Annotated in this window: 77 protein-coding genes, 1 tRNA gene and 4 pseudogenes; 38 read left to right on the top strand and 44 right to left on the bottom strand. The window is 62.3% G+C overall.

Going from position 1 to position 93,904, the window contains the following annotated elements:
* Nucleotides 1-116: 116 nt before the first annotated feature.
* The 3 genes and pseudogenes from ACW9IN_RS16220 to ACW9IN_RS16230 all read right to left on the bottom strand — a co-directional run bounded on the left by ACW9IN_RS16220 (nt 117) and on the right by ACW9IN_RS16230 (nt 3,116).
* Nucleotides 117-1,193: an extracellular solute-binding protein gene (locus ACW9IN_RS16220; protein WP_457366825.1), complete on the bottom strand. Its 1,077-nt coding sequence runs from the start codon at nt 1,191-1,193 to the stop codon at nt 117-119.
* A pseudogene (gene aguB, locus ACW9IN_RS16225) lies at nt 1,190-2,070 on the bottom strand (N-carbamoylputrescine amidase). Before aguB ends, ACW9IN_RS16220 begins: the two are co-directional and overlap by 4 nt.
* Nucleotides 2,067-3,116: an agmatine deiminase family protein gene (locus ACW9IN_RS16230; protein WP_457366826.1), complete on the bottom strand. Its 1,050-nt coding sequence runs from the start codon at nt 3,114-3,116 to the stop codon at nt 2,067-2,069. Before ACW9IN_RS16230 ends, aguB begins: the two are co-directional and overlap by 4 nt.
* A 134-nt stretch (nt 3,117-3,250) precedes the next feature.
* On the opposite strand from ACW9IN_RS16230, the gene ACW9IN_RS16235 reads away from it, so the two are divergent.
* The 8 genes and pseudogenes from ACW9IN_RS16235 to ACW9IN_RS16270 all read left to right on the top strand — a co-directional run bounded on the left by ACW9IN_RS16235 (nt 3,251) and on the right by ACW9IN_RS16270 (nt 13,167).
* Nucleotides 3,251-4,117, top strand: coding sequence for a LysR substrate-binding domain-containing protein (locus tag ACW9IN_RS16235; RefSeq protein ID WP_457366827.1), 867 nt, complete (start codon nt 3,251-3,253; stop codon nt 4,115-4,117).
* Nucleotides 4,114-4,629 (top strand): G/U mismatch-specific DNA glycosylase, encoded by a 516-nt coding sequence (gene mug / locus ACW9IN_RS16240; RefSeq protein WP_457366828.1) that lies wholly within the window; start codon nt 4,114-4,116, stop codon nt 4,627-4,629. The genes ACW9IN_RS16235 and mug overlap by 4 nt, the downstream gene beginning before the upstream one ends.
* 80 nt (nt 4,630-4,709) lie before the next feature.
* Entirely contained in the window at nt 4,710-6,056 is a 1,347-nt protein-coding gene (locus tag ACW9IN_RS16245; protein WP_457366829.1) for a hypothetical protein, read from the top strand.
* A gap of 111 nt (nt 6,057-6,167) precedes the next feature.
* Nucleotides 6,168-7,058, top strand: a complete 891-nt coding sequence (locus ACW9IN_RS16250) for a bestrophin family protein (protein ID WP_457366830.1) — start codon at nt 6,168-6,170, stop codon at nt 7,056-7,058.
* A 156-nt stretch (nt 7,059-7,214) separates the two neighbouring features.
* Nucleotides 7,215-8,294, top strand: a pseudogene (locus ACW9IN_RS16255) (HAMP domain-containing protein); the annotation flags it as partial.
* Between the two features lie 321 nt (nt 8,295-8,615).
* Nucleotides 8,616-9,158 (top strand): annotated as a pseudogene (locus ACW9IN_RS16260) (methyl-accepting chemotaxis protein); the annotation flags it as partial.
* Between the two features lie 280 nt (nt 9,159-9,438).
* Entirely contained in the window at nt 9,439-11,847 is a 2,409-nt protein-coding gene (locus tag ACW9IN_RS16265; RefSeq protein WP_457366831.1) for a glucose/quinate/shikimate family membrane-bound PQQ-dependent dehydrogenase, read from the top strand.
* Nucleotides 11,848-11,901: 54 nt separating this feature from the next.
* Entirely contained in the window at nt 11,902-13,167 is a 1,266-nt protein-coding gene (locus ACW9IN_RS16270; RefSeq protein ID WP_457366832.1) for a carbohydrate porin, read from the top strand.
* 6 nt (nt 13,168-13,173) lie between these two features.
* Here the strand turns inward: ACW9IN_RS16270 and rpiB are convergent, their stop codons facing one another.
* Nucleotides 13,174-13,656: a ribose 5-phosphate isomerase B gene (rpiB, locus tag ACW9IN_RS16275; RefSeq protein ID WP_457366833.1), complete on the bottom strand. Its 483-nt coding sequence runs from the start codon at nt 13,654-13,656 to the stop codon at nt 13,174-13,176.
* 263 nt (nt 13,657-13,919) lie between these two features.
* On the opposite strand from rpiB, the gene ACW9IN_RS16280 reads away from it, so the two are divergent.
* The 5 genes from ACW9IN_RS16280 to dhaL are packed head-to-tail and all read left to right on the top strand — an operon-like array spanning nt 13,920 to nt 18,891.
* Entirely contained in the window at nt 13,920-15,407 is a 1,488-nt protein-coding gene (locus ACW9IN_RS16280; RefSeq protein ID WP_457366834.1) for a sugar ABC transporter ATP-binding protein, read from the top strand.
* Entirely contained in the window at nt 15,404-16,381 is a 978-nt protein-coding gene (locus ACW9IN_RS16285; RefSeq protein ID WP_457366835.1) for an ABC transporter permease, read from the top strand. The genes ACW9IN_RS16280 and ACW9IN_RS16285 overlap by 4 nt, the downstream gene beginning before the upstream one ends.
* A 14-nt stretch (nt 16,382-16,395) precedes the next feature.
* On the top strand, nt 16,396-17,154 hold the full coding sequence (locus tag ACW9IN_RS16290) for an SDR family oxidoreductase (protein ID WP_457366836.1): 759 nt from the start codon (nt 16,396-16,398) through the stop codon (nt 17,152-17,154).
* A 36-nt stretch (nt 17,155-17,190) separates the two neighbouring features.
* Complete coding sequence (locus tag ACW9IN_RS16295) at nt 17,191-18,192, top strand: dihydroxyacetone kinase subunit DhaK (RefSeq protein WP_457366837.1); 1,002 nt, start codon at nt 17,191-17,193, stop codon at nt 18,190-18,192.
* A 3-nt stretch (nt 18,193-18,195) separates the two neighbouring features.
* Entirely contained in the window at nt 18,196-18,891 is a 696-nt protein-coding gene (dhaL, locus tag ACW9IN_RS16300) for a dihydroxyacetone kinase subunit DhaL (protein WP_457366838.1), read from the top strand.
* Between the two features lie 293 nt (nt 18,892-19,184).
* On the opposite strand, the gene ACW9IN_RS16305 is transcribed toward dhaL, so the two are convergent.
* From ACW9IN_RS16305 to ACW9IN_RS16315, 3 genes and pseudogenes are all read right to left on the bottom strand, one after another.
* On the bottom strand, nt 19,185-20,162 hold the full coding sequence (locus ACW9IN_RS16305) for a sugar-binding transcriptional regulator (RefSeq protein WP_457366839.1): 978 nt from the start codon (nt 20,160-20,162) through the stop codon (nt 19,185-19,187).
* A gap of 174 nt (nt 20,163-20,336) precedes the next feature.
* Nucleotides 20,337-22,793: a hypothetical protein gene (locus tag ACW9IN_RS16310; RefSeq protein WP_457366840.1), complete on the bottom strand. Its 2,457-nt coding sequence runs from the start codon at nt 22,791-22,793 to the stop codon at nt 20,337-20,339.
* Nucleotides 22,794-23,029: 236 nt separating this feature from the next.
* A pseudogene (locus tag ACW9IN_RS16315) lies at nt 23,030-23,449 on the bottom strand (efflux RND transporter permease subunit); the annotation flags it as partial.
* Between the two features lie 1,012 nt (nt 23,450-24,461).
* Between ACW9IN_RS16315 and ACW9IN_RS16320 the strand changes: the two are divergent.
* Genes ACW9IN_RS16320 through ACW9IN_RS16375 form a run of 12 tightly spaced genes read left to right on the top strand, consistent with a single transcriptional unit; the run spans nt 24,462 to nt 40,147 of the window.
* Complete coding sequence (locus tag ACW9IN_RS16320) at nt 24,462-26,333, top strand: 3-dehydroquinate synthase (RefSeq protein ID WP_457366841.1); 1,872 nt, start codon at nt 24,462-24,464, stop codon at nt 26,331-26,333.
* Nucleotides 26,330-27,220: a UbiA family prenyltransferase gene (locus ACW9IN_RS16325; RefSeq protein WP_457366842.1), complete on the top strand. Its 891-nt coding sequence runs from the start codon at nt 26,330-26,332 to the stop codon at nt 27,218-27,220. Before ACW9IN_RS16320 ends, ACW9IN_RS16325 begins: the two co-directional genes overlap by 4 nt.
* Nucleotides 27,217-27,900 carry an EboA domain-containing protein gene (locus ACW9IN_RS16330; RefSeq protein WP_457366843.1) on the top strand — a complete coding sequence of 228 codons (684 nt, stop codon included), beginning with the start codon at nt 27,217-27,219 and terminating at the stop codon, nt 27,898-27,900. The genes ACW9IN_RS16325 and ACW9IN_RS16330 overlap by 4 nt, the downstream gene beginning before the upstream one ends.
* A 36-nt stretch (nt 27,901-27,936) precedes the next feature.
* The gene (locus ACW9IN_RS16335) at nt 27,937-28,821 is read left to right on the top strand and encodes a TatD family hydrolase (protein WP_457366844.1); all 885 of its coding nucleotides are present in this window, start codon (nt 27,937-27,939) and stop codon (nt 28,819-28,821) included.
* Entirely contained in the window at nt 28,818-30,038 is a 1,221-nt protein-coding gene (gene eboE, locus ACW9IN_RS16340) for a metabolite traffic protein EboE (protein WP_457366845.1), read from the top strand. The genes ACW9IN_RS16335 and eboE overlap by 4 nt, the downstream gene beginning before the upstream one ends.
* On the top strand, nt 30,028-31,473 hold the full coding sequence (locus ACW9IN_RS16345) for an alkaline phosphatase family protein (protein ID WP_457366846.1): 1,446 nt from the start codon (nt 30,028-30,030) through the stop codon (nt 31,471-31,473). Before eboE ends, ACW9IN_RS16345 begins: the two co-directional genes overlap by 11 nt.
* Nucleotides 31,443-32,582 carry a hypothetical protein gene (locus tag ACW9IN_RS16350; RefSeq protein ID WP_457366847.1) on the top strand — a complete coding sequence of 380 codons (1,140 nt, stop codon included), beginning with the start codon at nt 31,443-31,445 and terminating at the stop codon, nt 32,580-32,582. Before ACW9IN_RS16345 ends, ACW9IN_RS16350 begins: the two co-directional genes overlap by 31 nt.
* Nucleotides 32,583-32,592: 10 nt before the next feature.
* On the top strand, nt 32,593-34,953 hold the full coding sequence (locus ACW9IN_RS16355; RefSeq protein WP_457366848.1) for a hypothetical protein: 2,361 nt from the start codon (nt 32,593-32,595) through the stop codon (nt 34,951-34,953).
* Nucleotides 34,954-35,011: 58 nt separating this feature from the next.
* Entirely contained in the window at nt 35,012-35,935 is a 924-nt protein-coding gene (locus tag ACW9IN_RS16360; protein ID WP_457366849.1) for a hypothetical protein, read from the top strand.
* An 18-nt stretch (nt 35,936-35,953) separates the two neighbouring features.
* Nucleotides 35,954-37,246: a hypothetical protein gene (locus tag ACW9IN_RS16365; protein WP_457366850.1), complete on the top strand. Its 1,293-nt coding sequence runs from the start codon at nt 35,954-35,956 to the stop codon at nt 37,244-37,246.
* Between the two features lie 3 nt (nt 37,247-37,249).
* Nucleotides 37,250-39,061: a hypothetical protein gene (locus tag ACW9IN_RS16370; protein WP_457366851.1), complete on the top strand. Its 1,812-nt coding sequence runs from the start codon at nt 37,250-37,252 to the stop codon at nt 39,059-39,061.
* Between the two features lie 30 nt (nt 39,062-39,091).
* On the top strand, nt 39,092-40,147 hold the full coding sequence (locus tag ACW9IN_RS16375; RefSeq protein ID WP_457366852.1) for a hypothetical protein: 1,056 nt from the start codon (nt 39,092-39,094) through the stop codon (nt 40,145-40,147).
* A gap of 13 nt (nt 40,148-40,160) precedes the next feature.
* Here ACW9IN_RS16375 and ACW9IN_RS16380 read toward each other — a convergent pair whose 3' ends face one another.
* On the bottom strand, nt 40,161-40,757 hold the full coding sequence (locus tag ACW9IN_RS16380) for an imm11 family protein (protein WP_457366853.1): 597 nt from the start codon (nt 40,755-40,757) through the stop codon (nt 40,161-40,163).
* A 34-nt stretch (nt 40,758-40,791) separates the two neighbouring features.
* Nucleotides 40,792-41,736 (bottom strand): LysR family transcriptional regulator, encoded by a 945-nt coding sequence (locus tag ACW9IN_RS16385; RefSeq protein WP_457366854.1) that lies wholly within the window; start codon nt 41,734-41,736, stop codon nt 40,792-40,794.
* 137 nt (nt 41,737-41,873) lie between these two features.
* On the opposite strand from ACW9IN_RS16385, the gene ACW9IN_RS16390 reads away from it, so the two are divergent.
* The 3 genes from ACW9IN_RS16390 (at nt 41,874) to ACW9IN_RS16400 (ending at nt 45,207) form a co-directional block, all read left to right on the top strand.
* Nucleotides 41,874-43,373: a CoA-acylating methylmalonate-semialdehyde dehydrogenase gene (locus ACW9IN_RS16390; protein ID WP_457366855.1), complete on the top strand. Its 1,500-nt coding sequence runs from the start codon at nt 41,874-41,876 to the stop codon at nt 43,371-43,373.
* 298 nt (nt 43,374-43,671) lie between these two features.
* Nucleotides 43,672-44,535 carry an NmrA family NAD(P)-binding protein gene (locus ACW9IN_RS16395; protein ID WP_457366856.1) on the top strand — a complete coding sequence of 288 codons (864 nt, stop codon included), beginning with the start codon at nt 43,672-43,674 and terminating at the stop codon, nt 44,533-44,535.
* A gap of 114 nt (nt 44,536-44,649) precedes the next feature.
* Complete coding sequence (locus tag ACW9IN_RS16400) at nt 44,650-45,207, top strand: TetR/AcrR family transcriptional regulator (protein ID WP_457366857.1); 558 nt, start codon at nt 44,650-44,652, stop codon at nt 45,205-45,207.
* 9 nt (nt 45,208-45,216) lie between these two features.
* Here ACW9IN_RS16400 and ACW9IN_RS16405 read toward each other — a convergent pair whose 3' ends face one another.
* Entirely contained in the window at nt 45,217-45,963 is a 747-nt protein-coding gene (locus ACW9IN_RS16405; RefSeq protein WP_457366858.1) for an RNA polymerase sigma factor, read from the bottom strand.
* Between the two features lie 106 nt (nt 45,964-46,069).
* A complete protein-coding gene (locus ACW9IN_RS16410) occupies nt 46,070-46,900 on the bottom strand; it encodes an oxidoreductase (RefSeq protein WP_457366859.1) in 831 nt (276 codons plus the stop codon).
* Between the two features lie 129 nt (nt 46,901-47,029).
* On the opposite strand from ACW9IN_RS16410, the gene ACW9IN_RS16415 reads away from it, so the two are divergent.
* Nucleotides 47,030-47,980 (top strand): LysR family transcriptional regulator, encoded by a 951-nt coding sequence (locus ACW9IN_RS16415; RefSeq protein WP_457366860.1) that lies wholly within the window; start codon nt 47,030-47,032, stop codon nt 47,978-47,980.
* 84 nt (nt 47,981-48,064) lie between these two features.
* Here ACW9IN_RS16415 and ACW9IN_RS16420 read toward each other — a convergent pair whose 3' ends face one another.
* From ACW9IN_RS16420 to ACW9IN_RS16450, 7 genes are all read right to left on the bottom strand, one after another.
* Nucleotides 48,065-48,352 (bottom strand): YdcA family protein, encoded by a 288-nt coding sequence (locus tag ACW9IN_RS16420; protein ID WP_457366899.1) that lies wholly within the window; start codon nt 48,350-48,352, stop codon nt 48,065-48,067.
* 278 nt (nt 48,353-48,630) lie between these two features.
* Nucleotides 48,631-48,706: transfer RNA gene (locus ACW9IN_RS16425), tRNA-Gly, on the bottom strand.
* 63 nt (nt 48,707-48,769) lie between these two features.
* On the bottom strand, nt 48,770-49,330 hold the full coding sequence (pgsA, locus tag ACW9IN_RS16430) for a CDP-diacylglycerol--glycerol-3-phosphate 3-phosphatidyltransferase (RefSeq protein WP_457366861.1): 561 nt from the start codon (nt 49,328-49,330) through the stop codon (nt 48,770-48,772).
* A 32-nt stretch (nt 49,331-49,362) separates the two neighbouring features.
* Nucleotides 49,363-51,186 carry an excinuclease ABC subunit UvrC gene (uvrC, locus tag ACW9IN_RS16435; RefSeq protein WP_457366862.1) on the bottom strand — a complete coding sequence of 608 codons (1,824 nt, stop codon included), beginning with the start codon at nt 51,184-51,186 and terminating at the stop codon, nt 49,363-49,365.
* A gap of 1 nt (nt 51,187) precedes the next feature.
* Nucleotides 51,188-51,829 carry a response regulator transcription factor GacA gene (gene gacA / locus ACW9IN_RS16440; RefSeq protein WP_003190387.1) on the bottom strand — a complete coding sequence of 214 codons (642 nt, stop codon included), beginning with the start codon at nt 51,827-51,829 and terminating at the stop codon, nt 51,188-51,190.
* A gap of 111 nt (nt 51,830-51,940) precedes the next feature.
* Entirely contained in the window at nt 51,941-52,378 is a 438-nt protein-coding gene (locus ACW9IN_RS16445; RefSeq protein ID WP_457366863.1) for a GNAT family N-acetyltransferase, read from the bottom strand.
* Entirely contained in the window at nt 52,379-53,128 is a 750-nt protein-coding gene (locus ACW9IN_RS16450) for a carbon-nitrogen hydrolase family protein (protein WP_457366864.1), read from the bottom strand.
* A 612-nt stretch (nt 53,129-53,740) separates the two neighbouring features.
* On the opposite strand from ACW9IN_RS16450, the gene ACW9IN_RS16455 reads away from it, so the two are divergent.
* Nucleotides 53,741-54,820: a 3-deoxy-7-phosphoheptulonate synthase gene (locus ACW9IN_RS16455; protein ID WP_457366865.1), complete on the top strand. Its 1,080-nt coding sequence runs from the start codon at nt 53,741-53,743 to the stop codon at nt 54,818-54,820.
* Nucleotides 54,821-54,942: 122 nt separating this feature from the next.
* On the opposite strand, the gene ACW9IN_RS16460 is transcribed toward ACW9IN_RS16455, so the two are convergent.
* From ACW9IN_RS16460 to ACW9IN_RS16510, 11 genes are all read right to left on the bottom strand, one after another.
* On the bottom strand, nt 54,943-55,644 hold the full coding sequence (locus tag ACW9IN_RS16460; RefSeq protein WP_457366866.1) for an NAD(P)H-dependent oxidoreductase: 702 nt from the start codon (nt 55,642-55,644) through the stop codon (nt 54,943-54,945).
* A gap of 9 nt (nt 55,645-55,653) precedes the next feature.
* Nucleotides 55,654-57,273 (bottom strand): ABC transporter ATP-binding protein, encoded by a 1,620-nt coding sequence (locus tag ACW9IN_RS16465; RefSeq protein WP_457366867.1) that lies wholly within the window; start codon nt 57,271-57,273, stop codon nt 55,654-55,656.
* 2 nt (nt 57,274-57,275) lie between these two features.
* Nucleotides 57,276-58,103, bottom strand: coding sequence for an ABC transporter permease (locus ACW9IN_RS16470; protein ID WP_457366868.1), 828 nt, complete (start codon nt 58,101-58,103; stop codon nt 57,276-57,278).
* A gap of 3 nt (nt 58,104-58,106) precedes the next feature.
* Nucleotides 58,107-59,066, bottom strand: coding sequence for an ABC transporter permease (locus tag ACW9IN_RS16475; protein WP_457366869.1), 960 nt, complete (start codon nt 59,064-59,066; stop codon nt 58,107-58,109).
* Nucleotides 59,067-59,226: 160 nt separating this feature from the next.
* Entirely contained in the window at nt 59,227-60,813 is a 1,587-nt protein-coding gene (locus tag ACW9IN_RS16480; RefSeq protein ID WP_457366870.1) for an ABC transporter substrate-binding protein, read from the bottom strand.
* 19 nt (nt 60,814-60,832) lie between these two features.
* Nucleotides 60,833-62,440 carry a 5-guanidino-2-oxopentanoate decarboxylase gene (locus ACW9IN_RS16485; RefSeq protein WP_457366871.1) on the bottom strand — a complete coding sequence of 536 codons (1,608 nt, stop codon included), beginning with the start codon at nt 62,438-62,440 and terminating at the stop codon, nt 60,833-60,835.
* Entirely contained in the window at nt 62,430-64,538 is a 2,109-nt protein-coding gene (locus tag ACW9IN_RS16490; protein WP_457366872.1) for an acetate--CoA ligase family protein, read from the bottom strand. Before ACW9IN_RS16490 ends, ACW9IN_RS16485 begins: the two co-directional genes overlap by 11 nt.
* Before the next feature lie 16 nt (nt 64,539-64,554).
* Complete coding sequence (locus tag ACW9IN_RS16495; RefSeq protein WP_457366873.1) at nt 64,555-65,715, bottom strand: acyl-CoA dehydrogenase family protein; 1,161 nt, start codon at nt 65,713-65,715, stop codon at nt 64,555-64,557.
* 35 nt (nt 65,716-65,750) lie between these two features.
* Entirely contained in the window at nt 65,751-66,542 is a 792-nt protein-coding gene (locus ACW9IN_RS16500; RefSeq protein WP_457366874.1) for an enoyl-CoA hydratase/isomerase family protein, read from the bottom strand.
* Between the two features lie 152 nt (nt 66,543-66,694).
* The gene (locus tag ACW9IN_RS16505; RefSeq protein WP_457366875.1) at nt 66,695-67,333 is read right to left on the bottom strand and encodes a TetR family transcriptional regulator C-terminal domain-containing protein; all 639 of its coding nucleotides are present in this window, start codon (nt 67,331-67,333) and stop codon (nt 66,695-66,697) included.
* A gap of 40 nt (nt 67,334-67,373) precedes the next feature.
* Complete coding sequence (locus tag ACW9IN_RS16510) at nt 67,374-68,132, bottom strand: class II aldolase/adducin family protein (protein WP_457366876.1); 759 nt, start codon at nt 68,130-68,132, stop codon at nt 67,374-67,376.
* Nucleotides 68,133-68,262: 130 nt separating this feature from the next.
* On the opposite strand from ACW9IN_RS16510, the gene ACW9IN_RS16515 reads away from it, so the two are divergent.
* From ACW9IN_RS16515 to ACW9IN_RS16525, 3 genes are all read left to right on the top strand, one after another.
* On the top strand, nt 68,263-70,218 hold the full coding sequence (locus ACW9IN_RS16515) for an oxidoreductase (protein WP_457366877.1): 1,956 nt from the start codon (nt 68,263-68,265) through the stop codon (nt 70,216-70,218).
* On the top strand, nt 70,206-70,784 hold the full coding sequence (locus ACW9IN_RS16520; RefSeq protein ID WP_457366878.1) for a cupin domain-containing protein: 579 nt from the start codon (nt 70,206-70,208) through the stop codon (nt 70,782-70,784). Before ACW9IN_RS16515 ends, ACW9IN_RS16520 begins: the two co-directional genes overlap by 13 nt.
* A gap of 310 nt (nt 70,785-71,094) precedes the next feature.
* The gene (locus ACW9IN_RS16525) at nt 71,095-71,910 is read left to right on the top strand and encodes a hypothetical protein (RefSeq protein WP_457366879.1); all 816 of its coding nucleotides are present in this window, start codon (nt 71,095-71,097) and stop codon (nt 71,908-71,910) included.
* A gap of 16 nt (nt 71,911-71,926) precedes the next feature.
* On the opposite strand, the gene ACW9IN_RS16530 is transcribed toward ACW9IN_RS16525, so the two are convergent.
* Together ACW9IN_RS16530 and ACW9IN_RS16535 are read right to left on the bottom strand one after the other, a co-directional pair.
* A complete protein-coding gene (locus ACW9IN_RS16530; protein WP_457366880.1) occupies nt 71,927-72,682 on the bottom strand; it encodes an outer membrane protein in 756 nt (251 codons plus the stop codon).
* 124 nt (nt 72,683-72,806) lie between these two features.
* On the bottom strand, nt 72,807-73,358 hold the full coding sequence (locus ACW9IN_RS16535) for a DUF3455 domain-containing protein (RefSeq protein ID WP_457366881.1): 552 nt from the start codon (nt 73,356-73,358) through the stop codon (nt 72,807-72,809).
* A gap of 399 nt (nt 73,359-73,757) precedes the next feature.
* Between ACW9IN_RS16535 and ACW9IN_RS16540 the strand changes: the two genes are divergently transcribed.
* The 4 genes from ACW9IN_RS16540 to ACW9IN_RS16555 are packed head-to-tail and all read left to right on the top strand — an operon-like array spanning nt 73,758 to nt 77,765.
* Complete coding sequence (locus ACW9IN_RS16540; RefSeq protein WP_457366882.1) at nt 73,758-74,600, top strand: hypothetical protein; 843 nt, start codon at nt 73,758-73,760, stop codon at nt 74,598-74,600.
* Between the two features lie 30 nt (nt 74,601-74,630).
* On the top strand, nt 74,631-75,509 hold the full coding sequence (locus ACW9IN_RS16545; protein WP_457366883.1) for a c-type heme family protein: 879 nt from the start codon (nt 74,631-74,633) through the stop codon (nt 75,507-75,509).
* A gap of 10 nt (nt 75,510-75,519) precedes the next feature.
* Nucleotides 75,520-76,953 (top strand): serine/threonine-protein kinase, encoded by a 1,434-nt coding sequence (locus tag ACW9IN_RS16550; protein ID WP_457366884.1) that lies wholly within the window; start codon nt 75,520-75,522, stop codon nt 76,951-76,953.
* Entirely contained in the window at nt 76,950-77,765 is an 816-nt protein-coding gene (locus tag ACW9IN_RS16555; protein WP_457366885.1) for a PP2C family protein-serine/threonine phosphatase, read from the top strand. Before ACW9IN_RS16550 ends, ACW9IN_RS16555 begins: the two co-directional genes overlap by 4 nt.
* Nucleotides 77,766-77,771: 6 nt before the next feature.
* Here ACW9IN_RS16555 and ACW9IN_RS16560 read toward each other — a convergent pair whose 3' ends face one another.
* A complete protein-coding gene (locus ACW9IN_RS16560; RefSeq protein WP_078741834.1) occupies nt 77,772-78,167 on the bottom strand; it encodes a carboxymuconolactone decarboxylase family protein in 396 nt (131 codons plus the stop codon).
* A gap of 207 nt (nt 78,168-78,374) precedes the next feature.
* Between ACW9IN_RS16560 and dkgB the strand changes: the two genes are divergently transcribed.
* Entirely contained in the window at nt 78,375-79,193 is an 819-nt protein-coding gene (gene dkgB, locus ACW9IN_RS16565; protein WP_457366886.1) for a 2,5-didehydrogluconate reductase DkgB, read from the top strand.
* Here the strand turns inward: dkgB and ACW9IN_RS16570 are convergent.
* The 12 genes from ACW9IN_RS16570 to ACW9IN_RS16625 all read right to left on the bottom strand — a co-directional run bounded on the left by ACW9IN_RS16570 (nt 79,190) and on the right by ACW9IN_RS16625 (nt 93,531).
* Nucleotides 79,190-79,612: a chemotaxis protein CheY gene (locus ACW9IN_RS16570; RefSeq protein WP_457366887.1), complete on the bottom strand. Its 423-nt coding sequence runs from the start codon at nt 79,610-79,612 to the stop codon at nt 79,190-79,192. The two genes, dkgB and ACW9IN_RS16570, sit on opposite strands and share 4 nt — an antisense overlap.
* A 134-nt stretch (nt 79,613-79,746) precedes the next feature.
* Entirely contained in the window at nt 79,747-83,367 is a 3,621-nt protein-coding gene (locus ACW9IN_RS16575; protein ID WP_457366888.1) for a transporter substrate-binding domain-containing protein, read from the bottom strand.
* A gap of 6 nt (nt 83,368-83,373) precedes the next feature.
* Nucleotides 83,374-84,000, bottom strand: coding sequence for a response regulator (locus ACW9IN_RS16580; protein WP_457366889.1), 627 nt, complete (start codon nt 83,998-84,000; stop codon nt 83,374-83,376).
* A 298-nt stretch (nt 84,001-84,298) separates the two neighbouring features.
* The gene (locus ACW9IN_RS16585; RefSeq protein WP_457366890.1) at nt 84,299-85,015 is read right to left on the bottom strand and encodes an MgtC/SapB family protein; all 717 of its coding nucleotides are present in this window, start codon (nt 85,013-85,015) and stop codon (nt 84,299-84,301) included.
* A 43-nt stretch (nt 85,016-85,058) separates the two neighbouring features.
* Nucleotides 85,059-87,764, bottom strand: a complete 2,706-nt coding sequence (gene mgtA, locus ACW9IN_RS16590) for a magnesium-translocating P-type ATPase (RefSeq protein ID WP_457366891.1) — start codon at nt 87,762-87,764, stop codon at nt 85,059-85,061.
* A 643-nt stretch (nt 87,765-88,407) separates the two neighbouring features.
* Nucleotides 88,408-88,752, bottom strand: a complete 345-nt coding sequence (locus tag ACW9IN_RS16595) for an FKBP-type peptidyl-prolyl cis-trans isomerase (RefSeq protein ID WP_457366892.1) — start codon at nt 88,750-88,752, stop codon at nt 88,408-88,410.
* Nucleotides 88,753-88,855: 103 nt separating this feature from the next.
* Complete coding sequence (locus ACW9IN_RS16600) at nt 88,856-89,476, bottom strand: transglycosylase SLT domain-containing protein (protein WP_457366893.1); 621 nt, start codon at nt 89,474-89,476, stop codon at nt 88,856-88,858.
* Between the two features lie 69 nt (nt 89,477-89,545).
* Nucleotides 89,546-90,007, bottom strand: coding sequence for a RidA family protein (locus ACW9IN_RS16605; protein ID WP_457366894.1), 462 nt, complete (start codon nt 90,005-90,007; stop codon nt 89,546-89,548).
* A complete protein-coding gene (locus ACW9IN_RS16610; RefSeq protein WP_457366895.1) occupies nt 90,004-90,888 on the bottom strand; it encodes a PhzF family phenazine biosynthesis protein in 885 nt (294 codons plus the stop codon). The genes ACW9IN_RS16605 and ACW9IN_RS16610 overlap by 4 nt, the downstream gene beginning before the upstream one ends.
* A complete protein-coding gene (locus ACW9IN_RS16615; RefSeq protein ID WP_457366896.1) occupies nt 90,885-91,925 on the bottom strand; it encodes an ABC transporter substrate-binding protein in 1,041 nt (346 codons plus the stop codon). The genes ACW9IN_RS16610 and ACW9IN_RS16615 overlap by 4 nt, the downstream gene beginning before the upstream one ends.
* Before the next feature lie 26 nt (nt 91,926-91,951).
* A complete protein-coding gene (locus ACW9IN_RS16620; protein ID WP_457366897.1) occupies nt 91,952-92,716 on the bottom strand; it encodes an ABC transporter permease in 765 nt (254 codons plus the stop codon).
* Entirely contained in the window at nt 92,713-93,531 is an 819-nt protein-coding gene (locus ACW9IN_RS16625; protein WP_457366898.1) for an ABC transporter ATP-binding protein, read from the bottom strand. The genes ACW9IN_RS16620 and ACW9IN_RS16625 overlap by 4 nt, the downstream gene beginning before the upstream one ends.
* Between the last annotated feature and the right edge of the window lie 373 nt (nt 93,532-93,904).

Consider the following 93,904-nt stretch of genomic DNA (forward strand, 5'->3'; position numbering starts at 1 on the left):
CCCAAAAAACGGGAGCGCTACGCACTCCAGCGCGGGACAAGCCCGCTCACCACAAAAAAGCTTGCGAACACAAAAACCATTCATCACAAAGGCCCGCTCACCACAAAAAGCATCGTTCATTGCTGTGTCTTGAATTTAGTCCACACCCGCATACGCGCACGCATGTCCGCCTGGGGGATGTCCTTGCCGGCGATCAACCGGTCGAAGGTGGCCTCATCCGGGTAGATATCGGGGTTGTCGCGCAGGCTCGCTTCCACGGCGGGCCGTGCCTTGGCATTGGACGTGGGGTAGCCGGTGAGGTTGGTGATGGCGGCCATGTTTTCCGGGCGCATCACAAAGTTGATGAACGCATAAGCGTAGTCCGGATGCCGCGCGTCGACCGGGATGGCCAGGGTGTCCATCCACACCGTGGTGCCTTCACGGGGGATGTGATAACCGAACGTCACCGCTTTGCCGGCGGCATCGGCGGCGCGCTGAGCCTGGGTCATGTCGCCGCTGTAGCCGAGGGACAGGCACAGGTTGCCGTTGACCAGGTCGGTCACCGGCTGCGACTGGAACTTGCGGATGAATGGACGCACCTTGAGCAACAGCTCGCTGGCGGCGGCCAGGTCTTCACGCTTGGCGCTGCGCGGGTCGCGGCCCAGGTAGTTGAGGACCACCGCCAGCACTTCGTCCGGCGAGTCGATCAGCGAGATACCGCAATCGGCAAACTTGGCCGCCAGCTCCGGCTTGAACAACAGGTCGAGGCTGTTGACCGGCGCATTCGGCAGTCGCTGTTCGATCTGCCGGGTGTTGTAGGTCAGGCCGATGGTGCCCCAGGTGTAGGGCACCGTGGCCTTGTTCGAGTGGGCATAGTGGGTGCGCAGCTTCTGCAAACCCGGTTCGATGTCGTTGAGTGCCGTGAGCCGGGCGGGATCCAGCGGTTGCAGGGCGCCTGCGCGCATCAGGCGCTCGGCCACGGTGTCGCCCGGAAAGATCAGGTCATAGCCGCTGCCGCCGGTCATCAGCTTGGCTTCCAGGGTTTCGCTGCCGTCCATTACGTCGTAGATCACCTGGATACCGGTCTCGGCCGTGAACTTCGCCAGGGTATCGGCGGCAAAATAGTCAGCCCAGTTATAGAGCCTCAGGGTTTTGTCTTCGGCCAGGGCGCCGGCACTCGCAAGCATCAGCACACAACTCAATAGGCGTTTCATGAGGGGCGTCCATCCAGGGTGAGCAGGCCGGCGTACATCTCCGGGCGACGGTCGCGGAAGATGCCCCAGGTCAGGCGGTCTTCGCGCATGGCGGCCAGGTCCAGGCGGTGCACAAGCACGCCGGTACTGTCGCGGTCGGCTTCGGCCAGCAGCTTGCCCTTGTGGTTGCAGATGAACGACGAGCCATAGAAGTCCATGTGCAAGGCGGGGTCGGTAGTCGCCACCTCGCGCCCGACGCGATTGGCCGCCACCACCGGCAGCAGGTTCGCCGCCGCGTGACCGCGCATGGTCATCTGCCAATGGTCGCGGGAATCGAGGGTGGCAGAGCCGGGTTCCGAGCCGATGGCTGTGGGAAACAGCAGCACTTCGGCCCCTGCAACGCCAGGCAGCGGGCGGTTTCGGGAAACCACTGGTCCCAGCAGATGCCCACGCCCAGGCGCCCGAAGGCGGTGTCCCACACGCGAAAACCGGTGTCGCCGGGGCTGAAATACTCTTTCTCCTGATAGCCGATGGCATTCGGGATATGCGTCTTGCGGTATACGCCGAGCAATCGCCCGTCGGCATCCGCCACGCTCAGGGAGTTGAAGAAGGCGTTGCCGGCTTTTTCGAACCAGCTCAAGGGCAACACCACGCTCAGCTCCCTGGCCAACGCGGCGAAGCGCTGGAGCACGCCGCTGTGCGGGTACTCCTCGGCCAATGCCAAATGTTTGTGGTGCTGCTCGATGCAGAAGTACGGCGTGGCGAACAGTTCCTGCAACAGAATCACCTGGGCACCTTGCGCCGCCGCCTCCCGCACCAACTGCTCGGCGCGATCGAGGTTGCCCGGCAGGTCCCAGGTGCAGGGCATCTGGGTTGTCGCAATGGTCAAAAGGCTCATGGCTTCACCCACGCAGGTTGTTGTTGGGTGATGCAGTGCACGCCGCCACCGCCATGGGCCAGGTGGTTGATCTGCACCGGCACGACCTCACGCCCCGGGAACGCCCCGGCCAAAACGTCGGCCGCCACCTGGTCGGCGGCAACGCCATAGGCCGGCATGATGATTGCGCCGTTGGCAATGTAGAAGTTGGTGTAGGACGCGCAGAACACCTCGGCTTCGGTGTCGACCGCGTCGGTGGCTTCATACAACTCAATCAGCTCGAAGCGCCGGCCATGGGCGTCGGTGGCCAGTTCCAGGGCGCGGCGGTTTTCCCGCACCACTTCGGCGTAGACAGAGCGCTGATCATGGGTCGCATCGACCAGCAGCACACCGGGACGGGCGAATGCACAGACCCCATCGACATGGCCGTCGGTCATGTCGCCGGTGACGTAGCCTGGGTCGCCGGGCAGCCAAATGGTCTTCTGGATGCCCAGCAGCCGCGCAAAAATCGCCTCCATCTCGGCTTTGGTCACACCGGGGTTGCGGTTGGGGTTGAGCAACACGGACTCGGTGGTGATCAACGTGCCCTCGCCGTCCACATGGATCGCGCCGCCTTCGTTACTCAGGGGCGTACCGAAGCACTCCAGCCCCAGGTGATTGAGCGCCCGGCGTGCCAGGCTTTCGTCCAGGTCATGGGCCGACTTGCCGCCCCAGGCATTGAAGCGCCAGCTCACACCCGCCAGTCCCTGTTGCGGGTGGCAGACAAAAGTCGGGCCGGAATCACGGCACCAGCTGTCGTTGACGGCCAGTTCGATCAGTTCGATGCCGGGCGCGCACAGGGCCCTGGCACCGGCAACGGCGGACGGATCGACCACCATTTTCACCGGCTCGAAGCGGGCGATCGCATTGGCGACCCGCGCGAAATCCTGCTGCACCTGGGCCAGGGTCACGCCCCAGGTGGTTTCCCACAAGGCGCGGTTATGCGGCCAGACCATCCAGGTCGCCGCATGCCGGGCCCACTCCGCAGGCATCCACCAACCATTGCTTTGCATTGCATTCTGCTGCATGACAAGTCCCCATCAATTAAGTCATTGTGTTCAGTGAAAACTGCCCACGGAGTCTTGGCGTACATGCTATGGCGGGTTAAAACGCCGGACAAACGATGGATTTTGCACAAAACTGATTAGAGGAACTTATCAGCATGCTCCACCACTGGCCGCCCCTCGGCACCCTGCGCGGCTTTGAAGCTGCGGCCCGGCTGGGCAGCTTCCACAAGGCCGCCGAGGAACTGCACCTGACCCAATCGGCGATCAGCCAGCAGATCCGCAGCCTGGAGGCGTACCTGGAACAGCCGCTGTTTTTCCGCAGCGGGCGCAGCGTGAGCCTGACCGACGCCGGGCATGATTTCCTCAGCACCACCCAGGCCCTGTTGCAGCAATTGGCCGTGGGCGTACGGCGCCTGGGGCAGTACCGCAAACCCAATCAACTGGTACTCAACACCACCCCGACCTTCGCGCGTCATTGGCTGTTGCCACGGCTTGCGGATTTTCGCCGGCAACACCCGGAGGTGGACCTGTGGATCTTCAGCACCGACGAGGTGCCCGACATGGCCAGCCAGACCATCGACCTGGCCGTGCGCGACGACATCAGCTCCCAGGCCGAATGCAGCTTCAAGGTGCTGCATGCCGACCGTCTGTTCCCGGCCTGCCATCCACGCCTGCTGGACACGCCCGCTGCGCAGCGCACCACCCTGCACGGTGAACGGGAAATGGACTGGAGCCATTGGGCGGTGGAAGCCGGGGTCGACGTGGGCCAACAGGATCAGGGGTTGAATTTTTCCGATCCCGGCCTGTTGCTCGATGCCGTGTGTACCGGCCTGGGGATTGGATTGGTGAGCCAGTTGCTGAGCCGTCAGGCGCAAAAAGACGGATTGCTCACGCCGCTGGTCGAGGCGACGATTCGCGGCCCAAGCTGGGCGTTGCTGACCCACCGCGACAGCGAGCACGACCCGCTGGCGCGCAGTTTCACGGCGTGGCTGCTGAGCCACTTGCAGGTAGAGCCGACATGAACGACCGCCTCGACGACATCCTCACCGACCACCTGGCCGTGGTGTTCTGCGGCATCAACCCCGGCAAGGGCTCCGCCGCCCTCGGCCAGCACTTTGCCAATCGCAGCAATCGCTTCTGGCGCACCGTGCACCTGGCCGGGTTCACTCCCCATGAAATCCGCCCGGAGGACGGCCCCACACTGCTGCATTACGGATGCGGCCTGACCACCGTGGTGGAGCGCCCGACGGCGAGCGCAGGCGAGTTGGCGCGGCATGAGTTCACGCAGGCCGCAGCGGCGTTCGAACAGAAGATCCGACGCTGCCAGCCAGGCTTTGTGGCCTTTCTGGGCAAGGCCGGCTACAGCGCGCTGTCGGGCCGGCGCGAGATTGCCTGGGGCTTGCAGCCGCAGTCTTTCGGCGGTGCAGCCGTGTGGGTGTTACCCAACCCCAGCGGGCGCAACCTGGCGTTCAGTCTGGAGCAATTGGTAAAGGCTTATCGGGCGTTGTATGAAGCGTCTGGCCTGCCGGGATAGCCCACTGCGGTGAGACCTGAGGCGGTCGTCAGTGCTAAAGTGCCATCATCCAATCATCAACGGAATGGCGCAGAGTACAGATGGATCTTTCCACCTTCTTCAATAATCCTGAATCGACCAGACAAACCATTGCCCAACTCGACCGGCTGAAGCCCAAATTTCAATGGGTAAAACACTGCCCCGAATTGTCCGGCTACAACCCTGAGCTGTTCGAGGCGCTTGTTCATGATCCCATCGTTGACTTCTACCGTCAGAATCCTACGGAAGTGACCCCTGACGGGACAGAGGCGCCCTCCCTGATCTATCTCGATGAAGAGACCCGTACTGGCCAGTTGATCAAGAACACACGGGAGAAATTCGGCGATATCACGGCGACCTTTGCCCTGATCTTTCTCGCACCCAACCCGCGCCAACTGATCGGCAAAGTACCGATGATTCAGGACCTCTTACGAGACGAAAACTTCGCCTACGAAAAATCCATGGCCCAGCAAATCGCCGGGCATGCCGCCGGGATTCAAGCCTTTACCGAAGACTCGGACAGCAAGGAAGCCCGTGACCGACTCATGGAACTCTCCATTCGCGCTCACTCGATCACCAGCCAGTTGAACAAACTGGACGTACTCGACAAAGAGACAAAAGCCCGCATCAACACGCTGGAAGACACCCAGAAAGCCAAGGCCATCAAGGCCAGGAAGCTGATGGTCAACCGCCTGAGGAAATTCCATGCCACGCTGAAAACCCTCAAGGCCGACGCCTCCAGTTCGATCCATGCCGCCGAGCAACACTTGGTCAACGCCAAAGAGCTGTACACCAGCCAGGTCGACCTGTCCAAAGCGGTGGAGTACTGGAAAAAACGAGCTGCCGACCACAAGCAGAGCAAGGCTTCCAGCCTCAAGCTGGTCATCGGCTCAATGGTCCTGACCGTGGCCATCGTGTTTGGCTACTACGCCATGGGCGGCATCGCCAACATGTCCCGGGACACGGCCCCGCACAACCTGGCCAGCGCTCCCGCACAAGCTGCAACGCCGACCACTGCCGCCGTCGACAAGGCACTGGCCGACGCCGCCAAAACCGAACCCGCCGCCAAGACCATCATCGTCGACACCGCCAGCGCCGGTGGCCTCGAACTGGCCACGACCCTCACCAACCTGGTGGGCGCGGCTTTGTTGCTGGCCTTGTGCAGCGTGCTGATCCGCCTGGCCTTGCGCCAATACAACACCCACTCCCATTGCGCGCTGGATGCCAACGAACGGGTGATCTTCATCGAGACCTACCTGTCGCTGATGCTGGAAGAAAAACTGACCGCCGACGCCGACCGCAAAATCATCCTCGAAAGCATCTTCAGGGCCACGCAACCGGCGACCGGCACTGACATTCCGTTTGCAACACCCGTGGACACCCTCATTCGTTTGCTCGACAAGAAATAACCCGGCCTGCGCCAGCCTGCTCCGGCAGGCTGCCTTGCAAACGAACCTTTGCCCCCAAACCCGCGTCCGAGCTTAGGCACTGTTGCTTACCGCCTATTGCGAGGTCCTCGTTTGAAAGCCACCATCGTCGAAAAATACCGCCTGATCATCAAAACCCTGGGCTACGTAGGCTGGGCCCTGTTCTGGCTGTTGCTGTGGGATATCGCCGTCACGGTGGATTTCATGCTGTTTCTCAACGCCAAGATCAACCTGCCGCTGATGCCTCTCACGTTACTGGGTTCGGCGCTGGTGGTGCTGATCAGTTTTCGCAACAGCAGCGCCTACAACCGCTGGTGGGAAGCCCGCACGTTGTGGGGGGCGATGGTCAACAATTCACGCAGCTTCGCCCGTCAGGTGCTGACTTTGCTGGACGACGCCGGCGGCGAGGTCAACCCGGTCAAGGCCACGCTGCTGCGCCGCCATGTGGCCTATGTGAACTGCCTGGCAGCGCACCTCAAGGGCGAGCCGTGTCCCGAAGAAGTGCGCGCATTCATTCCCGCTGAAGAGTTCGCGCGCAACGGCGCCACCAACAACTTTGCCAACGATATCGTCACCGGCTCGGCCGCCCTGCTGGCACGGGAATACCAGGCCGGTCACCTGGACAGCATCCGCCTGGCGCGGCTGGAGTCGACGCTGGTGGACCTGTCCAACGCCCAGGGCGGCATGGAACGCATCGCCAACACACCGCTGCCCTACCCTTATGTGTATTTTCCGCGGCTGTTCATCTCGCTGTTCTGCCTGATCGTGCCCGTAGGCCTGGTGGAGTCCCTGGGCTGGTTCACGCCACTGGCGTCCACGGTGGTGGGGTTCATGCTGCTGGCCATCGAACGCATCGGCACCGACTTGCAAAGCCCGTTTCACTCCAGCGAGCACCAGATCCAGATGGAAACCATCTGCGAAACCATCGAGAAAAACCTGCAGTCGATGCAGCGCGATGCGCTGGGCGGCGACCGGATCGGTTGACCGCTCGTCTGCCGGTTCTTTGCGCCCTAAAGTGCCCGTCACCCCGGTCGATACCTGAATGTACGCATGGGCCGCACCGCCTCATAACAACACATGCGACGTTAACCGCTAGCGTTTTTTTCCTTGCCAAAACTATAAATACCCGCGGGAGAAGTCATGAATATCAAGCAGAAGCTGACCTGGGCATTTGCGGGCATCGCGTGTCTGCCTGTCGTGCTGGTCGCCGTACTCGTCGTGCTCAACCTGCGCGAAGGCGCCGTGGCCAACTTCCTCGATAGCAGTGGCCGCGAGATCCGCCAGATCGACAACGGCATGCAGCAGTTCTTCGACGGCATCAGCCAGAACGTCGATTTTGTGGCCAAGGACCCACGCATCGTGGCCGCCAAGGACCTGAAGAGCTACGCCGGCGCCGACGCGCAGCAAATTCCCCTGACGCCAACCAACCATCAGCTGCTGGATATCTTCGATCGCTTTGCCAAGAGCCACCCCAGCACCGCCTACCTGTCCCTGGGGCTGAGCGATGGCGGCTACGCCAGCTGGCCCGACGACACCAAACTGACCAACTACGACCCGCGCGTTCGCCCCTGGTACCAGGCCGCCGTGGCCGCACCCGGTACGACCGTGCGCACCGGCGCATATTACTGGGCACCGGATGACGTCACGCTGATCGGCACCGTGCACACGGTGAACGATGCCAACGGCAAGTTGCTGGGCGTGGTCGGGCTGGACGTTTCGCTCAAGCAACTCACCGAACTGGTGCGCAACATCAAGCTGGGCGACAGCGGCTACCTCATGCTGGTGGAAGCCAACGGCAACGTGTTGGTGGACCCCAGCGACGCCAAGCACAACTTCAAGCCCCTGGCCGAACTGGGCCCTGACTACGCCGCGCTGGCCAAGGGCGGCGATGGCGTGACCCAGGTCGAGATCAACGGCGTGTCCTACATGGCCAACGTGGTCAGCTCCAAGGGCCTGGGCTGGCGCTTTATCGGCCTGATCAAGCGCGATGAAGTGATGGCCCAGGCGTCGAACCTGACCTGGCTGATCGTCGCCATTGCCGCAGCGCTGGCGCTGGTGTTCGCCATCGTCGGGGCGAGCTTTGCGCGGATGATCGTGCGCCCGATTCGCGGGGTTGCCGACGGCCTGCAGGAAATCGCCGAGGGTGAAGGCGACCTCACCCGTCAACTCCAGGTCCAGGGCAAGGACGAAACCGCCAGCCTGGCGGGCTGGTTCAACCAGTTCCTGAGCATGATCGCCCAACTGGTGCAGCGCATCGGCAATGCCTCTTCCGACCTGCAAACCGCCGCCGCCGATACCAGCGACGTCGCGCGCAACATGAACCAGGCGGCCGGCCGCCAGCGCGAAGCGGTGGAATTGGTGAGCACCGCGTTCAACGAGATGGTCGCCACCGCCAACGAAGTGGCCCGCTCCTGCAGCGCCGCCGCGTCCAGTGCCGACGAAGGCTACCGTGACGTGCACGACGGCCAGCAGCATATCGGCGAGGCCACCGGCAGCGTGCTCAAGCTCAGCGAAGACCTGCAACGCTCGACCCAGACCATGCAGCAGTTGGAGCAGGACAGCAAAAACATCAACACCATCCTCGACACCATTCGCTCCATCGCCGAGCAGACCAACCTGCTGGCCCTCAACGCCGCCATCGAAGCCGCCCGCGCCGGCGACCAGGGTCGCGGGTTTGCGGTGGTCGCCGACGAAGTGCGCGCCCTGGCCCGCCGCACCGCCGACTCCACCGGCGAGATCGATAACCTGTTGGGCAATCTCGCCCGCCGCACCCAGGAAGTCACCCAACAGATGCAGGGCAGCTTGCAGGTGTCGCACACCAGCGTGGAGCGCATCCAGCAGGCCCGGGACAGCTTCGACAAGATCCGTGGGTCGGTGGACTCGATCCGCGACCAGAACACCCAGATCGCCACGGCCGCCGAGGAACAGCACCAGGTGGCCGAAGAGATCAACCGGCACATCGCGCAGATCCATGCCGATGCACAACTGGTCGAAAGCTTCGCCCACTCGGCGCAGACCGGTTCAGGCCGGTTGACGGATATTTCGGGTCAGCTCAAGGGGCTGGTGGGCCGGTTCAAGTTCTAACACCCGCTTGCGTGGCCGGTGTGGCGGCGTTTCTGGAGCAACCGGGCCAGAACGCCGGATTACGCCGCGGGCTTCTGGAGAATCTCAGTCCCGCCCACGGCCGAGGTACGCATTTGCCAGTTCCAACCCGCTGGGTCGTCCTTGCGGGTTCAGGCGACGTTTAGCCACACCCTATCATCGCAGTATCCGTAATAGTCTATTGCGGAGCAAAATGTACTAACCAGTTACTTATCTTGCTAAAATCGCGTCTTTGCCCTCTCACCTTCGAGCATTTATCGATATGAAACGAGCAACGCGCGCGACTGGCGCCTCTGGATTCTTACTGCTGGGCCTGGGCGTGATCATCGCCCTGCTCGGCCTCGTGCTGGCCGTTGGCGGCATCAAACTGGTCAGCCTGGGCGGTTCCTGGTACTTCCTGATCGGCGGCGCGGCGATGGCGTTGTCGGGCGCCTTGATTGCGCGGCGCCAACCGGCGGGCGCGTGGCTGTTCGCGGTGTTTCTGGTGGGTACGGCGCTCTGGGCCGTCGTCGACGTGGGCCTGGTGTTCTGGCCACTGTTTTCGCGCCTGTTCATGTTCGCCGCCATCGGCCTGGTGGTGGCGCTGGTCTATCCGCTGCTGGTCAACCGGCCTGCGCGCGGCGCTTATGGGATTGCCGCCGTACTGGCGGTCGGCGTCGCGGTGGCGGCAGGCAATATGTTTGTCGCCCACCCCAGCGTGCGCCCCACCGGCAGCGGTCCTGGCCTGACCGCCGTGAACCCGGCCAACGCACAGAAAGACTGGGCGCACTACGGCAACACCGAAGGCGGCAGCCGTTTCGCGGCGCTGGACCAGATCAACCGCGACACCGTCAACCAGCTCAAGGTGGCCTGGACCTACCACACCGGCGACGTGGCCATCAGCGACGGCAACGGCGCCGAAGACCAGCTGACGCCGTTGCAGATCGGCAACAAAGTGTTCATCTGCACACCCCATAACAACCTGATCGCCCTCGACGCCGACACCGGCAAAGAGCTGTGGAAGAACGCCATCAACGCTCAATCGGCGGTATGGCAGCGTTGCCGTGGCATGGCCTACTTCGACGCCACCGCGCCGATCGCCCAGCCGACCCAGCCCGACAGCTCGCCGATCATGGCCGCCAGCGTGCCAACCGGCGCACAGTGCCAGCGCCGCTTGCTGACCAACACCATCGATGCCCGCCTGATTGCCGTGGATGCCGACACCGGCCAATTCTGCGAAGACTTCGGTACCCACGGCCAAGTCGACTTGAAAGCCGGCCTGGGCAATGTGCCGGACAGCTACTACCAGTTGTCCTCGGCGCCGCTGATGGCCGGCACCACCGTGGTGGTGGGTGGCCGCGTCGCCGATAACGTACAGACCGACATGCCCGGCGGCGTGATCCGCGGCTTCGACGTGATCACCGGCCAAATGCGCTGGGCGTTCGACCCAGGCAACCCAGCGGACAAAAATGCCCCGGCTGATGGCAGCACTTACGTGCGCAGCACACCGAACAGTTGGGCGCCGATGTCCTACGACCCGCAGATGAACACCGTGTTTCTGCCGATGGGCAGCTCGTCCACCGACATCTACGGCGTGGAGCGCACCCGGCTCAATCACAAATACGGCGCTTCGGTGCTGGCCCTGGACGCTTCCACCGGCGCGGAAAAATGGGTGTACCAGACGGTCCACAATGACCTGTGGGACTTCGACCTGCCGATGCAGCCCAGCCTGATCGACTTCACGCCACCGGGCGGCAACAAGGCGGTGCCGGCGGTGGTGATCGGCACCAAGGCCGGGCAGATCTATGTGCTCGACCGCGCCACCGGCAAGCCACTGACCGATGTGCGCGAAGTGCCGGTCAAGGCCGCGAACATCCCCAACGAACCCTACTCGCCAACCCAGCCGAAATCGGTCGGCATGCCGCAGATCGGCGCACAGACCCTGAGCGAGTCGGACATGTGGGGCGCCACGCCATACGACCAGTTGCTCTGCCGCATCGACTTCAAGGGCATGCGCTACGACGGCCTGTACACCGCGCCGGGCACCGACAAATCCCTGAGCTTTCCCGGCTCGCTCGGCGGCATGAACTGGGGCAGCCTCTCCACTGACCCGGTGCACGGTTTCATCTTCGTCAACGACATGCGCCTGGGCCTGTGGATCCAGATGATCCCGTCGCAGAACAAGGCCCAGGCCTCGTCCGGTGGCGAAGCCCTGAACACCGGCATGGGCGCCGTACCCCTCAAGGGCACGCCGTATGCGGTGAACAAAAACCGCTTCCTGTCGGTGGCCGGCATTCCGTGCCAGGCGCCGCCCTTCGGCACCCTCACCGCCATCGACATGAAGACCCAGAAAATCGCCTGGCAAGTGCCGGTGGGCACCGTGGAAGACACCGGTCCCTTGGGCATCCGCATGCACCTGCCGATCAAGATCGGCCTGCCCACACTCGGCGGCACGCTGTCGACCCAGGGCGGCCTGATCTTTATCGCCGGCACCCAGGACTTCTACCTGCGCGCGTTCAACAGCGGCAACGGCGATGAAATCTGGAAGGCCCGCCTGCCCGTCGGCAGCCAGGGCGGCCCGATGACCTACGTGTCGCCCAAGACCGGCAAGCAGTACATCGTCATCACCGCCGGCGGCGCACGCCAGTCCACCGACCGTGGCGACTTTGTGATCGCTTACGCATTGCCATAACTCCCTTCAAGCGCGGTGCGCACGCACCGCGCCTTCGGCTTTGGAATAACCCGCATGACCCCCTCTTCTTCTCTTCCCCTTGGGCGCCTGTTGCTCGGCCTCGCCTTTGGCGTCGCCCTGCCCGCTTGCGCCAGCGACACCACCCTGACCGGCGACTGGGGCGGCCTGCGCCGTGAACTCGACGAACAAGGCATCCGCTTTACCGGCGACTACAGCGGCGAAACCGCCTACAACGCCCACGGTGGCCAGCACCGTTCGGCGCGCTACTCGCAGAACCTCAAGCTCGGCGTGCAGTTCGACCTGGGCAAACTCTACGGTTTCAACCATGGCGACCGCATCCAGATCACCCTCAACGACCGTCGCGGCAACAGCGCCTCCGAGGACCTGGTAGGCAACCGCCTGCCGATCCAGGAAAACTACGGCGGCCTCTACACCCGCCTCACCGAATTGAGCTACGAGCGCACCCTGTTCACCCCGGCGCTCAACCTGAAGCTCGGCTACATGGCCATGGGCAATGACCTGGGCGGCCTGGACAGCGGCATTCTGTGCAACTTCATGAACGCCGGTTTCTGCGGGCATCCGCTGAACATGTCCGGCGGCAGCGGCTGGACCAACTACCCGAATGCGCGCCTGGGTGCACGGGTGAAATACGACTTTTCGCCGAACTGGCAAGTGCGCGTGGCGGCCTTCAACGTCGACCCGGACAGCAACGGCAACGCCAGCCGCGCCTGGACACTGAGCCCCAAGCGCACCACCGGCACCGTGGTGCCCATCGAGCTGATCTACAAGCACGCGGGCAACCTGCCTGGGGAATACAAGCTGGGCTATTACTACGACAGCTCCGACGCAAAACGCATCGGCAGCAACAAAGAGGTCAGCGGACGCAGCGGTCACTACTTGCTGATCGATCAGGCGATATGGGCTTCGGCGTCATCCGCAGGTCGCGTGCTGCATGCCTTCGGCCAATACTCGGCGGCCAGTGAAGCGGCCTCGCCGTTCAGCAAGTGGTATGGCGCCGGCGTGGTGCTGTACACGCCGTTCGCAGGCCGCCCCCGCGACACCCTGGCCCTGGGTTATGGCCGGGCCGTGCCCAACCCGCGCAGCCGCGAGGCCCAGGAACTGGCCGCGCTCAATGCCGGCAACGACTACCCCAACCTGAACAATGCCGAACAACTGATCGAACTCAGCTACGGCTATCAGGCCACGCCATGGCTGACCCTGCGCCCGGATGTGCAATACATCATCGAACCGGGGGCGTTTTCCGGTAACCACATCGACAACGCGCTGGTGCCGGGCTTGCAAGTCAAAGCCGTGTTCTGAACCGGCTCAATCACCTGACGGCAACCCTCTGTTAGCCTGCTCGAGCGCAGCAATGCGCTCGACTTTCTTGCCGGAGCGCTCCGCTTCGAACTCCGACTCCAGAAACACTTTGACGATGCTCTTGGCCAGCTCGGGCCCGATCACCCGTGCACCGATGGACAGAATCTGCGCATCGTTGCTCTTGCGTGCGCGCTCGGCTGAATAGGTGTCGTGGGCCTGGGCCGCGCGCACGCCCTTGATCTTGTTGGCGGAAATCGCCATGCCAATACCCGTGCCGCAAATCAGCACGCCCAGGCGCTGCTCGCCCGCCTCCACCGCCGTGGCCACGGCCACGGCGATATCCGGGTAGAGCACCGGGCTGGTGGAATGGCAGCCAAAATCCTGCACTGCATAACCCAGGGTTTCGATGTACCGCTTGAGCATTTCCTTGAGTTCGAAGCCCGCCTCATCGCATCCGACGGCTACCGAAAACGTTGTTTGTGCACCCATCACTGCTCCTCCGCCGCCATTCTTTTTGATCATATGATCACTATATGAAAATATGCACAAACATTAGCGAATGGCAGATAGGTCGCTGTCAAGGCTTATTTAAAGGCAACCTCACATAAAATCGACAAAACGGGCGGAAGGCATCGCGCCAGACCATTGACAAAACCGGCTCAAGCAGTTTAAACATATGATCACTATCCGATCATATGATCAGGTTATTGGCTAAAAATACCTAATAAGAAAATCAGCAAGAGGACACACCGATGGCCACGCCATTACTGCTCCAGGCTGAACATGTTTCCAAAGCTTATGCGGGGGTTCCCGCCCTGCGCGACGGGCGCCTTTCCCTGCGAGCCGGCAGTGTGCATGCCCTGTGCGGCGGCAATGGGGCCGGCAAATCGACTTTCCTCAGTATCCTGATGGGCATCACCCAGCGTGACGCCGGCACCATCCTGCTCAACGGCCAGCCGGTGCAGTTCGACCGCCCCGGCGCGGCGCTCGCCGCTGGCGTGGCGATGATCACCCAGGAGCTGGAACCCATTCCCTACATGACGGTGGCCGAAAATATCTGGCTGGGCCGCGAGCCGCGCCGCGCCGGCTGCATCGTCGACAGCAAGGAACTGAACCGGCGTACCCGCGAGTTGCTGCAAAGCCTGGAGTTCGACGTCGACGCCACCAGCCCCATGCACCGCCTGAGCGTGGCGCAGATCCAACTGGTGGAAATCGCCAAAGCCTTCAGCCATGACTGCCAGGTGATGATCATGGACGAGCCCACCTCGGCCATCGGCGAGCGCGAGGCCGAGACCCTGTTCAAGGCCATCCGCCGCCTCACCGCCCGTGGCGCCGGCATCATCTACGTGTCCCATCGCCTCAGCGAGCTGGCGCAGATCGCCGACGACTACAGCATCTTCCGCGACGGCGCCTTTGTGGAAAGCGGGCGCATGGCCGATATCGACCGCGCTCACCTGGTGCGCGGCATCGTCGGCCAGGAGCTGCAACGCATCGACCACAAGGTCGGGCGTGAATGCGCCGCCACCACCTGCCTGGAGGTCAGCGGCCTGAGCCGCAACGGCGAATTCCACGACATCAGCCTGCACCTGCGCCAGGGCGAAATCCTGGGCATCTATGGGCTGATGGGCTCGGGCCGCAGCGAATTTCTCAACTGCCTGTACGGCCTCACCCTGCCGGATGCCGGCAGCGCCACCCTGCAAGGCCACCCGCTGCCCACCGGCACCCCGGCGGCGGCGATCCGCGCCGGCCTGTCGCTGGTCACCGAAGACCGCAAGGACAGTGGCCTGGTGCTCAGCGGCAGCATCCTGGCGAACATCGCGCTGTCGGCGTACAAACAGCTGTCGAACTGGTCAGTGATCAATGCGCGCAAGGAACAGGCCCTGGCGCAGAGCATGGTCAAGCGCCTGCACATCAAGGTCTCGTCCCTGGACCTGCCGGTAGAGTCCATGAGCGGTGGCAACCAGCAGAAAGTAGTGCTCGCCAAATGCCTGTCGACCCAGCCCATCTGCCTGTTGTGCGACGAGCCCACGCGCGGCATCGATGAAGGCGCCAAACAGGAGATCTATCACCTGCTCGATGAGTTCGTGCGGGCCGGCGGCGCGGCCATCGTGGTCTCGTCCGAAGCGCCGGAGCTGCTGCACCTGAGTGACCGCATCGCGGTGTTCAAGGGGGGCCGGCTGGTGACCGTCAGCACCGACACCGCCCTTTCCCAGGAAGCCTTGTTGAGTCTTGCCTCATGAACAGTAAAGTCCTTGCCGCACCCGTCACTGCCGCGCCGCGCAACCGCCTGCGCCTGTCCCTCGACCGCTTCGGCCTGCCGCTGGTGTTTATCCTGCTGTGCGTGGTGATGGCGTTTTCCAGCGAATACTTCATGACCTGGCGCAACTGGATGGACATCCTGCGCCAGACCTCCATCAACGGCATTCTCGCCGTGGGCATGACCTATGTGATTCTCACCAAGGGCATCGACCTGTCGGTGGGATCGATCCTGGCCTTCGCCGGGCTGTGCAGCGCCCTGGTCGCCACCCAGGGCTACGGCGTGCTGGCGGCGGTGAGCGCGGGCATGTTCGCCGGTGCCATGCTGGGCGTGGTCAACGGTTTCATGGTCGCCAACCTGAGTATTCCGCCGTTTGTTGCCACCCTTGGCATACTCAGCGTGGCGCGGGGCATGACGTTTATCCTCAACGACGGCAGCCCGGTCACCGACCTGCCGGATGCGTTCCTGGCCATGGGCATCGGCAAACTCGGCCCCATCGGCGTGCCGATCATTATCTTTGCAGTGGTCGCGCTGATCTTCTGGATGGTGCTGCGCTACACCACCTATGGTCGCTACGTGTACGCGGTGGGCGGCAATGAAAAGAGCGCGCGCACCTCCGGTATCGGTGTGCGCAAGGTGACGTTTTCGGTGTATGTGATTTCCGGCCTGTTGGCGGGGTTGGCGGGCGTGGTGCTGGCCGCACGGACCACCTCGGCCCTGCCCCAGGCCGGCGTGTCGTATGAGCTGGACGCGATTGCCGCTGTGGTGATCGGCGGCACCAGCCTGTCCGGCGGCACCGGCAGCATTGTCGGCACGCTGTTCGGCGCGCTGCTGATCGGCGTGATCAACAACGGCTTGAACCTGCTCGGGGTGTCTTCGTATTACCAACAAGTGGCGAAGGGGTTGATCATCGTGCTCGCGGTGCTGATCGACGTCTGGCGCAAGAAAAAACGCTAAGTGGAGTGTGTGCAATGCCCAATTTCTGGAACCAGGCGTTCGACCTCACCGGCCGCTGCGCCGTGATCACCGGCGGCGCCGCCGGCATCGGCCTGGCCTGTGCCAATTTGCTGGTGGAGCGTGGCGCCCGGGTGGCCTTGCTCGACCGCGATCCGACAGTGGTCGAAGTGGCTGCCAGCCTCGGCACCGGCCACCTGGGCGTGGTGGCCGACCTGCGTCAGCTGACCTCGGTACAAACCGCCGTGGACCAGGCCGCCGCCACGCTCGGGCACATCGATTACCTGGTCAACAGTGCCGGCGTGGCACTGCTGGACAAGGCGCTGGAGGTCAGCGAAAGCGCCTGGGACACCACGCTGGATATCAACCTCAAGGCCAGCTTCTTCGTGGCCCAGGCCTGTGCCCGACACATGATCGAACACGGCTGCGGGCGCATCGTCAACCTGGCCTCTCAAGCGGCGGTGATTGGCCTTGATCGCCATGTGGCCTACTGCGCCAGCAAGGCCGCGGTGGTCGGTATGACCAAGGTGCTGGCCATGGAATGGGCCGCCCACGGTATCAACGTCAACGCCGTCTCCCCCACTATCGTCGAGACCGCTCTGGGCAAGCAGGCCTGGGCGGGTGAGCTGGGCGAAAAGGCAAAATTGCAGATCCCGGTGGGGCGCTTCGCCCAGCCGGAAGAAATCGCCGGCCTGGTGCTGTACCTGGTCAGCGATGCGGCCCGGATGATCACCGGGGAAAACGTGGTGATCGACGGCGGCTACAGCATTCAGTAATCCGATTCCAGACAAATAAGAACAAGGAAACGCCCTATGAATCGAGTCATCAACGATCCGGACCTGGTGGTCGAGGACATGCTCACCGGCATCCTCGTGGCGCACCCGGAACTGGCGCAGTACGAGAGCAACCCACGGGTCATTCGCAAACGCACGCCATCGCCCGCCGGCCAGGTCGGCATTGTCACAGGTGGTGGCTCAGGGCATGAGCCGGCGTTTCTGGGCTATGTCGGTCCCGGCTTGGTGGACGCGGTGGCCGTCGGCGAGATTTTCTCCTCACCCACCGCCAAGAGTTTCTTCGACGCCTTCCGCGCCGCCGACCAGGGCGCGGGCGTGGCATGCCTGTACGGCAACTATGCCGGCGACAACATGAACGTGAAGCTGGCGATGAAAATGGCCGCCAGCAAAGCCATGAACATTCGCACCGTGGTGGCCAACGACGATGTGGCCTCTGCGCCACCGGCGGATATCGCCAAGCGACGCGGCGTGGCCGGTGAAATCTTCATGTGGAAAATCGGGGGTGCCGCCGCCGCCCGGGGTTACGACCTCGACGGCGTGATCCGCGTGGCGCAGAAAGCCGTGGACCATTGCCGCTCCATCGGCGTGGGTCTGACGCCCTGCACCATTCCGGCGGTGGGCAAGCCGAACTTCCAGATCGCCGATGGCCTGATGGAACTGGGCATCGGTCACCATGGCGAGCCGGGCATCGAAGTGGTGCCGGTGGAATCCGCCGCCGCCATGGCCGAGCGCATGCTCGCGCCGATCCTGGCCGACCGCGACTTCACCCAGGATGAGAGCGTGGTGGTGCTGGTCTCGGGCCTCGGCGCCACGCCGGTGATGGAGCTGTACATTTTCTATGCCGAGGTCGAACGCCAACTGCGTGCCAAGGGCCTGCGCATCCACCGGTGCTACGTGGGCAATTACTTCACATCCCTGGAAATGATGGGCGTGACCCTGACCCTGCTCGGCCTGGACGCCGAACTGACCACCCTGATCGACCAACCTTGCCGTTCCATCGGCATGACCCAGGCGGAGTAAAGCATGAGCGAGCATTTTCCCGGCAACACCGGCAGCGCCATCGTCACCAGCCTGGTGGCGGTCATCGTTGCCAACCGCGAGTACCTCAGTGAAGTGGACGGCGCCATTGGCGACGGTGACCACGGCATCAACATGGCCAAGGGGTTCTCCCGCTGCGGCAAGAGCCTGGAGGGCCGTGAGCTGTCCCTGGCCGACGCGCTGGACGAGTTGACCCTGGCGCTGATGGAAGGCATCGGCGGCTCGATGGGCCCACTGTACGGCAGCCTGTTCATCGGCATGGCCAACGAAGTTCGAGGCCGCGACACCATCGACGCGGCGACCTTCGCCAGGCTGCTGCGCGGCGGCCTCACCTCATTGCAGGACATCAGTGATGCGGGCGTGGGCGACAAGTGCCTGATGGACACGCTGATACCGGCGGTCGAGGCCTTTGAACAGGCCCAGGCCGGCGGCGCGTCATTCCGCGAAGCCCTGCGCCAGATGAAGAGCGCCGCGTCCCAAGGCCGCGATTCCACCCGCGACCTGGTGGCGAAAATCGGCCGCGCCAGCCGCCTTGGGGAGCGCTCCCTGGGGGTGCTGGATGCCGGCGCGGTCTCCTGCTGCCTGATCCTCACCGACCTCGCCGAATCAATCGAGGCCCGGCTATGTGAGAGCGGGCTTGCTCGCGAAGGCGGTGTCTCTGTCGGTATAAATGTTGGCTGAACCACCGCTATCGCGGGCAAGCCAGCTCCCACAAGGAATTGGCAGTGGCTGGAAAAACTCCACCAGCAGGGCCCTCGCACCGGACGCTTTCTCACCAACAATAGAGAACCAATGTGGGAGCTGGCTTGCCTGCGAAGGCGGCAGCACTGCCAACATAAATGCCAGCTGACCCACTGCTTTCGCAGACTCGCCGGAGCTCGACAGCTCCACACATTGAGAACCATGCCTGACCGATAAACCGAGCACACCGCCCACACCCTGCGGGAGCTGCGTGACTATAGAGACCGGCAGGCCTAACGGCGCGTGGCGTCATCCAGGGCGAGGATCGTGTAGGCGTTCGACACGGTCGTCGCCAGGGTGTTGATCACGCCTGAGCGCAAGGCCCCCAGCGTGGCAGCCGCCTTGGTGTTCTCGCTGGCGATCGCCACCACATCGGGAATGCGCACCAACTCCGGCACGGTGAGGCCAATCACCCGCCCCTGTATGGCGTTCACCGCCGGCTGCCCGTGAATGTCGATGAAGTCGTAGCCCATCATGTCGCCGACCGTGCCGGACACCCGCGCCTGGGCGATTTCCTGGGGCGAGAACCAGCCCATGCGCACCATGTTGCTGTTCTCGCTCATGTCGCCGATGCCGATCAAGGCGATATCGGCGCGGCGAGCGCGGTCGAGGGTCGAGCGCACGGTGTCGTTGTTCATCAGGATGCCGTGCAACTCGTGGTTGGCCACCAGTGCCGGGGCATAGAGGGTTTCGCTTTCGGCGCCGAAACGCAGCGCGAGGCGGCGGCAGATGTGGTCGGGGTTCATGTATTCGCCGGCCTTGAGCGAACCGCCGATGGCGCAGACAAAGGTGCAGTTGCGCGTGACCGGCAAAAACACGTTGTCGGCCACGGCGCCGACGTTGCGGCCCATGCCGACCGCGACGATCATGCCGTCGCCGAGCGTGCGGTTCAGGTAGTTGGCCACCAGGCTGGCCACCGCCGAGCGCTGGGTGTCGGGGTCTGCGTGATCGACCGCGATCAGTGCCCGGTCCAGCTGGAACCGCGACACCAGCGCCTGCTCCAGCTCCGTATTCAAGGCCGGATGCTGCAACACCCGTACTTCCACCACCCCTTCATCACGGGCGCGCTTGAGCAGCCGGCTGACCTTGACCCGGGACAGGTCGAAGCGCTTGGCGATGGCTTCCTGTGTGATGTTGTCGAGGTAATAAAGCATGGCCACTTCCGTCATCAGGTCGATGTCGCTGGCGGCACGCTGGGCACTGTCGGTCATGGGAGCTTCCATTTACGCCACAAAAAACCATTCTCCCCAGTCTGTGCGGTGCAAGTCCAGCGGCGAATTGGCCATACAGGCAAAGTTTCTACGCCCCCTGCCAGCACTCACGGGGCGTAGAACCTCATTTTTGGCCACACATCGCAAAGCGTGTCGGGCGATCAGTTGAGCCTGTTAATCCTCGTCATCGCTGATCTCGTTACCGCTGTCGTTGGTGGCGTATTTCTGGCTCATGAAGTCGTCGGCATCATCTTTTTCCTCCTGGGTCATGTGGGTGCTGTCATGCCACGCTTTGTGTTGCGCTCCCGTCATTTGGTCTTCTTCCACGAACTTTTCTTCAGGCAGCAATCTTTTAACGGCGGGCGTGAGGTTCGTGTTGCGCAATTCGGCGGGTGGCTGGTAATGGCCACTCGAATTGGTCCAGAACTCCGGTTTGCCTCCCTTGAAGTAAACAGTCCCTGCAAACAGAACGTCGGTCGTGCCACCCCTCATCGATCGCAGCCCTTGGGTCAAGGCCGAATGCCCTTCGACCCAATCGGGGTTGGTGTGAGCAGTGTACGCATAGGGTTTACCGGTTGGGGTGAGTCCTTTGGCCATAGAGCCCAGGTAGACCTTGTCGGGCTCCTCTGCGCGAATCACGAAAGCATATGCACCGCTCGCCCTGACGGGATTGGGGTACATCGGGTCCTGCGACGTTAATGCATAACCTCCATCAGCGCGCAGGGTGAGTTCGAAAATCTGGTCCGGGGTCGCCGGCCTCTGCAGCGTGGTACCTGATACATGCTCTTTGAGCCGAACAGGTTCAGTCTGCTTCCCACCGACAACCCCGCGTCGCCTCCAGACACCGGCGTCGTCCGGCTTGGCAATCTTGCCGCTGCTCGCCAGTTTTTCCGGGTCATTCGGATCCCGGACGCGCAGCAGGTAATGCTCACCATCCCCGGCATCGGGTTTATCTGCAGCGAAATATTTTCGCCCATCCAACTCAATTTCCCGCATTCCCGCAAAAGTCGTCGGAGTGTCGACGGCAGGCACCGGGTTCGGTTTTCTTACCAACTCGAACTCACTTGCCTGAGCCGTATTTTTTCGCCAGTGGTAACGGTCGGCGATTGTGGACTTGAAATCGATGGAAGGCTCACCCACCCCGGTCTCGACCAAAGTCGGCCCGATCTCGTGCGCCAATTGCAGGCTCGATATGATCGCCGCAGCACTGCCGCCCAGGCGATCATCGGCGGTCATGCCATACAAGCTGTCGTGGACACCAAAGACAATGTTTCCAGCAGAACCGATAACGGGTACGTAGCCAAAGGTGTTATTCCAGAAATGCTTCACACCCTTCCAGTTTTGCTGAGAGGAGCCAAACACTTCGGTCTGGTCCGACCAGAGTGCATTCTTGGCGTTCACCGATTGGTATTTGGCCGCAATTCCGTCATCCAGGTTACTGAACTCCAATGGGTAATCGCTATCGCGCGCGCGGGTAAAGTTGAAGGTTTCCCTAACAGGAATGCTCTCGTCGGAAAGCAGGTTGTGATACCCCGGAAATCTGGAGCTATTGTTCAGGATCAGACTGTCCAGCACATACCCAGTCCTTGGCCAATGCGCGTCCTTCCCACCCTGCCTGTCTCGGGCGTTGAAACTGCGCAGCAAGTTATCGCGATTGGCCTTGGCCCACAGGGCAAAGCTCTCATCTCCTTGAATTTCATGCAGCGCGCCGTTCTTCAGGTCAATCATCAAGCCTTTGTTCGGCCTGTTCTTATAATTTCCGTCATAGGTTTCGTAGGGGATAAACGCATAACCGCCCAAGGGGTAGCCGTACACGTTGGGAATGATGACCTGACCATTTTGATCCAGTGTGCGCTGGACGGCGGCTTTCCCTTCGGAGCTTAACGCTGCGAATGCGTCGGTATCCTCACGCAAGTTTCGTAAGGTACCCCGAACCACATAAGCGTCCGCTTTGCCCGAGCGCTGCGCGATGACGCCTTCATCATCACGCATCGGCGCGGCAATGTCTTCTTCCCAACGTCCTTGAAGCTTTTTGCCAAGACTTTCCAGGTCATCGACCCTGGCACGGTCCTTTTCATTAATGTGCATGAAGTTGAAATTGATGGGGCCACCCCGCTCCACTCTGTCGTGCAGAAGCGCACCCGCCGCCAGCTCCCAGGCAAAATAACTGCGTTTCTCGGTATTCGTCAGTGTCGTGGGTTGTCCCAAACCCGTATAGGACGTGAAGGTCACCGTAATTTTTTCATGCGGGTCATATCCAGCCGCCAGCAACCCTGCGCTGTAGTACCCCGAGGGCTCGGTGAACAAACGCACGTTCTGGAACTTCACGTTTCTTTCGCCTTCCGAACCGCTTTCTACCTCTGCAAGTTGCGCCTTCACACGTCCGGCGTAGGCCTCTACGCGCTGCTCGCGCTCCAGCATCGTGTAGCGCTCATCAGGCGCCAATACAGTATCCGTGCCATAGATCGTTACCCTGGAGTCCTTTAATTCAGGGGCGTATGCACCGAAATGGCTCGGTACCGGCGGGGGAACCGCAACTTGCTGTGTACTCGACGCGGCTGCGAAAACATCCGCAAACATGGGTCGCGGAGCAGCAGCTGATTTCGCGGGGAACAAACTGATATTCGTCATCGAACGTTTCCTGTTTATCTCGTATTGAGGGAGAACATACCGATGGCGTTATCTTTCCTACGCTACTCAGGCAACCTTGCTTGCACCGGCAGGCGAATAAGTCGAGCCTAACGGTGCATCGGTTCCGATGAAAAAAAATTCGCTTGTCACGTGGTGTGTCCCACGCTTCGTTACTTGCCGAGTCACACCTGACCTCTTCCGGCATCACGCTGCATACGGGGATAAAGCCCCGTCGATCAAATGTGAGTGTCGTTGCGCAACGGGCGGTTTCCCGTCAGGGCACGCATCAGCACGTAGAACACCGGGGTCAGGAACAGCCCGAAGAAGGTCACGCCCAGCATGCCGGAGAACACCGTGACGCCCATCACCCGCCGCACTTCGGCACCGGCACCGCTGGAATAGACCAGTGGCAGCACGCCCATGATGAAGGCCATCGACGTCATCAGGATCGGCCGCAGACGCAGGCGACTGGCTTCAATGGCCGCCTGCAACGGTGAGCGGCCATCGAATTCCAGCGTGCGGGCGAACTCGACGATCAGGATCGCGTTCTTGGCCGACAACCCCACCAGTACCATGAGACCGATCTGGGTGAAAATGTTGTTATCCCCCCCGGTCAGCCATACACCCGCCATCACCGCCACCGAAACCGCCAAGGGTGTCGCCGCAGCCGACGCTGCACTCAGGCTGGAAGAAGGACGCGTCAGCCAAAAGGCTGCGTAGCCCAGTGCGGCGACTCCGATCAATACCCAGGGCCAACGTCGTGCCCACGCCTTGTTTTGCACCGTTGCACCTCTCTTCGAATGAACCAGGCCAGAGCGCTCTGCAAGCGCGGCATTCACTCGCTGCTGGCGCGATTCGGAGCGTAATGGCTGTATCGAGGGGATCGCGCGGTGATAACGAGGGGATTGGCGCAAGGGCTTTGAAGCGCAACTAATCAATCGACCCTTATTCGGCGAGGGCACAACGGACAATCACAAAGGACGACTCCGCACTGGTCGAGTGGCATTGTTTCGCAGGCGGCGTTCAGGTGTTCAATGTCATCTCGTTGACACCTGCGCTTACCCCTCAACAAATCTCCGATATTTCAACTTTCCTGCAAGGGTATGGTTTCCAACCCGCAAATTTTATGACGATGCCCTATGACTGAATCGCGTGATGCTGTCAGGGGAACGGTAGCGATTGCAGCGCCAAGCCTGCGACCCCGTTGAAGGGTAACTTGTGAATGCGCCAGCGCCACTTATCCGGAATCGTTCTCGACAACTAATTCCCGCAAATGGCATATAGCCATATGTCATATGGCATTGAATGAGTAACGACACTTGCCAGGTACTTTCCGTCCAACTTGTTACTTGTAGATCGCGCCTCAACGGGTTATTGACGCCACGCAAAAAGCCATACAACTAATTGTAATTACGCAGTAAACATCCGCCTCCCCCACCGCCTCATCCGCCCGATTTCATTGATCGAAGTCTGTCTTCAGTCAGATGCAACCGCGCGAACTTGCAAAAAAAACACAACCGGCTACGTTCATGAATACCTTTAACACGTGAACTCAAGAGCACTTAACACCGGTCATTCCGGCGGAGGATTCTGTCGCGCTGAAAAACACCCGATCTCGCTTTAAGTACTGAAACGGAACTCAGTCTTTATCTTCAGAAGGGATGCTCGATGAAACGCAGCCAGTGGTATCGCGTGTTCACGCAAAAAGGTCCGGCCGGGCACTTCTGGCTGTCGTTGTTGTGTTTCGCCGGGCTGGTGATCGCCAGCTTTGTGTTGTTCGAACAACAGATTCAAGCGTTTCTCACCCACCTGGATTTCTACCAGCCCGCCACCCCCACCCAGACATTCAACCTGGCCCTGCTGCTGATCGCCTTGCTCGCGCTGGATGTGGTATTGCCCGTGCCGTCGAGCCTGGTCGCACTGCTGGCGGTAGCGATGCTGGGCAGCCTGGGCGGTTACCTGGTGATCTTTATCGGGTTGTGCCTGGGTGCCGGGCTCGGATATGCGCTGGGCGCCGGGTATTTCCGCCTGCTGTCCGGCCGACTGGGCCTGCACCAGCGCCAGCCCGGACAGTTGGCGTACCGCCTGGGTACGCTGTCGTTGATCTGCCTGCGCGGCATACCCGTGCTGGCAGAAACCTCGGTGGTCGCCGCCGGGATGCAACGTTACCCGCTGCGCGCCTTTCTGCTGGTGACCACCCTGGCCAACGCCGGGCTGGCGCTGGCCTACACCGCGATTGGCACGTTCCTGGTCGAACAGAACGCGCTGCTGGTGACCCTGCTCGCGAGCATGGTGCTGCCGGCGCTGTTCATCGCCGGCTACAGCCTGTTCAAGGCCTTGCGCAAACGCGGCACCGAGCAATCTTTGCGTGGACGTTTCGCGGTCAACTATGACTACCCGGTGCTGTTCACCGATCACCTGTTCGACCCGCTCAATCCCTGCCTGCATCGCCAACTCACCACGCAGCAACACGGCCCGGTAACAGTGATGGCCTTCGCCGATGAACAGTTGCTGCTCAGCAATCCGCAGTTGCTGGACCAGATCGACGCATATTTCACCGCCCACACCGATCTGCACCTGCAAACCGCGCCCATTGCCGTCCCCGCCGGTGAGTCGAGCAAAACGGCACAGGTGCTGCAACAGCTCTACAACGACTTGCTGCAACACGGCCTGGACCGGCATTGCTATGTGCTGGCCCTGGGCGGCGGCGCGGTGCTGGACGCGGTCGGTTACGCCTGCGCCACCTTTCACCGGGGCATTCGCCTGATCCGCATTCCCACCACCGTGCTGGCGCAGAACGACGCCGGTATCGGCGTGAAAAACGGCATCAACGCCTTCGGCCAGAAAAACCTGCTGGGCACCTTCTGCCCGGCCACGGCGGTCATCAATGACTTCCAGTTGCTCACCAGCCTGACCCGCCGCGACCAGATCGCCGGACTGGCCGAGGCGGTGAAAGTCGCGTTGATCAAGGACCAGGCGTTCTTCGAGTGGATGGAGCAGCACGCCGACGACCTCGCCCGCTTCGATCACGCCGCCAGTCGCTACGCGATTCGCCGTTGCGCCGAACTGCACCTGGGGCATATCACCGGCGCCGGCGACCCCTTCGAGCGGGGCAATGGTCGTCCTCTGGACTACGGACACTGGGCCGCGCACAAACTGGAAAACCTCAGCCACCATCGTCTGCGCCACGGCGAAGCGGTCGCGGTGGGCATGGCCCTGGACGGGTTGTACGCCAATGCCCAGGGCTTGTTGAGCGATACCGACTGCGAACGGCTGATCCAGCTGTTGCACACGCTCGGTTTCAACCTGTGCCCGCCGGAGCTGGGCTTGAAAGACGCCCAAGGCCGCTCCCAAGTGCTGATCGGGCTGGAGGAGTTCCGCCAGCACCTGGGCGGGCAGTTGTCGATCCCGATGCTCAACCGCATCGGCCAGTCGGTGGACCTGCATGCCATCGACGATGCGCGCATGGAACGGGCACTGCTCAGACTCATCGGCTACCGCGATGCTAGCCTGTCCCTGGGCGAGGGTTTTGCCAAATGAGGCAGACACCCCGGCACCTGAAAACCTGGCTGACCCTGGGCCGGGTGTCCAACCTGCCCACGGTGTGGACCAATACCCTGGCCGCGGCCCTGCTCGCCAGCAGCGCCGGCGCGCTGGCGCCACCGTCGTCGCTGGTGTGGGTATTGCTGCTCGTCACGCTGTCGTTGCTGTACCTGGCCGGCATGCTGCTCAACGACCTGATCGACGCCGACTGGGACCGGCAGCACCACAACCCGCGCCCGATCATCCTGGGCCTGGTCAGCCGCCAGCAAGTGGGCCTGGCCACCGCGCTGTTGCTGGCACTGGCCGCACTCGCGGTGCTCGGCCTCAGCCGGCTGATCGATGACCCCCACTGGTTGCTCGCCAGCGTCGCCCTGCTGGTGGGCTGCATCCTCGGCTACAACCTGCTGCACAAGAAATACGCCCACAGCGTGTGGCTGATGGGCGCGTGCCGGTCGGCGCTGTACCTCACCGCCGCCGCCAGCCTGGCGTTGCCCCCGGAGCCGATCTGGCTGTGTGCGCTGTTGCTGGGGGTGTATATCAGCGGGATCACTTACCTCGCTCGTCACGAGCACAACAACCAGTTGCTCAGCCGCCTGCCGCTGCTGCTGATGCTCAGCCCGCTAGCGCTGGCGATCCATTCGACCAACCTGTGGTTCTGGCCCGTGTTGCTGCTGTGGATCGGCTGGCTCGGCTGGCATTACTGGCATCACCTGGCCCGTCCCCGCCAGCGCCAGGTGCGCGCATTTATCGGCGCGGGCCTCGCGGCACTGCCGCTGTTCGACGCGCTGGTACTGGCCGTGGCCAACCAACCGCTGGGCAGCCTGTTGTGCGTGCTGGTGTTTTTCCTGCTCCCTCACTTTCAGCGCTGGATCAAACCGACATGAACATGCGCCAGGATTGCCTCGCCGAACTCCATCAACGTCTGGGCCAACAACTGGCAGCCCACGAGCTGCACTGGTGGCAACAAGCGCAACAGCAACTGGCCAAGCAGCCGGACGCCAACACCGCCGCGCTGTTGAGCGGCCAATGCAAGCGCCGGTTGCCGACGGCGGCGGTCGCGCTGGCTCGGGGCTTGCTGTTGGCCCAGGTGCTGGACCAGCACGCCGCCGAGACGCGCCCAGCGTTGCTACGCCAGCTGTTTCTGTGGGGCGATGACCAGGAAAAGATCGCCACCCTCGCCGCCCTCGACTGGCTCGACAGCGATGGCAAATGCGTGGAGCTGGCGTTGCAGGCCGGACGCACCAGTAACCCCCAGGTGTTCGCCGCCCTGGCCCTCGACACGGCCTACCCGTCACGGCATTACGCCGAGCGGGCGTTTCACCAACTGGTGCTCAAGGCCCTCGGCATGGGCCTGGATGTAGGGCGTGTGATCGGCCTCGAACAACGCCACGGCGTCACCCTCAACCAACTGGCGCTGGATCTGTTGAGTGAACAACTCGCCGCCGACCGGCCTGTGTCTCCGGGCCTGCCCAAAGTCATCGCGTTCCCCCTGCTCAGCCCGGCGCAACGCCAGCGCCTGGGCAACTTGCGCCTGCCGCCGGAGTGGCACGCCTACCTGAACTGACGCATCACGCCTGTCTTCCCTTGACGAGGATTCACCATGCCCAAGTACTTCGATCCGCATATCCACATGGTCAGCCGCACCACCGACGACTACCAGAACATGGCGGCCGCCGGCATCACCGGGGTGATCGAACCGGCGTTCTGGCAGGGTCAGGCCCGTACCAGCGTCGGCAGTTTCGTCGACTACTTCGACACCTTGCTGGGCTGGGAGCGGTTTCGCGCGAGCATGTTCGGTATCCATCACTTCTGCACCATCGGCCTCAACCCCAAGGAGGCCAATGACCTGTCCATCGCCCATGAAGTGCTGGAGATCCTGCCGCGCTACCTGGTGAAGGACGGCGTGGTGGCAGTGGGTGAAATCGGCTACGACGACATCACCCCCGAGGAGGATCGTTTCCTCGCCGCCCAGCTTGAGCTGGCCAAGCAATTCCAACTGCCGGTGCTGGTGCATACGCCGCACCGCGACAAGATCGGCGGCACCAAGCGCACCCTGGCGGTGATCCGTGAAGTGGGGATTGCCGAGAACCTGGTGATCATCGACCACCTCAACGAACTGACCCTGCCGCTGGTGCTCGACAGCGACTGCTGGCGCGGTCACTCGATCTACCCGAATACCAAGATGTCCGAGCAACGCATGGTCGCGCTGCTCCAGCAGTACGGCACCGAAAAAATGGTGGTCAACAGTGCGGCGGATTGGGGCATCAGCGACCCGCTCAAGGTCCCCAAAACCGGCCAGGCCATGCTCGCTGCCGGCTTTACCCAGGCCCAGGTCGAGCAGGTGTTGTTCCACAACCCGGTGGACTTCTTCGCCCAGAGCGGCCAACTGGACAAGGCCCTGGTCAGCACCCCGTTGCCGATCGACCAGCGCAAGCAGTGGCAGGAAAACTCGGCCCTGCGCGGCCAGGAACCGGTGGTCAAATGAGCGCCGGCACCCAATGGGCGGCAGCGCAGGTCGGCTATTGCAGCAACGTGCACCCGACCCGCGATCTGGCCGGGCTGCGCGCGTCCATCGAACAGCACTTCCAGGGTGTGCGCCGCCTGCGGGGGCTGGACGAACAGGACAGCGGCCTGTGGATCTGCGCACGTGCGGCCACCGAGTTGCAGCAGCCGGCGGCGCGCGCGGCGTTCATCGAGCTGTTGCACCGCAGCGGGCTGCGCCTGACCTCGCTGAACGGGTTTCCCTATGGTGAATTCCACCAGGGCGCGGTGAAGGCCGAGGTCTACCTGCCCGACTGGGCCGACCCGCAGCGGTTGACCTACAGCCTGGACCTGGCGCGGGTCCTCGCCCACGCCTTGCCCGCAGGCTGCGCGCGCGGAGTGATTTCCAGCGTGCCGCTGGGCTACGCCGCGACATGGACGCCGGCACGCCAGGCACTGGCCGACGCACACCTTGACCAGCTCACCGCAGCCCTTGAGCAACTGCACCGGGAAACCGGCAAGCAGATCGTGTTCTGCCTGGAAATGGAACCCGACTGCGTGCTGGAAACCACCGACCAGGCCATCGCGTTTTTTCAGCACCGGCGCAACCGCGATCCCAACCACCGCTACCTGGCGCTGTGTTTTGATGTGTGCCACCAGGCGGTGATGTTCGAGGATTGTTATCAGTCCCTGGGCCGCCTGCGTGCAGCGCGGGTGCCGGTGGGCAAGATCCAGCTGTCCAACGCCATGATCTGCCGCCTGCCGTTGCAGGACGATGCGCGCCGGGCGCAGGTACTCGACACCTTGCGCACCTTCGTCGAAGCCACGTACCTGCATCAGGTCAAGGCCCTGGATGCCCAGGGCCGCGTGGTAGCGTGGCCGGATCTGCCCGCCGCCCTCGCCGACTGCGCGGGGTTTCGCGAGCTGCGCATTCATTTCCATATTCCGCTGTTCAGCGAACACCTGCTGTTGCCCGAACTCAGCGGCAGCCAGGTGGCCCTCGCGCAAACCTTCGATTACCTGGCGGCCCATGGCGATTTCCGCCCGGTACTGGAGGTGGAAACCTACAGTTGGGGCGTGCTGCCCGAGAAACTGCGTCCGGCCAACGCGCTGGCGCAACTGGAAGGCATCGCCGCCGAACTGGATTGGGTCGAAGACCAGCTGCGCCAACGCAACCTGCTGCACCGCCTGGCGCGGGAGGCGTACGCCGATGCCCTCTGAGCAACCGCTGCTGCTGATCAATGTGGTGGGGCTGACCCCATCGTTGCTGGGCGAGGCAACACCGCACATCAACGCGTTGCTCAAGACCGCCAAAATGGCCAGCCTGCAACCGGTGTTCCCCGCCGTCACCTCGTCGGTGCAGGCGTCGATCCTCACCGGCACGCCGCCGTCGGCCCACGGCATTGTCGGCAACGGCTGGTACTTTCGCGATCAGGCCGAAGTACGTTTCTGGCTGCAACCCAATGCGCTGATCCAGGGTGAAAAGGTCTGGCACACGCTCAAGCGCGAGATCCCGGGCTTTCGCTGCAGCCAGTTGTTCTGGTGGTACAACATGTACGCCGACGTGGACGCCGCCATCACGCCGCGCCCGCACTACCCGGCCGACGGACGCAAGCAGTTCGGGCTGTATTCGTCTCCGGTCGGGCTGCATGAGCAGATCGAAGCGCAGATCGGCGAGTTCCCGTTCCCGGGTTTCTGGGGGCCCTCGGCGGGCATTGCGTCCAGCCGCTGGATCGTCGATTGCGCCATGGCCGAATTCCGCATCAACCGGCCACACCTGCAATTGATCTACCTGCCCCACCTGGACTACAGCCTGCAACGCGTGGGGCCCGATCACCCGTCGATCCCGGACGAGGTGCGGGCGATCGACCATGAAGTCGGGCGTTTGCTGGCGTTTGCCGAAGCGCAGGGCGCGGCGGTCATGTTGCTCTCCGAATATGGCATCGAAGCGGTCGTCCGATCGGTTTCGATCAACCGCATCCTGCGCGCCGAAGGCCTGTTGCAGGTGCGTCAGTCCCTGAGCTGGGAACTGCTTGACCCCGGCGCCAGCGTCGCCTTTGCGGTGGCCGACCATCAGATCGCCCATGTGTATGTGAAACAGGCCCGGGATATCCCGCGCGTCAAGGCACTGTTGCAGCGTCAGCCGGGCATCGAACAGGTGCTCGATACGTTGGAGCAGCGCGCCTGGCAACTCGACCATCCGCGCAGCGGCGAGCTGGTGGCCGTGGCCGCCAAGGGCTGCTGGTTCGATTACTACTACTGGCTGGATGACCGCAAGGCGCCGGACTTTGCGCGCACCGTGGACATCCACCGCAAGCCCGGCTACGACCCGGTCGAGCTGTTTATCGACCCGGCCATCCGGTTTCCGCTGCTGAAAGTGGCGCGTCGCCTGCTTCAAAAGAAACTCGGCTTTCGCTACTACATGGACCTGATACCGCTGGACACCCGCCTGGTCCGTGGCAGCCATGGCCGCCTGCCCGAAAGCGCGCAGACCGGCCCGCTGCTGATCACCAATTGTGATCTGCCGTTACCGCCCACCCTGGCGGCGACGGCGGTGAAACAGCTGCTCCTGGAACATTTCCTGGGGCATTCATCGACCTCACCGGCCAATGCCAAGGAGCTTCCATGCGGCGCGCCATCTCTATCACTGTTCTGAGTGCATGGGCCGGATTCGCCCATGCCCAGGCTCCCACACCCTTCGACTGCACGGGTTTCCTGCAATTTGGAGGCAACGTCGACAAGACCCGCACCACCTTCACCCAAAGCCCGGAGACCCTGGCCTGGAACTGGTTCGCCTGCCTTAACCAGCCGGCAGCGGCGCAAAGCCCGGACCGGGTTTGGGAGACCTTGAAACCCTCGGATCAGGTCTACCTGGCCAAAGGTGCCCAACCCTTGCCTTACGCCCAGCGCACGCCCGTGCCCGCCGCAGTGCTGACCGAGGCCACAAAGCTGGGCATGAACACCAGCCGGCTGTTTCACAACCTCAACGCCACCCAACAGGTGGACGGGCTGATCCTGGAAATGGGCGGCCAGGTTCCCCAGGCCGAACAAGGCCAGGCGGTACGCTTTCAACTGTTGATGGGCGAAGACACCTTCAACTACATCGTGCAGCAGAAGGTCTACAACGTGAACGGCCAGGCGGCCCTCACCAGCGACCTGAACTTCCCGTCCACCGCCTGGGAACTCAAGGCGGCCTGGCTGTGGATCGGCGACGACAAGACCTATCAGCAACAGCTGGAGCAGGACGGTTATTACATCGCCCAGACCTACTACCAGAAAGGCACTGATTATGTGGTGGGTTATGCGGCGTTGAGCGGCCTGCACGTGATCAACAAGCTCAACCCGGACTGGGTGTGGACCACCTTCGAAAACCGCAACAACGGCAAGTACACCGTGACCAATGCGATTCCGCCCACGCCCATGAGCAACACCACCGGGCCCACGGCGGCGGCGCAACCGGTGAACGCCACTTTCCAGGCGCAATTCCCGAACCTGGCGCAATACGAGCTGATCGGCGTGCAATCGAACACCAACCCGACCTTGCTCGCCAACTCCCAGCTGGAGTCGGCGTTCCAGAACGAGTCGTCGTGTTTCGCCTGCCACGGTACCGCCGCGTATTCACCGAAACAGGGCTATTTCAACTTCGCCCTGAAGAAAGACGGCGGCATTGCCTACCCCACCGCCGAGCTGCCGGCCAGCGATTTCGTTGGCTATAAAAAACTGGATTTTGTCTGGTCGCTCAAACGCGCCCAGTGGCAACGCTAAGGAGCTTCACATGAGCGTATTGAATTTCCCGCGTATCTACCTGGGCGGCCATATGTTCTGGAACCCGCCGACCGGCAACAACAACGACATGTACCCGCTCTACGACGCGGTGAAGATGGAGATGAACTGGCGATTCCTCAAGTACTACAACATCACGCCGCAGAATGCCGCTGACAACCTGATGCCCTGGGCGATCACTCCCCGGGTGCTGCACGAGGCGCCCGACTACGTCACCCAGGTACCGGGTAATGTGCAGCAGAATCCGCCGATCATGATCCCGGGGGAATGGAACCTGTTCGGCGACAACGCCTGCGGCACCGTGAGCTACCAGCAAACCCAATCGGTCATCGTCGGCGGCGAGCTTCCCACGGGTGGGTATGTGGACCAGGATGCCCTGATCAACCAGGGCTACAACCTGCTCGGCAACCCTTTCGGCGGCCCCGGCCCGACCCCGGCGCGCTTCGTCGACGTAAGCCCCTGGCAGAACACGTTCACGGCGCTGTACTTCGACAAGCTGGTACTGGGCAACGACCAGTGCGGCCTGGTCGCCAAGCGTCAGTACCGCATGCTCGACCGTTTCCTGAACTTCAATTGGGCCAACCTTGGGGGGCTGATCTATGTGACCACCACCTGGCAAACCTGCTTCCCCAAAGACCACCTGACCTGGGCCATCGGCAATTCGGCCTTGTTGCAGAACCTTCAGGAACAGATGGAGCAACAGAACGCCCAGGGCCTGATGTTCCGCTTTTCCACCTACCTGACCTGCTACGACAAGAACGGCATCTTCAACGACTATCCGCCCATCAACACCCGCTCCACCGCCCCGCTGGACCTGGCCAACGTACAGACGATGTACCAGAAGGGCCTGGACAATGTCGGCAGTATTTTCTTCAACCCGGCCTACAGCCGTACCGTCGGTACCCTGGGCCTGTGGCTGGACCACGAGTTCCCCACCGCTCCCGCAGGACGGCGCCTGGTGCCCACCAACGCTGTGCCGCTGAGCCGACCCGGCGTGCAGACGCCGGACATGACCCTGGGCGTGATCTCGGCACAGGCCCATGGCAATACCTTGTCGCTGGACCTGGGCAACACCTTCCCGTGCTACCCCCTCGACAAGAGCGCCGCAATCCCGGTGGGCGAAAAATTCGATGCCGGCACCTATCAGCTGGGCATCCGCAATGGCGGTCAGTTCACTCCGCTGGCCAGCTTCGGCTTCAAGGAATATCAGCAGGCTGCGTTCGACAAACGCTCCGGCATCCTGGACCTGCCCCTGAGCGCCGACGCGCAACAACAATTGCAAGCCGGCGCCCTGGAGTTGCAACTGCAAGGCAGCCCGGCGGTGCAGGCCGCCACCCAGCAGATGTGGACCGCCGAAGTGGTCGAGAGCGCAAGCTTCATCGACGTGGGTGACAGCAAGACGTTGCAGATCATGGTGCAATACGACGGCCTGCCGGCGCCGGCCGGTACCGTGTTGCACGTGGCCGAATATGGCAACGCCTACATGATGTGCACCACCGATTACTACCTGGCACCCAGCCAGCCGGTCGACTTTGTGCTGTTCACCGATCACCCTGACCATCGGGCCGACAACACCGCCAGCCTGCCGCAATTCGACGACACCCCGCCCCTGCAACGCGACGTGACCGAGGGGACGGGACGCCGATTGACCGCGACGCGCGCCGCCCAAGCCACTGACACTGGCAAACCGGTGAACTACCTGCAGTACCTGACCACACCCGGCTCGGTCGCCCTGCGCCCGTGCCTGTCGTTCGATAATGCCGTGCCAATGGAAGGCACCCTGCGGGATTCACCGTACAGCCGCGTGCAGTACAGCGTGGCGCAGATCCAGACCGACGCCAACGGTATCGCCCTGCTGAAGGTCAAGGCCGTCGCACCCGGCTTCCCGACCTTGCGTTTCTTCGTGCCGGACAGCGCACAGGAAAGCGCTATTCCGTTCAGCTTCAAGCTGTCGCAGGCCTACACCGACTTCCTCGCCCCGCTGCGGGTACTGCCACAGGAACCGCAGATGCAGCAGGATTTCGTCAACGCCTGGAACAAGATCTGTCAGCAGGACGATGCGGGTGAAGTGATCTGGGAGACGTTCATCTACCCGAAAATCTTCCAGCCGTTCTATTACCTCTACCCGATCATGAGCAAGTACATGCCGCTCAATTCCCTGCCGCGCATCGAAGGTGCCATCGACCAGTTGATCGTGCTGATCAGCAAGGAATACCAGGAGGAAAGCACCCTGGCGATGCCCATTACCCGCGACATGCCACAAAGCCGCCGAGCGGTGCTGGAGCTGTGGGCGCAGGCGCTGGTGAAGCGTAACTACCCGCCCGTGGAACTGACGATGAGCGATTACAACTGAGCCACACACAGGACTACCGGGTGGCGTACCCGCCACTCGGTTCACACAGGAGTGTCACATGAACACCAGCCTCTTGAGCCGACTGTTGCTGTTGATCCTGCTGCTCAGCCCCGGCGCTTTCGCCGGGGACGACAGCGGCGCCGTGTACTTCACCAACGGGGTGCACAACACCCTGGGCTGCAATGAACAGAATGGCAATTGCATCGCCAAGCGCTTGCCGGGCGAGCCGTCCGACCCGTTCTTTCCCGCGCAATGGATCAGCGACTGGACCATGTACCGGGTAATGCACAACTACGAGAACAACCCGCCGCCCTACAGCAGCCCGCCGTCCACCCTGAAACCTGCGGACTACACCGTGTCGCGGGGCACCAGCTACTACGACACCACTTATATTCCGGCGGATGGCGACGGTTTCGGCGCGATGATGGAGCACTACGAGAAGTACTGCCTGCCGATCTTCCCGATCAAGAACAACAACTACACCTGCTCGTTCGTGTCCCTGGGCAACAAGGCGTATTTCCTCACCTACCCGCAGGACCGTCCGAAAGACATGCCGGCCTGCTGCATGTTTTCGCCGATGAACCACCCGCCCCGCCAGGACTTCATCCAGCACCTGCCCTACAGCGCCACGCGCAGCCAGAACCTCGGCGCCAGTGTGCAGGCGTATGCCCTGGACCTGGACTCACCGGCGGGGCCGATTCTGTTCGGGTATGCCTTCAACAAGAAAGCCACGGGGCAACCACCCTACCGGCTGCCGCAGTCGTTCTTCTTTTCGGGGGACACCAGCGTCGCCAATGCGCCCATCGTGAGCCAGAACTACACCAACTTTCGCATCGCCAGACCCGACCCGGCGAAAACCTGGAACCAGGTGGCCGCGATGTGCCCTTCGAACCCGCCGCCGTGCCAACTGTTCGAGCCGCCGGCCTCACAGGCCAACGGCCAGAAAGCCCAGTGGAACAAGCTCATGCAGCGCAAACCCTGACCCCAAGGAGGGATCGCCATGCACACCCTGATGCGTTTTTCCCTGTTGTTGCTGGGCCTGGTCAGCTTGTCCAGCCAGGCCCGCGAAGCGCCCGAGCCGGCCACCCTGGCCACCGGGCTCAATTGCCAACCGCCCAGCACTGCGCCAGCCGCCAATGCCAGCCAGGACCAGTTCGATCAGTACAGCTGGCAGATGTTCATCGCCCTGAACTGGCCCGCCCAGGACCGCCAGCGCGGCGTGCCCAATTGCAGCAAGCCGCTCGGCGCCCCGGGTTATACCGTGTGGCAGACCTACAAGACCGTCAGCGAAATATTCCTGCCCAACGCCACCAATCCCGGGCCGTGGAACACTCCGCTGACCGCCAGGAGCCTGGGCATCATCAACATTGCGGCGCTGAAGAACAGCTCGCTGGTCAACTCGATCGACCAGGCCGTGGGTGGCTGGCTGATCGATCAGCGGGGCAACCCGACCTACTACGACATCTCGGCCAACCAGGCCTCGTACAACTACATCGTGAACAATCAGTTCTACAACGCGAACGTAGTGTCCAGGGCCAACAACATCAACTTCCCCAACGGGGTCATCGAGATCAAGTCCAGCTGGCGCATCCTCACGCCCCAGGACAACGCCAGCCATTACCTCACCCAGTTCGCGCGGGTGGCGCGCTTCAATAGCCAGGGCCAGCCCATCGGGGTCGGCGAGGCGTACCTGGGGCTGGTGGGGCTGCATATCATCACCAAGGTCAATGGCTACCCGCAGTGGATCTGGTCGACCTTCGAGCAGGTCGAGAACGTGCCGCCCAAGGCCAAGCTCAATGGCCAGTGGGTCGACCAGCCGGTCTCCGGCACGAACTACTCCTACTACAACCCGCTGGCGCCCGTGGCGTCGTTCAACCAGTCGCCGTGCAACTGGCAGACCCAGGGCACGCAACTGGTCTGCGTGCCCAAGCCCGGTACCACGTTCCAGACGCCCAACCCGCTGAACCGCGTGACGCCGATCGCCGACGCCACCCTGTGGGTGAACGCCAACTACCAGGCCAACCCCGGGGTGCAGCAAAGCGTGTTGAAGTACTACCAGTTGATCACCACCCAGCGTCCGCTGATGCCCAACAACCCGAGCAACCCGCTGGGCCAGCCGACGCCCGCGCTGTCGGCCAACGTGACCATGGAAAGCTACATCCAGCCCAACAGCAGTTGCATGAACTGCCATTCCATGGCGACGCCGGTGAAGAGCCCGTTCAAGTCGGACTTCTCGTACCTGTTCAAATTCGCCAACAGCCCCGTCAACCCCCATGCCACGGACAAGGAATAGACCATGAGCATTCTCAATGGACCTCGCTTGAATTTCTGGGGCGGCATCCGCACCGACGTCAGCGTGCCGAACAATTCGCCGACCATTCCGTTCAATGGCAAAAAGGATTGGCCGCTCTTCGACCTGACCACCTCGACCCTGGAACCGGGCGCGCAGTCGTATACCGACGACCAGTTGAACAACATGATCAACACGCCCACCGGTAACTACTACACCGCCGGCGGCTGGAACCATTACGGCCAGCACGTGGTGGATATGCAGAACGCGCTGATCAGTTCCCAGGGCAACCCGGGCAATATCAGCACCACCGGCGACCTGGTCGGCCAGCCGGTGTACCTGCTCGGCTCGGTGGACCCGGTGACCGGCCAGGGTCCGGTGTCCGGCCCGATGATGGTGGACCTGGACCCCACTGCATCGACCACCACGCAGATCTTCGTCGGCGGCCTGCAAATAGGCGACAACACCAATATCCAGTTGCTGATCCGCAACAACGCGGTGTGCAGCAGTTACGACGTGAGCGGGCGTGTGCTGGAGCCGCAGAAAATGGACGCACCGGGCTCGTTTCACGCCAGCGGCACGTTCCAGCTGACCTTCCCGCTGAGCAGCATCGTCAGCTGGAACAAGAACAGCGCCGGGCTCAAGTCGATCATCCAGGCACCCGGCGCCACCGGCATCGTGTTGCGCTTCGTGATGTTCGAGATGTGCCCGACCATGACCACCCCACAACTGGACGCCGATTACGCCGCCGGCAAATTCACCCCCAACCCGAGCATCGGGCGGGTCATCGGCACGTTGGCGCCGGCCTTTCCCGGCGAACCGCTGACGTGCCAGCCGGGCCGGCAACTGGTCAACCAGGCCACGGACAACGCGGCGTACGTAGAGCTGGGCAAGAACGGCCTGCTGAGCCTCGACATGGTCAACGTGATACCCAAGCAGACCTTCCGCGCAGTGCGCACCGATATCACCAGCCCCATCGGCCCGAACGCCAACTACGGCCCCGTGACCATTGCCGCCGGCAGCGTGCCGCTGATCACCCTCAATCCCACCGGCAGCCCGTTGGTCGATTACTACAAGTACGGCGGTATCGTCGACGTGGCGCTCAACGGCAGCCAGCAACAGGCCGTCAGGACCACACCGCTGACCATCAGCGCGCCCAACACCGTGGCCAACACCCAGCTCAAAGCCATCGAATCGACCTATCGGGTGTACGCCGACCCGCGCAACCTGTACCTGGAAGACTACCCCCAGGGGCTGTCGATCACCCTGCAAGTGCGTTACCTCGGCGGTCCGGTGCCCCAGAACACCCAGGTCAGCCTCCAGGCCGGCCCGCCGCAAACCTACAAATTGCCCAAGTACTGGGACTTCCTCACCTTTCCGCCCTCCTTGACCGTGAAGGCCGGCCAGCAAAGCGTGAGTTTCCCGGTCAACCTCAAGCCGGGCAGTAACGCCCAGGCCGGTTTCACCCAACTGACCTGCACCGCCAATGGCGTGGCAGCCGGTGCGTTCTTCACCAACTTCCGCAAGTACGCCCAGACCGACTTCGGCATCCCCAGGGGCAGCATCGTGAGCTGGCAGCAGGTGTACCCGAACGTGCTGCGCTTTCACTACCTGGCGTTCCCGGCCATGTCGCGCTACGTGCCGCTGAACCAGCCCGACGCGATCATGGCCGCCAAGAACGCCATTCTGGCGCGCACCTCGGATGCCTACAAAGGCACCACGCTGTTCATGCCGGTGGTGCGCTCGATGTCGCCCAGCCAGCGCGCGCTCCTGCGGGCCTACCTTACCGGCACGCCGTGGCAACCGCCGCAGCAGTAGTTGCCTGCCCTTTGCTCACGGAGAGACCCTATGACCCTGCATATCCCTTCGCGACCCGATGAGGCCCTGTGTCCCAGCACGTTCATTGCCGAAGGCTTGCTCAACCCGCGTGGCGTCTGTGCCCTGGCCGACGGCAGCCTGCTGCTGGTGGAGGCCGGCTCCGGCCTGGCGGACCAGACGTTCAGCGGCCGTATCAGCCGCCTGCACCCCGACCCGCAACGCCCGGGGGCCTACCTGAGCGGCGGCCCCCTTGCCCAGGGCTTTCGCGCCATGAACATGCAGGCGCGCATGCGCCGGGACGAAATCATGGGGCTGTCGGACATCGCCTGCGGTGACGGGCGCTGCCTGGCCAGCCAGACCGACTATGTCGAAGGCTCCCGGCTGCTCGACTTGAGTTACAGCCCGCCCGAGCCGGTCTTTCGCAGCCAGGGCAACCTGAATGCGCTGTGCTATCACCCCACCCGCCGCAGCTGGCTGGCGGTCAAGCCGGATACCAACCAACTGGTGGAGTTCAGCGACGCCCGGGACGAGCGCGTGCTGATACAGCTGCCGGACCTGGCCCAGGGCCAGGAAGCCGTACCGGTGACCCTCGTATATGAACCCGCAACGGAGGCGGTGCTGATCAGCCTGTTCTCCGGGGAGTTGCACGCTGACCCGGCCCGCAAAGGCATCGATTTTGTCGACAAGGCCGGCCAGGTGATTCGCGTGCAGCCGGCCAGCGGGCAGATCGAGGTGGTCATCGATGGCCTGCAATTGCCGACCGGACTGGCCTGGGGCCCGGACGGCAACCTGCTGGTGCTGGAGCTCTGCGACCGCCTGCAACAACCCTTGCCGCCCGACTGGAACGGCGAGCCGCTGCACGGCGGCTTTACCCGCTTCAGCGGGCGATTGCTGAGTTGCAACCTGCGCAGCGGCCAGGTCAGCGTGCTGGCCCGTGACCTGGACACGCCGTCGAACCTGTGCCGGGTGCAGGACGCGGTGCTGGTGAGCGAAGGCATGGGGCTGGTGGGCCGCCCCCTGCCCACGCCGGACGAGCAGGTCGTGCCCTTGAGCGGCCGGTTGCGACGGGTGCAGTTGAACGCTTAGCGCGCGCCTGCGCTTACGCGGCCGGGTAATCCTCGGCATTCACCGATTCGAACAGCGCGCCGGTCACGCCGGCGCGCTCGAAACGGCGCTTGACCTCTTCGCTGACAATGATGGCCCCGAGGAATTTCTTCACCCGGAAGATGTGCTGCCCCTGGATGCGCGTCGGGTCGACGACCATTTTGAAGAAGCCTCGATACTCACCCGCCAGGTCCGGCCTGACGGGGTCGTTCTCAATAAACTTCTCACACGCCGAACGCGACTCGTCGACGCAGTCCAGCTGGGTTTCAATCACCATCACGCAGTAATCCTGCCCGACCGCCTTGCCCTCGATCGTCACGGGCTCCAGGACCACGTGGTAGTAGGGTTCATCCACCTCGGGCAAGCCGGCCAGCGCGGCAACCGCCTTGGCACTGAGCACCGGGACACTGGCATAACCGGCCAGTGAATAGTCCATTTCCAACCCGTCGGACAGCACGTCCAGGGTGTAGCGCCCGGGCTCCATGAAATTCACCGGAGGGTTGCGAAAATGCCAGTTATCGACATGCCGCACATTCCCCAGCACCCATTTACCGGGGATGCCGATTTGTTGTCTTAGCCAGTAGTACTTCACGTCGATATCTCCCTGCGTATGCCAGCAGCGCCCATCATCGCACCTCAAATCCCTCGTTCAAACGTTCGCGCAGGTAGTTCACCAAGGCGCTGACCGATTTGGGCACGTGGGGCGAATAAGGTCGGATCAGGTAGATTTCATCGGCGAACGCGCCGGTCAGTGACCAGTCCGGCAGGACGCGGATCAGGCGTCCGTCGGCCAGTGCGGCCTGGGCGCTGAAGTCGGGCAGCAAGGCGATGCCCAGGTGGTTGAGGGCTGAATCGCGCAAGGCTTCGCTGTTGTTGGTGGCGAAGCTGCCGGTGATCGGCACCGTCAGCCGTTGCGGCTCGGGCTGGCCACGCTTGGCGCGCTCGAAGGTCCAGGCCGGTGCGTCGGTGCCACGTGGGTAATACAGGCAGTTGTGCCCGCCCAGATCGGCGGGGGATTCGGGGTTGCCGTGGCGCGCAAGGTAATCCCGCGTGGCCACCAGTACCGAGCCGGTATTGCAGAGCTTCCAGGCCACGTGGGTGTCGGGCACCTGAAAGCTGTGGCGCACGGCGAGGTCGTAGCCTTCGGCGGCGAGGGAACTCAGGGCGTCGGAGACATCCAGCTGCACACGCACTTGCGGATGCTCGTGCAGGAAGCCCGCTAGATGCGGCACCAATTGCTGGCGCGCAAAGGCCACGGGCGCGGTCAGGCGTATCAGGCCGCGAATGGCGCCGGCCGAGTCACGCGCCCGGGCGAAGCCTTGGGCGATGCGTTCGTAGGCGCCGCGGACGTCGCGGGTCAACGCCCGCCCCGGCTCGGTGAGCCGCACACTGCGGGTGGTGCGGATGACCAGCCGGGTGCCGGTGGCTTTTTCCAGGTCGCTGATGCGCTGGCTGACCAGCGACTTGCTGACGCCCAGACGCGCTGCCGCCGCCGTGTAGGTGCCCTGCTCTTCCAGCACGGACAGCCAGTGGATGTGGGTCCACAGCCCTTCGATCTCGACCTTTTCCATCGATTGATTGTTCTCTGTGCTGGACAATGATTTCGGTACTTTGCTCTCGTTAAGAACAAATAGGAAGACTATCGTGGGTCCCTGCCCCGAACTCCCGGGCCTGCCGCCGGATCTGCCTCTGACTGGAGCCAACGACCATGACGCCTACCATTTCCCACTACATCAATGACCAACAGGTCCTGCGCGACGACCGCTACCAGGACGTGTATAACCCGGCGACCGGCGAAGTGACCGGCCGGGTCGCGCTGGCCAGCCGCCAGACCGTCGACGAAGCCGTCGCCGCCGCCCAGGCCGCGTTCGAGTCGTGGAGCGAAACCCCGCCCATCCGCCGTGCCCGCGTGTTGTTCCAGTACCTGCGTTTGCTGGAGGAGCGCAAGGATGACCTGGCGCGCATCATTACGGCGGAACACGGCAAGGTCTTCACTGACGCCCAGGGTGAAGTGGCGCGAGGCATCGATATCCTCGAGTTCGCTTGCGGCATCCCGCAATTGCTCAAGGGCGAGCACAGCGACCAGGTCTCCCGAGGTATCGACAACTGGACGATGCGCCAGCCTTTGGGCGTAGTGGCCGGTATCACTCCGTTCAACTTCCCGGTGATGGTGCCCATGTGGATGTACCCCGTCGCCATCGCGGCCGGTAACACCTTCGTGCTCAAGCCGAGCCCCACCGACCCGAGCGCGTCGCTGCTGATGGCCGACCTGCTGCGAGAAGCCGGCCTGCCCAAAGGCGTGTTCAACGTGGTGCAGGGTGACAAGGAGTCGGTGGATGCGCTGATGGAACACCCGGACGTGAAAGCCGTGAGCTTTGTCGGTTCCACGCCGATTGCCCAGCACATCTATGAAACCGGCGCCCGTCACGGCAAACGCGTGCAGGCGTTGGGCGGGGCAAAGAACCACATGGTGGTGATGCCCGATGCCGATATCGAAAAAACCGTGGATGCGCTGATCGGCGCGGCTTACGGCAGTGCCGGTGAACGTTGCATGGCAATCTCGGTGGCGGTGCTGGTGGGCAATGTGGCCGACAGAATCATCCCCGAACTGACCCGGCGCGCCCGCGAACTGTTCATCACCGACGGTCGCGACCTCAAGGCTGAAATGGGCCCCATCGTGTCCCGCGCGGCGCGTGACCGTATCAACGGCTGCATCGCCCAGGGCGTGGCGTCCGGCGCGACACTGCTGGTCGACGGGCGTGACTTCGTGCCCGCAGAGGTGCAGTTGCAGGACGGTTTCTGGCTGGGAGCCACGCTGTTCGATCACGTCACTCCCGACATGAGCATCTACCTCGAAGAAATCTTCGGCCCGGTGCTCGCCTGCGTGCGGGTCAAGGACTTCAACGAAGCGGTCAACCTGGTCAACGCCCACGAGTTCGGCAACGGCGTCAGTTGCTTTACCCGGGACGGCAATACCGCGCGTGACTTCTCGCGGCGCATCCAGGTGGGCATGGTCGGCATCAACGTACCGATCCCGGTGCCGATGGCCTGGCATGGTTTTGGTGGCTGGAAGAAGAGCCTGTTCGGCGACATGAATGCCTATGGTGTGGAGGGTGTGCGGTTCTACACCAAGCAGAAATCCATCATGCAGCGCTGGCCGGAAAGCATCGACCACGGCGCTGACTTCGCCATGCCTGTGGCGAAGTAGCAGAACGCTTTACAAGAACGCTGGAACCAACAAGCCCGCTCCCCGACTGCCTGGGTGAGCGGGCTTTTTTGTGGCTAGCGGGCATGCAGTGGTAAATCAGCGCCGCTCTCCACAACTCAACCGTGCAGACTTTTTTGTTGTACGAGGCCTGTTGACTTCAAACATTACGACCATCATGCTTCAGCCATTCAAGCAGTATGACAATACTGCTTGAATGCTACGACGCCAGCGTCGAAACCTATTCAACTTACCGCCTTAAACCCCATATTCATTGGTCAAAACACCTCAGGAGAAGCTTATGAGCACTTACCTGGTCTCAGGCGCAACCGGCACTACCGGTGCTGTTACGGTCAAATACCTGCTTGAACAAGGCCACCGCGTGCACGCGTTTGTGCACCGTGAAGACGAGCGTTCGCAGCGCCTGGAAGCCTTGGGCGCCACGGTGTTTGTCGGTGATGCGCTGAAGCTCAAAGAGCTGCGCCCGGCGATGCAGGGCGTCGACGGCGCGTACTTCGTGTACCCCATCGCCGATGGCCTGGTTGAAGCCGCTGCGGTGTTTGCCCAGGCGGCGAAGGAAGCGGGCGTGAAGATCATCGCCAATATGTCCCACAAGCAATCGCGGCCCGACGCGCGCAGCCAGACCACCCTCAGTCATTGGCTGTCGGAGCAGGTGTTCACCTGGTCCGGCGTGCCGACCACCCACCTGCGCATCACGTTCTTCGCCCAGTGGATGCTCTACATCGCGCCATTGATTCGCAGTGGTCGCTACCTGACGCCCTTCGATGCCGACAGCCGTTTTGCGCCCATCGCCACCGGCGATATCGGCAAAATCATCACGGCGGTGCTGACCCACCCTGAAACCCACGCCAACCAGACATACGTATTGAACGGGCCGATCGAATACAGTCACCGGGAACTGGCCGGTGTCGTCGCCGACACCCTGGGCAAAGAGATTCTGTTCGAGCAGGTTTCACCGGAAGCATTCGTCAAGCTGCTGGGGCTGGACACCGACCCCGCCTACTTGAGCCACTTCAAGGCAGTCAAAATCGACCAACAGGAAAAACGCCTGGAAGGCCTGGACACCCTCGGCACGGCCATCATCGGCGGGCCGCTGCAAACACCTGCCACGTTTATCGCCGAGCACCGCGCCCTGTTGAGCTGACCGCAGCCATCCGACTCAAAGCGTCGCGCACGCTTTGAGCCGGATGCAATCGAACAGCGCCCTGAGTAGACTCGTCGCCATCGCACATAATCTCCATGGGGTCTGAGAGCCAACATGCGCTATCCGCCTGAAGAAACAGCCGAAAAGCACCGACAAATCCTCCAGCAGGCCTCGATCCTGTTTCGCGAGCGCGGCTTCGCGGGGGTGAGTGTCAGTGAAATCATGAAAGCCACGGGGCTGACCCACGGCACGTTTTATCACCACTTCGAATCGAAGGATGCGCTGATCGCCGAGAGCCTGAGCGACGCGTCGTCCAAAGCGCTGGCCGGCATGCAAGATGCCAAGGCTTCCGTCGGGCTGATGCAGGCCTACGTGCAGGATTACTTGACCGACGCCCACCGCGATAACCTGGGCGTCGGCTGCCTGATGGCGGCGCTGGGCGCGGAGGTGGCGCGCGAGCCCACGGTGCGACCGGCCTTCACCCGTCACGTCAAAGGCATGATCGAAATCATGGCGCGCCCGTTCGCTGCCGCGAAAAAACGCAACACCCGGCGCCACGCCATCCACCAAATGACGACCATGGTCGGTGCGATCATCCTGGCCCGCGCGGTGGATGATCCGGCGCTTTCCGAGGAGATCCTGCAGGAAGCCCGCACGGTATTGGGTGACTGAGGGCGCAGGTCAGGCAACCTTCCGTTGGACCTTCAGCAATACGGCAATCGACTGTCTTGCGCGCGACATCCGACTCATGACCGTGCCCAGAGGCACCTCCAGAATCTGCGCAGCCTCCTTGTAGCTGAAGCCTTCCGCCGCCACGAGCAGCATGACTTCACGCTGACCATCGGGCAGTTGATGCACCGCAGCAATCAGTTGCCGATACATCAAATCGTCTTCAGGCCGCGGCGTCAAAGGGTCAGCGATGCTGTCGACAAGGCTGTCGGTCCAGTCTTCGCGGGAACGGCGGCGCACGTTGCGCGAGCGAATCTCGCTGATCCAGAGCGAGTGGATGATCGAAAACATCCAGGGCAGTGGCGACGAACCGGAACGCAGGTGATGGGAGCGCTCGAGGGCATGGACACAAGCGCGCTGGACCAGGTCTTCAGCGTCATGCCGATCACCCGAAATCCGCAAGGCGAATGCCCACAGGCGCGGCAGCAGACCAGGGAGCAAACGCGGTAAGTCGGCGCCGGTGATGGCCACTTCAGTGATCATTTCGCGCAGGCGAGGCGACAGGAAAAAAAGCGGGCGCGAACGACATGGGCCGGGCATCTTCATAAGCAAAAAAGAAAAAGCGCGCGCCAGCCTTGAAGGACCAGACACCCACTGCGGTGCGCTGGCGATCAACGCACGCTGGCTGTGAACTCTACCGGTAGGGTTAGGGATGAATAAGCCCTGAAAAAGCCCATGACCTATGAACCAACGGTTCATAGTCCATGGCGTACTGGAGACCGGAGCTGGGAAACACCTTACACCTGATCGACCGCCGATGAAGCCGGTGAGTCCCGGTTTCATCGGCGTTTTTCCAATGCGCCGATCACTCCTTGAAGTCGGTGGACAACGCCAACTCATTCCATTGCGCCAGCTCCGCTTCCACAAAACGGTGTTTCTCCCGGATACGCGCCACTGTGTCGCTGCCCAGCGCCAGGCGTTGCGGAGGTTTTGGCGCATTGGCCAGTGCCAGGATAGCCTCGGCAAATTTCACCGGATCACCCGGCTGTGCATGGTTGGCGGACTCGGCAAACTGTCGCATTGCGCCCACCGTCTCATCGTAGTCAGCCAGCTCCAGCTGCGTCTTCACCAGCGACTGATCATCCAGAAAGTCAGTACGGAAGAAACCCGGTTCGACGACGGTTGCGTGAATCCCCAGCGGCGCCAGCTCCTGGTGAAGCGCTTCGGTGATGCCTTCCACCGCGAACTTGGTGGAGCCGTAGACACCCCAGCCCATGTAAGCCTGATACCCGCCGATGGAAGAAATATTGATGATATGGCCGCTACGCTGGTGCCGCATATGTGGCAGCACTGCGCGGGAGACATTCAGCACGCCGAACACATTGGTCGCGAAGAGGCGCTCCGTTTCGCCGGCACTGGTTTCTTCCACCGCCCCCAGCACGCCAAACCCGGCGTTGTTGACCGCGACATCGATGCGACCAAAACGCTTGATGCCCTCTGCAACCGCACGGTGCGCCTCTTCTTCGCGGGTCACATCCAGGCGAACGGCGAGCAAGTTGGGGTGGTCGCCCAAGCGGTCAGTGATGTCCTGGGGTTTACGGGCAGTCGCAATAACGGCGTCGCCTGCACGCAGCGCGTGTTCCGCAATCAGCGTGCCAAAACCACGGGAAGCGCCAGTAATGAACCAAGTACGCATATCAACTCCTCCTGTCAGCGGCTCCTGCACTATTGCCGAGGCTCGCGTTGAGTTGATGCCACTCTAAATCCCTGCGACTCATGTGATAATACCAACAATTCTTCTATACCTTATGAACGGTATTCACAAATGAAGTCCCCCACCACCGCCGACCTGTCGATATTTCTGTGCATTGCCGTCCATCTCAATTTCAGCCGTGCCGCAGTGGAACTGGGCCTCACGCCGTCGGCATTGAGCCATTCGCTGCGTACGCTGGAGAATCGCCTTGGCGTGCGTTTGTTCAACCGCACTACCCGCAGTGTTGCGTTGACTGAAGCCGGAGAACGCCTCTACACCCGCCTGCGCCCCGCCTTCAGAGACATTGAAGATGCACTCGAGGACCTCAACAGCTTTCGTGACAAACCCTCGGGCAACCTACGCATCACCGCAGGACGCCAGGCATGCGAGCTGGTGGTACTGCCGATCGCGAGCCGGTTTCTAAAGCAATACCCGGACATCAAACTTGACCTGATCGAAAGCGATGCACTCGTAGACGTCGTAGCCGGTGGTTTTGATGCGGGGGTGCGTTTCGGCAATCGCCTGGAGGCCGATATGGTGTCGCTGCCGATAGGGCCGAACCTGCGCTCGGTGGTGGTCGGGGCTCCGGCGTTTTTCTCACGCCATGGCACACCTCAAAAACCCGAGGACTTGCATGGCATCCCCTGCATTCGCCATCGATTCCCCAGCGGGTCAATGTATCGCTGGGAATTCGAGCGTGGCGCGATCGCACAGGAAATCGAAGTCAACGGGCCTCTGACATTGAGTGACGTGGGCCTGATGGTCGGCCCGGCACTGGAGGGCGTGGGCCTGGCTTATGTGTTTGAGGACATGGTGGCGGAACACTTGGCGACTGGCCGACTGGTTCAGGTGCTGGCGCAGTGGTGCCCCTTTTATCCCGGCCTGCATTTGTACTATCCCAGCCGTCGGCATATGCCTGCTTCGCTAAGGGCATTCATTGACTTCGCCCGGGCTGACATGCAGGCAAAAACGCATCCGGCTATCGGCTTGGGCGCCTCTGGAGACCAGGACGGTCAGCCTTGAGCTGGCACTCACTTCCTGCGCGCAGCGGCTGAGCACCTGGCAGGGGCTCAGGCTGGATTCGATAAACGCGCACACATCGTGAAGTCAACGACGCCGGTAGCTTTTTTGTCCGGAGGGCGTGAGGCAGTAAACCCCGCCACGCGGTCCGGTGCAGTAGGTACCACTGCCGCAGCCGCAGCTGTCCGTTAGGCCTTGCAGTGGTTGCAACGCAGGCTGCGCCTGCCGATTGCCGAAGTAGGCCGTGCAACTTTTTTTCGAGGCGCTGATGGACCCGTCGTTACACAGGAATACATCACCATCACAGCCCGCAATTCCACCCTTGCGGCCTGAGCAAGGCGTATTGGCAGCCAGGCTGATCGTGCTCGACAGCATCAAAACAAGGCCCAGCACGACCCTTAAGTTATGAGAACGAGACATTACGGGCACTCAAAAAAAGTGGCCATAGGCTATCAATCTTTGCCTGCCTTTGAAAACAGCTCGTTGTTCGATACACGGGTGGCGGGAAGCGGGTCAGAAACGGTATGCCATTCGGTTAAGGAAAGACGACGCCATCCTGTGCTGCGCTTAACTGGCTGGCGTTGGCCTTGGCGTCTATTTGATAAATTTCAGGCAAAAAAAAGCCACTCGTTAGAGTGGCTTTTTTTAATGTTTGGAGCGGGAAACGAGACTCGAACTCGCGACCCCGACCTTGGCAAGGTCGTGCTCTACCAACTGAGCTATTCCCGCGTCTTGGTGATGCGCATTCTATAGAATCCTCACCACCCGTCAACCCCTTGATTCAAAAAAGTTTTATTTCTTTTCAACCGTAGTGCGCAGATGGGGCCAGGCAGCACGCAAATATTGGAGCATCGACCATAGGGTCAGGCCGGCGGCGATGAGCAGCAAGGTGTAGCCCAACAATACCCAGAAGGAAAAGTCCGACGGGTTGGCCAGCAGAATCACCAGCGCCAGCATTTGTGCGGCGGTTTTCCATTTGCCCAGATTGGACACGGCTACATGGGCGCGAGCGCCGATTTCGGCCATCCATTCGCGCAGGGCCGAAACAACGATCTCACGGCCGATGATCACCGCCGCCGGCAAGGTCAACCACAAGTTGCCGTGCTCCTGCACCAGCAGGACCAGAGCCACTGCCACCATGAGTTTGTCGGCCACTGGGTCAAGAAACGCGCCGAAGGGCGTGCTTTGTTCCAGACGGCGCGCCAGGTAGCCGTCGAGCCAGTCGGTGGCAGCCGCAAAGGCGAATACGGAACTTGAGGCGGCGTAACTCCATTCGTACGGCAAATAGAACAACAGAATGAAAATCGGAATAAGCAGGACGCGTAGAACGGTGATCAGATTAGGGATATTCATCGGCACAACTGGCTACGAGGTGGAAAGGCATTCTATTCGCTGTGCAGGTTCGCATAAATCAGCTCAGCGAGCTTTTTACTGATACCGGGTGCTTTGGCTATTTCGTCAATGCTGGCACGGGACAGCTCCTGCAAGCCACCAAAATGTTTAAGCAAGTCGCGACGCCGTGTCGGGCCGACCCCCGCCACCCCTTCCAGGGTTGAGGTTCGCCGGGTTTTGCCGCGCCGGGCGCGGTGACCGGTGATGGCGAAACGGTGGGCTTCATCGCGAATCTGCTGGATCAGGTGCAGCGCGGGCGAGTCGCCCTTCAAGGTGAACTCATGGGCGGCATCGTTCAAATACAACGTCTCGAAACCGGCCTTGCGCGTGGTGCCCTTGGCCACGCCGAGCAGGATCAGGTCGGGCACGGCCAGTTCGTTGAGCACGTCACGGGCCATGGACAACTGGCCCTTGCCGCCATCCACCAGCAGGATGTCCGGCAACTTGCCCTCGCCATCCTTCAGTTTGCTGAAGCGTCGGGTCAGCGCCTGGTGCATGGCCGCATAGTCATCGCCTGCGGTCACGCCCTCGATGTTATAGCGACGGTAATCGGACTTGATCGGCCCTTCCGGCCCGAACACCACGCAGGACGCCACCGTGGCCTCGCCGCTGGAGTGACTGATGTCATAGCACTCCAGGCGCTGGGGCGGCTCATCCAGGTTGAGGACTTCGGCCAGGGCATCGAAGCGCGCAGCCACGTGCTGTCGATTGGCCAAGCGTGCGCCCAGGGCCTGCTCGGCGTTGGTCACCGCCAGTTGCTGCCAGCGGGCGCGGGTGCCGCGCACGCGGTGGCTGATGTCCAGCTCGCGGCCACGCAGTTCGTGGATGGCCTCGATCAGCGTGGGGAAGTCTTCATGCACCACGTTGACGATCAGTTCCGACGGCAGGTCGCGCTCGGGGCTGCTGACGTAGTACTGGCCCAGGAACGCAGCCATGACCTCGGCCACGTCTTCGTCGATACCGGTCTGCGGGAAGAAGTTCTTGCTGCCCAGTACTCGCCCGCCGCGCACGCTGATCAGGTGCACACAGGCCCCGCCCGGGTTGACGAACGCCGCGATTACATCCACGTCGCCGCTGCCGCCTTCCATGCTTTGCTGGTCCTGCACCCGGCGCAGCAATGAGATCTGGTCCCGCAGTTCGGCGGCCCGTTCGAAGTCCAGGGTACTGGCGGCCTGCTCCATGGCACTGGAGAGCTCATCGGTGAGGGCATTGCTGCGTCCCTCGAGAAACATCACCGAATGCCGCACATCCTCGGCGTACTCCGCCGGTTCCACCAACCCCACGCAGGGCGCCTTGCAACGTTTGATCTGGTATTGCAGGCAAGGCCGGGTGCGGTTCTTGTAGAAGCTGTCTTCGCACTGGCGTACAAAAAAGGTCTTTTGCAGCAGGCTCAGGCTTTCGCGGATCGCACCGGCGCTCGGGTAGGGGCCGAAATACTTGCCCTTCAGCTTCTTCGCTCCACGGTGAATGCTCAGGCGCGGGAAGTTGCCGTCAGACAAATACACATAGGGGTAGGACTTATCATCACGCAGCAGGATGTTATAGGGCGGCCGCCATTCCTTGATCAGCGTCTGCTCAAGGAGCAGCGCCTCGGTTTCGTTGGCGGTGATGGTGGTTTCGACCTGGGCGATGCGCCCCACCAGTGCGGCGGTTTTCGGCGCGAGACCGGTCTTGCGAAAGTAGCTCGCCAGGCGCTTCTTCAGGTTCTTGGCTTTGCCCACATAAAGCAGGCGGGCCTCGCTGTCGAACATGCGGTACACGCCGGGGCGGCCACTGCAGGTCGAGAGAAAGGCACTCGGATCAAACGGCGTGGTCATGTCAGGCGCTGGCGTCCACCATGCCGTGGCGCACTGCGAGCAGGGTCAGTTCAACATCACTGCTGATGGCGAGCTTCTCGAAAATGCGATAGCGGTAGGTATTGACGGTCTTGGGTGACAGGCACAGCTTGTCGGAGATGGTCTGCACTTTCTGGCAACCGACAATCATCAGGGCGATCTGGATTTCCCGCTCCGACAGCGCATCGAAGGGCGAGTCACTGGTGGGCTGGAAGGATTTGATCGCCAGTTGCTGGGCAATCTGCGGGCTGATGTAACGCTGGCCGGCAAACACCAGGCGAATGGCTTGCACCATCTCGGCCAATCCCGCCCCCTTGGTCAGGTAACCGGCGGCTCCAGCCTGCAGAAGCCGTGTCGGAAAAGGATCTTCCTCGCACACCGTCACCACCACGACCTTGATGTCCGGATGGCTGCGCAGCAACTTGGTGGTCGCCCCCAACCCGCCGATCCCGGGCATCTTGACGTCCATCAACACCACATCGGGTTTCAACTCCCGGGCCTTGATCAGGGATTCTTCCCCCGATTCGGCCTGGCCGACTACTTGCAGGCCGTCGATGTCAGCCAGCATTCGTGTAATGCCTGTACGAACGAGATCATGGTCATCGACTACTAGCACCCTAATCAAGCAGACACCTCGCGATATGGTCTTATAGGTTGCTGAACACCTTAGCAAAAAACCACGGTGCAGACCTAGCAGCAAGCGTCATATATATAGAGTTTGCCAGCATCACGGCATCTACGAGCCCTGACAGTCACGCTCCATGCGCCAGAAGCAGTCCTCTTCGCCTACGATGCTCAAGCCCAGGCGCTGGTACAGGCGCCGCGCGGGATTGGTCTTGAAGACCGTCAATCGCAGCAACCCGCGCCCCTGCTCGCGTGCCTTGAGCGCCATCTGCTCCAGCACCCAACTGCCCGCCCCCTGTTTGCGCGAGTGCTCCAGCATGTGCAATTCGCGGATATAGAGCGCCTTGCTGTCGCGACTCAGGCTGATGAACCCCATGACGATGTCATCCCGGCAGATCAGCCAGTTCTCGCGCCCCGCCCACGCGATGTCAAAGCCTTCGTCGGACCACAGCAGACTGTACTGTCTGTAGTAATGGCGCATGGCCTCATGGGTCAGCGTCCGGGCGAAGGGCAAATCCTGGTCTGTGGCCGCACGCAGGTGAAAGGCCATCTAGACAGCCACCACACTGCCAGCCCAGTGCTCACCCTCGCGACGTCCAATCACCAAGGCCTCGCCGATACCGGGCACCGTCGCAAGCAGGCGCCCCTCTCCAGCCCAGAGGGCACTGCGGCCGGCACAGGCCCAGCCGCCCGACGGGCCACCATGGTTGGCCATCAGTACCAGCAGGCCGTGTTCGGCGGCGTACCCTTGCAGCAAGGCGCTGTCGGCTGCATACCCGCCCTCGCTGATCAATACACCGGCTGCGTAGATATTCGCCCCCGCCTCAGCCGCCGCTCGCGGGTGACTGGCGTGGGAAAAGTCCGCGCAGACCGCAAGAGCAATCCGGTCATCCCCCCATTGGAGTGCCGCGCCGCCCTGCCCCGGGACAAACGCCGACTCCTCGCCAGGATGCAGGTGCTGCTTGGTGTAAACCGCCAGGGACCCCTCCGCCCCCAGTACCAATGCCCCAATCGTCACACCAGCCTCAGGGGTCAACCGCAACGGCATCCCCACGACGGCAGTCAGGCCCAACTCCCGGGCGGTTGCACGCAACGGCGCCAGCACAGGGTCGTCGGGCGCAATCGCCAAGGCTGCGGCCAGCGAAGGTTCATACCCCGTCAGCGACAGTTCCGGGAACACCAGCAACTGCACACCCTGCTGCGCCGCCGCACGCATGAACGCCAGATGCCGTTCGATATTGGCCGGCACGTCACCCGCGATGGATATGGATTGGGCAGCAGCAAGGGTCAAGGCAGTCATGGGCGCATCCAGGCAATTTCTATCAAGGTGTCATCAGCATATCTCGCCCGATAGCCGCCGGTCCCCCCACGCGATAGAAATTACTGATTGAAACCGCCTGTGTGCCTCAAGTAAGCTCCCCCCATCATTTGGAGACACACGCATGTTGCCACTCATCCACACTCAGGTTTGCCCTGCTGCCAGCGCCTTGCGCTCGGCGTCGGCTACCCGTGTGAACGGTTCGAGCGCAACTGCCAGCTTTTATTTTGGGTATTGGTTTAGCCACTGGCGCGCCTGATACCTGAAATCGGCGCCCACTGTTCAAGGGGTCGCCTACCAGAGAAATCTAACCCCCGGTCGGCTCCCCGACCGGGGGTTTTGTTTTTTCAGGTCTTCATAAAATTTTTGCAAGAACACTAAAAGGAATCACGACATGAACTTCACCACCTATTACCGCTACGACATCTGCACCGCATGGCGATTTAGCCAGATCCGCTCGGGACAGCCTGCCGCCTCCGATCGGTCACCCCTTGGTGGCAAGCCAACACACGCAGCCCATACGGCCCATTGTCGAACACCCCAGTAGGCCAAGCGCGCGGGAATCACCCGCCGCTTGCCCAGGAAGCCTTGAATATGAACTCCTCCGTCGCCGCTTTGCCCGTTTCCGCCCTGACCAGCGCCAATGAAGCCCTGACCCAGCGCCTGCCCAGCTCCCTTGAGCTCAAGCACCAGTTGCCCCTCAGCCCGTTCCTCAACGAGCAAGTCCACGCTCATCGCCAAGCCGTGCGTGCCATCCTCAATGGCGAAGATTCCCGCTTGCTGGTGATCGTCGGTCCGTGTTCGATCCACGATCCCGAATCGGCCATGGAATACGCACGCAACCTGAAGAAGCTCGCGCTGGAAGTCAGCGACCAGATGCTGCTGGTGATCCGCGCCTACGTCGAAAAGCCCCGCACCACCATCGGCTGGAAAGGCCTCGCGTACGACCCGCACCTGGATGGCAGCGATGACATGGCCACCGGCCTCGGCCTTTCCCGCACCCTGATGCGCGAAATGCTGCGCCTGGGCCTGCCCGTGGCCACCGAGCTGCTGCAGCCCATGGCCGCCGGCTACTTCGATGACCTGCTCAGTTGGGTCGCAATCGGCGCACGCACCACCGAATCCCAGATCCACCGCGAAATGGCCAGCGGCCTGGGCATGCCCGTGGGCTTCAAGAACGGCACCGACGGCGGCGTAGGCATTGCCTGTGACGCCATGCGCTCGGCCTCCCACCCGCACCGCCACTTCGGCGTCGACAGCCAGGGCCACCCGGCCATCATCCAGACGCCGGGCAATCCAGATACCCACCTGGTGCTGCGTGGCGGCCACCGTGGGCCGAACTACAATGCGCAAAGCGTGGCCCAGGTGAAGCACGACCTGGCCAAGTCCAAGGTCGCGGCACGCATCATGGTCGATTGCAGCCACGCCAACAGTGGCAAGGACCCGCTGCGTCAACCGGCGGTGTTCAACGACGTGCTGGAACAGCGCCTGCAAGGCGACACCACGCTGGTCGGCATGATGCTCGAAAGCCACCTGTTCGAAGGTTGCCAGCCACTGAGCCCGTCGATGAAATACGGCGTGTCGGTGACCGATGGCTGCCTGGGCTGGGACGGCACCGAGGCACTGTTGCGCAGTGCGGCCGAGCGGTTGCGCCAACACTGCAAGGCCAACTGACAGGTGAGGACCAGACTGTGGGAGCGGGCTTGCCCGCGATGGCAGCGTGTCAGGCTATCAATCTGTAGCTGATATACCGTTATCGCAGGCAAGCCAGCTCCCACATTGGATCAGAATTTGGTTCAGGAAAGCGGATACAGCGCCTCATCAAACTGCTCAAGCTTTGGAAACACCAGGGGCTGCTCATCCGCCAGCCCTTGCAGTCGCTGCTCATACCCCACCAGAAAATCCTGCCGCGCCTCGGCACTGATATACGGCACATGCCACGCCACGAACGGCTTCAGCACCTCGAACCCGACATACGCCAGCGTGCCGCGCAGAATCGGCCGCAGCATGTCCTCCAACGGGCCGTGGATCGCGCCTTCGCCAAACATATGTTCGCGCCCGCCAAGGGTCACGGTGACCATCGCCCGCTTGCCCGCCAAACCACCCTGGTCATAAAAGCGCTTGCCGCCATAACACACCCCCGACACCAGCACACGGTCGATCCAGCCCTTGAGCATCGCCGGCGCCGAGAACCAGAAGATCGGGAAGTTGAGGATCAGCAAGTCCGCCCATAGCAGCTTGTCCAATTCGGCCTGGATATCCGTGGCAATCGACTGTTTTTTCACGCCCAGGCGCTGCTCTAGCGCATACACCAGGTAGTCGGGGTTCTCCCGCGTGGAAAAGTCCGAAGCCGACGCCACCGGGTTCCATTGCATGGCGTACAGGTCACTGACCTGTACCTGATGCCCCTGGCTTTCCAGCGTGGCCACGGCCTGGTCGCGCAACGCTGCCGTAAACGACTGCGGCTCAGGATGGGCGTGAACGATCAAAACTTTCATGTGAATGCCTCAAGCAGTGGGTGCGGCCCGTCGGGCCAGCAAATGATCGAGCCAGTCCGGGTCCATTTCCGGTTCCGATGAAAACAACAGGCCGGTGTAGTCCTGGTACGGCGGGGTGAAAATCGCGCTGCGGCTGCCTTGGTCCACCACCCTGCCCCGCTGCATCACCACCACCTCGTCGGCAATCGCGCGCACGGTGGCCACGTCATGGGTGATGAACAGGTAGGCCACGCCCAGTTGCTGCTGGATGCGGTTGAGCAGCTTCAACACGCCCTCGGCCACCAGTTGATCGAGGGCCGAGGTGACTTCGTCGCAGATGATCAGTTGCGGCTCCGCCGCCAGGGCGCGGGCGATGCAGATGCGCTGCTTCTGCCCACCGGACAGCTCGCGCGGCTGACGCTCCATGTAAACCGCCGGGTCCAGCTCGATCATCTCCAGCAGCTCGGCAACGCGGGCGCGCAGGGCCTTGCCCTTGAGCCCCAGGTAGAACGTGAGTGGCCGGCCAATGATGTCGACGATGCGCTGGCGTGGGTTCAGCGCGGTGTCCGGAATCTGGTAGATCATCTGGACCCGTCGCAACTGTTCCTTGCTGCGTCGGCGAAAATCCACCGGCAGCGCCTCGCCGTCATACAGCACCTGCCCGGCGGTAGCCGGCAGCAGCCCGGTGATCAGCCGCGCGGTGGAGCTCTTGCCACTGCCCGACTCGCCAATCACCGCCAGGGTCTGGCCGCGATAGAGCTTCATCGACACGTCATGCAGCACCGGCTGGTGCCCGTAACTGGCGCTGACCTGGCGCACTTCCAGTAGCGGCACGTCCTGCACCGGACACGCCTTGGGCTCGGTGCGAAAACTGCGCACGGCCCACAACGACTTGGTGTAGTCCTGCTGCGGCTGGCTGAGCATGCTGCGGGTATCGGCCTCTTCCACCAGTTTGCCGTGGCGCAGCACCATGATGCGGTCGGCCATCTGCGCGACCACCGCCAGGTCATGGCTGATGTACAGCGCGGCGCTGCCATAGGTTTTCACCGCGTCACGGATCGCCGCCAGCACTTCGATCTGGGTGGTGACGTCCAGCGCCGTGGTGGGTTCGTCGAAGATGATCAGGTCCGGGTGACACGCCATGGCCATCGCGGTCATCACCCGCTGCAACTGCCCGCCCGAGACTTGATGGGGGTAACGCTGGCCGATGCTCTCCGGGTTGGGCAAGCGCAACACACGGTACAGTTCCACCGCCTCGCGCTCGGCCTGGGCGCGGTCGATACCGCCGTTGATCACCGCCGTTTCCACATGCTGGTCGATCAGACGATGCGCCGGGTTGAACGACGCCGCCGCACTTTGCGCCACGTACGCAATCCGCAGCCCCCGCAATTTGCGCAGGGTATCGGGCCGCGCTTGCAGCAACGGGATGCCGTCGAAACACACCGAGCCACCGACAATGCGGCAACCATCCCGCGCATACCCCATGGCCGCCAGCCCCAGGGTGGATTTACCCGCCCCGGACTCGCCGATCAACCCCAGCACTTCACCGCGCTGCAAGGTCAGGTCGATGCCCTTGATCAGTGGATGCCAGGCATCTTCGTAGTGCCCTTCGATTTGCAGGTTGCGGATTTCCAGCAACGGCTTGTCCATCCTCAACACTCCTTCAGGCCGCTGGATTTGTGCAGCATCCAGTCGACGACAAAATTCACGCTGACGGTGATCAACGCCACCGCCAGGGCCGGCAACAGCGGGCTGATATCGCCGAAGGTGATCAGTACGGCATTGTCGCGCACCATGCTGCCCCAGTCGGCGGTGGGCGGTTGAATACCCAGGCCCAGGAACGACAGCGCGCTGATAAACAGGAACACAAAGCAGAAGCGCAGGCCGAATTCGGCAATCAGCGGTGCAGCGGCATTGGGCAATACCTCGCGAGTGACCAGCCACCACAACCCTTCACCGCGCAGGCGGGCGGCCTCGACGAAGTCCTGCACCAGCACGGTCATCGCCACCGCGCGGGCCAGGCGAAACACCCGCGTGGAGTCCAGCAACGCGATCACCAGCACCAGCGACGTCGCATTGGTGCCCACCACGCTCAGGATCAGCAAGGCGAAAATCAGCTGTGGGATCGCCATCAGAATGTCCACCACCCGCGACAATCCCTGGTCGATCCAGCCGCCCTTGATCGCCGCGATCAGCCCGCTCAAGCCGCCCAGCAAAAACGCCAGCGTGGTCGTCAGGAACGCAATGCCCAGGGTGTTGCGCGCGCCGTAGACCAAACGGCTGAACATATCCCGCCCCAGGTTATCGGTGCCGAGCAGGAACTGGCCGCTCCACGGCGCGAACCCTTCGCCCACCACCTGGGTTTCGCCATAGGGCGCCAGCAGCGGCGCAAACACCGCCACCGCGATGTACAACACAATGATCAGCAGGCCGAACTTGGCGCTCAACGGCGCCCGGACCAGTGAAGTCAGCAGGTTCATGGGCTACCCCTTCGGATGCATCAGGCGTGGGTTGCTGGCGATGGACAACACGTCCGCCCCGGTATTGAGCAGGATGTAGGTGGCGGCAAAGATCAGGCTGCACGCCTGCACCACGGGGATGTCGCGCTTGGACACCGAGTCCACCAGCAACTGGCCCAGCCCCGGGTAGACGAACACCACCTCGACCACCACCACCCCCACTACCAGGTACGCCAGGTTCAGTGCGATCACGTTGACGATGGGCGCCAGTGCGTTGGGCAAGGCGTGCTTCCAGATGATCCGCGACTGGCGGATGCCCTTGAGCCGTGCCATCTCGATGTAGGGGCTGGCCAGCAGGTTGATCAGGGAGGCGCGGGTCATGCGCATCATCTGCGCGATCACCACCAGGCTCAGGGTGGCCACCGGCAGCACCGAGCGTTCCAGGATCGTGCCGAACGAGGCATCCGGCGCCAGGTTCGACAGGCTCGGGAACCAGCCCAGCTTCACCGAAAACACCAGGATCAGCAGGTAGGCGACAAAGAACTCCGGAAACGACACCGCACTCAACGCCGAGGTATTGAGCAGGCGATCGAACCAGCTGTTGCGATACAACGCCGCCAGCATCCCAAGCACCAGCGCCGTCGGCACCGAGACCAGCGCAGCCAGTGCCGCCAGGCTCAAGGTGTTGCCCAGCCGTGCGCCGATCAGTTCGGCAATGGGTCGCTGGTTGGCGAGCGACGCGCCCAGATCGCCCTGCAACAGGCGCAGCAACCATTGTGCAAAACGCGTGAACGGCGGCAGGTCCAGGCCCAGTTGTGCACGGAACGCTGCGACGGTTTCCGGCGTGGCCGACTGGCCGAGCATGGCCTGGGCGATATCGCCGGGCAGCATGCCCACGGCCAGGAAGATAATCACCGAGACGGCGAACAGCGACAGCAGGCCGAGCGCCAGGCGTTGGAGGATTAATTTGAACAGGCTATTCATGGACGATTCTCATGAGGTGAATAGGCTCGTCGAGACTGCACCCATCTAATGTGGGAGCTGGCTTGCCTGCGATGGAGGTCTTAAGGATTGCAGCGAATGGGCGGACCTCATCGCAGGCAAGCCAGCTCCCACATTGGATATTCATTGGCTGGGGGAATCTCTAGGCTTGCCACCACCGCTCAATCAACCGCAAGCCATCCAACTCACCGTAAGGCGCCGTCTGCGCGCCATGGGCCACCCGGTTCGAACGCGCCGCCACCGAGCTGGCGAACAACGGCACGATCGCCCCGCCGTCATCCCGGCACAGGGCCTGCATTTCGTTGTACATCTCTTGACGCAATGGCGCGTTCATCTCGCCACGGGCGGCGTTGAGCAGTTGGTTGAAGCGCGGGTTGTCCCAATGGGTTTCGTTCCAGGCTGCGCCCTTGGCATAGCCGATGCTGAACATGCGGTCGGCGGTGAGGCTGCTGTACCAGAACGAGGTGGTGAATGGCTGCTTCATCCATACGTTGGAAAAGAATCCGTCCGCCGGTTCGCGCACCACATCGATATCGATGCCCGCCTGGCGCGCCTGCTCCTTGAACAACACCGAAGCATCCACTGCGCCGGTGTACGCCGCATCGGACGCTTTCAGACGCACCTTGAGCGATTCCACCCCGGCCTTGCGCAGGTAGAAACGCGACTTGTCCGGGTCGTAGGCACGCTGCTCGAGGCTGGCATTGATGAAACGACTGCCGGGCTGGATCGGGTGGTCGTTGCCCACCAGACCGTAGCCGTGCAGCACCGACGCCAGCAGGGTTTCGCGGTTGATCGCGTGCTTCATCGCCAGGCGAATGTCGTTGTTCTTGAACTCGTTGCTGTCGCACAGCATCGGGAAGGTGTAGTGCTGGGCACCCTTGGTTTCCTCGATCACAAGGTTGGGGTTGCGCTTGAGCAAGGCCACGGTTTTCAGGTCGACCTTGTTGATCACATCCACTTGCCCGGTGACCAACGCATTGACGCGCGCAGCGCCGTCGGCGATGGCCAGCAGCTCGGCACTGGCGAAATGCGCACGGCCGGGCTTCCAGTAATCGGGGTTGCGCTCCAGGTCCATGCGCACGCCGGGTTCGAAGCTTTTCAGGCGATAGCCGCTGGTGCCCACGCCGGCCTGCCAGTCGGCGGCACCGTCCTTGGCGGGCATGATCACCAAGTGGTAATCGGCAACCACATAGGCGAAGTCGGCATTGCCCGAGTGCAGCTCGAACACCACCGCGTCCGTGCCTTTGGCGCTGACACTGGCCACATCGCCCAGCACGGTCTTGGCCGCCGAGGTCGACTTGGCGTCCAGGTGATGGTTGATCGAGACCACCACATCTTCGGCAGTAAGGCTTTTGCCGTTGTGAAAGGTCACGCCCGGGCGCAGGTGGAAGGTCCACACCCGCGCATCAGGTGTGGACTCGAAACGCTCGGCCAGTTCGGGAATCGCACTGCCGTCCACGGCGATTTCAGTGAGGGTGTTGTAGACCGCCGAGAAGCCGACGAAGGTGAAGGTATCGACCCAGGAACCCGGGTCGCGGGAGTCGGTGGTGCTGCCGCCGGCCAGGCCCAGACGCAGCACACCACCGGCTTTGGGCGCTGCCTCTTCGGCGAAGGCGTGCAACGGCAGGCCCATGGAGAACGCCGCCGCCACCGCGCCGGCCACGGCGCTGTGTTTGAGGAAGTCCCGTCGGTGCATCGCTTGAGTCATTTTGTTGTTGTTTTCGCTCATGGTCTTGCTCCTCTAAAGATCAACAGGCATAGGCATGCTTCAGCTCGATCAGGGTCACGCCATTGCGTTTGAAACCGTTGCGCAAGTCCGTCTGCAATTCGTCCAGGTTCTGTGGCTGGTTCACGGTGCAACCGAACGCCTGGGCGAACAGGGCGAAGTCCGGGTTGCGCGGCAATACGCCGATGGGCTCGATGTCCAGGTTGAGCATGTCATCACGAATCTGGCCGAGGGCATCGTTGTTCCACAACAGCACCACCAACGGGCTGTCCAGTTCTTCCACCGCCGTGGCCAGTTCCTGGGCGGTGTAGAGAAACCCGCCGTCCCCCACCAGCACCAGCCCTGGCCGTTGCGGCGCGCCGAACTTGGCGCCGATGCCCGCCGGCAAACCGTAGCCCAGGGTGCCGTAGCCCGTAGGGTGCAGCCAGCTGCGCGGGGCCCGGCTGCGGTAAGCGTAATTGCCGGTGTAGGCCAGTTGGGTCATGTCGCTGCTGATCACGGCATTGGCCGGCAATTCGGCCTCGATGCGCTCGAGAATGGCTTGGTGGATCGACTGCAACGGGCCGTGTCCCTGCCGAACTGCCTGGCGCAAGCCCGCGACGCTGGCTACGGCAGCGTCCGCATTGCGTGGCGTTGACGGCAGGCGTTCCAGCAACGCCAGCAACGTTTGTCGGGCATCGCCGCGCAAAGCCACGCTGCAAGGATAGAAATCATTGAATTTGCGCGGGTCGATATCCACCCGCAGCAATTCACCGCTGAGTGGCAAACGCTCGCGCCAGTAATCGGTGTCGGCCATTTCCGTGCCGACCGCCAACACCACATCCGCCTCGCTGATCAACTGCCAGCCCGGCTCTACGCACAGGGTAGAACCGGCATTCAGCGGATCGTCGATGGGCAACAGGCCCTTGCCAGCCACGCTGGTGAAAAACGGCGCCGCCAGTACGGTGCTCAAGCGTTGCAACGCCTCGCCCGCGTCCAGTGCGCCGCCGCCGGCAATGATCATCGGGCACTTGGCCGCCGCGAGCCTGGCCGCCGCCTGCTCCAATGCTTCCTGCGCCGACAGCCCGCGCCCCGGACGACGCACCACCTCATGGCTCCAATCCCGCTCAACCGGCGCGGCCAACACGTCCAGCGGCACCGAGATATGCACCGGCCTTGGCCGCTCGCTGTCGAACACCGCGTAGGCGCGGGCGACCAGCTCGGGCAGGTCCCCGGTGCTGAGCGCCACCGCCGAGAAGGCCGTGATGGGCGCGGTGATCGCCCGCTGGTCCTGGGTTTCATGCAGGATGCCCCAGCCCTTGCCAAGGCTGGCGGTGCTGTTGACGCTGGAGATCACCAGCAGCGGGACCGAGTCGGCGTAGGCCTGGCCGATGGCGGTGGCTGCATTCGTCACGCCGGGCCCGGTGATCACAAAGCACACCCCCGGCTTGCCGCTGACCCGCGCATAACCATCGGCCATGAAACCGGCGCCCTGTTCATGGCGCGTCAGCACGTGGCGAATGCCGCTGCCGGGCAAACCGCGATACAGCTCCAGGGTATGTACCCCGGGGATGCCGAACACCGTATCCACGCCATAGTTGGCCAGCAATTTCACCAGGGCCTGGCCGCCGGTCATCACGTTATCGTGCATGTTCATCTCCTAGGCGGATCAATGCATCGACCGCCATGGCGCCCCGGGCATTGACCAACAGTGGGTTCACATCCAGTTCCAGCAACTGTCCGGCATTGGCGCAGGCATAGTCGGCCACCGCACGTACGGCGGCCACCAGTGCGTCCATGTCCGCCGCCTCACGCCCGCGAAACCCTTGCAACAACGCAGCACTGCGCAGGCTGAGCAAGGCATTGCGGATCGCATCGTCGGTGGTCGGCAGCAGCAGGCTGCGGCTGTCCTTGAGCAGTTCCACCAGGATGCCGCCCGCGCCGATCACCAGCGCCAGGCCAAAGTCGTTCTCGCGCTTGATGCCCACGATCAACTCGGCCAACGGCGGCGCGGCCATGGACTCCAGCAGCAGTTGATCGAACGCCACCGTCGGCGCGTAGGCGCCGATCCGCTCGCGCATCAGCGCCAGGGCACTGGTCAAAGCGATACCGTCCTTGAGGTTCAGTGCCACGGCACCGGCTTCGGTCTTGTGGGGCAACTGGGCGCTGACCGCCTTGAGCACCAGCGGGTAACCCAGCTGTTGTGCGTCGGCCACGGCGCGCTCCGGCGTACTCAACACGGCAACCGGCGTGGTCAGGCCGAAAGCGCGCAAGGCTTGTTTGGATGCCCACTCATCCAGCGCCAGCCCCTCCCCCTGAAGTGCGGGTGGGCACAGCGGTTCGAGGATCGACTCACCGCGTTCCAGCAGGGTGCGACGCTGGTGTTGATAGTCGGCGACCCGCCCCCAGGCCGCCAACGCATCTTCCACGCCTTGCAGCGCGGCAATGCCCTGGGCGTGCAAACGCTCACGGGCGTGGGCCGGCAGCAATTCGGGGAACGCCGAGGTGACGAACCCGCTTTTGCCGTGGCGACGCAGAGCGTGGCAGAACAGCTCCAGGAGCAAGTCGCACTCCTTGCGTTCGCCGGTAAATTCCGCCGGGTAGTCCAGCACCAGCATGGCCGCATCGGCAGGGGTGCGCAGGGCAGTGTCGAGCATGCGGTCGAGGGCGTCGCGGTCGCCCCAGATGGCTGTGGTGAAGTCCAGCGGGTTGACTAGGTTGGCGTAGCTGGGCAGCACCTGCGCCAACTCGCCACGCTGGCCGTCATCCAGTTTGGGCAAGGCCAACTGATTGCGCTCGGCATAGTCGGCGATCAAGCCCGCATCACCGCCCGAGCAAGCCAAGGCCACCAAACGATTGCCCGCCGGCAGGTTGCCACAGGCGGCGGCCTTGAGGGTTTCGACGAAGCTCACCGGCCCGCTCACCCGGATCACGCCCAGCCGTGCAAACAGACTGTCGTAAAGCGCATCGGAGCCCGACAGCGAACTGGTATGACTCAAGGCCAACTCGGCGCCGATCTGCGACACGCCGGTTTTCAGCGCGATGATCGGGATGCCTTTTTCCAGCGCCTTATGGGCAGCGCGGGCAAACCCCGGCACGTTTTTCAAGCCTTCCAGGTGCAAACCGATGGCCGTGACACGCGGTTCGTCGAGCAACACGTCCATCAACTCGGCCACGCCCAATTGCGCCTGGTTGCCCACCGAGACCATGTAGGCCACCGGCAGCGAGCGGTCGCTCATGGACAGGTTGTAGGCGAAGTTGCCGCTCTGGGTCAGCACCGCCACGCCCTTCTCGACCGCCTTGCCACCATGGGCCACCGGCCACAATGCCGCGCTGTGCAGGTAATCCAGCAGGCCGTAGCAGTTGGGGCCGAGCAAGGCCATGTCGCCAGCAGCCTTCAGCAGTTGCTGTTGCAGGGCTGCGCCGCTGGCCCCGGTTTCAGCAAACCCCGAGGCGTAACAGATGGCGCCACCGGTGCCGATGGCCGCCAGCTCGGCGACACAGGTCAGGGTCAGTTCACGGTTGGTGGCGATGAATACCGCGTCCGGCCCGCACGGCAGGTCGGCGACACGGCGCACACAAGGAATGCCATCGAGGCTGTCATGCTGGGGATTGACCAGCCACATCGGCCCGGTAAACCCGCCCTCGGCACAGCGCTTGAGTGCGCGGGCCATGCTACGCCCACCCACGAAGGCCAGGTGCCGGGGCGCCAGCAGGCGCTTGAGATTATCGCGAATTGCCTGGGACATAAGCTCTCCTCGCCGCTCAGCGCAGCAGCGGCCGCAACAGTTCGCGGGCGATGATATGGCGCTGGATTTCCGAGGTGCCTTCCCAGATCCGTTCGATCCGCGCGTTGCGCCAGATGCGCTCCACCGGACCTTCGTCCATCAGGCCCATGCCGCCGAAAATCTGCACGGCTTCATCGGCCACCTTGCCCAGGGTTTCGCTGGCAAACAGCTTGGCCATGCCGGCCTCGCCATCGGTCATGCTGCCCTGGTCCATCTTCCAGGCGGTGTGCAGGGTCAACAGCTCGGCGGCGCGAATCTGCGTGGCCATGTCGGCCAGCTTGAAGCTCACGCCCTGGTAGGTACCGATCGGTTGACCGAATTGCTTGCGGTCCGCCGCCCATTGCAGCGATACATCCAACGCACGCTGGGCCTGACCCACGCAGTTGGCAGCCACCATCACGCGGCCCGCGGTGAGCCAGGCGTTGGCGACTTCCCAGCCCTTGCCCACTTCGCCCAGCACCTTGGAGGCCGGCACGCGGCAGTCGTCGAAGAATATTTCGTAGGTGTGATAACCCCGGTTGCTCACGCACTTGGGACCCCGGCGAATGGTCATGCCCGGCGTGCCACGGTCCACCAGGAACGAAGTCACTGCATTGCGCTGCCGACCGTTGTGTTCATAGGTGTCGGTGACGGCGAACACAATGGCGAAATCGGCATGCCCGGCGTGACTGATAAAGTGCTTGCTGCCGTTGATCACGAAGTCATCGCCACTGCGTACGGCACGGGTCTTGATCGCGTTGGCGTCTGAGCCCGCGCCCGGTTCGGTCAGGGCAAAACAGTCGATTTTCTTGCCCTGGACACAGGGCAGCAGGTAGTCGCCAATCTGCGCACCGGTGCAGGCCATCAGGATTTTCGACGGGCGTGCGACAAACACGTGCAGCGCCCACGACACCTTGGACAGCTCCCGCTCGATCAGCGCCTGGGACAGATAATCCAGCCCGCCGCCGCCGACTTCCTCCGGCATGTTGAAGGCATAGAAACCGGCAGCGATAGCCTTGTCGCGAATCTGTGCAGCAAGCTCCGGGGAAACCTCATCGGCACGGTCCACCGCCTCCTCGTGGGGCAGCAGTTCCTTGGCAACGAAACTGCGTACCGCGTCCACCAACATGTCTTGTTCTTGGCTCAGTTGGAAATTCATGGCGCTACCTGTCGATCGTTCGGGGGTGTTTGTTGTTATTCGCCGCGGAAGTTCGGTGCGCGCTTTTCCACCGACGCGCGTAGGGCCTCGGCGCCGTCGGCGCTGCGTCCACACAGCAGTCCGGCGGCCAGTTCGGCCTGCAATTGCTCGGGCAGGCTGCGGTCGGCTCCCTCGCGGATCAGGGTTTTGGTCTGAGCAAACGCAAAGGTCGGGCCGCTGGCCAGGCGTGCGGCGAGCTCGGAGGTGTGGGCGTGAAGTTGATCGTCCGCGACCACTTCGCCGACCAGCCCGGCGGCCAGGGCGCGGTCGGCGCTCCACAGTTCGTCGAGGAACAGCAGGCGCTTGGCTTGCTCGCTGCCGATCAGGCGTGGCAAATGCCAACTGGCACCGGCGTCCGGCGAGTAGGCCATGTTGGTATAGCCGGCCTTGAAGCGTGCCGATTGGGCCGCGATGCGCAAGTCGCAGCACAGGGTCAGGTCCATGCCGGCGCCGACGGCGGTGCCGTTGATCGCGGCAATCGTCGGTTTGTCGAGGCTGTGCAGGCGGGTCATCAGGGCGTGGGCGGTTTCGGTCCAGCCGTAGGTTTCGAGGGCGCCGCGGGCTTCAGCGTCGGCCCATTCGGCCAGGTCGGCGCCGGCGCAAAAGCTGCGACCGCTGCCGGTCAACACCACCACCCGCACGCTGGAATCGATGTTGATCGCTTCCAGCAAGGCATGCAGATACGTCAGGGTGGGAATATCCAGAGCATTGCGCTGAGGACCACGGTTGAGCGTGATCCAGGCAACGCCTGCTTGCACCTGGGTGAGCACGGGCGAATCGGTAGTCATGGCTTCCTCGAATTATTTTATTTGGCTTGAGGGGTGCGACATGGGGCGATACTAAACGAGTGTTCAGCAAGGAGGCAATCGGCAAACTGCAAATATTTTCAGAGGCAAAAAAAGCCGCCCCGGACCTTGCGTCCGGAGCGGCGGGACAAGGCTCAGGCCTTGAGTTGATAGCGCTGGCGCCCGCCGGTTTGCAGGCCGTCGACCCAGGCTTCGCAGATCTGGATGCCCTGTTCCGGGGTGAAGGTGCCGGGGTTCAACCCCGACTCCAGCCACAGCCCGTCAAGCAATGCGCTCAAGCCAATGGCGGCGAGATCGGCGTCGAAGTGCTGCCAACCCTCCTCCCGGGCCATATCGGTCAGGGCCGAGCGCATGATGGTGCGGTACTCGCCGTAGGAATGCTCGTGGGCCAGGTTGATCGCGGGCGCCGTCTTGACCGCGCCCCAGAACACCAGCCAGGCGTCCAGCAGGTGCGGATCAAGCAATTCGGCGGAAAACGAGCCGCGAAACAGCGCCGACAAACGCTCGCGAGGGTTCGGCGGCGCCTTGGCCATGGTCTCGCGCAGCAGGCCCATGACCTGGTCGGTGATGGTGCGATAGGCCTCAGCCACCAGCTCGTCCTTGCCCGAGTAATGGTGGCTGATCAGGCCTACCGACACCCCGGCTTCGGCGCTGATCTTGCGGATCGAGGCGCCCTGGAAACCGTCGCGCTTGAGACAGGTGAGCGTCGCCTGGACCAGATTGGCCTTGCGCAATTCCGGCTCCATCCGGGAGAAACGGGATTCCTGGGTCATACGGCGGTTCCTGAGAGTGAATCGGCCAGACGACTCTACATCAGTCGCGGTACCCCGGCGACACCCGATCCAGCAACCGCAACAAGGCCGCCCACGCCAATTGCATGGCATCCAGGTCCACCAGTTGGCCCTCTTCCTGCGGCCTGCCCGGGTCGTTGAACTGCCGCTCGGTGTGGGCGCAAACCTGTGGCGACGGCAGTACCAGCGGGCCACAGGCCTGGGCGGCGATCTGGATATCACAGGCTTTTTCCAGGTAGTACATGCGCAAGAACGCCTGGCTGACGGTCTCGCCCACCGTCAGCAAACCGTGGTTGCGCAGCATCAGTACCGGCTTGTCGCCCAGGTCCGCCACCAGGCGTTGTTGCTCGTCCATGTCCAGAGCCACGCCTTCGTAATCGTGGTAGGCCACCTTGCCGTAGAACTCCATGGATATCTGGTTGACCGGGAGCAACCCACACTCCAGCGCCGCCACCGCGCAGCCCGCTCGGGTGTGGGTGTGCAACACACACTGGGCGTCTTCGCGAGCGCCATGGATCGCACTGTGGATCACAAAGCCCGCCGGGTTGACCGCATGGGGCGAAGCGTCGACCGCACGCCCGTCGAGGCCGATCTTCACCAGGCTCGACGCAGTGATCTCCTCGAACATCAGCCCGTAAGGGTTGATCAGGAAGTGATGTTCGGGGCCGGGAATACGCACCGAGATATGGGTGAAGATCAGGTCACTCATGCGAAAGTGCGCGATAAGCCGGTAGCACGCAGCAAGCTCTTCACGCAGTTGCTGTTCGGTGGAGCGTGTCATTTTTATTCTCCAGGCACAGGGTGGGTGGGACGACGCTAAATCAGCCGCCAGTAAAAAAACAAGTTGATTTTTTACTGGTGTTTGCCTCCTATAGAAAAATAACAATAACAGCGCCTGGAGTCTTCACACCATGCAGCCCCATGCCTTCCCACACTTGTTCGAGCCCTTGACTCTGCGGGGAAAACGCCTGAAAAACCGCATCATGTCCAGCGGGCACGACACCTCCATGCCCACGGACAACCAGGTCAACGCACAACTGATCGCCTATCACCGCGCCCGCGCCGAAGGTGGTGTCGGCTTGATTGTGTTGCAGGTCGCCGGGGTGCATGACAGCGCGCGTTACACCTCCCATGTGCTGATGGCCACCGATGACAAGTGCATCGAGGGCTATCGCCAGCTGGCCGAAACCTGTCATGCCCACGACACCCTGGTGTTGTCGCAGATCTTTCATCCCGGGCGGGAAATCATGGAGTCGGCAGACGGTCTGCTGGCCGTGGCGTACTCGGCGTCAGGGGTACCCAATGAACGGTTCCGGGTGATGCCCCGGGCGCTGGATCAGGCGATGATCGACGAGATTGTCGCAGGCTATGCGGCAGCGGCAAGGCGCCTGTATCAGGCCGGTATCGACGGTGTGGAAGTGGTCGCGAGCCACGGTTACCTGCCCGCGCAATTTCTCAACCCACGGGTGAATCGACGCACCGATGGCTACAACGGCGAGCTGGAACAACGGCTGCGTTTTCTGACAGAAATCATCACGGCGGTGCGAGCCGTGACCGACGAGCAATTCATCATCGGCCTGCGCATTTCTGCTGACGAGCGCGATGCCGAAGGGCTCACCGAAAGCGAGTCTCTGGAAGCGGTGCAGTGCCTGCAAAAGCGCCTGGATTACGTGCATATCGTCGCCGGCACTTCTGCGTCGCTGGGCGGAGCGGTGCATATCGTGCCACCCATGGCGATCGCGGCGGCGTACCTGGCGGATGAAGCGGCACGCTTCAAAGCCAGCCTGTCGATTCCGTTGTTTGTGACAGGCCGCATCAATCAACCCCAGGAAGCGGAACTGATCCTGGCGCGCGGCCAGGCCGACGTATGCGGCATGACCCGCGCGCTGATCTGCGACCCGCTGATGCCGGCCAAGACCCAGGCGGGTCGCGCCGAAGATGTGCGGGCCTGCATCGCCTGCAACCAGGCGTGTATCGGTCACTTTCACAAGGGGCTGCCGATCTCCTGTATCCAGCACCCCGAGACCGGGCGCGAGCTGAAATTCTCTGATCTGCAACCCGCCGTGAAGCGCAAGCGCGTGATGGTGGTCGGTGGCGGCCCGGCCGGCATGAAAGCGGCGGCCGTGGCGGCCCGACGCGGGCATGAGGTGACGCTGTACGAAGCCGGCAGCCAACTGGGCGGCCAAGTGCTGTTGGCACAGTTGCTGCCACGGCGCAGTGAGTTCGGCGGTGCCAGCACCAACCTGCAACGTGAAATGACGCTGGCCGGTGTGCGCGTGGTGCGCAATACCCGGGTGGACCGCGCCCTGGTGGAGCAGGCGCAACCCGATCACGTGATCATCGCCACTGGCGCCGAACCCTACTGGCCGGCCTTCGAGCGAGGTGGTGATCTGCACGTGGTGGACGCCTGGCAGGTGCTGCGCGACGAAGTGCCCCTGGGCCGTTCGGTGGTGGTCGTCGACTGGCGTTGCGACTGGATCGGCCCGGGCATCGCCGAACGCCTGGTGCGCGCCGGCCACTCGGTACAGTTGGCCGTCAACGGCACGCATTGCGGAGAAAACCTGCCTCTGTACGTACGCGATCAGTTGGCGGGCGAGCTGCATCGACTGGGCGTTCCGATCATTCCCTACGCCCGCCTTTATGGCTGCGATGACAGCACCGTGTACCTGCAACACATGGCCAGTGGCGAACCGATGCTGCTGGAAACTATCGACACCCTGGTGTTGTGCCAGGGCCATCAGCCGGTGGACACTCTGGGCGCGGAGCTGCAAGGCCGTGTGCCGTTCGATCGCATCGGCGACTGCCTGGCACCGCGCACCGCCGAGGAGGCGATCTACGAAGGACTCAAGGTAGCGTGGAACCTGTGACAGACGAACCCCAGCAACTGTTTCTCGGCACGCGCATTCGCGGCCTGCGCAAGGCCTGTGGCCTGACGCTCACCGAGCTCGCACAGATGAGCGAACTGACCGCCGGTTACCTCAGCCAGTTGGAACGCAACCTGGCGTACCCGTCCATCCCGGCGCTGTTCAATATCGCGCGCAGCCTGGGCGTGACCATCCAGTGGTTCTTCGCCAGTGAAACCGTGCCTGCTCCGGCCGATGACGGCTACGTGATACGCAAGGACAACCGCCAGAGCATCCGCTACGAAGATGGCATCGTCGACCAACTGTTGACGCCGCTGCCCAATCATCAGCTGGAAATGCTGCATTCATGCTTCCCACCCGGTACCTATAGCCAGCAAAGCTACAGCCATGAAGGCGAGGAAGCCGGGTATGTGCTGAGCGGGCAATTCGAGCTCTGGGTGGGTGACCGGCACTTCCTGCTGGGCGAAGGCGACAGTTTCAGCTTTGCCAGCCGCGAACCGCACCGGTACGGCAACCCGGGCAAGGTGGATACGGTGGTGATCTGGGTGATTACACCGCCGACTTTTTAACCCGCTGGAGCAATTGGAGACCTTTCCTACGGGAGCCGACGACGATGGAGCGTCGGCCATCAGTGGTATGGCGCTCAGGACGCTTGTTATAAAACAGGCTGATTCTTTTCGAGGTCATCACCATGTTTGGATTGCATTGGCTGTGCGGGAAGCCGACTCAGGACCAGCTGGAAACCGCAAGGGCCATCACATTGCTCAAGAGCTGGAAGATCACGGGCAGGTACATCTCACTGGACCCTGTCGAGATCATGGCATCGGAAAACTACCAGCGTGCGATACGTGAAATACGTCAACTGGAGGCTGACGATTCATGGGCCTGCTGATCATCCTGCCGCTACTGGTCAGCGGTTATCTGGTCTGTATCAAACACCCCTATTACTACTGCCGCCTGCACCGGTTCGAAGGGCAGTTGCTTTATTTGCAGGTAGCACGACTGGGCGTCGCGTGCCTGCTCGCGGCCACGTTCCTGAGCGCTCTGATTCTGGCAATGTCCAAACAAGGGCCGTACGTTTTCTGGACCGACTACAGCAGCTACCTGGGGTCCAGATTGGTACAACTTGATATCGCCAATGAAAAAAACAGCACCCTCTGGGTGTTCCTGCTACAGGTTGGCTTGACGTCAATGCTCATGCCCTTTTTCTGGGCAAAGGTTTATGTCCTGTCCCATAAAATCAACCTGAACCTTGAAAGCACCAGGCAACTCGACCTTCAGTTGACCCTGGGCATTCTTGAAGGTACACCGTTCAAGACCTTGCTCAAGGAGTCGATGCAACAACAGGCGCCGTGCATGTTCAGCTTCAGCGACCGAAAAGTGTATGTAGGCATCGTATCAGTCGTTGGAGTACCAACTGAATCGGACGGCGTGGACCACGCGTTCACGTTAATTCCCCTGCTCAGCGGCTACCGGGACAAGGACACACTTGAGGTCACGCTCAACACCCACTACGCGAATGTCGTAGCGCCTGTGTCCATCATGCTTCTACAGGACAACGTCGTCTCGGCCACCCGCTTCGACTTCAGCACCTGGCACAGCTTCCAGTCCCGCAAAAACCGCAAGGCGCGCCAGGGCCAGCTCTATCAACACCGCCCGGCGCGCCCGATGAAAGCCTCACGCGCCTGCGCCTGAGGCTGCCTGCTGATCGTCAATCAAACTTCCAGTTCAACCCGACACGCAGCATTTGCCCATCGTTCTTGAACTTGGAGTCGTACCCCGTCCCCGCCCCACCGCTGCCCGGAATCACCGCCACGTTCAGCTTGTCTTCCCCCAGGTCGTAGTACAGGTATTCAGTCTTGAATGACAGGTTCTGGGTGATCGCCTGCTCAATGCCTGCACCCACGGTGTAACCCATCTTGAAGTGGCTTTGGCTGCCGCTGAATTGGGTATTGCCGGTAGGGCCGAACATGTCGACACTCTGACTGGTTTCGCCGTACGCCAAGCCGGCGGTGCCGTAGATCAGGGTGTGATCGAAGGCATAACCGAAGCGGCCACGCAAGGTACCCAGGTACTTGATCTTCGATTCGAACTTATTGTTCAGCGCCAGACCGGTGTTGAGCTGTGCGGTACCGATGTTGCGGCTGTCCTGCAGGTCTGTGTGGGAGATATCCGCCTCGACACCGGCTACCCACTGACCGAACTGGTAGTTGTAGCCAACCTGTATGCCACCGAGCAGGCCGTTGCGGTCCAGGTCCACTCGACCTGGGCGAGCGCCGCCGTTGATGTTGGCGATGTTCGGTGCAGCCTGGCCCTTGGTGTTGACGTCGCCGTCACCGCCAAAGCCATAACCGGCACTCAGGCCGCCGTAGAAACCGGTCCAATCGGTGGGGCCTGTTTCAGCAGCCTGGGCACCGGTCGAGGCGACAACGGTCAACGCGGTTACAGCAAGTAAACGAGTGATCATGTGTAAAGCTCCTATGTTTTTGGTTGTGTTACAGGCACAGCGTTGCCGCACGCCGATGGCGATCGGCGCGAGGCATGAATTCAGTCGAGGGGGTTACTGCCCGGCCGAGCGGCGCGGGGTGAAACTATTGGCCGAGGAAGCGGTAATCGGCGCTGTAGGGTTCGAGGTGCAAGTCACCCAACTGGGCGCAACTGCCGCTGAACACGCCACCGAGGGTATGCAGGCGCTCCACCGTCACCACCTGTGCCAGTCCACCCGGCCCCTGGTGCGCGACCACGTCCAGGCGCAGCAACGCAATATCTCCAGCGCTGTCTCCCGGCGCCTGGGCAATGACCTTGCCGACGACGGCACTGCGGTCATCCAGTTGCCAGGTGGGCCCGGCGAAGTGACGACCTACCGTCTTGCCGTTGATCATCAGCGTCGCCAGGGGCTCACGAAACTGCCAGGCCAGTTGACCGTTGCTGTCCTTGGCGCAGGTATAGACCTGCACGCCAGAGGCCTGTACGGTCATCAGTACTTTTTTCGCTGCGCCATTGGCTGGTTCTGGCAAGTCCTGGGCCTGGGCCCGTTGCGCATCGATGGCGCAGATCACCAGTACGATCAGGCCGACCACTTGCAATACCAGAAGTGCCAGGCGATTGCGGCGTGCCACAACTTCAGGGTCGGTATCGCTCATTGCGCGCCTGCCAGAAAGAGATTTGAGAAGGGTCAGGTCAATCATTTTGGGATCCATCGAAAGTCGATCACGGCTGCTTGTCAGCGTCTGCAGGATGAACAATCGACCCGAAGTTTTTATTCCCGACTATTTTCCGCCTCTCGCAAAAACGCTGCCTTTTCCCGATCGCCGCAAATGTCGTCCGAATCACGGGAAACCATGGGAATAACACGCACCTTGTGCGCTTTATTCCATGATTTCGCTCAATCGAATCAGCCCTCTGCCATGCAGATAATTGTCTTCGTCCCGCCCCCGTCCAGCCGGTAGCCTTCGGCCCTGCGATGCCTTGCGCACGCACGAACACCGGCTGTAGCTACAGCATCGGTGCCTGTCCTCAAGTGCTCGATAGATGGCGCCAACGTGAAGAAACTCTCGACAGTCCTATTGCTCGCCAGCCTGCTCCAGCTACCGCTGGCCCAGGCGGCACCGGCCAATATTGGCGTGATTGCCTACGCGGAGAAGCCGCTGAAGCTGATTCGTGCCACCTCTTTGTACACCGTGGGTCCGGGCACGCGCCTGCAAGGGGGCGATATCCTGCAAACCGGTACTGCGGGCATTCAGATCGAAGGCCTGGCATCGACCACGCTGGCGCTGGGCCCTGACACCCGGATCCTGATCGCCACCAACAGCAAGGCTGCACAAATCAATCTGCTCAACGGTTGGCTCAAGCTGCAACCGGTCGCCGGCCACGCCAACCTGGCAGTGACCACTGGCGCCCTCGCCTTCACAGTCACCAACAGCGCCAGCGTGATACACGTCACCCCGCGCCAGACCGAGATGTTTGTCGAGGATGGCAGCCAGGTGGTGCATGAGCTGGATGCCCGCGGCAAAGGCGATCACAGCGTCACGCTCGGCCATGAAGACTTTGCGCAACGCGTCAGTGGCGCGGCGCTCAAAACCGTGCCGCGGCCTGAGCAAGCCTTTATCGACGCCCTGCCCCGTCAGTTCCTCGACCCGCTGGTACCGCTGGGCAAGAAAACTCCAGCCTCCGCCGAGCCGAAAAAAGAGCGTGAGGTGACATACGACGACATCGCGCCCTGGGTGGTGAGCCCGCTGAACCTCAGCCAGCAGATGCTTGCCAGTCGCTTTGCCCCACGTCTGGCAGACCCGGCGTTTCGCCAGGCTGTGAAGGCCAACCGAGGCGGCGTGCTGGAGTGGGAGCTGGAGCTGCTGCGCCAGGAACGTCGCAAGAATGCACGCTGACGCCCACCCCGCCAGTCCCCGAAGGTAATTATGAAACTGTCACTTGCGGTCAAATTCAACGTGGTGTTCCTGGCGGTGTTTATCGTCGGATTTATCGCCACCAGTCTTTCCACCCACTACATGCTGCAACAGAGTGCGCGTCGGGAAACCCTGGAAACCGCGCGCATGCTGATGCGCTCGGCCTCCGCCGCCAGCACCTACACCGCAGAGCAGATCGTGCCCTTGCTGGAGAACCGCCTGAAGTTCCAGTTCCTGCCGCAGTCGGTCCCGGATTTTGCCGCCATCTCGCACCTGCAGGAATTGCTCAAGTCCTACCCGGACTATGCCTACAAGGAAGCCACCCTCAACCCTACCAACCCGCGCGACCTGGCCAATGATTGGGAAAAGTCCCTGATCAGCACCCTGCGCAGCCAGCCGCAGACCGACGAAATGGTCGGCGAGCGCAATGATGAGAGGGGGGCGGCGCTGTACATCGCGCGGCCCATCCAGATCAAGGACGGTGCTTGCCTGGCCTGCCACAGTACGCCGGACGCGGCGCCGAAAACCATGGTCGACATCTACGGACCGGTCAACGGCTTCGGCTGGAAACTCAACGACACCATCGGTGCGCAACTGGTGACCGTACCGCTCGACTTGCCGCTACAGCGCGCCCGGAGCCTGCTGCACAGCTACATGCTGTCGATGCTGGGCATCTTCGCCGTGCTGTTCGTCGCGCTGAACGTAGCGGTGCACCTGTTTGTCACCCGTCGCCTGCGGCAGATGTCAGCCCTGGCCGACCGCGTCAGCCTGGGTGAAACCGACGTGCCGCAGATGGACGTCAGTGGCAACGATGAACTGGCACGCCTGGGCCAGTCTTTTGGCCGTATGCGCACCAGCTTAGTCAGCGCCATGAAGATGCTTGAGGAATAGGTGCCCGATCATGCTTGAACAACTGGGCAAATACCGCATCGACAGCGTGCTCGGCAAAGGTGCCATGGGCACGGTGTACAAAGCGTTCGACCCGAATATCGCACGCACCGTGGCGCTCAAGACCATCCGCAAAGAGCTGTTCGGCGACAGCCAGCACGCCGAGCTGGTCAGCCGCTTCAAGAACGAAGCCCAGGCGGCTGGCCGGCTGATGCACCCCAATATCGTCGGCGTGTACGACTACGGCGAAGACGAAGGCTCGGCCTACATTGCCATGGAGTTCGTCGAAGGTACGCCGCTCAACACCCTGCTGGCGGCGCAGACACCCCGCGATCTGAGCCACAGCCTGGGCTGGATGCGCCAGTTGCTGCTGGCCCTGCAATATGCCCACTCCAAGGGTGTGGTGCACCGTGATATCAAACCGGCCAACCTGCTGATCACCGCCGACAACCAGGTGAAAGTCACAGACTTCGGTGTGGCACGCCTCGACTCGTCCACCCTCACCCAGACCGGTTCGATGATCGGCACGCCCAGCTACATGTCGCCTGAACAGTTCTGCGGTGAGTTGATCGACGGTCGCTCCGATGTGTTTTCCGCCGGCATCGTGCTGTACCAGTTGCTCACCGGCGAACGGCCATTTTCCGGCTCTGCCACCATGGTCATGCAGCAGATTCTCAACCAGACCCCGGTGGCGCCCTCGTCCCTGAACCTGGCGCTGGACCCGGCACTGGACAATGTGATCGCACGCGCTCTGGCCAAGCGCCCCGCCGAGCGTTACGCCTCGGCGCAGGCATTTCTCGATGATCTGGAAGCGTTGCTCGGTACCACCACCGGCACCTGGACCAACGCGGAAATCGACGATGACCGTACGGTACTGATGCGTCCCAACCAACCGCTGAGCAGTGGCGTCACGCCCTTGCCCACCGGTACGGGCGCGGTGACCGAAGCCGTGGAAACCCTGACGCCCTGGAAGCTGGCGGTGATGCCCGAACTGGAGTCTTTGCTGTCCCATCAGATCGGGCCGCTGGCACGATTTCTGGTACGCAAGAGCCTCAATGGCGCCGACGACTTCGACGCCATCTGCGCCTCTCTGTTGCCCCATATCCCTTCAGAGCGTGGCCGCGAACAGTTTGCCAGCGCCAGTCAGTCGCTGTTCCAAAGGCTCAACCCACCCACGGCGGCACCCGAGCCGGTCAGCGAACCGACGGTACTGCCCACTGAAGTCACCAGCCTTACCGAAGCCCCCGTCACGCAGATAGATACTGACTTTGCAAACATGGCCGAGCGCCGCCTCGCCGTGCTGATCGGCCCTATCGCCCGCATCGTGGTCAGCCGTGCCTTGCGGGCCACCTCCCTGCGCCAACCGTTCCTGCAATTGTTGGCCGAACACATCGAGAGCGAGGCCCAGCGCCTGACGTTCCTCACCAGCTTCGAGCCCCTTCCATGACCGACTCCCCACTCAGCGCCTGCGGGCCCCATAGTCTGGCCTCAGCGGTCGCCTATGGGGTCAGTGATGTCGGCACGGTGCGCCAGAGTAACGAAGACAACTTTCTGGTGGAGCCGAGCCTCGGGCTACTTGCTGTAGCAGACGGCATGGGCGGCCATGAAGCCGGCGCGCTGGCCAGTGCCGAAGCGTTGATCAGCCTGCGCCAGACACTGAAAACCCATAGCGTCGAAACGCTCGACGAGAATGGCGACCCCGATGCCACCTGGTCGGACCCGGACATGCAAGCCGCCGGCCTGTTGCACAGTGCCATCGATCAGGTGAACCAATGCGTCTATCAGCAGAATGTGGCGCGGCAGATGAGCGAAGGCAGTGGCATGGGCACCACGCTCACCGGCCTCTGGCGCCCGCAAAGCGATGGGCCGCTGCTGGTGTTCCATGTCGGTGACAGCCGTTTGTACCGTTACCGCGATGGCGAATTGAGCCTGCTGACCCGCGACCAGACCTGGTACCAGCAAGCGCTCGAAGCCGGCAAAGTCGACCGCCTGCCTGCACGCAACCTGCTGCTGCAAGCCATCGGCCCGGGGCCCCGGGTCGAACCGCAGGTACGCGTCCAACCGGTGCAGCCGGGGGATGTGTTGATGCTATGCAGCGACGGTCTGCACGGTTGCGTGCCCCATCAGGAAATGGTGCAGGTGCTGGCGGTAGCCCGCCGTGACACGCTGGACACCGCGTGCCAACGGCTGGTCAACCTCACCCGGGAATACGCCGGGCGCGATAACGTGACGGTGCTGCTGGCCTGGTTCGACGCGTGACGGACTTCACGGTAACTTGAACGCCTCGTCCACCGGCACCCGGTAGCCGGTGGCCAGGCGGTTGGTTTCATTGGCCATGCCGACCACGGCCTGCAACTCGCCGAACATTGCATCGGTCATGCCCGCCTTGCGCGCGGCGGCGGTGTGGGAGGCGATGCAGTACGGGCAGTTATTGGTGACGCTCACAGCGACGTAGAGCAGTTCTTTGGTGAGTGGATCCAGCGCTCCCGGCGCCATGATCTCCTTCAGACTTTCCCAGGTACGGCGCAAGGTCGGCGGATGGGCCGCCAGGCATTTCCAGAAGTTGTTCACCTGGTCGACCTTGCGCGTTTGCATGATGTCGTCGTAGACCGCACGCACTTCAGGGCTGGCGTCGGCATATTCGGTGAGGTGCTGAGTCATGGCAATTTCCGCATGGAGAAGGGCTTTCTGAAATACCGCGCGATGCCCGACTCTGGCAAGTGAAGCCGCATGTTTTTTGCAACGGGCCCCAGAACACCACGACTCTTGACCTGTGGTCAAAAGTCCTTTTCGTGTGGGACGGTTTTTCCGAAGGAACGACGGGCGGATACTCCACTCCATTGTTTACATGCCCTTGAGGAGAGATTGATGTCCATCCCTACGCAAACCGTCCCCGCTTTTGGCCTCGGCACTTTTCGCCTGCAAGGCCAGGTGGTGATCGACTCGGTCAGCACCGGCCTGGAACTGGGCTACCGCGCCATCGACACCGCGCAGATCTACGAGAATGAAGCCGACGTCGGTCAGGCCATTGCCGACAGCGGCGTATCTCGTGAGGAGCTGTTCATCACCAGCAAAATCTGGGTCGCGCATTTCGCGCAAGGCCAGCTGATTCCCAGCCTGCGCGAAAGCCTGCGCAAACTGAAAACCGACTACCTGGACCTGACCCTGATCCATTGGCCATCGCCGGAAGACCAGGTACCCGTCGCCGAGTTCATGGGCCAGTTGCTGGAAGCCAAGCGCCTGGGCCTGACCCGTCAGATCGGCATTTCCAATTTCACTATCGACCTGATGAAACAGGCGATTGCCGCCGTCGGTGCCGAGCATATCGCGACCAACCAGATCGAGCTTCACCCCTACCTGCAAAACCGCAAGGTGGTGGAGTTCGCCACCGCCCATGGCATCCAAATCACCTCCTACATGACGCTGGCCTACGGTGAAGTACTGAAGGACCCGGTGATCCAGCAGATCGCCGAGCGCCATGGCGCCACCCCCGCACAAGTCACCCTGGCCTGGGCCATGCAGTCGGGTTACGCGGTCATTCCTTCGTCGACCCAGCGCACCAATCTGGAGAGTAATCTCAAGGCCCTGCAACTGACCTTGAGCACGGCAGACATGCAACAGATTGCCAGCCTGGACCGCGGCCATCGGCTGACCAGCCCCAAGGGCCTCGCGCCGCAGTGGGACTAACCTCCGGCGACGGCGTTGCGGGACAGCTCCCGCAACCACGGCAACACCCGCAGGCCCGCGTTGGCCTCGGGTGGGTCGATGATGTCCATGAAGTGTTCGAGGTTGACGCTGTCCGGCACGCCCGCGAGCCTGACCAGCACCGCCGGCGTCGCACCGACGGACTCGCCCAGGTTCAGGTGGTCGTAGACCAGCACATGGCGCACCTGGGGTTGGGGCCCACTGGCATGGACGGCCAACCCGGCATTGATGATCAGCACATCGAACGGCTCGGCCGGGATGGCGGTGAGAATCCGCACCTCTTCGAAACTCTGGACCGGGACGATCCGGTGGTAGCCCAACCGGTTGAGCATCTTTTCGATATACAAGCGTTGCAGGTGCTGTTCATCGGCAATCAGGATGGTCAGTGCTTTGTTCGGCATGGCAAACCCCTGGGTAGGCAGTACTCGTCAGTGAGCGTGGCCCATTCTCCAGACATACCTCGAAGACAAAATCAGGCTTGTTCCCCCTTCATGTAGGAGTTCTCCCAAACCCTCTGAGTGGCTGTCAGCGCGGGTCAAGCCTGATTGATGTACAGCGTCAGGCTGTGCTGCAGATGGTCGATGGCCTGGGACACGGCTTCAACGGCCTCGTCCAATGCATCAGGCACCGAGCTTTCGCAGACCTCCTCCAAAGCCTCGCAACAGGCGATCAGCGTATGCGCCTTGACCATGCGCGCCCCGCCCTTGGCACGGTGGGCCAGGTCATGTAGCCGAGCAAAATCGGCCTGCTGCGCCAGGGCCGGCAACAACTCACTATCCGCCGCCAGGCTGTCGAGCAGCGGTTCGAGCAGTTCCTTGAGTGCCGCACGATCATCGCCCGTCAGCGCGACCAGGGTGCTCAAGTCAAATACGGCCTGGGCTGCCGGCTCGCACACACTGGCCGTGCGCGATGCCAGGGCGGTACGCAGGTCTTCAAGCCCGGTGGGTTTGAACAGGCAACCGTCCATGCCCGCCTGCCGGCAGCGCTCGGCTTCTTCCGACTGGGCATTGGCGGTGAACCCCAGCAGCAAGCAGGGTGCCCAACCCAGTTCGCGCTCACTGGCACGGATATCGCGCGCCAGTGCATAACCGTCCTTGAGGGGCATGTTGCAATCGGTGATAACCCCATCGAAGCCCCCGACCTGCCATTGCTCGAGGGCCTGGACACCGTCTTCGGCGGTCGTGATGCGATACCCCAGGAAAGCCAACTGCCGGGCCAGCAGCAGGCGATTGGCCGGATAGTCATCCACCACCAGGATATTCAGCGTACGGGTCGAAGGGGCCGGCTGGACCACCTCTGGAAGGCGCACAGGCGCCGTCGTGATCAGGGCCAGCGCCAGGGTCACATCCACCCGCGTACCCTGCCCCGGCACACTGTTGAGGTGTAACTGTCCGCCCATCATTTCGCACAGGTCGCGACTGATCACCAGCCCGAGCCCGGAGCCGCTGCGCTGTGATTGCTCAGGGTTGCGGCCCTGGATGAAGGGGTTGAACAAACGCTTCTGGTCCTCGGCGCTGATCCCCGGCCCCGTGTCCTCCACCCACAGACGCAGGTTCAGGTGGCCGCCAGCCAGTGCCGGCGCGCCCTGGGCGCCCAGCCGCACCTGGCCACGGGCCGTGAACTTGATGGCGTTGCCCAACAGATTCGAGACCACTTGCTTGAATCGCAACGGGTCGATCAATACCCAATGATCGATCAGCGGGTCCAGTTCCACCCGCAACGACAACCCCTTGTCCCGGGCCAGCCCTTCGAACACCCGCGCCGCAGAGGTCAGCAGCTCATGCAGATTGGCCGGTGCCAGGCTCAGGGACAGATGACCAGACTCGATTCGTGCGATATCCAGAATGTCGCCGATCAACTCCAGCATCCCCCGGGACGCCACCGATGCCACTTCCAGCGCATCCCGATCAGCGCGGCCCTGCTCGGCGTTTTTCAAGGCCAGCTCGATCATGCCGATCACCGCATTCATGGGCGTGCGAATTTCATGGCTCATGGTCGCCAGGAACGTGGTTTTGGCGCGGTTGGCGGCATCCGCGTCCTCTTTGGCCTCGCGCAACTGCCCCAGCAACCGCTGGCGCTCGCTGACATCCACCCAGCCGGCAATCATGCCGACCACTTTCTCATCGCCGTCACGGTACGGCAGCATCCATTGGTAAATGGTCAGGACTTCTCCGCTGGGCACCTTGAGCACCCGGTCATGAATCTGCGGCTCGCCCTGCTCCATCAGCCGCAGGTAATCGGCGTGGAACGATTGGGCCTGAGGCGGGTTGCCGGTGTCGGTCTCCACCACGGTCTTGCCGATCACGTTGTCCAGCTTGAAGCCAAATACATCGAGATAAGCGTTATTGCAGGTCATCAATCGGCCCTGACGGTCACGCACGTAGATGGGGTGGGGAGTGCCGTCGATCAGCACGCTCATGAATCGCATCTGATCGCTCAACGCCCGCTCGGCCTGGGCACGTTTGCGAATCAGACTGCGCAAATAGGCTACCCAGCCCAGGGTCACCAGCAACAGCAACGCGGCCAGGCCGAACCCCTGGATGATCACGTTGCGGTGACGCAGCCAGTAACTGTCTTCGAGGATGATGTCGCTGCGCCAATGATTGGTCAGCTCATCCATTTCTTCAGGGGCGATGCTCAGCAGCGCCTTGTCGAGGATCGAATACAGCTCCAGTTGGCTGCGGTTGACGCCAAAGGTGATGCGGGCAGGATCGGTGCCGACGGTACTGGTGATGCGCAGGTTGTCGCGATAGTGCCGCGCGATCATGTAGCGGGCGCTGATCAGCGAAATGACCGTGGCATCCGCATTCCCCCTGGCGACGGCTTCCATGGCCTGCCCGGGGTTGTCGGTATTCACGAACTCAACGCCGGGGAAGTCCCGCGCAATCTGCGCGCCCAGGCTATTGCCGCCGATAAAGGCCAGGCGCTTTCCGGGCAAATCCTCCAGCGTCACCAGGTGTTCGTCGGCGGCGCGAACCACCAGCACATAGGGATTGGACAGGTAAGGTCGGGTAAACCGGATTGTCGCGGAACGCTCGACACTGGGGGTGACCACCGCCAGCATGTCCACCTGCCCGTCGCCGACCTCCGCGATTTGCCGAGGCAACGAACTGCCCGGCTCGACATCGAACTTCAACCCGGTACGCAGGCTGATGCGCGACAGCACTTCGGCGCTGAGTCCCTCGAAATGCCCGCGCTCATCAAAGAATGACAACGGCACATACTGGTCGAGGACCGCCACTTTCACCCGAGGATTTTTCTCCAGCCAGCGTTGCTCGCTTTCGCTCAGGCGCAAACGGTCGGCCTCCAGAAAACCACCGCCGGCGCTCCAGCGGCGCAGGATTTCCATCTGTTGGTTGACCGGCACGGCAGCGAGCGCGGCATTGATGATCGCTAACAGACGGGTGTTGTCCCGAACAAAGGCAAATCCGAAAGGGTTGGCCTCCAGCGCGGAGAAATCCGCCATGCGCACATTATTCAGATGGTTTTTGTTGATCAGGTATCGCGTGCTGATGGCATCGCCCAGGTACACGTCCGCCTGACCGAAAGCGACCGCGCCAATGGCTTCGAAGGTGGAGGCAAACAGCTGCAACTGTGCCCGGGGGTAAAAGGTCTGGACGGCATCCGGTTGCATGTAGTGATAGAGCATCGCCAGACGCTTGTCGGCCAGATCGGCGCTCAGCGCCTGGCTATCACCGGCTCGGGTCACCAGCACCGGCTGATCATTGGCGTAGGAGCGGGACAGCACCAGTTGGGCATCAGCGGCCTCATAACCATTGGCCGACCCCAGGAAGTCCACATCGCCGCGCTTGAGGGCTTCGATCACCTCATCACGGGTGTCATAACACCGGACCTCTATAGCGACACCCAGCGCCTGTCCCACCAACGCCGCATAGTCGGCCGTGATGCCTTCGAGTTCAGCATTGTTGTTGGTCAGGTCAAAGGGCGCGTAATCAGGCGCCGACACGCCCATCACCAGCGTGCGCCGCTCCCGTAGCCAGCGCCAATCGGCTTCTTCCAGCGTTACGTCGGGGCTTTCAAGGCGGGAATGGCCCAGCAGCCGCAGACTCTGCGGCGCGTCCAGGGCCGTTGCCGCACAGGGTATCAGCCCCATCAGCAGGATCGCCGTGAGGATCAGCGAGCGAGGGGTGATCATGTCGGATCAGATCAGATGATTGCGCTGAGCGAACTTGGACAAATGCACCACCGAAGACATGTGCAGCTTCTCCTTGAGCCGCGTCTTGTAGGTGCTGATGGTTTTGTGACTCAGCAACATCTGCTCGGCGATTTCCTTGTTGCCCAGGCCCAGAGCGAGCATCTGCAACACGGTCAACTCGCGGTCCGACAGCGATTCCACCAACGCCACCTCGGTGGTCTGCAGGTCATCACGGCGTACCGAACTGGTCGGCAGGCTGGGGAAACAGCTGTAGTTGGACATGACCGCCTTGATCGCCTTTTGCAACTCGTCCAGCTCACCGGTCTTGGCCACGAAACCCATGGCCCCGGCACGCATGCAACGAGTGGAAAAGAACACCGCCAGATACGAGGTGAGCACCAGGATCTTGCAGGTCAGGCCCAGCGCCTTGATTCGGCTGATGACTTCCAGGCCGCCCAACTTGGGCATTGCCAGATCGAGGATCACCAGGTCGGGGCGCTCCTCGCGAGCCAACTGCATGGCATCCGCGCCATTGCCAGCTTCGAAGATCTCGTTGAAGCCTTCCTGCTTCAACAGATGCCGGACGGTAGCGCGGATAAAAGGATGATCATCCACAATTAACGCTTTGCTCATAAGTCTCCCCTGGGAGGATCAATACGCTTACATATCACGCGGGTTCCGACTACCTGTGAAAAGTGACAGTTCCGACAAGCGGTACGGATCAATCTCCTCGACTTTTCAGGCAGTCCTGGTCCCCTCTTCTTGAAAAAACAGCCATCACTTAACGCCGCACTTGGGTTTCCGGGCAGGCACAAGCGCGCAACCTTAACAATGGAATATGCTTTCAGCTGAAGGGATAGTCCCGAATGCATGTAGGATTTTTCCTCGCGTAGCGCAATTAAGCTTGCGCACGCCAGGGCGAAACCCAGGATCACTCCGTGGTGCTGGGGCTCCAGAATGCCTGAACCACCAGGGTTGACATGGAGATCCGCGCCACCAACGCGTCCAGCTCGTCGCCGTCCACCGATGTCACCGCCAGGGTAGCCTCGATTTCCACTTCCTCGCTGCCAAAGGGGCGGACATCGACATCGCTGGCCGGGTAGTTGCACCGCGCCAGTTCGGCTTCCAGCAGGGCCAGCACAGCCTTTTGCTGGGTACGCCGGGCAATGACATACAGAATGTTGGTGACCTCCGCCGACACCACGTCCAGGGGCTGACGGTTGATATTGTTGACGATCGGTCGCAGCAAGGTATTGGCGGCCAGCACGAACAGCGTGCCCAGCAGCGCTTCGAGGATCAGGTCGGCACCGGCGCAGGCCCCTACCGCTGCCGAGGCCCAGAGGGTGGCGGCAGTGTTGAGCCCGCGCACGTTGCCTTCTTCACGCATGATCACGCCCGCGCCAAGAAAACCGATACCCGATACCACATAGGCGACCACCCGCACCGCGCCTTCCGCACCGCCCAGACGGTAGGCCATGTCGACGAAGATCGCCGCCCCTACCGCCACCAATACGTTGGTGCGCAAGCCTGCCGTACGCTGGCGGTACTGGCGCTCGAAACCGATCAGCCCCCCGAGGATGAACGCAGCGGTGAGGCTGACCAGAGTGTCGATCAGCGAATTGAGGTTGATATTGTTGATTGCTTGCATGGGCTGCTCCTTTGATCTTGCCGCTCAACCGCTCCAGACGGTGTTACTGCCAGCCGAACTTGCGAATGTAAAAACCCTTCACCGCCTGGGTCAGCCCCATGTAGGCCAGCAGAATCACCGGCAGGAACACGAAGTACAGCGACGGCAGTGCCTGCAACTTGAAGTAATGCGCCAGCGGACCCATCGGCAGGAAAATCCCCACGGCCATGATCACGCCCGTCATCACCATCAACGGCAGCGCCGCACGGCTTTGCAGAAACGGAATCTTCGGGGTACGGATCATGTGCACGATCAGCGTCTGGGTCAGCAGCCCCACCACGAACCAGCCGGATTGAAACAAGGTCTGGTGGTCCGGTGTGTTGGCATCGAACACATACCACATGAGTGCGAACGTGGTGATGTCGAAGATCGAACTGATCGGCCCGAAGAACACCATAAAGCGCCCCACATCCCCCGGCTGCCAGCGCTGCGGCTTGGCGAGCATGTCCGCATCGACGTTGTCGAACGGAATCGCGATCTGGGAAATGTCATACAGCAGGTTTTGCACCAGCAGGTGCATCGGCAGCATCGGCAGGAACGGAATGAACGCGCTGGCCACCAGCACCGAGAACACATTGCCGAAGTTGGAGCTGGCGGTCATCTTGATGTACTTGAGCATGTTGGCGAAGGTACGCCGGCCTTCCAGCACCCCCTCCTCCAGGATCATCAGGCTCTTTTCCAGCAGGATGATATCGGCCGCTTCCTTGGCGATATCCACTGCACTGTCCACCGAAATACCGATATCGGCGGTGCGCAGCGCCGGTGCGTCGTTGATGCCATCGCCCATGAACCCCACCACATGCCCGTTGGCCTTGAGCAGACGCACAATGCGTTCCTTGTGGGACGGTGTCAGCTTGGCGAACACATTGGTGGTCTCCACCGCCTTGGCCAGCTCGGCGTCGGTCATGTCCTCGATGTCATTACCCATCAGCAGACCTTGTTGCTCCAGACCGACTTCGCGGCAGATCTTGGCGGTGACCAGTTCGTTGTCGCCGGTCAGCACCTTGACTGCCACACCGTGGGCCTTCAGGGCTTTGAGGGCTGGCGCGGTGCTTTCCTTGGGTGGATCGAGGAAGGCGACATAGCCGATCAGCGTGAGGTCACGCTCATCCGCCAGGCTATAGGTGTCGCGGCCCGGCGCCATCGGTTGGGCAGCCACGGCCACCACGCGCAGGCCCTCTTCGTTGAAGGCCGCGGTCACCTGACGAATGCGCGCCAGCAGCTCATCGGTGAGCGCTTCGTTGCTATCGCCGTGACGCACGTTGTTGCACACCGAGAGGATTTCCTCCACGGCGCCCTTGCAGATCAGCAGATGCGGCAAACCTTCCTGGGCCACCACCACCGACATGCGGCGGCGGTTGAAGTCGAACGGAATCTCATCGACCTTCTGGAATGCGGTGCCCACTTTCAGCTCGCGGTGCACTTCCACGTGTTCGAGCACCGCCACATCCAGCAGATTCTTCAGGCCGGTCTGGTAGTAGCTGTTGAGATAGGCCATTTCCAGCACGTCGTCGGACTCTTCGCCCCACACGTCCACATGGCGCGCGAGGAAAATCTTGTCCTGGGTCAGGGTGCCGGTCTTGTCGGTGCACAGTACATCCATGGCGCCGAAGTTCTGGATAGCATCCAGGCGCTTGACGATGACCTTCTTGCGCGACAGGAACACCGCGCCCTTGGCCAGGGTCGAGGTGACGATCATCGGCAGCATTTCAGGGGTCAGGCCCACGGCGATCGACAGTGCGAACAGCAGCGCTTCGGTCCAGTCACCCTTGGTGAACCCGTTGATGAACAGCACCAGCGGCGCCATGACGAACATGAAGCGAATCAGCAGCCAGCTGACTTTGTTGACGCCATGCTGAAACGAGGTGGTCGCACGGTCCGTGGCCGTCACACGCTGGGCCAATGCGCCGAAATAGGTGCTGTTGCCGGTGGTCAGGATCACCGCCGTCGCCGCGCCGGACACCACGTTGGTGCCCATGAACAGAATATTGTCCAGATCCAGCGGGTTGCGGGTGCTGGCGTCCTGCTGCTGGGCAAATTTCTCCACCGGCATCGATTCACCGGTCATCGCCGCCTGGCTGACGAACAGGTCCTTGGCGCTGAGCACGCGGCAATCGGCGGGAATCATGTCCCCAGCGGACAGCACGATGAGGTCGCCCGGCACCAATTGCTTGATCGGCAATTCGATGCGCTTGGCCTCATCGCGGCGCAACACCGTGGCCGTGTTGCTCACCATGGCTTTCAAGGCATCGGCAGCCTTGTTGGACTTGGCCTCCTGCCAAAAGCGCAGCAGCGTCGACAGCACCACCATGGAGAAAATCACCGTGGCGGCTTTGATGTCCTCGGTCAGCCAGGAGATTACCGCCAGCAGAGTCAGCAGCAGGTTGAACGGGTTTTTGTAGCAATGCCACAGGTGCACCCACCACGGCAGCGGCTGCTCATGCTCGACTTCGTTGAGACCGTATTGCACGCGCAGGGCGTCGGCTTCCTGGGGGGTCAAGCCTTCGGCGTGACTGCCCAGGGTGTCGAGCAATTGCGCGGCACTGCTGTTCGCCGAGGTCACCAGGGTTTGCGCCAGCGTCGGTGGCACTTCGCGGCTGACGCTGGCGTCGGTCACGGTTTCGAGCATCGCCAGACGGCGGAAATGCCGGGCGATGTGCCGGGTCCGCAGGAAGCCGGCAAAAAACTCTTTGAGCAGAGTGAGGTTCATGGTGTTACTCCTGCGCGAGGAAAAAACCGTCGTGCAGGTACTGCCCATCCGCACCGCGCCTGTCACACAGGCACAGCCGGCTTGGCCCGCCCACCGCAAACGGCAGGCGCGTCCGTAGCATCCCGAGGGTGAGCCGGGTGCTGGTCAGCGTCGATGAGAGGGATCGGGCAGGTGCCAGGACTGGCCGCTGCCGGGATGCCGCTTCTCGCTAGTTAGTGGCGAGACAACGGCATCGGAAGAATGCGCGTTACCTTGCCAAGCCTGTGCCGGTTACCGAAACCGGCCGACTACTGTCACTCGAACAAGTACCCACTGAGGGTCTCCGCTATTGATGAAAACGCGCGAAGCTTACGCCCCGACGATAAGAGAGTAAACCGTAGGAAAGTTTCCGTATGGGGAATAAGAGGATTCTTCAGGATGGGTTCAGGAAGGTGCATCCACTTGATCTCGCGGGACCAACGTCAGGTAATCACCCTCCGGCTGACCGATCGTTCCCACCCCGCGTGGAAACGCATCCTGTGACGCTCCGCGTCACGACTTCAAAAGCGGACGCGGAGCGTCCAGGGCGGTATTCCCACGCGGAGCGTGGGAACAATCAAAAGTCATTGAAAGTAATGAGACGGCTCGCCGGTACCTGCAGAATTCAATCATCCCGCGTCAGCACTTCCAGCAACTCGATCTCAAAGCGCAGGTCGCTGTCGGGCTTGATATGCGCGCCCATCGACCGCTCGCCATAGGCCAGATGCGCCGGCACGAACAGCGTGCGCACACCGCCCACCTGCATGCCCATCAAGCCCTGGTCCCAGCCCTTGATCACACGCCCGGTGCCGATCACACACTGGAACGGCTTGCCGCGCTCCCAGGACGAATCGAACACCGTGCCATCTTCCAGGGTGCCGGTGTATTGGGTCGTGATCAGCGCGCCTTTGACCACGGTTTTGCCGGTGCCCAGGCGAATGTCGGTGATTTGCAGTTCTTTGGTGCTCATGGACTTCTCGTTGACAGCGTAAGGGCTCCGGTTTTCCCAGAACAAGGTGGCTTTGGCAAGTCCCTGTGGCGAGCAGGCTTGCTGCCGAGAAACGGCAGGTCCTTTAAAACCACCGCCAGAACCGGCTCCAGAACCCCTTGCCCAGATCATCCTTGCACCCGGCATATTGCGCTGCATACATCTGCGAGCGCGCCTGCACCTTACTGGCCACCGGCGGCAGCCAAGCCTTGGCGGCATAAGTACGCTGGCGGTAGCCGCCCCAGCCTTCGTGGTAGTTCAGGTACTGACCGTAAGCGTCGTATTTGTAGACGCCGTTGATGCTGTAGGTCTTGTCCATGTACCAGCCGACGAAGTCGATGGCGTCGTCAAAGTCCTGGCGACTGGCGCCGCTGCGACCGGTACTTTTGCGGTAGTCGCTCCACACTTCATCCTTGGCCTGGGCGTAGCCGGCGGCGCTGGAGACACGGCCCCAGGGGATGATCCACAGCAGGTATTTGCGTGGGGCCAGGGCGTCCTGGTGGAAGCCGGATTCCTGATACATGATGGCGAACGGCACCTGGATCGGCACGCCCCAGCGTTTTTGCGTGACTTTGGCGGCTTCGTACCAATCGTCCTTTTCACGGAAGATGCCGCACAGGTCATTCGGCGTGCGTGGCGGCGAGGTGCCGCACGCCGCCAGCAGTGAAGACAGTAACAACAGCCCGACAACTTTGCCTGCGCTCAAGGTGCACCTTTGCGAGATACGCGTAAAAGGCCGGCAGTTTACGCGCGCATCAAAGCGAATGGCGATGTGTCATGCCATTGTTTTGATGACCGCCGTGACTTCCAGTTCGAGCATCCCCCCGCTCGGCAACCCCGCCACCCCCACCGCCGAACGCGCATGCCGGCCCTGCTCGCCGAACACATCGATCAACACCTGGGAGGCGCCGTCGACCACTTTGGAAAAACTCTGGAAACCTTCCCCGCCGTACACAAAGCCCCGCACAAACAGAATACGTTCGACGTTCTCCAGGCCCACCGCCTGGTCCAGCACGCTCAAGGCGCGCAACACGCAGGTTTGCCCGGCCTGCAAAACCTGCTGCGGCGAAGTCTGTTCCGTCACCGGCCCGCTGATCACGCTGTCGCCCAGCCGGCACACTTGCCCGCTCACATACGCCACCCCGCCATGAAGCGTCACGGGCACATAATCGCCCTTGGGACCCGGCGCGTCCGGCAGTTGCAGCCCCAGGGCGCTGATCCGTTCACGAATGCTCATGCGTGCTCCTCAACGAAGGCCACCGGCCCACCCAACCAGCATCCCCGCACCTGCCCGGCTTCATCCCGACGAAAGCGCAACGAAATCTGCGAGGGTCGCCCCATCGCCCGGCCCTGGCGGATATGCACGGGGCGGTCATCGGCCGTCACCAGGCCGTTTTCCAGCAGACCGAACGTCAGTGCTGCCGCCGCGATACCGGTGGCGGCGTCCTCGGGGTAGCCCGAAGACTTGGGAAATTGCCGCGCATCGAACTGGCGGCCCTCAAGGTCCGACGGCGCGTAGGGGTACAAGCCGGTGGAACCGATGCGCTCGCAAAGTTGCTCCATTCGCCGATAGTCAGGCTTGAGGCTGTCGAGCACCGCCACACTCTTCAAGGCCACCAGGGTTTTGACACGACTGGTGCACGCGTTCTGGATCGGCAGCGGCGCCAGCTCATTGGAGGAGATGCCCAGCACAGACAGGATTTCGGCCTCGACCTGTGGGTCACTCAAGGTCTGCACCTGGCCTTTGGGCTGGCTGATCTCCACTTGGATCTGCGGCGTGCCGGCATCGATCACCCGCGCGTCGACGCGCCCGCTGAGGGTCCACAGCGCCAGCCGGTCCTTGTGCAGCATGCCCAGTTGGTCCAGCAGCCAGACGGCACCCACAGTGGCGTGACCGCACATTTCCATCTCATGGTTGGGCACCCAGAAACGCAGGGCAAAATCGAAATCGCTGTCCGCCGGCGCGGCGAATACAAAGCCGCACTCATGCCCGTAATCACGGGCGACCTGCTGCATGTCGGCGTCGCTCATACCGTCCGCCACGGCCACGGTGGGGGCCGGGTTGCCGCCACGGGGGGTGGCGGGAAACACATTGACCAGATGAACCTCGGGCGTCATTTAACCTCTCCCTTGAGGGTGGAAACAGTCGGCGCCACGGCGTCGACGATGGTGTTGGTGTAGACCTGTTGCGGGTCGAGCGTCACAGGGTCGTTTTCGACGGCGTTCATGAAGCTGATATTTTTCTCGACGCCCTCCCTTTCAACCCGTGGCGTGGCCGGGTAGGACGGCAACGAGGCAGTCCAGGCGGCATCGAAGATGGCCTTGTCGGTGTGGGCGAAGTATGGGCGTACCGACTCACGGGCCTGGTCCGGCGCGGTGGCGATCAGATGCTCGGCCTTCCAGATCGCACGCACCAGTTTTTCGGCAGTGGCCTTGTTGCTGCTCAGCCAGTCTTCGCGGGCAATCATCGCGGTGAACAAGAAACCATTCAGTGGTTTGTATTCACCCTTGGCCAGGTCCATCAACACAAACCCGCCCTGCTGGGCGGCAGTAGTCACCGTGGGTGGCGACAGCGAAAAACCATTGATGCTGCCCTGGGAAAACGCTGCCAGCATGTTCGGCGCACCGCCGATCGGCATGATGGTGAAGTCTTTGTCCGGGTTCAGGCCGGCATCCTTGGCCAGGTAACGCACCAGCATATCGGTGGTGCTGCCGGGCCCGGTCACGCCGATCTTCAAGCCTTTGAGCGCCTGGGCACGGGCCGCCACGGGGGATGTGGCCGACACACCGGCCTTGCGCGCCGAGTCGCCGTCGATCACCACGGTACTGCCGAACTGGGTTTGCACAGCGGCAAAGGCCTGCACGTTCTGGCCTTTGGTACGGGCACGCACCGCCACCGCGGGCAGACCGACGTAGGCGTCGGCATCACGCCCGAGCACCGCTGTCAGCGCCGCCGAACCGCCCTTTTGGAACACGATCACTTCTACATTCAGGCCCTCTTCGGCGAAATAACCCTGCTTCTGCGCGACGTAGATCGGCACATACAGGAAGCCTTCGCTGGGGAATGCGAGGGTGACCTTGGTGAGGTCCTGGGCCTGGGCAACGGGCAGGAACGAAGCGCACAACAGACTGGCAATCACGAAACGCTTAAGCATGATCAATCTCCACAACCAAGGGGGGGTTAAACCGCGACTTCACGTTCTGCTTCGTTGGCTTTCCACGGCATCAGCCTGCTCTCGGCCAGCTTCACCGCCGTGTTCAAAATCAGGGCCAGGGCGATGATGCCCACCAGCGCGGCAAACACTCCGGCAGTGTCGAATTGCGATGCCGCATCCGACAGCAGATAACCCAGGCCACGGTTGGCGGCGATGATCTCGCCCACCAGCGCACCGATCAGTGCGTAAGGCACCGACAGACGCAGGCCGGTGAACACCCAGGTGAATGCCGAGGGGATCACCACCATGGTCAGCAGGTCGCGCTCCTTGGCGCCCATCAGGCGCAGGATGGTCAGTTGCTCGCGGGACACGTTGCGCACGCCGCTGTAGGTGTTGAGGAACACCAGGAAGAACACTACCGCGGCGGTGAGGATGACTTTCATCGGCAAGCCGATGCCGAACCAGAGGATGAACAGCGGCGCCAGCGCCACTTTCGGCAGGCTGTAGAACGCGGTCAGAAAAGGATCGAGCAGGTCGGCCAGCCATTTGGCGCGACCGAGTACGAGACCCGCGACCAAGCCCGCCAGAGAACCGAAGAAAAAGCCGAGCACCGCCTCCAGCGTGGTGATGCCGGCGTGGTAGAAAAACACCCCGTTGAGCAGGATTTTCCACAAACTTTGCGCCACTGCCGAGGGGCGGCTGATAAAGAATTCCACGCCAAACCAGCGCGACACGCCCTCCCACAAAAGCATCAGGAACACGAGAAACAGCAAGCGATAAACCTGGATCATACGACCTCCAGCGAGTGAGCCAATGAAGAGGGGTCAGCAGCACCGGCTACATCCGGCGCCAGACGCTTCCAGAGTTCGGCGCAGAGTTCCACGTAGCGCGGATCGGAGCGCAACTGCACCAGGTTGCGTTCACCTTCGAGGGGAATGTCCAACACATGATCGATAGTGCCGGGGCGACCGGCGAACACCACGCAGCGATCAGCCAGGGCAATCGCCTCGTCGACGTCATGGGTCACGAACAACACGGTCTTGTTGAGCTTGCGGCACAGGCGCAGCAGTTCGGTCTGCAAGGTCAGGCGCATTTGTGCGTCGAGGGCGCCGAAGGGTTCGTCCATCAGCAAGGTTTCCGGGTCGCTCGCCATCAAGCGTGCCATGGCCGCACGCTTGCGCATGCCGCCGGAAAGCTGGTTGGGGTAGCTTTCACCGAAACCGCTGAGGCCCACCAGGGCCATCAGTTCCTCGACCCGTGCCTCGATCTCGGCCTTGGGCACGCGGCGAATCTGCAACGGCACGGCGATGTTGCCGGCGACCGTGCGCCACGGCAGCAAATGGTCCGCCTGGGTCATGTAGCCGACCCGTGTGTTCACGCCTCTGACTTCAGCGCCGTCGTAATGCACTTCGCCGACCGTCGGGCCGAACAACCCGGCGGTCATGTTGAGCAAGGTGGACTTGCCGCAGCCCGATGGGCCGACCAAGGTAATGATTTCGCCGCGCTGGACCTCCAGCGATACATTGCGCACGGCCACAAACGAGCGGCCCTCGACTTTGAAGCTTTTTTGCACGCCCGAAAAACGGATAAAGGGTTTTGCGCTCACCGCCCCTCCTCGCCCGGTCGACCGGACTTGTTTGTTGTTGGTGAGCAGAGGATGAACGGATGACAGATTTACGGCGCACGGAATCGGGCCGGATCACGCGCGAGATTGGGCCATCGCGACGGGCGCTTTCTTGCCAGCGATAGAGATCCAATGTGGGAGCGGGCTTGCCCGCGAAGACTGCGACACAGTCGACACAGATGCCACCTGACCCACCGCAATCGCAGCCTCGCTGGGGCTCGACAGCTCCCACAGGGGGCTTGCAGTGGTTGGAAAAAACGCTGCCAGCAGGGCCATCGCGCCGGGCGCTTTCTCACCAACAACAGCGTTCCAATGTGGGAGCTGGCTTGCCTGCGAAGACGGCCTCACTGCCGAC

The sequence above is a fragment of the Pseudomonas sp. SDO5271_S396 genome (genome assembly GCF_054071795.1).

Excerpts from the sequence above, each read along its gene's own strand:
- ACW9IN_RS16220 (WP_457366825.1), bottom strand. The coding sequence starts at position 1,193 with ATGAAACGCCTATTGAGTTGTGTGCTGATGCTTGCGAGTGCCGGCGCC.
- ACW9IN_RS16230 (WP_457366826.1), bottom strand. The coding sequence starts at position 3,116 with ATGCAGCAGAATGCAATGCAAAGCAATGGTTGGTGGATGCCTGCGGAG.
- ACW9IN_RS16235 (WP_457366827.1), top strand. The coding sequence starts at position 3,251 with ATGCTCCACCACTGGCCGCCCCTCGGCACCCTGCGCGGCTTTGAAGCT.
- mug (WP_457366828.1), top strand. The coding sequence starts at position 4,114 with ATGAACGACCGCCTCGACGACATCCTCACCGACCACCTGGCCGTGGTG.
- ACW9IN_RS16245 (WP_457366829.1), top strand. The coding sequence starts at position 4,710 with ATGGATCTTTCCACCTTCTTCAATAATCCTGAATCGACCAGACAAACC.
- ACW9IN_RS16265 (WP_457366831.1), top strand. The coding sequence starts at position 9,439 with ATGAAACGAGCAACGCGCGCGACTGGCGCCTCTGGATTCTTACTGCTG.
- ACW9IN_RS16270 (WP_457366832.1), top strand. The coding sequence starts at position 11,902 with ATGACCCCCTCTTCTTCTCTTCCCCTTGGGCGCCTGTTGCTCGGCCTC.
- rpiB (WP_457366833.1), bottom strand. The coding sequence starts at position 13,656 with ATGGGTGCACAAACAACGTTTTCGGTAGCCGTCGGATGCGATGAGGCG.
- ACW9IN_RS16280 (WP_457366834.1), top strand. The coding sequence starts at position 13,920 with ATGGCCACGCCATTACTGCTCCAGGCTGAACATGTTTCCAAAGCTTAT.
- ACW9IN_RS16285 (WP_457366835.1), top strand. The coding sequence starts at position 15,404 with ATGAACAGTAAAGTCCTTGCCGCACCCGTCACTGCCGCGCCGCGCAAC.
- ACW9IN_RS16290 (WP_457366836.1), top strand. The coding sequence starts at position 16,396 with ATGCCCAATTTCTGGAACCAGGCGTTCGACCTCACCGGCCGCTGCGCC.
- ACW9IN_RS16295 (WP_457366837.1), top strand. The coding sequence starts at position 17,191 with ATGAATCGAGTCATCAACGATCCGGACCTGGTGGTCGAGGACATGCTC.
- dhaL (WP_457366838.1), top strand. The coding sequence starts at position 18,196 with ATGAGCGAGCATTTTCCCGGCAACACCGGCAGCGCCATCGTCACCAGC.
- ACW9IN_RS16305 (WP_457366839.1), bottom strand. The coding sequence starts at position 20,162 with ATGACCGACAGTGCCCAGCGTGCCGCCAGCGACATCGACCTGATGACG.
- ACW9IN_RS16310 (WP_457366840.1), bottom strand. The coding sequence starts at position 22,793 with ATGACGAATATCAGTTTGTTCCCCGCGAAATCAGCTGCTGCTCCGCGA.
- ACW9IN_RS16320 (WP_457366841.1), top strand. The coding sequence starts at position 24,462 with ATGAAACGCAGCCAGTGGTATCGCGTGTTCACGCAAAAAGGTCCGGCC.
- ACW9IN_RS16325 (WP_457366842.1), top strand. The coding sequence starts at position 26,330 with ATGAGGCAGACACCCCGGCACCTGAAAACCTGGCTGACCCTGGGCCGG.
- ACW9IN_RS16330 (WP_457366843.1), top strand. The coding sequence starts at position 27,217 with ATGAACATGCGCCAGGATTGCCTCGCCGAACTCCATCAACGTCTGGGC.
- ACW9IN_RS16335 (WP_457366844.1), top strand. The coding sequence starts at position 27,937 with ATGCCCAAGTACTTCGATCCGCATATCCACATGGTCAGCCGCACCACC.
- eboE (WP_457366845.1), top strand. The coding sequence starts at position 28,818 with ATGAGCGCCGGCACCCAATGGGCGGCAGCGCAGGTCGGCTATTGCAGC.
- ACW9IN_RS16345 (WP_457366846.1), top strand. The coding sequence starts at position 30,028 with ATGCCCTCTGAGCAACCGCTGCTGCTGATCAATGTGGTGGGGCTGACC.
- ACW9IN_RS16350 (WP_457366847.1), top strand. The coding sequence starts at position 31,443 with ATGCGGCGCGCCATCTCTATCACTGTTCTGAGTGCATGGGCCGGATTC.
- ACW9IN_RS16355 (WP_457366848.1), top strand. The coding sequence starts at position 32,593 with ATGAGCGTATTGAATTTCCCGCGTATCTACCTGGGCGGCCATATGTTC.
- ACW9IN_RS16360 (WP_457366849.1), top strand. The coding sequence starts at position 35,012 with ATGAACACCAGCCTCTTGAGCCGACTGTTGCTGTTGATCCTGCTGCTC.
- ACW9IN_RS16365 (WP_457366850.1), top strand. The coding sequence starts at position 35,954 with ATGCACACCCTGATGCGTTTTTCCCTGTTGTTGCTGGGCCTGGTCAGC.
- ACW9IN_RS16370 (WP_457366851.1), top strand. The coding sequence starts at position 37,250 with ATGAGCATTCTCAATGGACCTCGCTTGAATTTCTGGGGCGGCATCCGC.
- ACW9IN_RS16375 (WP_457366852.1), top strand. The coding sequence starts at position 39,092 with ATGACCCTGCATATCCCTTCGCGACCCGATGAGGCCCTGTGTCCCAGC.
- ACW9IN_RS16385 (WP_457366854.1), bottom strand. The coding sequence starts at position 41,736 with ATGGAAAAGGTCGAGATCGAAGGGCTGTGGACCCACATCCACTGGCTG.
- ACW9IN_RS16390 (WP_457366855.1), top strand. The coding sequence starts at position 41,874 with ATGACGCCTACCATTTCCCACTACATCAATGACCAACAGGTCCTGCGC.
- ACW9IN_RS16395 (WP_457366856.1), top strand. The coding sequence starts at position 43,672 with ATGAGCACTTACCTGGTCTCAGGCGCAACCGGCACTACCGGTGCTGTT.
- ACW9IN_RS16400 (WP_457366857.1), top strand. The coding sequence starts at position 44,650 with ATGCGCTATCCGCCTGAAGAAACAGCCGAAAAGCACCGACAAATCCTC.
- ACW9IN_RS16405 (WP_457366858.1), bottom strand. The coding sequence starts at position 45,963 with ATGAACCGTTGGTTCATAGGTCATGGGCTTTTTCAGGGCTTATTCATC.
- ACW9IN_RS16410 (WP_457366859.1), bottom strand. The coding sequence starts at position 46,900 with ATGCGTACTTGGTTCATTACTGGCGCTTCCCGTGGTTTTGGCACGCTG.
- ACW9IN_RS16415 (WP_457366860.1), top strand. The coding sequence starts at position 47,030 with ATGAAGTCCCCCACCACCGCCGACCTGTCGATATTTCTGTGCATTGCC.
- ACW9IN_RS16420 (WP_457366899.1), bottom strand. The coding sequence starts at position 48,352 with ATGCTGTCGAGCACGATCAGCCTGGCTGCCAATACGCCTTGCTCAGGC.
- pgsA (WP_457366861.1), bottom strand. The coding sequence starts at position 49,330 with ATGAATATCCCTAATCTGATCACCGTTCTACGCGTCCTGCTTATTCCG.
- uvrC (WP_457366862.1), bottom strand. The coding sequence starts at position 51,186 with ATGACCACGCCGTTTGATCCGAGTGCCTTTCTCTCGACCTGCAGTGGC.
- ACW9IN_RS16445 (WP_457366863.1), bottom strand. The coding sequence starts at position 52,378 with ATGGCCTTTCACCTGCGTGCGGCCACAGACCAGGATTTGCCCTTCGCC.
- ACW9IN_RS16450 (WP_457366864.1), bottom strand. The coding sequence starts at position 53,128 with ATGACTGCCTTGACCCTTGCTGCTGCCCAATCCATATCCATCGCGGGT.
- ACW9IN_RS16455 (WP_457366865.1), top strand. The coding sequence starts at position 53,741 with ATGAACTCCTCCGTCGCCGCTTTGCCCGTTTCCGCCCTGACCAGCGCC.
- ACW9IN_RS16460 (WP_457366866.1), bottom strand. The coding sequence starts at position 55,644 with ATGAAAGTTTTGATCGTTCACGCCCATCCTGAGCCGCAGTCGTTTACG.
- ACW9IN_RS16465 (WP_457366867.1), bottom strand. The coding sequence starts at position 57,273 with ATGGACAAGCCGTTGCTGGAAATCCGCAACCTGCAAATCGAAGGGCAC.
- ACW9IN_RS16470 (WP_457366868.1), bottom strand. The coding sequence starts at position 58,103 with ATGAACCTGCTGACTTCACTGGTCCGGGCGCCGTTGAGCGCCAAGTTC.
- ACW9IN_RS16475 (WP_457366869.1), bottom strand. The coding sequence starts at position 59,066 with ATGAATAGCCTGTTCAAATTAATCCTCCAACGCCTGGCGCTCGGCCTG.
- ACW9IN_RS16480 (WP_457366870.1), bottom strand. The coding sequence starts at position 60,813 with ATGAGCGAAAACAACAACAAAATGACTCAAGCGATGCACCGACGGGAC.
- ACW9IN_RS16485 (WP_457366871.1), bottom strand. The coding sequence starts at position 62,440 with ATGCACGATAACGTGATGACCGGCGGCCAGGCCCTGGTGAAATTGCTG.
- ACW9IN_RS16490 (WP_457366872.1), bottom strand. The coding sequence starts at position 64,538 with ATGTCCCAGGCAATTCGCGATAATCTCAAGCGCCTGCTGGCGCCCCGG.
- ACW9IN_RS16495 (WP_457366873.1), bottom strand. The coding sequence starts at position 65,715 with ATGAATTTCCAACTGAGCCAAGAACAAGACATGTTGGTGGACGCGGTA.
- ACW9IN_RS16500 (WP_457366874.1), bottom strand. The coding sequence starts at position 66,542 with ATGACTACCGATTCGCCCGTGCTCACCCAGGTGCAAGCAGGCGTTGCC.
- ACW9IN_RS16505 (WP_457366875.1), bottom strand. The coding sequence starts at position 67,333 with ATGACCCAGGAATCCCGTTTCTCCCGGATGGAGCCGGAATTGCGCAAG.
- ACW9IN_RS16510 (WP_457366876.1), bottom strand. The coding sequence starts at position 68,132 with ATGACACGCTCCACCGAACAGCAACTGCGTGAAGAGCTTGCTGCGTGC.
- ACW9IN_RS16515 (WP_457366877.1), top strand. The coding sequence starts at position 68,263 with ATGCAGCCCCATGCCTTCCCACACTTGTTCGAGCCCTTGACTCTGCGG.
- ACW9IN_RS16525 (WP_457366879.1), top strand. The coding sequence starts at position 71,095 with ATGGGCCTGCTGATCATCCTGCCGCTACTGGTCAGCGGTTATCTGGTC.
- ACW9IN_RS16530 (WP_457366880.1), bottom strand. The coding sequence starts at position 72,682 with ATGATCACTCGTTTACTTGCTGTAACCGCGTTGACCGTTGTCGCCTCG.
- ACW9IN_RS16535 (WP_457366881.1), bottom strand. The coding sequence starts at position 73,358 with ATGAGCGATACCGACCCTGAAGTTGTGGCACGCCGCAATCGCCTGGCA.
- ACW9IN_RS16545 (WP_457366883.1), top strand. The coding sequence starts at position 74,631 with ATGAAACTGTCACTTGCGGTCAAATTCAACGTGGTGTTCCTGGCGGTG.
- ACW9IN_RS16550 (WP_457366884.1), top strand. The coding sequence starts at position 75,520 with ATGCTTGAACAACTGGGCAAATACCGCATCGACAGCGTGCTCGGCAAA.
- ACW9IN_RS16555 (WP_457366885.1), top strand. The coding sequence starts at position 76,950 with ATGACCGACTCCCCACTCAGCGCCTGCGGGCCCCATAGTCTGGCCTCA.
- ACW9IN_RS16560 (WP_078741834.1), bottom strand. The coding sequence starts at position 78,167 with ATGACTCAGCACCTCACCGAATATGCCGACGCCAGCCCTGAAGTGCGT.
- dkgB (WP_457366886.1), top strand. The coding sequence starts at position 78,375 with ATGTCCATCCCTACGCAAACCGTCCCCGCTTTTGGCCTCGGCACTTTT.
- ACW9IN_RS16570 (WP_457366887.1), bottom strand. The coding sequence starts at position 79,612 with ATGCCGAACAAAGCACTGACCATCCTGATTGCCGATGAACAGCACCTG.
- ACW9IN_RS16575 (WP_457366888.1), bottom strand. The coding sequence starts at position 83,367 with ATGATCACCCCTCGCTCGCTGATCCTCACGGCGATCCTGCTGATGGGG.
- ACW9IN_RS16580 (WP_457366889.1), bottom strand. The coding sequence starts at position 84,000 with ATGAGCAAAGCGTTAATTGTGGATGATCATCCTTTTATCCGCGCTACC.
- ACW9IN_RS16585 (WP_457366890.1), bottom strand. The coding sequence starts at position 85,015 with ATGCAAGCAATCAACAATATCAACCTCAATTCGCTGATCGACACTCTG.
- mgtA (WP_457366891.1), bottom strand. The coding sequence starts at position 87,764 with ATGAACCTCACTCTGCTCAAAGAGTTTTTTGCCGGCTTCCTGCGGACC.
- ACW9IN_RS16595 (WP_457366892.1), bottom strand. The coding sequence starts at position 88,752 with ATGAGCACCAAAGAACTGCAAATCACCGACATTCGCCTGGGCACCGGC.
- ACW9IN_RS16605 (WP_457366894.1), bottom strand. The coding sequence starts at position 90,007 with ATGAGCATTCGTGAACGGATCAGCGCCCTGGGGCTGCAACTGCCGGAC.
- ACW9IN_RS16610 (WP_457366895.1), bottom strand. The coding sequence starts at position 90,888 with ATGACGCCCGAGGTTCATCTGGTCAATGTGTTTCCCGCCACCCCCCGT.
- ACW9IN_RS16615 (WP_457366896.1), bottom strand. The coding sequence starts at position 91,925 with ATGCTTAAGCGTTTCGTGATTGCCAGTCTGTTGTGCGCTTCGTTCCTG.
- ACW9IN_RS16620 (WP_457366897.1), bottom strand. The coding sequence starts at position 92,716 with ATGATCCAGGTTTATCGCTTGCTGTTTCTCGTGTTCCTGATGCTTTTG.